This is a genomic window from Halostagnicola sp. A56 (genome assembly GCF_000691505.1).
GTDB lineage: Archaea > Halobacteriota > Halobacteria > Halobacteriales > Natrialbaceae > Halostagnicola.
In genome coordinates this window covers 337,904-448,700 of sequence record NZ_JMIP02000014.1, presented here as the reverse complement: position 1 = coordinate 448,700, position 110,797 = coordinate 337,904, and the positions used below count along the sequence as shown (strand labels likewise).

Here is a 110,797-nt window from a genome sequence, read left to right as displayed (position 1 = left end):
GGGACGCGAACGATGACGCCGAAAGCGTGGATTCGGCCGGCCAGACTGGCGTCTACGAACGCACTCGAGTGACGGACGTGACGCCGGGGAACCCCTGTCGGCTCCGAACGGAGCGCGGCCAGACCGTCACGGCCGGGACAGTCGTCCTCGCGACGGGCTACCCGATCCTCGATCGGGCGGGCTATTTCACCAGAATGCGCCCAAAGCGCTCCTACGTGCTGGGCCTCCGAATTCGGGGCGAGCCGCCGTCGGCGATGTACTACCGGCCTGGAGAGCCCTACCGCTCGGTTCGGACCCACCACGAGCGCGAGGGAGAGGGGACGCTCGTGCTGGTCGGGGGCGAAAACCACAAGACTGGGCAGGGTGGTTCGACCGCGGATCGGTATCGCAGGCTCGAGCGCTGGGCGCGCGAGCGGTTCTCCGTCGAATCGATCGACTACCGGTGGTCGACTCAGGACTACGTGACCGCAGACCGCGTGCCGTTCGTGGGCCGCGCCGGCGTCGCCGCCGAGAACGTCTTCGTCGCGACCGGCTTTCGCGGTTGGGGAATGACGAACGGCGTCGCCGCCGGTCGGCTGCTCGCCCGACTCATCGACGGCGAACACCCGCCGGAAGCCGATCTATTCGATCCGCTCCGGTTCACGCCCAAGCCCTCGGCGGCCGACGCGATTACGGAGAACGCGGACGCCGCGAGCCAGTTCGCGACCGACTGGCTCCGAACGCTGTTCGCGCCCGACCTCGAGTCGATCGCGCGCGGCGAGGGGCGAGTCGTCCGCGACGGGCCGAAGCCGACCGCGATCGCGCGCGACGCCGACGGCGACCTCCACGCCGTCTCCGCGGTCTGTCCGCACACCTACTGCGTCGTCGACTGGAACGACGCCGAGTGTAGCTGGGACTGTCCGTGTCACGGCTCGCGGTTCGATCCCGACGGGACGCTTCTCGAGGGACCGGCGACGGACGACCTGCCGACCCGCGACGCCGGACCGGCGTCCGATCGCGACCGATAAGCGGCGGTCTGGCCGACTCGCATCGGCGCGTCTCGGCGACAGAACAGTTATTTGACACCCGGTACAAGGGGAGAGTAATGACGGATTCCGTTCGAGCGAGCGTCGGGAACGTCGTCACTGACCTCTCCCGCTCGCTCGGCACGCTCGTCGGACTCTTCTGGCTGGTGTTTGTCGGAGCGGTCGTCCTCGACGAAGGAGTCAGCCTATCGACCGGGACCTGGTCGCTCCCGAACGGGCTCTTCTGGCCGGTCGCGTTCGCGATGGCCCTCTGCGGGACGGCGTGGCTCGTCGAGGACGGGTACGACCGACTCGGCGCGGACCCGACCGGCGCCTGGACGTTCGTCTGGTTGGCCGTGTTCCTCGTGCCACTCGCGTTTCTCCCGCTCCAGTTCGCGGTCGGATCGCTCGCGAGCGCGGTCGGCTCCGTCGATCCGTTCAGCGGCGTTCTCAACGCCGGATTCGTCCTCGTCTCGACGATCGCGGCGGGCTGGCTCGCGTTCTACGGCGGGCTCGAACGGTTAGGACTCGAGTTAGACGACTTCGTCCGCACCTTCGTCTTCGCCGCCGGACTCGCGCTCGTTCCCCTCGCCGCCGTCGTGCTGTTCGATGTGAGCTGGCTGACCGACGACTACGCAGCGGCGGCCGTCGCACTGGCCGTGCAGGTCGGCGCGTGGTGGCTTGGCGTCGTGCGGACGAGACCATGATCAGCAACTTGAACCCTTGATAAGCGGGTCGAGACCCAAACTACCTGCTCGAAATCCAGATCAGCGGCTTGAGGTCGTTCCCAACCCAGGATAGTCGGCGATGATTCCATCAACGCCCGCCTCGGCGAGCTGGTCGAACTGAGTCCACGTCTCGGCGGTCCAGACGTTCACCGCCCGCCCCTCGTCGTGGGCGGTCTCGAGCAGGTCGAAAGCCGGCTCGTCGCCCCTCGAGAAACCGGCGTACTCGGTCCCCGAAAGTCCCGTTCCCGCGATGGCGTTTCGCGGCGGGTGGATCGCCTCGCAGTCGTACCGGCGGGCGATTTCGAGGCCCGCCTCGAGGTCGTCCCAAATCAGCGGGGCAGCGGCGTAGGCTGGCGCGGTATCGCGAACGGCCGCGAGTGCGCCCTCGCAGAACGACGAAAAGAGGATCTCGCCGGCGAAGGCGTCGCAGTCGGCGACGACCCGTTCGATGAACGGCTCCCAGACCGCCGTTTGCTCCCTGCGGTCGTCTTCGGAGAGCGATTCGCCGAACCGAATCGCCGCCGTACCGGGATTTTTCAACTCGACGTTGATCGCCATCGACGGCGGAACCGCCTCGAGAAACGCCGCGAGCGTCGGCACCGTTTCGTCGGTTCCGAGCACCCTCGCGTCCCGAATGTTCTCGAGATCCGTCTCCCAGACGAGGCCCTCCGCATTGGTCAGTGGCCGCCCGTCGCGGACCCCCTCGAGTCGCTCGTCGTGGATCACGACCGGCGTGCCACAGGCCGCTGGCTGAACGTCGATCTCGAGCATCGACGCCTCGGTGTGCTCGGCGACGGTTCGCGCCGCGGCGACGGTGTTCTCGGGGGCGACGCCGGCGAATCCGCGATGCGCGATGACGGCGGGCTCGGTCATTGGACGAACGAACGCAGGCGGTCCCGTTGTATCTGTTCCCCGAGAGCGGCATCTGTTCTCGACCGGAACGCCACTCGTCCCTCGAGGGCGGTCTCCGTTGACCGAGCGGCGAACAGCCGCACAAACCTTGAAACCGCTTCCCGTCGAGACACCGTCCATGACGGATCGGAACCTTCCAGACGTCGAGTCCGACCTCGAGCGAGCCACAGACCTCGAGACCGGCGCGGCCGTCGAACTGCTCGAGCGCGCCCGCCGAGATCTCTCGGAGCTAACGGACGACCCCGGCGTGGATCAGGACCACCGGCGGACGCTCGAAAACCGACTCGAGCAGCGGGTTCGCGAGTTGCGGAATCGGGACGCCTACGACGGCGGCGAGATCGGCGCGGCGATGGATCCGGACGAAGATAACGCGCCGTGACTCGTCGCCGTCGCCCGCGGTCGAAGCGCCTGACTATCCGCGTTCGAACCGCCCGCGATCACCTGTTCGAACCGACTGCGATCGCCCGTTTCGAAGCGCCTACGTTCGCCTGTGCTCGGGAGCCCGAAGGCGTTCGGGGACGACGGTCCGCTCGAGGAGGTACGCGAGCGCCAAGCCGGCGATACTGCCGACGGTCCCCGCGTCGAAGAAGAACAACGCGCCGCCCAGCGCGAGTTCGACCCCGAAAGCGAGGACGAAACAGAGAAAGACTGCCCCGAAAACTGGGTACAGGAGAGCCTCGCGACGAGAAGCCGAAATGCGATCGCGAGCGATCCAGACGACCGGGCCGACGAGGAGGAACGAGCCGAAGGCGTACCCCACGACCCAGAGCCACGCGCTCGAGCCGTGTGCGAGGAGATCGGACGCGCTCGAGAGGACGAGAAACGCCAGACAGGCGAACAACACTGCGCGCCGGGTTCGGGCCGATACGGAGATCACCATAGCGGAACTGACATCCGCAGTGACAAATATGTGGTGCGAGCGAAGGCCGCCCGCCGGAACCGACACCGAGCGACTCAACTGCCAGCCACGGTTCCGGCGAGTTCGGCCATCCTCCCACCCTTTATTCGGATGCCACACTGATGGAGAGACATGCGCATCGCACTACTCGGCGGAACCGGCGACATCGGAGAGGGACTCGCGCTCCGGTTTGCACACGACACCGACCACGAGATCCTGATCGGCTCTCGAGACCCCGAAAAGGCTCGAGACGCGGTCGAGGGCTACGAGGAAACGCTCGAAGCGCGCGGCGTGGAAGCGTCGATCAAGGGCTTTACGAACGAGATGGCGACCGATCGGGCGGACATCGTCGTCCTCTCGGTACCGCCCTACTACGCCGGCGACACCGTCGACGCCGTCGCGGAAAAACTCGACGCGGACACGGTCCTCGTCACCCCCGCCGTCGGGATGAAAGGTGACGAGGACGGCATGCACTACCACCCGCCGTCTGCCGGCAGCGTCACCGAACTCGTGGCGGGCCGCACACCCGACGAGGTTCCGGTCGTCGGCGCGTTTCACAACCTCGCGGCGGGCGAGCTCTCGAACCTCGAGCACGACCTGGATCTCGATACGATCGTCGTCGGCGAGGGGGCCGCCAAGGACGCGGTCACGGCGCTGGCGAACGAAATAGACGGGCTTCGCGCCCTCGACGGGGGGCCGCTGGCGAACGCGGCCGAGGTCGAGAGCATCACGCCGCTGGTGATCAACATCGCGCGACACAACGAGGAGTTACACGACGTCGGCGTGAAGTTCCAGTAACCGCCGTCGAGAGGGATCGAAATCGGCGACGGACCCGCGGGTAACCGGTCGCGGTTCGGCGGCGGGAAAAGCGAATCGACGGCGCCGTTCCGATCAGGCCCCGGCGGATTCGAGGGCGTCTTCGATGTCTTCTCGCTGCGTAACACCGACGAAGCGCTCGACGATCTCGTCGTCGTTTTCGATGACGAGCGTCGGGAGCGAACGCACCTGATACTCGTTTGCGACGTCTTGCTGTTCGTCGACGTTTACTTTCTCGACTTCGAATCGGCCCTCCCAGTCTTCCTCGAGATCCTCGAGGATCGGATCCTGGGTCTTGCAGGGGCCACACCAATCTGCGTGGAAGTCTTTAAGTGTGACAGTCATACCGTTCAGTGGAGTTTCCCGCGCTGCGCGCATAAGGGTTTCCCACTGCTGGGTCTTTGCCGTAACCGACGACGCCGGCAAATCGCGGATCGTGCAGGCGGTCGAAAGATTTAGTGCCCGGCGAGCGAAAGAGGAGGTATGGATAAAGGACAGAACACTGGCGGGCTGATGTCCAGTGCCGGTCTCATCCGGTACTTCGACTCCGAAGACTCGAACGCGATTCGCATCGACCCCAAGACCGTCATCGCGACGGGCGTCATGCTCGGCGTGCTCGTCCAGTTGCTGACGTTCGTCTCGTAACGTCGTCGTCGTTTCTCGAGGGTCCCGAATCACCCTTCGAGCAGCAGGTCCGTTCGCTGACGCGAGATTTTTCACGCTGGTCGCACTACTCCGGCTATGTCACTGATAGCGGGCGTCGTCGCCGTGCAGGGCGATGTCTCCGAACACGCAGCCGCGATCGAGCGGGCGAGTGCGGCCCACGGCGAATCAGTCGAGGTCCGCGAGGTCCGCGAATCGGGTATCGTCCCCGACTGCGACCTGCTCGCGATGCCCGGCGGCGAGTCGACGACCATTTCGAGGCTCGTTCACTCGGAGGGGATCGCCGGAGAGATCCGCGACCACGTCGCCGCCGGGAAGCCGCTGTTCGCGACCTGCGCCGGGCTCATCGTCGCCTCGAGCGACGCGGGCGACGAGCGCGTCGAAACGCTCGATCTGATCGACGTGACCGTCGAGCGAAACGCGTTCGGTCGGCAGAAAGACAGCTTCGAAGCGCCCCTCGAGGTGTCGGGACTCGCCGACGACGAGCCGTTTCCCGCCGTGTTCATCCGCGCGCCGGTGATCGACGACGTGGGCGGCGCGGCGGTCCTCGCATCGTGGGACGAGAACCCGGTCGCGGTGCGGGACGGCCCCGTCGTCGGAACCTCCTTTCATCCCGAGTTGACGACCGACGAACGGATTCACGAACTGGCGTTTTTCGAGACCGAGGGCGCGTCGGTGCCGGAACTCGAGTAGAACAGCGGACGACCCGCCCGTGGCTCCGCGAGAGACGACGGTTGCAGGCGTACAGACTTTTGCCGTTCGCCTTCGTGTATCGTGATATGAACGCGTCCATCGACGCCGTCCGCGTCGCGGGCACCCAGCAGGGCCCGGTCCCGGTCTTGATCCTCGCCGTCGACGGTGAGGAGGACATCGTGCCGATCTTCATCGGCTTCAACGAGGCGACGAGCATCGCTCGAGGGCTCGAGGCCGAGGACATCGGTCGGCCGCTGACTCACGACCTCCTGCTCGACGTGATGGAGGAACTCGGCGGACGAGTCGATCGCGTCGTCGTCAACGAGATCGAAGAGCGCGCCGACGGGCAGGGCGGCACCTACATCGCGGACATTCACGTCGACACGCCCCGCGGTGAGACCGTGATCGACGCCAGACCGAGCGATTCGCTCGCGCTCGCGGCCCGAACCAACGTCCCGATCGAGGTGACGGAGGCGGTTTTCGAGGACGGCCGAGACGACAGCGAGAAGTTCGCCGAACTCGAAGACATCCGTGACGTTCCCGGTGAATTATAAATGGACGAGACACTCGCGGAGCTGTTCGCCGTCATCGAAGACCGCAAGGAAACGCTACCCGACGACTCCTACACCGCGTCGCTGTTTACCCACGAGAAGGGGGAAAACGCCGTGCTGGAGAAACTCGGCGAGGAATCGACCGAACTGGTGTTGGCCGCCAAAGACGACGACCGCGAGGAGATCGCCTCCGAAGCCGCCGATATCGTCTATCACCTGCTGGTTTTGCTCTCGATGAAAGACATGGATCTCACAGAACTCGAGGACGAACTCGAAGCGCGGCGATAGGCTCGTACAGTCCTCGACTCGTCGTGTCCGCCAGGGTAGATGGCGTCTCGGTATTTCCGGACGATATTTCTCGCACAACTTAAAATATTCGTTAAATATTACTTGTAGGAACCACCACAAAACCCATCCTATATGACCCAAAAGGAGCGTTATGCGATCGTTTGAAGACGGCCGGAGCAAGGCCGAGACGACGACACGGCCCTCCGTCCCGGAGTACGAACATTTTCCTGCGGACACCTACTGCGTCGCGTGTGCCGTCGCTGTTTCTCGGGACGACCTGCTGGCATTTCGAGAACTGATCGAGCGCGAAACTGCAACCACCGCCGCAGTCGAACAGTCGACATTTCTCTCTCGAGAGATAGAGTACGGATTGGACCTGCAGCAAACGGAAGCCGATCTCGCGGCGTTCGTCCACGAACTCGTCGAGACCTGGGAGGGCCAACTAGACGGCGATTCGTCGGCTGTCTGGTGGCCGCTCGAGTCGGACTGGCGAGTCGCGTTGTACGTCCGGTACTGTCGTGCGAGAGCCGAGCACGAAACCGACGAGTTCGACTGTACGGAGCAGATCGAGCGCGTTCAGATGGTAGTCTCTCGGTGTGAATCGGCGGCCGAAAACGCCGCAAAACGCGGTATCGTCCACAGAGACCACGTACCGGGGGAGCGAGCCGAGCGGTAACCGAGGGCTGTGACTTCGACAGCGAGCCGACGAGTCGAGGAAACGGATCCGCGCCGTTCGACCGTCCGTCGCTTGCACTCGCCCGTGCCAGTTTGATGCTCGACGCTGGCGTTCGTCTGCGCGATGGCACTCCAACAACTCGAGCACGCGGACGACCAGATACGAGAGTGTATCGACAACTGCCTCGAAGCCGCACAGGTCTGTGAGTGGTGTGCGGACGCCTGCGCGGATGACGGTGAGGAGATGGCCCGGTGCATTCGACTCTGCCGCGACGTGGCCGACCTGGCGACGCTGCACGCGCGGTTCATGGCTCGAAACTCGGGCTATCATGGCGAGCTGGCGTCGATCTGTGCGGACGCCTGCGAGGAGTGTGCAGAGGAATGCGAACAGCACGATCACGACCACTGTCAGGCCTGCGCGGAGATTCTGCCGGAGTGTGCCGAGAGCTGTCGAGAGATGGCGTCGGCCTAACCAGGGACGGTGCGACTCACTGGGAGATGAATTGTCCGGACGAATACGACCGCGTTTTTACCGTGTCGACGGCCTCGAGCGACGGCGACGGCCTCGAGGACAACCGGTCGAAAAACGCGGGTCAGTTCGCGAGCAGGCTGCCGACCGCCCCCGCGAGCGCGCTCTCTATCGCCATGATCATGGCGATCGCCGTCACGAAGACGAAGATGCTGACGCCGAGCAGGCCGCCGATCGGACCCAGCGTGAGGCCGGTGAGGCCGACGACCACGCCGAGGATGAACGCGCCGATGATTCCGCCGAGCGCGCCCGCAAGGAGGCCGTGCCAGAAGCCCCGAAGGAGACCGCCGCCGGCGATGAACCCGGCGGCGAATCCGCCGGCGAGACCGCCTGCGAGCTGTCCGATCCCGGGTATCACGAGCCCGAGCGTCGAGACGACGATGGTGACCAGAAAGCCGATGAAAACGGCGCGCCAATTAGTCATAGAGAGAGTATGACGCCCAGCAGAATAAGCCCACGGGCGGGTTCGGCCTCGAGTCACAGGCGATCAACGGGACGGAGACGCGGCCTCGCGGACGAACCGACAACGAACGCCCTTTTAGTGTCGAGGCTGTACTGGTGACTATGATTTTCGAAGACCTTCCGACGACGCCGACGTCGGAAGAGCTGATCGACAAGGCGTTCTCGCGGGCGGCCCGCTCGGGCAACGCCAAGAGCGGCCTCGAGGCCCAGCAGTCGATGCTCCAGACGGCGGCGAACATCATGTCTGACAACTTAGAGAACGTCGTGACCGCGTGGCCGGATTTCGAGTACGATGTCGATCCGTTTTACTACGAACTCGCCAACGCGATCCTCGACGTCTCTATCACCCACTCGGAGGGATCGGACGGCGACGAACCGACGACCGGCGTCGACGCCCTTCGCCAGAGCCTCTCGCAGGTCAGTTGGGCCGGCCGAAAGACCCGCGAGATCCACGAGGAGTACCAGTCGCGGCTCCGCAAGACCGACATCGACACCGCACGAAAGCACCGCCAGCAGGCGTTCGCCCGACTCGCCGACATCGTCGAACAGGTCGACGAACACCTCCGGGTGATAAACGACGCGCGCAACGAACTCCGCGACCTCCCCGAGATCAACGCCGACGAACCCACCATCGTCGTCGCTGGCTATCCGAACGTCGGCAAATCTTCACTCGTCAACGACGTGACCAACGCCCGCGGCGAAACGGATTCGTATCCCTTTACGACGACCGGAATCGGACTCGGGCACTTCGAACGGGATCATATCCGCTACCAGATCGTCGACACGCCGGGACTGCTCGACCGGCCCCCACAGGAACGAAACGAGATCGAATCGCAGGCCGTCAGTGCCCTAGAACACCTCGGCGACTGCGTCCTCGTCTTGCTCGACCCCAGCGGCGAGTGTGGGTACCCCCTCGAGTCCCAACTCGAGTTGCGCGACGCCATCGAGGCCCAGTTCGAAGACGCGCCCGTCCTCACGATCGGCAACAAAGCGGACCGATCGAGAGACGTCGAGGCGGACTACTACATGAGCGTCGAAACCGGCGAGAACGTCGAGCGAGTGCTCGAGGCGGCGGTAGAGGCGATCGACTACGAACCCGAACTCCCCTTCGACGGCTGACGGCGGTTTCGACTGTTACTGGGCGGTTGTAGACGCCGATTCGTACTGGATCGGTTCGACGCGAACGTCGACGGGCTCGCCGGTTCGGTCGGTGATCGTCTCGGCGACATCGCTGGCGAACGCTGCGGTATCCGCCGGACCGTCCTGACTCACCACGACCGTCACGCTCCGCGGACCGGTGTACGGCGACATATCGGAGTACTGCGTCTGTACGGAAACCGCGGAGAGGTTGCCGTAGGCAGGGTCCTCGAGCGTCTCTTCGACCGACGCCGCGACCTCCCGGTCGACGCCGACCTGTTGTGCGGTCGCGACCCCGACCGAGAGCGTGAGCGCGACGACGACCAGTGCGAGTAGTCCCGTCGCCACGATGGATCGATCGAGACCTCCAGCCGGCGAAGCGCGCTCTCGAGAGACGTACCCGAGGAGGACCAACACGGTAAGTACCGCGAGATTGATCACGACCATGGTCACGCACAGCAGGATCGCCGTTCCGATCGCGAGTTCGGGTTCGAGCCAGGCGATCGAAATCCCCGTCGCCGCGGCCGTTGGAAGCAACGCGGCGGCGATCATAACGCCGATTATCGAGGTCGGTCCCTTCGTCGTCAGCCCGATCCCTGCGGACAGCCCCGCCGCGACGGCAACGACCAGCGAGAGCATGTTCGGCGCGAGTCGAACGCTGAACAGCTTGAGCGCCGGGAGGTCGAGGTCGGCCGGGACGAATCCGGCGAAACGAAACGCCGCTGCGAGCGCCGCCGCGGCGATGATCGCCAGTGCGAGCCCGTAGAGTTGCATCCAGAGACTATCGACGATCATCTTTCGGTCGCCGGTCACGGTCCCGACGCTGGCGGTCAACGCCGGCCCGATGATCGGCGCGATCACCATCGAGCCGACGACGATCGCGGGCGAACCGATTAGTAATCCTGCGGTTGCGATAAGCGCACTCAACACCATCAGCGCCGCGTAGGAGGCGGTGTCCCTGCTCAGGTCGCGAGCCTTCGTCCGAAGCTCGATCGCCGTCATCGGTTTGTATCGTCCCGAGTACTCCCGCTCGAGGGTGTCCGCGGTACCGGTCATGGCCGCCTCGGCGCTGGCGACGACAGTGTACTGCTCGAGATCGACCTCGGCCGCCTCGAGTTCGTCGAGAACGTCACCGACCGCGTTACTCGGAACCGGGAGTTCGAACATGACGCCGTCATCGACGGTCGGAACGACGGTGAACGTGAACTGCCCGTCCTCGAGCGCCGCTCGAACCGCGTCCTGGCGAGCATCCGGAACGGTGACGTGAACGAGGCGCACGAGTAGGGGACCAACACGGAGGGCAAAAAGGCACTCCCCTGTGTGCGCCGAGAGCGGTCGAAACCGGCGAATCGGGATCCACTGTCGATCCGAAAGTCGGCTACGGAGCCGTCACCGCTGGGCGACTTCGACGAACCTGACTTCGACGGCGATCGAGTCGTCTCCGTGCCGATTTACTCGATCGTCGAGTTCGTCGGCCAGGTCCGGATCCGTCTCGCCGGGCGGGCCTCCGATCGTCGCGATCACTCGTTCGGGGCGCACGAACGGGTAATTCTCGTCCATCACGACCTCGAGTTCGAGTAGCTGATAGCCGTCGTAGTCGGGTTGCTCGAGGAGGTCCTGTACGTCCTCGCGGGTGTTCTCCTCGAAGGTCGCCGCCGAGTAGGAGCTGTAGGTGATCCCACCCAGAAACACCCCGAAGAGGAGAACGATGACGATCAATCCGATCGCTCGACGGCGGACCCGTTTCTGTGTCGGGCGAAGCTCGAACAGGTTCTCCGGGCGATAGCCCGCGTACCAGAGCGTAAGCAGCCCCGCGAGGTTCACCGACAGGACGTTGACGAGCACGAGCACCGTCGAACCGATCGCCGCCGAGGGCTGGCCCCACGCGAGCGCGATGCCGACGGTGGCGGCCGGCGGAATAAGCGCCGCCGCGATCATCACGCCGACGAGCGCGACCGAAATCCCGGTCGAGATGGAGACGATCCCGGCGACGCCAGCGCCGAGTGCGATCACGAGCGAGAGCAGGTCCGGCGCGAGCCGTTCTGCGATCTCGTCGACGGCCGAAATGTCGAGCCCGGGCGGGACGATGTTCGTCATCCGAACGGTCCACGCGAATATCGCTGCGGCGGCGATAGCCAGCACGACGCCCATCAGTTGGTACTTGAGACTGCTGAGAAACAGCTCCTCGTCGTCGATAACGGAGCCGACGCTGGCACCCAACGCCGGCCCGATCAGCGGGGCGATGACCATCGAGCCGACGACCACCGCCGCCGAATCGAGCAACAGCCCAGCCGTCGCGACGATGGCGCTTACGACCGTCATCGTCACGTAGATCTTGAACGAGGGGGTCAACGACTCCGCTTCGGCTTGCAGCTCCTGTCTCGAGATCCGTTCCGATTCGACGTCCCCGTTTTCGTACTCCTCGCGGAGGGCCTCGAACCGGCGGGAGATGACGGTCTCGGCGTCGACGACGACCGTGTAGGCGTCCTCGTCGACCCCCTGCTCCTGCAAGGAATCGAGGACCGGTTCGACCGCCGCCGCGGGGAGCGGGAAGTACGCGACCGCCGTGAAATCGCGGGCGCTCGTCTCCTCGGTGACGACGTAGTCGACGCCCTGCTCGTCGAGGGTCTCGAGGAGAGTCTGTCGTTTCCCCGTCGGTATCGTCAGCTGTACGAGCCGCACACCCGGTATCTCACACCCCGGTGTGATAACTCCAGTGCCGACGGCTGCGGGTGAAATCGTGAGCGGAGACCGACCGAAACCGAGCGGCCAGCGGTCGGCGCGCCGTCGCGGCGCTTATTACCCGGCATCGTCCTACGTCAGGTATGTTCGAAACCCGCCCGAACTGCGAGGCCGAGGTCGCACTCGTCGGGCGCTCTAACGTCGGCAAGTCCACGCTCATGCGGGAACTGACCGGCCACTCGTTCGACACCGGCGGCAAGCCGGGCGTCACCCGCTCGCCGAACCACTACGACTGGTCGGCAGAGGATTTCGTCCTCACGGATCTCCCCGGATTCGGGTTCATGAGCGGCGTCGACGAGGACCACCGCGAGCAGATCAAGACCGATATCGTTCGCTACCTCGAGGAGCACGCCGACAAGATCCTCGTCGCGGTGCTGGTCGTCGACGGCAAGAGCGTCGTCGACATCATCGATCGACACACCGGACCGGATTCTATCCCCTACGACGTCGAGATGTTCCACTTCCTGCAGGATCTGGGAGTGCCGACCGTCGTCGCCGTCAACAAGATGGACAAGGTCGACGACCGCGACGAGCGCCTCGACGACCTCGCCGAACGACTCGGCCTCTATCCGCCCTGGAAGCAGTGGCAAGAGACCATCGCGCCGATCAGCGCCAAACGCGGCCAACTCGAGCCGCTGTATGAGGCCGTCCGCACCCACCTCCACGAGCAGGAACGCGACGATCTGTTCAAATTTTTCTAACGAACTTTTGCTCTGCGGGCACGGCGAAGCCGTGCCCTCGGCAAAATCCTCAAAAGAGTGCAAAGCACTCTTTTGGACCTCGCGGGATCGAAGATCCCGCTTAGCTTCGATGAAAAGCACTCCTCCTTCCTCTCCGTTCGCGTTACTCACTCCGAGTCAGTCGTCGGCCCGCTCGCTTGGCCTGGGGCCTCGCTCGCGGTGAGTTTCGGGTGTGTTCCTGCCCTTCCCCGAGTTGCACGGCTCTCGCAGTACTCGAGCCGTGCGCCCGGCCACCGCGAATCGTGGTCCGCACGAGTCGCAACGACGAGTTCAGACGACCCTGTTTTGCAGGTCGTCACCGCGCTCGAGCCGAGCCACGTTCTCGCGGACGATTTCGCCGACGTTGGGGCCGTAGTCCCGCGTGAATCCCGCGCAGTGGGGCGAGACGATAACCTCGTCGAACTCCCAGAGCGGCGATTCCTCGGGGAGCGGTTCGGTTTCGAAGACGTCCAGTGCCGCACCGGCGATATCGTCGGCCTCGAGCGCCTCGACCAGCGCCGGTTCGTCGACGACGCTGCCACGGGCGACGTTGACGAAGTACGCGTCCTCGCGCATGGCGGCGAACGCCTCGGCGTCGAAGCAGTGGCGCGTCTCGTCGGTCAGCGGAATGGTGGCGATCACGAAGTCCGCGTCGGAAATCGCCTCGAGCAGGTCGTCGTTCGCGTACATCTCGTCGAACTCGGGGAGCGGCTCCGTCGATCGGCGGACGCCGGTGACGCGGACTCCGAGCGACCCCAGCACGTCGGCGACGCCGGTGCCGAGCGTCCCGGTGCCGACGACGCAGGCCGTCGTTCCCGAAATCGTGAACGCCTCGTCCCACGCCGGGGGCTCCCAGCGGCGGTCGCCCCGATTCGCGACGGCGTCGTGGAGTCGACGAGCGAACGCGAGCAGATAGCCCGCGACCGTCTCGCCAACCGATTGGCCGTGAATGCCCGTGCTGTTGGTCAGAATCGTGTCCTCGTCCTCGAGCGTCTCGAAGGGGAATCGGTCGACGCCCGACTGGATCGAGTGGATCCACGCACACTCGAGCATGGCGTCGTCGTACTCGAGCGTGACGACGGCGTCGCAGGCCCCGATTTCGCCGTCGCCGATAGCGTCGACCTCGAGCGGGAGGTCCTCGAGCGAGTCGACGAGCACGCGGGCCGGAAAGACGGTCGCGACCGACTCGTGGACGCCGAGTCGTTCGATATCGATGTGCATGCTCGAGGATACAGAGTACACCGTGTTCAAGGTTTCTCCAGTGGTTGAGTCGCTCTCGCGAGCGAATCGGACCACCGTCTCACACGGCGCGTCGACTCGAGCGGACAACGCACGGTAGGAAACGACGGCGGCTCGGTGAAAGTCCTCGTCACAAGGGGCTCGGAGGGGGTAACTCTTCGTCACGGCCGCCATCCGTACGTCGGCTTCGAGGGGTTTCGGTCTGTCGTTTCGCGCGAACAGTTCGAACCGCCATCGGTTGGGACGCGACTACGACTCGGTCCACGACGCCAGTTCCCGCAGTTCCGCGGCGATCGAGTCGACGTCAGTCCGCTCGAGCGAACCGCGTTCGGTGACGTACTCATCTACGCAGTCTGCCGGCGTCACGTCGAACGTCGGATTCAACACGTCGATCGACGCCTCGCCGTCGTAGACGGCCGCGCTCGAACCCGACTCGAGGGTGACCTCCGGGCGCGTCGAGACCTTGTCCGTGGCGGCGACCACGGAGACCGGAACCCCCTCTCGAGCCGCGGCGAGTGCGACCGAGCGCGTGCCGGTCTTGTTAACGACGGCACCGTCCGGACGGATCGTATCGGCACCGACGACGACGCGATCGACCGACTCGCGGGAGAGCACCGAGGCCGCGGCCGCGTCGGTGTGCAGCGTGACCGGCAGCTGGCCCGCGAGTTCCTCAGCGACGTCGACGCCCTCGCGAGTTGGCCTGGACTCGGCGACGAATACCCGAGCGGGGTCCCACTCCTCGAGCGCCGAACGAACCGTCCCCGAACGCGAGAGAGTCAGCACCCGCTCGTCGCTGTCGAAGTGTTCACCGGCGGTTTCGGCGGCGGTTTGATCGGCGGCGACCGCCCGATCGATTTCGGCTAGCGCCGACTCGAGGAGTTCGAGAGCGCCGGGAACGCTGGAAGCCTCGGTTGCGGTCCCGTCCGAACCCTCGCTGTCGGAGCCGCCCGCGGTCGACGTGTTCGCCATCGCCCTGTTCACCCGATTTCGAAGGACGGCCATCGAGGGTCTGGTCTCGAGCAGTCGGCCGGCGAGTCCCGCGAGTTCGTCCCGCTCCGCGTCGGGGTCGACGCCGCTGTCGTCGCGCTCGTCGAGCAGCAAGCCCGCCCGGTCGCGGAGCACCTCGAGCGCGCGGATCGACAGGACGGCCGCGCCGTGTTCGTCGTCCGCGGCGACCGACCGTACCGAAGGGGCGACGCGCTCGTAGGCCTCCCAGAGACCCGGGACCGTCTCTCTGTCGTCGATTCCGGAGATTTCGGCCGCGGCGGCTACCGACGCCGGCGAGGTCGGCTCCGATCCGGTCTCGAGATCGATCGCGACCGTCGGCGAGACCCACTCGAAGGCGTCGTGTTCCTCGCTCAGTTCGACCGCGCGCGACTCGGACTCGAACAGGTACGGGTGGACGACCCACTCGCGCTCGAGTTCGTCGTCGGTCACCCGCAGTTGTCGGCCCGAGCGAATCAGCGAGACGCGATCCTCGAGGCCGGTCTCCTCGGCGATTTCGACGCGAACCTGTTCGTCGGGGTCGCCCTCGGCGAACCCGGAGACGCCGCCCCACTGCTCGCGGTAGGTTCCGACCGCGTCGCTCCGACACAACAGCAACACCTCACCGCGATTCCGGAGGAACGCGGTGACGACGTGGCTCGCGTCGCGCTCGGTCCGATCTCTGCTCGAGTCGGTCATAGTTGCTCGGACGGCCGCCTCGAGGGAAGGCGTTTCGGGACCGAAACCCGACTGGAGTTACGATGCCCCGCGAAAAACGAAATTAGCGTCGCTACGCCCCGCGAACGACGTGGCCGTACTTGAGAACGGCGACGAATATCGCGCCGCCAAACGCGTTCCCGATCGTCGAAAGGGAGAGAAACGCGAGGTAATTCAACGGTGTGATCGACGGGGAGATGAACAGGCCGAACAGCACCTCGACGTTGCCCGCGATGGAGTGTGGGAGGTGAAGAATTCCGATCGTGGCGGTGACGATCCAGATGATGGCCACTCGACTCAAGGTTCCCTGCGCAGCGGTAATCAACCACGCCAGCAGCCCCATCAACCAGCCCGCGAAGACTCCGGCGACGAACAGCCAGTGTAACTGGTGGGAGACGAGTTTGGTCGCGATCAGTTCGAACGATTCCGGCGAGACGACGCCGAGCCCCGGCATCAAGACGACGGCGAGCAACGTAAACAAGAGCCCGCCGATGATATTTCCGATGTAGACCAGCCCCCAGAGTCGCATCAACTGTCCGATCGACGCCTGTCTGTCGAGAACCGGAACGACGGCCAACGTCGTGTGCTCGGTGAACAGTTCCGAGCGGCCCAGGATCACGAACAGAAAGCCGACGGAGTAGACGCTCGCCAGCAGCAGTTCGGTCGTGAGATCGCCGTAGGAACCCTGCGAAAGCGTGAGGACGACCGCCATCAACAGCGGCCCGAATCCGATGTCGAGACCGGCGGAAAACCCCGACAGTAACAGCCCGGATCTCTCGCGCCTGATCTCGTGGAGGCCACTCTCGATGAGGGAATCGAGAACCTCCTGCGTCGGCATCTGTTCCATGACGGCGAACGTATCGGGCTCTGAATCATCCACGCGTCGTCACCACACTTGAGTTATCGATCAGCCTGTATCCACCTTTTCATCTCCCAGACGGCTGCCACCAGTACGGACGAGGTCCTCCGATGACGGTGCGTTTTTGGCGCGGCTGACCCTGTTTCCGGTATGGAACTACACGCAGTGACGGATCTGCCCGAGATCCGTCCCGGCGACGACATCGCCGAACTCGTCGCAGATCGGGCCACGCTCGAGGCCGGCGACGTCCTCACCGTCGCGAGCACGATCGTCTCGAAAGCCGAGGATCGGGCCGTCGATCTCGAGGAGTTTCCCGTCAGCGGCCGTGCGACCGAGATCGCCGACCGGCTCGAGGAGATAACCGGCGACGAGAAGGACCCCCGGTTCGCGCAGGCGGTGCTCGAGGAGAGCACCGAACTCCTGATCGACGCGCCGTTTCTCCTGACCGAAACTCGGTTCGGCCACATCTGCGTGAACGCTGGTATCGATCGCTCGAACGTGCCGGACAACGATATCCTACTCCTGCCCAAGCGACCGGCCGAGAACGCCGAACGGATTCGTTCCGGCCTCGAGGAACGCGGCATCGAAGACGTCGCGGTCGTCGTCACCGACACCTGCGGACGGCCGTTCCGACACGGCCAGCGCGGCGTCGCGCTCGGGTGGGCGGGGATGCCCGCCAGCCGCGACTGGCGCGGGGAGACGGATCGCGACGGCCACGAACTCGGCGTCACTGTCCAGTCGGTCGTCGACGAACTCGCCGCGGCGGCGAACCTCGTCACCGGCGAAGGGGACGGCGGAACCCCCGCCGTGGTCGTCCGCGACTGGCAGTTCGGCGACCACGGCGGAAGCGACGAACTGTTCCGGTCGGTCGAGGACGACCTGATCCGGCAGGCGCTGCGCGAGTGGAGGGTCGACGAATGACCGGTGGATCAACCTGGGGGATCGAACTCACGCCCGAACACCCGGCAGATCGGATCGCCTCGCTGGCGGCTCAGGCGGAAGAGAGCGGGTTCGACATCGCGTTTACGAGCAGTCACTACTTCAACCGCGATCCGTTCGTCACCTGTTCGAAAATCGCGGCATCGACCGACGAAATTCGGATCGGGCCGGGTGTCGTCAACCCCTACGAGACCCACCCCGCGAGGCTCGCAGCGCAGGTGGCGACCATCGACGAGGGCAGCGACGGCCGTGCCGTCTTCGGGATCGGCGCCGGCGATCGGTCTTCGCTTTCGAACCTCGGAATCGAGCGCGATCGCCCGCTTCGGCGCGTCCTCGAGACGTTCGACGTGGCTCGAGAACTCTGGGCCGGCGAGACGGTCACCCACGAGGGGACGTTCACCGCGAGAGACGCCTCGCTCAACCTTGAGTCGCCGTCGGAGACGATCCCCGTCTACGTGGGTGCACAGGGGCCGCACATGCTTCGGATGAGTGCGAAACACGCCGACGGCGTCCTGATCAACGCCGCCCATCCCACGGACCTCGAGTGGGCCAGCGAGCAGGTTGAACGGGGGCTTGCGGACCGTCCCGACGACCGCGGCTCGTTCGAGTCGCTCGCGTTCGCCAGCACCAGCGTCGCCGCCGACGAGGAGACGGCCAGAGAGGCGGCCCGACCACCGGTCGCGTTCATCGTCGGCGGCGCGGCCGAGCCGGTGCTCGAGCGCCACGACGTCGATCCCGACGCCGCGTCGGCGGTCAGCGAGGCGTTAGAGCGCGGCGATCTGACCGACGCCTTCGGTCGAGTTACCCCCGAAATGATCGACGCGTTCTGTATCGCGGGGACGACCGAGACGGTCGTCGACCGGTTCGAGGCGGCACTCGAGCACGTCGACGGCGTCGTCGTCGGCTCGCCGCTCGGGCCGGATCTCGAGGACGCGATCGAGCGCTCGAGCGAGGCGCTCCGAACGGCGACCGGAGACGAACGGCGAACCGACTGACGGTCGGCTGGTCGGTAGCGAGTGACGGGAAGAAAGAGCCGATCGCGGGGCGCGTTCTAGTTCGCAGTGAGGAGATTGCCGACGGCACCGAGGGTCAGCGCGCCGAAGATTCCGAGGCTGGCGACGACGATGAGCCCGCCCATCGCGACCAGAAGCGGCGCGGCTCCGTCGCCCATCGCGACGTCGGTGAAGAGGTCGTTCATCTCGACGAGGTTGTCCACGATGACGTTCAGCGGTACGGCGGTGTCCATACGTGCGGGTTGTCACCGATGGTACTTGTCCGTGCCGGTCCGAGGCGAACGCCTGCCGAATTGATTACCCGTCTGAGACGGCAATATGTTCGTCCGAACTCGGAGACCGGTCGCCCGAGTCGTTAAGTCGCTTCCGGACCTATCGCCGCCCGTGACAGAGGACGCGACGCTCTCGGCGTTTACCGGGGACGAGGATGCGGCGGACTCGAGCGCCGAGGAGGAAGCTTCGGAGTCGGACGCGGAGTCGGAGACGGAATCGAACACGCAGTTGGACGCAGAATCAGACACGGAGCCTGAGAACGCACTCGGGGGAGGCGAAACGACCGAACCGGGTCCCGCCGTCGAGCCGGCGACCTCGACGTACGTCTGGGGGAGCTACACCTGCGAGACGTGTTCGGAGACGGTCGATCGGGCCTGGCTCGAGGACGGAGCGCTCGTGTGTCCGGCTTGCAAAGACTGGTAAGATCCGTGCTGGCCAAGAGTTGGCCAGAAAGAACCGGCAAACGCCGCACAATCGTCCCGAACATTTATGCTATAGTCGTGGCTCTAGATGCCTGCAATGGCGAAAGGCACGGTCGAATTCTTCAACGACACAGGCGGTTACGGCTTTATCGAAACCGAAGACGCGGACGAGGACGTGTTCTTCCACATGGAAGACGTCGGCGGTCCTGACCTCGAGGAGGGACAGGAAGTCGAGTTCGATATCGAACAAGCAGATAAGGGCCCGCGCGCGACCAACGTCGAGCGACTGTAAGCGCCCGAAGAAGGGGTATCGTTTTTCGAGTATTCACGGCCGTAGAGCTAGCGGTGTATCCTGGGATCGAACGTCGAATCCGCCTCGAGGACTAGCTATATCTGGGGCGACGTGGACGTATTGGATACGTAAACCCGACCGCGACCCGAGCGCCGAGTTCCGACTGGAATCTGATCGTCACAAAACATATACGGGTGACCGACGCAGAGACACCAACGATCCGATCGCGGTCTCCGCACCACTCTCGCCAGATACATGCCCAACACAAACTCAACCGCTCGAAGCGAACGCGGCCAGCAGCCGCCAGAGTCCCTCCCGGTCGATACCGTCGCCGCCCTCTGTACGGAGATTCACGAGAACGTCGGCCGCGTCATCGTCGGTCACGACGAGGTGATCTCTCACGTCATCACGACGATCCTCGGCCGCGGTCACGCCCTGCTCGAGGACGTTCCCGGCGTCGGCAAGACGATGCTCGCTCGCTCGATTTCGACCTCGATCGACTGCGAGTTCAGCCGCGTCCAGTTCACCCCCGACCTGCTTCCCGCCGACGTGACGGGCGTGAACGTCTTCAACCAGAAACGCCGCGAGTTCGAGTTTCGATCCGGCCCCGTCTTCGCCAACATCGTCCTCGGCGACGAGATCAACCGCGCCCCGCCGAAGACCCAGTCGGCGCTGCTCGAGGCCATGGAAGAAGGACAGGTCACCGTCGACGGGACGACCCGCCGGCTCCCGACGCCGTTTACCGTCATCGCGACCCAGAACGCCATCGAACCGGATCGGACCTACGAACTCCCGTTCGCGGAGGTCGACCGGTTCATGAAGAAACTCCATCTGGGGTATCCCGACCCCGATGAAGAATCGGACATGCTCGAGCGGACCGTCGGTCACCACCCGATCGAATCGCTCGAGCCGGTCACCGACCTCGAAACGATCGTTCGAGCCCGCGAGACGGTGGCGAATGCGACCGTCGAGAAACCCACACGAGAGTATGCAACGCGACTGGCGGGCTACACGCGCGAGCACGCCCACATCGGCGTCAGTCCCCGCGGGACGATCTCGCTGACGCGCGCGGCACAGGCCCGCGCGGTGAGCCAGGGACGGGGGTACGTCGTTCCGGACGACATCAAACGCGTCGCACCGGTCGTCCTGAGCCACCGCATCCGAACGAGAGATCGAGATCGAGACGGTGAGAGCGTCGTCGAACGCGCGCTCGAGACCGTGCCGGTCGAATGAGACCGACGCGTCGCGGCGTCGCCGTCGTCGCTACTCTCGCGGTCTCGTGGCTCATGGCGTGGCAGTACGGCAGTCGATCGCTGAGCGCGATCGTCTTTCCGCTGGCGATCGCGCTCCTCACGGCGGCGGTAACGGTGGCTCGAATCGACGCCCCGACGGTCACGCGAACGCCGATCGAAGCCGGATTCGTCGGCGAAACGCGGCCGGTCGAGACGGTCGTCGAATCGAACGCTCCGGTCTCCGCGACCGTCACCGACCGCGTCGACGCGGACAGACTCGCCGTCGTCGATGCCGGGAACGTAGCGGAAACCACGATATCCGCGTCGGAGCGATTCCGGTACGACGTTCGCCTCGAGGCTCGCGGCGAACACGCGGTCGGTCCGATCTCGGTCGTCGTTACCGACCTGCTCGGCCTGGTGAGACGCCGCTTCGAGGACGATCAGACGACGTCCGTGCTCGTCTTCCCGAACGTCTACGACCTCGCCGAGGACTCGCGTCCCGAGTTACAGGCGCTCGCGGCGGCCACAGACCGCGAGCACCGCGAGGAGTTCGACCACCTCAGAGAGTACGTTCGCGGCGACTCGTTCCGGGACGTACACTGGAAGTCAGCGGCGAAACGACCCGACGACGAGTTGATCGTCAAGGAGTTCGCCGACGGCGACGATCGAGGCTCGATCTCGATTGCGGCCGAGTGTCCGCCCGGATACGAGGACGAGACGGCCGCGGCGGTCGCCAGTGTCGGGACGTACCTCCTCGAGCTGGGCGTCCCCGTCGGAGTCGTCCTGCCCGAAGCGACCAGAGCGCCCGCGACCGGACGAGCGCACCAGCGGGCGATGCTGCGAGCACTCGCCGTCGTCGAAGCAGGCGAACTCGACGAGCGAGCGACGGCGGACGCCGACGTGCTGATCCGGAGCGATACCACTGGGACGACCGTTCTCGTCGACGGACGCGAGATTTCGTTCGATCGACTTCGCGGACGCCCCTCGAGGAGCGAGAGAACCGTCGGTGGGACTCGACCGGCCGAAACCGACGGCGAGCCCCTGGAGGTTCGCTCGTGAGTTCGCGATCCGAGCGGCGGGCCGCATCGATCGACCTCGACGGGGCGGTCGGACAGCGCTCGTTCCGGGCGCTCGCACTCGGCGGGGTCGGCGTTCTGACGGCGTCGTACGTACGAGTGCTTCATCAGGAAGTCACCTCGGTCGTCGGCGGTTCGCAGACGTTGCTGGCGCTCGCCGTCGCGTCGATGGTCGCCGCGACCGTCCTCGCGTACACGATTCGACCGCGGACCGCGGCGCTCGCGGCGCTGGTCGCTGCCGTCGGCGGGTTCGCATACTACCTGAGCGCCGCGGGCATCGAACTCGGCGTCGCGATCGCGGCCTGGGACAGGCTCCTTTCGGACGCGTTCACCCTCGCGACGGGACTGTCGATACTCAGGATGGTCGAAGCCGGAACGTGGGCGTTCGGATTCGTCCCCGGACCGGTCTTTCTCTCGTGGTACCTCGCGATGCGAAAGCGATACGTCTGGAGCGTCGTTCCCGGCGGGTTCGCGCTGTTGTTTCTGGTCCTGACCGGAAACGCCGCGATACCGGTCACCCTGCTTGGAACGCTCGGGGGCATCGCGGCCGTCGCGTTCGGCGAACTCGCTCGCCGCGGCGGCTCGATCGCACAGGCGGACATCCTCGCGATCGCGTTCGCGCTCATGATCGCGCTCTCGCTGTCGGTCACGGCCGTTCCTGGCGGAGAGAACGGCGGTCCGGCCTTCCGCGACGTCGGCGGCCCGAGCACGCTCGAGGGCGCGATCGACGGCTCGCCGAGCCAGTCCGATATCGGCGGCCCGGTCGATCTCTCCCCCGAAGTCAGGTTCACGGCGACGGTCGACGAGCCGACGTACTGGCGGACTGGCGTCTACGATCGGTTCACGGGAGACGGCTGGATCCGAACCGGGTCGATGTCGCCGTACGACGGCCGGCTCGAGTCGCCGCCGGGCGAGTACGAGACGCTCGTCCAAGAGATCGACCTCGAGACGGAGATACAGACGATGCCGACGGCCGCCCAGCCGCTGTCGGTCGAAAGTGACACCGTCTCGGCCGCGGAGGTGTCCGATCACGGCCAGCTCCACCCCACCGAAACGCTGCTCGAGCAGGATAGTTACGCGGTCGAGAGCGCCGTCGTCGACCCCGAACCGGCGGCGCTGCGGACAGCCGGAACGGACTACCCGGCCGAAATTCGCGATAGCGAGTACCGCCAGCTACCCGAAAGCACCGCCGCGGCGTTCGAGGCTGAAACGGCGTCGATCGTCGCGGATGCGGACACTCCCTACGAGAAGGCGAGCGCGATCGAATCCCACCTTCGATCCAGTAAGGGCTACTCGCTCGACGTCGAGAAACCGTCGGGCAACGTCGCGGAGAAGTTCCTCCTCGAGATGGACGAGGGCTACTGCGTCTACTTCGCGACGGCGATGACTCAGATGCTTCGGGCTGAGGACGTTCCCGCGCGGTACGTGACCGGTTACGGGGCGGGCCAGCAGGTCGACGACGACGAGTGGGTCGTCCGTGGGTTGGACTCACACGCCTGGGTCGAGGTCTACTTCCCAGACCACGGCTGGGTCACGTTCGATCCGACGCCGCCGGGAGACCGGCAGGGAGCCAACGCCGACGCCATACAGGACGCACGCGAGAGCGGTCAGAGCGGGATCGACACGGACCAGAGCGAAGACGTGCCGATCGAAGACGAGGAACCGGACGACGATCCGGACTCGACGGAGCCCGACACGGGGAACGAGTCCGAACAGCCGAAGGAGAACACTTCCGAAACGAACGAGTCCGAGCAGCCGAACGAATCGAACGGGAGCCAAAGCCCCTCCACCCCCGGCGGCGTTGGTGAGGAAAATACCGATACGAACGCCGAAAACGAGGGAGGACTTCTCTCGTCGCTTTCGTTCGAGACGCTCGCGATCGGGCTCTCTGCACTGGTCGCGGTCGTCGCGGGTGCCCACCGGAGCGGGGTCGGTTCGTACGTGAGTCAGACGGCCCACCTCTACTGGCACGGCTCCCGAAAGACACCGGCGGCCGACGCCGTTCGCGCCTATCGGCGACTCGAGGTGCTTCTCGAGCGGTCGTACCGGCCGCGGCGGGAGAGCGAGTCGACGCGGGAGTACCTCGCCGCGCTCGAGGAGGATGTCGACCTCGATCCGCGCGTCGAGCGGGTCAGCGAGACCTACGAGTTGGCGACCTACCGCGGAACTGTCAGTCGCGAGCGGGCCGACGAGGCGATCGATCTCGTCGACGAACTGGCGCGGGAACGACTCCCAATGGTCGGCGATTCGGGCACGACGAGCGACGATCACTGAAAAAGAACCGCTCGAGGGAGGGGCGGTCCCGATAGTGTTTAATATGCCGCTTTCGTACAGGTGAACGTAATGTCGGAAGTCTGCTCGACGTGCGGGCTGCCCGAAGAGCTCTGCGTCTGCGAGGACGTCGCCAAGGGCCAGCAGCAACTTACGATCCGCATTGACGAGCGCAGATACGGTAAGGAGGTAACGATCATCCAGGGATTCGATCCGAAAGACGTCGACCTCGACAGTCTGTCGTCGGATCTCAAATCGAAATTCGCCTGTGGCGGCACAGTCGAAGACAGCCAGATTGAACTACAAGGGAATCACTCGGGCCGAATCGAGGATTTCCTTCGAGATCGCGGCTTCAACGTCGCATAGGATGATCTGAGACGACCCCCGAAACACGACAAACCCGTATCGCTTCGTTACCGTCCGATTTTCTCCGCAGAACCGTGTCGCGACAGCGACGGGACTGGCATAACTAATTCCCGATGTCACCGCCAACGCCAATCAAACGGCCGTCGAAGCGAATCAAAACGGAGATTCGGTGCCGGCAGTCGCCTCGTCGCTCGCGGACGATTCCGAAACGAGTCCATGCTTCAGTCCGTACTCCTCGAGGCCGCCTTCCATGCTCTCGACGGTCGCGTCGGCGCTGCCCTCGTAAGAGCCGATGAGTTTTGCGGCCTGGATGCTCGCTTTCCCGTGCGGACAGACCGTCACGATGCGATCGGCGTCTTCGAACTCCTCGATGCGACTCGAGAGTTCGCGGAACGGGACGTTTTCGCTGCCGGGAATGTGGCTGTGCTCGAAACTACGCTCGTCGCGAATATCGACGACCCGAACGTCGGCATCGGCCTCGAGAAGGTCTCGGAGTTCGTCGGTTGAGATCTCGCCGTCCATCGGTCGGGTGTTATCGCTCGGACCGAATAAGATCACGGGTCGACGCGAGCGCACCTACAGCAGGCCGTCCGCCCGAGCCAACAACAGCGCGCTGATCGTCGAGTCGTTGGCCGGCTGCTCGCGAGCCCGCTCGAGGGCTTTCTCGACCGGCATCGACGTCACCTCGAGGAACTCGTTGCTATCGAGTTCGCGCTCGCCGGGAACGAGGCCATCGGCGTAGACGACCGCCCGATCGTGGTTCAACACGCCCGTCGCGACGGCGTATTCCTGTAAGAGTGCCGTCGTCTCGGGCACGAAGCCCGTCTCCTCTTCGAGTTCGCGCGTCGCGGCTTCCGTGTAGGACTCGCCGTCTTCGACGATCCCGGCGGGCAACTCGAGGTGGTGCTCTCGGATCGCCGGCCGATACTGCTCAACGAACAGCAGGCGGTCGCCCGCGGCGTCGTCCCCGCTCGAACCGACGGCGGTCCCGTCGATCTTCGCCACGACGACGACCGCCGGCGGCAACTCCGCCCAGTAGTAGCGTTTCTCGCTCCCGTCGGGCTGTTCGACCAGATCGTATCCGCCGTCGTACCAGCCGGTTTCGTACTCGAGTTCGCGCTCAACGACATCCCACCCCGCCGGAACGGACGGGTGAGATGACTCGTCTGGCTCGCTCATCGAACGCGACTGGGCACTCGAGGCGGTAATAGATGCCGTTTCCGATGGGTTTCGAGGTATGGCGATCACGATGGGGTAGCGGTCGCGATCGAGATGGGGTGCTACGAGGAGCGGCGATCCAATCGGTCGCGATACAGGCGGCCGAACGCCTGTCTGCGAAGGGTCCCAATCGCCGCGTCCTCCTCGTTCTGGAAGGTCGCGGCGACGGCCTCGCCGTCGGGACCCGCATGCCAGACGACGGAGTCGACGGACTCGTGGCCCGCCTCGGTCACCTCGCCCGCATAGTCCTCGAGCCACTCGGCGTACTCCTCGCGCGTGCCGACACGAACCGAGAGCATGCTCGCGAAGAGGGCGTCTCGCGCGGTCTCGACGACCTCGCTCGAGACGCGGTCGTCGTACTCCTCCCTGTCGAACGCCATCGCCCTGGTGACCTCGCGGACGACGGTCTGGGCCGCAGGGCCGAGGCTCTCGTAGCGTTCGCGCGCCGCATCGATCGAGTCAGGGGAAAACGAACCAGTCGTGTACATAGGAGAGGGGACGAACGCGGACGGTTAGGGGGTTTCGTTGTCCGATTCGGCAGACGTCTCGTCGTCGGCCGATTCGGTGGACTCGTATCGCTGCCGGGTCAGTTCGCGGGCCTCCTCGAGTGCGCCCTGAGCCTCCGGACTCGGCTCCTGGGTCATCGATCCGCGACCGGAGCGACGGGACTGGGCCGCCAGTTCGTCCTCGAGTGACGGCGATCGGCCGTGATCGGCTCCCGCTTCGAATTCGGGCGTCTCGACTTCTCGCGCGTGTTCAGTGACGATTTCGGCGAGCTGCTCGGGACTCCGTTCGTTCCAGTCGGGCGCGTGGTGCTCGAGCCACTCGAGGTGGTCCTCCCGCCCCAGCGACGCGGTCACGGCGAAGTGATTCGCCAGGTGAACGCCGTCGGCTTCCTCCGTCGAACAGACCGGACAGGCATATCCCATGACCGGCCGTACGGCAGCCAGGGGTAAAGTCGCCACGTCTCCGATTCGCCGACAGAGTCCCATCCGCTCGGATACCCGGGTTGACGGCGACGTCGCTCGGGTACGGAGACAGCGAACGTGGTGACACTTCGAGTCGTCGGCTCACCGGAGTTCGTAAATCATTACGATAGCGTCCTCGTCGTCGTCATAGTACCCCGGCACGCGGCGAAGCGGGTCGAATCCGAACGAGCGGTACAACCGTCTCGCAGACTCGTTGGACGGCCGTACCTCGAGTTTGATCGAGTCCGCATCGTACGCGCCGAGCACGGACAGCGCTCGAGTGAGCAGCGCCGAGCCGACGCCCGACTCCCGATAGTCGGGATGCACCGCGATGTCCTTGACGTGGCCCAGATTGCGGCCGTAGTTCGGTGTCACGTCGGAGACGATATACCCGACGATCGTTCGGGTCTCGTCGACCGCGACCAGAAACCCCGGCTCGCCGAGAAACGTCTCGAACGCGTCGTGGGGCCAGGGCTGAGAAAACGAGGCGTTCTCGATCCGGACGATCGCCAGCAGATCCGCCCGGCGGGCCGGTCGGATCGAGAGGCTATCGCCCCCCTCTGGAACAGGGGCCGTCATGCACGGACGTTTCACAGCGAACCATAAAAACGAACCGTCGAGCGGTCGGCGTCCCCGTTCGAACTGTCCAACGTCGGCACGCTCCCGGCCGGATATCAGCGCTGGCAGCGACGCCTCGTTCGAAACGAACCTATGTGTCAGCGGTTCCGTCCTCGACGCGCGCGGCGTGGTCCTCGAGTTCGCCCGCCAGCGTCCGCGCCTGATCGGGCTCTAACTGGAGTTCGACTACGTGCTTCGGAACGTGTTCTTCCGTCCGGTTGTCCAGTTCGATCTGTAGCTGTACCGCCGTTGGATCCTCTCGATCAGTCGTCGCGTTGACTACGCCGACCGAGTCGAATTCGAACTCGTAGCCGGTCGCGAGCGCCTCGACGTAATCTAACGTCGTGTGCGCAGTAACGGAGAGCAAACGGTTCGACATACCTCGGATATCACGCTGAAATCACTTAGCCGACGCGACTCGGAGCGAATTCGGGCGTGCCGCGACGATCTGATGACGGACAGTACAGCCGAAATCGCACGACTCGAGGCACTTTCGGGCGAGATATCGGAACCAAGATAGCGGCCATCCTTTCCGCCACAAAGGAGTACGGGTATCGCTTGCACCCGAAAGCGAACTTATGGCTGTGTCGCTCATATCGTGTGTCATGAACCTCGAATCGAGAACGAAGCGCGGGAGACGAGAGCGCGCGCCGGGCAGTGTTTCGCGGCGAACAGACGTGACGGAGGGATACCATGACTAAAACCGAGTGCGCGACAGAGCCAGCAGAGGACGACGAACGCGACGACAGCCACCTCGACGACGTCGAAGTCGGCGCGGGATGTACGGAAATCTGGGAGCACCTCGCCGAAGAGCGCGACGAGTAAGCACTATCGGAACAGGGACTTTTTGACGGCCAGATTCCTACTACGTTGATATGAGCGATAATCGGCGCGGCGAAAACCGACAGGACGGGACCGATCGATCAGTCCCGACGGACCGCAAATCGCCCGTCGGAGCGCCCGTCATCCGCGGTGACGAATCCGTCGCCGGAACCCGCGCCGAGCGAGCGGTTCAGTTCGACCCGGACGACCCCGACAGCCTCGCCGACGCCGCCGAAACGGTCAGGCAGTTCGCGGCCGGCAACACCGCAGGCGACCACCTCGACATGCTTCGCGGTGCCGCCGCCTGCGCGGCGCTCGTCCGCGGCGAAGGATCATACAAAGCCGCCGCAAAACGGGCCCGAGACGGCCTCGAAGGGGAATCACGGGGGACCGACGACGAGGACGAAACCGCCACCGTTTCGTTCATCCGAAAGTGGGCTCGCGTCCACGACCTCCCTCGATCGGTTCGTCGACAGGTCGCGCTCGGACAGATCGCTCCGACCGCGGCAAAACACATCGCACGCGTTTCCGGCGAATCTCGCCTACTTTTGGCCTGGGCCACGCTCGACGGCGACCTCACCGTCAGGGAAGTCCGAAGCGTCGCGAGCGCGGTCAACGACGGGACGCCGATCGACCAGGCGCTCGCCCAGTACGACGTCCACCTGGGAACGCTCGAGTTGACGCTCCCACCGATCCTCTATCGCGACCTGCGACAGCAGGCGTCGCTCGAGGGCCGACCCGTCGGCGAGCTCGTCGCGGACGCACTTGCGGAATCTCTCGAGTGAGTTCGGAGCGGATCACCATCGGAGAAAGAAACGTTTAACCACTGCTCGGCGATAGTACCAGTTACGGGGCCGGTAGCTCAGTTTGGCAGAGCGTCTGGCTTTTAACCAGACGGTCGCGTGTTCAAATCGCGCCCGGCCCGTTTTCACGACGAACAGACGTGAGGAGTGAAACGGCCGCCGCGATTTGAACGCAGGGACGTCTACAGAACATCGTACACAGCGAGAGCGCGCTCGCGATTCGACCGGGGACATCGCGGTCACAGAATCGAGCGATCGAGGACTTGAGAATCACTGAAGCAGTTCGACTATCGTTTCGCTCGTAAAATGCAGTTCTTTGCGCCCGTTAAAGGAGACGACCTCGAGGGCCGTCAGGCGGTAGCGAGCATCGACTTGTACGTCCGGTGGGGAGGTGTTCTCCCACGCGACGAATTTGATCCGACCGCTCCAGTCCTCGAGGATCCCCGCGTGTGCCTGGCTCGCGGACGTCTCATCCCACAGTTGCCTAATCCTGGCCGTAACCGTGATTTTCGAACCGACCTCCCCGGATCAGCGACCCCCGTCGGCCGGGAAACGTGGGCCCCAATCTCCTCGAGAAACACCGATTCCTCGCCTGACCTCGTCAACAGATCGAGCGTCGATTCCGACCGCGTCACCGCGACGTAAAAGAGGCATCGCTCTTCGGTCCCCTCGCTCGCACGCACGTCGCGGGCCAGATCCAACAACTCGTCGTTTCGTACATCGGGTGAGAACCCATCCGCACCCGCGGCGACGTGGAGTAAAATAACGTGTGGCGCTTCCCGCCCCTTGGCCTGATGGGCCGAAAACACCGAGACACCGCCGTCATCTGCCCCGCGACCCGCGCGTGGTGTATCCGGTGGACGGAACGAATCCGCGTCGTCTTTGCCATCGTACGGGATCCCACGATCCTCGAGCGCGGACGTAACCCGGTTCACGAAGTCGGCACCGCTATCGTATCGAGAGAGGATCATGACGTCGTTCGGATCGCTCCGAGCCTCGAGATACTCCTCGACGAGAGTCGCGGCGTACTCTCCGACCCGGATTGCGTACTGCCGGTCGTCGGTGCCCGCTATCGTGTGCACTCGAGGCGTCGTATCGCGGCCGCTGCAGGCGATGGGGTCCTTGTCGATCTGGTCGGCGTTGTTCGCGATCAGATCGGTGCTCGCCTCGAGTACCGTCTCCAGGCACCGATAGGTCTCCTCGAGTTCGGTGATCGCCGCGGAACCAAAGTACTCCTCGAAGTCGACGAAATACTCGATGACGGCCCCGCGAAACCCGTAAATGCTCTGCCAGTCGTCGCCGACACAAAACAGGTGGGGCGCATCGTCGCCGTCGGTAAACGCCTGAAGTAACTCGATTTGACCGAGAGAGACATCCTGAAATTCGTCGACGAGCAGGTGGTCATACTGATCCCGAAATCGGTCGGGATCCTCCACTACGGCGTCGACGGCGTTGGAGATCATGTCGTCGAAATCGATCTGACTGTTTCGCGCCTTCGCAATCTCGTACTCCGCAAGGAGAGTCGCACCACACCGACCGAAGTGATACGTTCGTCGATTCGCACGCGGGAGGCGGTCGAGAACCTGCCTGGGCGTCGTCTAAAAGGTAGCGGCGGTGTCGATGAATTCCGAAAACAGGTCGACGATCTGGCGCTTTCGCTCGTACGGACCGAGAACGTACTCGACTAGCTCGTCGGAGTCCATCGGCTCAAGGACCACGTCGTGTTCGGAGAGACGATGCTTCAGTGCGCGCTCTACTCGTCCACCCCAGTATTCGAAGTCGTAGGTCTCGATCACCCGATACTCGCTGGTGGCAAACTGCGCTCGAGCCCACTCGAGTTCTGCTACGTACTCCGCACTCGACCACGAGAACCACGGCGCGACATCGCCGTCCTCGTCGATTCCCCAATGCTCGATGTAGATATCGTACGCGGGAAGATAGAAGTCTGGATAGTATCCACCCTTGTCGTCGGCCGTCTCTGCCCACTCGGCGATCGCCTCGTACCGATACTCGACGTCGTGGGTGAACAGAAATCCGCAATCGTCTTCTCAGCCTGTGAGGCGACCTCCTCGCCAGCAAGCGTCTCGTAGGATCGCTCAGATACCGCTTCGACGTACGCCGCTCGTGATTCGAACTCGCCCAGCTCTGGCACCTCGGTCTGATAGTTCGCCAAGAATTGTCGATAGTGCCGGGCAAAGTCGGTACCGCCTTCCGACGTCTTCTCCCGAAGTACCTCCTCGACAATGTTGGTCCGCTGGTGGTCTGTGATCACGTCGACGCGACCCGTACGCGCCTCGCGTGCGATTGCGTTCGCGAACCCGTGAATCGTGTGTACCTCGACGTCGGTGATACCGAATCGGTCCTCGAGACGGTCCTGTATCTCATCTGTCGCTTCGTTAGTGAGCGTGATCGCGACGATTCGCTCCGGGTTGACTCCACGCTCGATCAAATAGGCAATCCGGTGCGTGAGAACGAGCGTCTTACCGGTTCCAACCCCAGCGATGACCTGGTTGTACTCGTCGTCTCGAACGATTGCTTTCTGCTGATCTTCGTTGAGATCGTGTCCCATCTCGTCGACATCCGTAACGAGATGTGCGTACCGCTCGAGTTCCTGCTCGACGAACTCGGCGTTGTAACTCCGCACTCGTTTCGAAATTGACTGTACTGTTTCTCGTATTTCGGACAATCTATCGAGGTCCTTTTCCGAATAGCGAAACGGCCAGTTCGTAATCGCGCACTCATCACCCAGGTATCATTGATTGACATCTGTCTCAAGGAGCTCAAGTTGATTTCCGTCAGGGTCATAGAAGTATGCGATTTTGACGCCTCCTTCAAGGATGAGTGGATTTGTCTCGAATTCGACGTCATCTTTAAGTTTTTTGTGCCAACTGTCAACATTCTCTACCTCGAAACAAAGGTGAGTGATACCAATGTCGTGCATGTCGACCGAATCATAAATTCGATCATTTGGAGGAGTATCATACTCTATCAGTTCAATTTGGAAGGTTCCAGTGTCAATAAAGGCTAATTCCCCGGTTGCCTGGGGGACCCCGATGAGTTCTCCCTGTTTTTCGCCATCAGCCGAAAATTGCTCTGCAAGCTCAAAACCAAGGACGTCTCGATAAAACTCGATTGACCGATCTATATCAGCGACGTTTACACCGTAGTGTTCAGCTTCGATGTTCATGTTGTACATTCACACCCAAGTCGCCTTTAAACATAATTCTTTCCCACGACGGGAGGGGATTTATTTGATTGGGGAATTTTGTTACGGTATACCACTCGATGACGTATATCTCGGCGAGTCTGGAATCCGCGTAAGTGAACGATCGCTAAGGAAATAGCGGTTCAGCGGCGGAAGAACCCCGGACAGTGGTGTATCAAAGAAAGTAGCTAAACAGTTACTAGAGATACCTGTGTAGAACGTGGAGGGTACTTCAAACTGGTATGGCAATGATCAAAGTGAAACGTGGATTGGCGAATGGGTATCCGATCGTGATCGGAGTGAATTTATAATTGCTAGCAAGATCGGGCAACCCACTTTAAACTGAGAGGATCTGAGTAGACGCCATCTTCGAGAAGAGCTTTCACAGATACTGTAACGGCTATATACAGACTATCTTGACGTCCTGTATACACATAGGCTCGATGAAGACACGGCACCACGAGAGTATCTTCGGACGTACAGGACGTTCGTTGAGGATGTCTCATAGGATCAGCAGACTAGTTCATATCCTCAGGACGCGTAGAGAGTCTCATGACGACGTGGGGCGGTAAGTTGGATAGTGTCGATGAGGAGCAGTTGCTGGCGCAACTGCGCACGGAAACTGATGGGAAAGTGATTAAACGATTTATAAGTGCGCTGCTGTATCGACAGGGACAATCACCGGCAAAGATTGAGAAGTTGCTCGGTTTCCCCTAACAAACGGTACGATTGGCCTGACACCGTCGCCGAGCGCAATCTCACCGCGCTCGGCGACCTCGCTCGACCCGGTCAATCGACTCATCTCACCGCCGATCGGTGGACAGAACTGACGGCAACGCTGACGGCGTCGCCATCGGAGGCTGGCTATGAGGAGCCGACGTGGACACCTGCGCTTATTCGTGACTACATCGCTGAGACGGTCAATGTCAAGTAATCGCTCGCGTATATGTATCGGGTGATGAACGGTCACCAGTTACCGGTGAAATCGGTCGTCCGGTGGTCGATTCACGGGGACGGTCCGACGCACTGAAAGGGCCGTCCACGCTGCCCATGTCACCATGTCAATAAACTCTTCGAAGGGCCACCACCGGAGGCGACGCCTGCCTCGGCGGGGCGTCGTCACATACTCCCAGTGCAAGTACCGCCAGACATTCTGAATCAGTAGTCTGAGTACGACGATCAACAGCCGTCTCGTGGGGTCTTGCGTCGTCGTCGAGATGATCGTTGACTCGGAGAGCCGGTAGCTCGCTTCGATTCCGAAGCGTTTGCTGTAATGGGATCGCGCCTGTCGAGGTTCATCGATGAACAGCGCGTCAACGGCGTAGCCGTGACGCGCCACCCCGTGCTCATCATACCGCCCGTTCTTGTAGGTACAATCGATCATCACCGGGAATTCGACGGTCCACTCGTGCTCGCCGTAGGATGACGTTGGTTCGTCCACGATTTCACGACTCCAACCCGTGTTGAGTTCGGTCTTGATCTCCTTGCCCCACGAAATGACCGGGACGATGTACGCGAAATTGTGCGCTTAGAGCAACGTGAGACACTTGTTGTCGTAGAAGCCGCTGTCAAGATAGACCGCTTTGACGCCGAACTCAAAGTTGTCGAGGAGTCCAAGGAACGCAGCAAGGACGTCGCTGGTGGTGTCGCCGTCGGTGAGACTGCGCACCGCCAAGGTGTATCGCTTGTTGTTCACGCGTGCGTAGAGCGTGGCGTAGGCGTGGAACGCAGTCGTTCCTGCTTTGGCCTCGTTGTAGTAGAGGCCATCTGTCTCGTCTTCATCACCGTAGTAGGGGCGTAGGTGGAGGTCGTTGCAGACCTCCACCTGCTTAGGGAGGGTTTCGAGAACATCCTGTTGGAGGAGCGTGTTTCCGGTAGATTCGACGGTTTCGAGGTCGAACTTGGAGCGAAGGTGATAGAGGACATCATTGCCAGAGGGAGCGTCTTCACTCTTCTCTCAGAGTGAGGAGATCGAGGTCCCGTCGGCGATCGCGCCGACGAGGACCTCGAAGATGTCCTCTGGGTCGATTTCTGCGTTCTCATCAAGGTCTAGCGTGAAAGCACTGGTGAGAACGTTAACGAGAAAGTTAAGGAACTGTTCTTCGTGGATTTTACCGTCCGCTTGTTGCTGATCGTTGGACACAACTCAGCAAGCGGACCTCTGAACTAACGGCTTTGTGAAGTACTGGAGTTGTTCTTTCATGGGATTGCTCCCTTCGGAACCCCGTATCCAGTGCAGACTCCCATTGCTGTAGTCGGTTTACCTGATAAAATATCTGTAGAGTTGGTCTCTAGGGCACCGTCTAGTTAGCGTAGTTTGAGGAACCAGCAGGCCGTAGAATTAGTTTGGAATGTTGCTCTCAGACCTGCTCAGGAAGAGCTACACGGCGGAATTTGATGAATGTTGGGAGCGTGAGCGGACGGCGACGCTCGCTAGGGTGTTCGCCGTCCGGCTCCATTCGACCGGTTGTTCGATCCGAGAGACACAAGCAATTCTGCGCTTGGTCGGCGTCGAACGCTCTCATCAAGCAATCTGGTACTGGGTACATCGGCTGGCTGACAGCGTTCCAGACCCGCCGAGGGCTTCGCCCTCGCGGGTCGCAGTTGATGAGACCGCTGTCAAGATCAACGGCGACTGGCCTTGGGTATACGCTGCAATAGATCTCGACTCATGGATGATTCTTAATGTCGTAGTGTTTGGACGGCGAGGAACCGATCCAGCTGCTGCGTCTCTGCACCGAGTAACCAAGAAACACGACCTTGACGACACGGTGTTTCTCGTCGATTGCTATGGCTATCTGACTGCCCTCTCTCGATTGAGGTTGGGCGGTCAACTCGACTACGTTGATCGAAATTTGATCGAAAAGCGGTTTCACACCCTCAAGATGCGAGTTGACCGCTTCCATAATTCATGGGTGGGCAGTCGGGCGAGCGTCAGAGACTGGCTTGAACAGTTTGTACACTATTATAATACACAACGACCGCATCAATCACTCAATGGACAGACGTCAGCGGAGGTGCTAAACTAGGCAGTGCCGTCTCTAGCGTTTAACCACGTCCAAACCCTTGTATCTCTATAAAATACCTGATGGGAAAGTTCGTTGGAAAAGCGGCTAATCCTCTGCAGACGCGTCGAGTTCGTCCTCGAGAGTGGGCCCGAAGGGTGAATAACGTAGAAGATCAGTAACGAAATCAAGATCGTCAATAGTTGTGAGCTGAGCTAGGTGTTGATCAGTTACTGACGTTTTCATACAGAATCCATACCAAGACGCGGGCAACAGATTCTGTCAATGGAACATACTAAACACATGGAAATTACAAAAGACGAATACGATCCCGACGCTGCGGAACAACTCTGGGAACTGGAGCCAAAAGACTCGGATGAGCACATCGAGCAGTTGCCAGTCTGGTGGTCTGAAGCCATCGAAGAGTTCCAGGAACACGACCTTCCTGCCTATCAGCCACCGCGGTTCGCCGATGATGTCATCACACCTCCAGTTGTCGACCAGTTACAATCGGAGTACGATGCCGAAATTCGCTTCATGGGCGTTGGTGTCGAATACCGCGATTCTTGGGGTGTCTACATTGATGACGAACAGATATTCACCGTCGACCGTGAACGCGAACCCGCAGGATACACCCGCTATCAGGTGACGAGCGATGCGTTCGAACAAAACGTTCGAAACCACTTTGCAGACACAGGAGATGAAACTACGTGAGTCCGGTACATCCAAATCGTAACCGGCCAGAGAACTGTATCGCGTTCTCGAGTCATCCAACCCACATGAACGACTGGATGGGAGACAGTTCAGTCGCGGTCGAGTTTGAACCGAAACCCAGAGAGCAGACGAATGCCCACCAGAACCTGAACGTCGCTAATCATGAGTACTGATATCCCCCAAACCACGTCTCCGTCGCTCAGCGAACAGCTCGACGGCGAAATTGACTTCGGTGAGACCACACGCACCCTCTACTCGACAGATGCGAGTATCTATCAGCAACGACCTGCAGGTGTCGCTTTCCCTCGGAACCGCGAAGACATTCAGCGAGTTGTCGACTTCGCTCACCGACAGGGATCAAGTGTCATAGCCCGTGGTGCAGGCTCGAGCCTGACCGGCAATGCCATCGGTGAAGGGATCGTCCTGGACTGTTCGCAGTACATGGACCAGATCGTTGACGTCGATCCCGACGCGAAAACTGTGACCGTCCAGCCGGGTGTCGTTCTCGACGAGTTGAACGACTTCCTCGAGGAGGACGGTCTTTACCTCGCTCCCGATCCGTCGACCTCAAGTACGTGTACCATCGGCGGAATGATCGCCAACAACGCCGCTGGTCCGCACTCGGTCAAACACGGTACGACTCGAGAGTACGTTCAGCGACTCGAGTGTGTGCTTGCAGACGGGTCTCTCGTTAAGTTTTACCGGCGGGACGACGGGGAACTCGAAACGGTCTGTGAACACGACGAGCGGGTCGGGGAGGTCCATCGCGTGGTTCGCCAACTCGCACGCGAACACGCCGACGAAATCGAGACGCAGTATCCGGACGTCGATCGAAACTCCAGTGGGTACGATCTCGAAACGAGCGTCGCGCCGGACGGCTCGTGGGTCGACCTTTCGCAACTTGTCTCCGGGAGCGAGGGGACGCTTGCGATAATCACCGAAGCGACGTTACAGCTTATCGATCGTCCTGAGACGCGTGCTGTCTCGCTCGTGTTCTACGATGATCTGATCGCCGCTGCCGACGCTGTGACTACTGTGCTCGAGACGGATCCAAGTGCAGTGGAACTCATTGACGACGCCGTCCTCGGCTACGCTCGAGACGCCTGGGGGTTCGATATCGTGCCCGAAAGTGCTGAAGCCGCGCTCCTACTGGAAATCGAGACTACCCATACAAACCAGTGCGACGACCTCGAGACGGTTGTGTCGGCTGCCCGGACATCCGAAACGATCGACATCGAGCGTGCGTTCGACGAGGAGGAGATGGCCGATCTCTGGAAGGTGCGCAAAGCTTCCAATCCGCTTTTGAACCGACAACCTGGTGACGAACAGGCGCTGTCGTTCATCGAAGATGCGGCGGTCCCACCTGCCCGTCTCCCGACGTATCTCGAGCGCGTGGGTAATGTTCTCCGAGAGCACGACCTTCAAGCGAGCGTCTTCGGTCACGCTGGACAGGGAGTACTCCACATTAAACCGTTCCTGAATCTGAAGACGGAACATGACCGTGAACGACTCCGGTTCGTTTCGGAGAGCGTTCACGAGATCGTCCTTGAGGTCGGTGGCTCTGTTTCTGGGGAACACGGTGACGGACGGCTTCGCTCCGAGCATCTCCCAGAGATGTACGGTGACAAACTTTATAATGCGTTTCGTGAGATCAAACACGCCTTCGATCCCGACGACGTGTTCAATCCGACAAAGGTCGTCCCCGCTTCGGACGGCACTCTCGCGAAAGTCGACGAAAATCTGCGGTATGAAGGATACGACCCAGAAACCGTCGATACGGCGCTCGATTTCAGTGCAGAAGAGGGGTTTAGATCGCTTGTCGAGCAGTGCAACGGCTGCTCGAAGTGTCGCACGTCGGACGGCGGCGTTATGTGTCCGACCTTCCGTGGAACGGACGACGAGCTTGCCAGCACGCGAGGTCGGGCGAATATGCTCAGAGCAGCGATAAACGGTGATCTCAACGAAAAGACACTCACGAGCGATCACTTCCAAGAGGAAGTACTCGATCTGTGTATCTCCTGTAAAGCATGTGAAACTGAGTGTCCGACCGGCGTCGATATGGCCAAACTGAAAACGGAAGCGAAACACCAACAGCACCGGACGAACGGCGTTCCACTTCGCGCACGCCTGTTTGGGAACGTCCGTACGCTCAACCGTCTTGGGTCCAAGTTTTCGCCGATCGCAAACCGTCTCAAGGAATTTGGTCCTGGTCGTCGCATCGCCGAGGCTGTCTTGGGGATCGACCGACGACGGACGCTTCCAGATTTTGCAGCCGAACCGTTCCCCGACTGGTTCGCCGCTCACGAACCACATCCAAACGCTGGCGAGAACGGGACGGTCGCGCTCTTTCCGGACTGCTATATGGGATACAACCATACGGCAGTCGGCAAAGCGTCCGTTCACCTTCTCGAATCGCTCGGGTACGCAGTCGAAGTTCCGGACGTGGCCTGTTGTGGGCGAGCGCCGCTCTCGCAAGGGCTCATCGAGAAGGCTCGCGGCTATGCACGACAGAACGTCGAAACACTTGCCGAGTACGTCGAACGAGATGTGTCGATCATTGGCGTCGAACCATCCTGCGTGAGCGCGTTCAAAGAGTACGATGACTTACTCGAGGACACCATAAACATCCCTGAGACAACGGAAACGGTGCCTGCGTTCCTCGTAGATCGCATCCGCGCCGGCGAGATCGACTTCCCAGACAGCGGAGAGGCTACCGTCGCCTTCCACGGACATTGCCACTCGAAGGCAAAAGGCTGGAATAGTACCCCGATCGAATTGCTCCGTGAAGCCGGCTACGACGTCCAGCCGTTGGATACGACCTGTTGTGGGATGGCCGGTGCGTTCGGCTACGAGACCGAACACTACGAACTCTCGATGACGATCGGTGACGACCTTGAATCGAAAATCGACGCTGCCGAGGCTGATCTCATCGTCATAACCGGTGCCTCCTGCAACCAGCAGCTCGCAGACAGGGACATCGAGACACACCATCCCCTCGAGGTACTAGCAGCGTTACTTGAGCGGTCCAATAGCAACGACTGACATACTCGGCTCAGCGAGCAATACCATATCAACCCAACTCCAGATCGTTCGCCTCACCGATTCGTTTGGTAGTTATTCTACAGTGAATGGGTAGGCGACCGGTGCATTCTGTGTGGTACTAGAATCACTGTGGGCTGAATACTTCCATCTTCAGGCAGAAGATGAAGCAGACATGGTAGAAAATCGCAGCTGTTTAGGTTTATGCTCTGCGTTTCCAACTCCACCACTAAATTGATAGGTAATAATACTATATCGCAGGAGTCAGTCAAAACGGAAGAGATTCTAAACCGTTCTATAGAGTTAGTGAACGTCACATCCTTGGTGAATGTGTTGATGTGGTTCCTGCTTAACGCATGCAACTGACGATAGTACTGAATCTGCCAGCACTACGATTAATTCAGCAAAGCAAACAACACGGGAATCTCGACGCGAGTACAGGATGAGAGTAACAGCTAATTAGCATGGCCAGCAGTTCACCACAAAGGAATTACTGACATTCACGACTGGGAAATCGACATCGTAGAAGGTGCCGATGGCGGAGCACGATTTGAAATAACCAGTATCGAAATTGAGGAATGATGACAGGGGAGTTATGAATAACAAAACAAACACAGGATTGGTTCGTTAGGTCACTCTCCGATCCTATCTCGGTGACTACTGGTACCATCGTGGGTGTAGTTAGCATCCGATTCTCAGACGCAGACTATACGAGATGCACGCACTGTCTCTCGCACGAGTATTTGAATATCCCTCTCAACTCCACCACACCGTACTGCGCCAGATCGGTACCGACTGTCATTGTTCCCCCGTTGTTCAGTTTCCTCTGGAGCGACGGTCTCACCGCACCAGAAGCACTGATAGGAGTCACGGAACAGCGAAGGAATGCCGATGTCCTCTTGTATGTGCTCGCGGTCGACAGACTCGCAGTACCCGAGTTCGTCGGCCACGTAGGCGCGGCACTCGGGGTCACCCACGTAGTGATCTCTCACTGGTCCTCGCCCCCGTCAGTCGCGACGGACTGAGAGTCAACGAGTGATCGAACCCGTGGCGGCAGTTCGTCGAGCGGAACCCCGAACCGGCTGGGGTACTCCAGGGGATCTCTCGTATCCATATCTGTCCCGGCGGCGCTCCCTTCGCTCAGTCTGATCGCAGTGTCGCAGGTCGGACAGCGGTGTACGCGGTCGTCGCGATCACCGTAGGCGCGACGGAACTCCGGTGTGACGTGACTCTCGCACGTGAGACAACGCTGGTCGTTCTGTTGGGTATCCCAGCGCTGCATCAAAATTCACCCCCGGAAATCTCCACTCTAAAATTCGCAAGACTGCGGCGGGGTGCAACTTGGAGCAAGTTCCACTCAGTAATTTCGGGGGGTAGACCGAAACCGGATTCCGCCGGTCGCGGTGCTATTCCGTATTCGTACGTCGCTTTCCGCTTCTGCCACGGTTCGACCGGGAGAAAGGTCCGCCCTCCCCGATTGAACAGATGGAAGACGTTCCTGCTCGCCTCGCTTCGCTCGGCTGTGCGGGCCTGCGACTTCCGTGTTCAAATCGGCTCAGGATTCCCTTTTGTGACGACCAGCCGCTCGCTTCGCTCGCGTTTTGATCGTCACAAAAGTCCGCCCTCCCCGATTTGAACGGGGGGCAAGTCGATCTACAGTCGACTGCTCTACCAGTCTGAGCTAAGGGCGGGCACTCGAACATAGCAGACGAGACGGACATAAGGGTTATCATTCGATGGCTGTGTGACAGTCGTCCGACAAAGGCAAATATTCATAAGGACGGGCCTGAAATACGAGTCCAATCGAGACACTCATGAGCAAGATCACGTTCCGTGCCGACGACGAGCTCATCGACGAACTCGAGACGTTCGACGCGTCGAAAAGCGAGGTGATGCGAGACGCGCTTCGGACGTATCTCGAGGGCGGTTCGTCGGCTCAGTCCCAGGACACGATCACCCAGGCTGAGCCAGCACGGGAGGAGTCGGCTCGTGAGAGCATCGACGAGTTCGTTCGCGAGCGGGTCGACGAACTCCTTGACGAGCGACTCGCAGAGCGGAAACAGCGAGAGCCACAAGACGTAAACGTCACGGTGGCACTCGAGAACGCTCCGCAGACGCGTAAGACAGAGGACGTGAACGACGCCGTCGGAAATTCTGTCACACAGCCGCATCAATCTCGACGCCCGGGTCGGACGGAACCGAACTCGACGGACCAACAGTGTGGCCAGTGCGGCGAATCCATCTCGGGAGACCACGTTTACTGCCCGAACTGCGGCGAGAAAGCGTCTCACCGACTGTTCTGTGAGTGTGGCGATGAACTGCGATCGGACTGGGGTTTCTGTCCCGGTTGCGGGCGTCGGACGGCCGCGGCGGACGTCCTCGATTCGAACGGCCAGCACTCGAGAAATTCGTAATACGCGAATAGTCCCGTCCGACAAAACATTTATTACCTATGGGTAGCATTGCTATATGTGCGTAAGACGATCGTCTTACACGAGGGCCAAAATGCGTGAAACAGGCGTTTCACGCCGCTCTCCTGTGTAAGACAAAGCGTCTAACAGGGGCGCGCCGTCTTACCCAGAGGGAATACAACAATGGAGCGTGTGACACTGCGAATCCCGGAACAGCAGATCGACGAGGTCGAACAGCTGGTCGACTCGGGCGAGTTTCCGAACCGGAGCGAGGCAATCCGGTCGGCTGTCCGAGAAATGATTAACGAACAACAGAACGGTCGTCGCGACCAGACGGGCAAACGCGGCTGGGCGAAGGTGTAACGATGCAGGACATCGTACAGGACGCCCTCGATAACGCCGAAGCGGAAGCCCGTCAGATGGACGAATCGATGGACGACGACGAGTTCGGCGATCCGCGGATCGTGATCGTCGGCTGTGGCGGTGCTGGAAACAATACGATCAATCGGCTGTATAACATCGGCGTTGACGGCGCGGACACCGTCGCGATCAACACCGACAAACAGCACCTGAAGATGATCGAAGCCGACACGAAGATTCTCGTCGGCAAATCGCTCACCAACGGCCTCGGCGCTGGCGGCGACCCGTCGATGGGCGAACGAGCGACCGAAATGGCCCAGAGCACGATCAAAGAGGTCCTCGGTGACGCAGACCTCGTCTTCGTGACCGCTGGCATGGGCGGTGGCACCGGCACGGGTGCCGCCCCCGTCGTCTCGAAGATCGCGAAAGATCAGGGCGCTATCGTCGTCGGCATGGTTTCGACGCCGTTTAACGTCGAGCGCGCTCGGACGGTCAAAGCCGAGGAAGGTCTCGAGAAACTCCGCGATCAGGCCGACTCGATCATCGTCCTCGATAACAACCGACTGCTCGATTACGTCCCGAACCTCCCGATCGGTAAGGCCTTCTCGGTGATGGACCAGATCATCGCCGAAACGGTCAAGGGGATCTCGGAGACGATCACCCAGCCGAGCCTGATCAATCTGGACTACGCGGACATGTCCACGATCATGAACCAGGGCGGCGTCGCGGTGATGCTCGTCGGCGAGACCCAGGACAAGAACAAGACACAGGAAGTCGTCAGCGACGCGATGAACCACCCGCTGCTCGATGTCGACTATCGTGGTGCCTCCGGCGGCCTCGTTCACATTACCGGTGGACCGGACCTCACGCTGAAAGAGGCCGAAGGCATCGCGGATAACATCACCGAACGACTCGAGGCCAGCGCAAACGTCATCTGGGGCGCTCGTATCCAGGAGAACTACAAGGGCAAGGTTCGCGTCATGGCCATCATGACCGGCGTCCAGAGCGCACAGGTTCTCGGCCCGACGACCCAAAAACAGGCAGACAAATCCCGCCAGAGTATCGAAGGACTCAACGACGCCGATTTCGATGCGAGCAACAACGTCGAAGCGTCTCACCCCGGCACGCAGAGTGACGGCGGCAGAGACAAACTCGAGCAGAAAAACGGCGTCGACGTCATTCGGTAACCCGCCCTGTCAGATCCCGTGTTTCGAACGGACGGTCGATCCGTTCTTGTCGTGGCGCTCTCGAACTCGAGAACGGATTCGCGGTTACTTCGTTTCTACAACTAACAAAGCGATTTCTCGGGGCTTTACCTCGAGACACTTTCCCAGAACGTCCGCGTACGTTCCTAATCGAACTTAGAAACCTCGTCTACCAATGTGCTCAGGATCCGCTCGACGAATTAGCCACGGAAACGGGAGAACTCGCTCGACTCGTCGTCCAAGAACAAGGGCACGGCGTCTATCTCTACAAATCCGAGGGTGAAAACGCGATCGAAACCACGATTCAACCCGGCCAACGCGAATATCTGCACTGTACGTCACAGGGGAAAGCGATACTCGCACACCTATCCGAGTCTACGGTTCGCGACATCGTCGACGAACACGGACTTCCTGCCAGAACTGATAAAACGGTAACTGATCTCGAGACGCTCCTCGAGGAACTCGAGACGATTCGCGAGCGGGGTGTCGCCTTTAGTAGAAGCGAGGTGACCCGTGGGATGCGCTGTGTCGCCGCGCCCATTCATGCACCCGACAGTTCCATCGTTGCCGCGCTTGGGGTCTGTGGTCCGACGAGTCGGTTACAAGGCGATCGGTTTCAGGTCGAAATCCCCAAGACCGTCAGGAACGCGGCGAACATCGTCGAAATCAACATGCAGATGACGCAGAATCCGTAGGCTGCTACAACAAGCCACGGTGAAGAATGCGCCACTTCAGACGACGGAAGGGTTGTTTCACCTCAAAGGGATCGGAGAAAATCAGCCGTGACACCAGCTACTTCGGACTCCGCGCCGGTGAAGAAGTGATCGGCCTCGACGGGATGGACCGTGACCGGTGTCGAGTCGGGGTACGCATCCGCGATCTCAGTCGCTTCTTCTGGGGTGACGTTTCGATCTGACGCGTGCGGTAGCAGCAGGCTGGGGACGTCGATCTCCGGTACCCAGTCGACCGTTGCACACGCGCTCTCGGGTGACCGATAAGAGAGAAACGCCGCCGCGGTCATCGGAATGTATTCGATCTCCCCGCCGACCGGTCGCGGTAACGCGACGATTTCGTTCTCGCGGCCGGCGTCGACGAGTTCGCGCGCCTCGTCGACGAACGATTCGTACGCCTCGTCGGGGTTATCCGAAACAGCTTCGAAATACCCTCGAGTCGACTGCTCGCGGATGTCTGCAAACGGTGCGGCAAGGACGAGCCCGTCGACGGCATCGTCGTTTCGCAGCCCCTGATAGTAGGCGGCCTCAGTGGCTCCGAGACTTCGCCCCCAGAGCACGACGTCGTCGCATCCGCGTTCGGTGAGCCACTCGACGCCGCCACGAATGTCGTTGTCGATCTCGTCGAACTCGGACGTGACGTATCCTTTGCCGCTGTTTCGCTTGTTGATCGTGAGACACCGGGCTCCCGCCCGAGCGAGCGGATTCGCGACGGGCGAAATGCCAGCGCCGAGGGCAAATCCGCGGAGCCCGTGCAAAAAGAGGACGCCAACGCTTCGGCCGTCGAACGTCGAGACGTCGCTCGTCAGTTCGAACCCGTCGAACGCCGTTCCGTCATCGCTTTCGTAATTGATTCCACGGAGGGTGATGTCGTCGGGCGTCGGTTGCATAACTGGCATCGTAACGTTCGATATCTGTGGCGGGAAGACAATTATTCTATCGACTCGAGCCAACCACCATCTATCGGACGTATGCCATGAGCCGAGCCCCGATACCCGACAAAGGGTGACAAATGCGGGAGACAGCTACCAGATCCGTCGAGAGACGTATTCCGCCGTCGGATCGATTCGGATGTCGAGGACGACGTGTTCGTCGGCCTCGAGTGCGTCGGTCAGCGCGGGTCGAACTTCGCCCGGCTCGGTGACGCGGACGCCGCGAACGCCGAACGATTCAGCCATCGTCGCGATGTCGACCGTCGGAATGTCGGTTGCGATTTCAGCGTGGTTGTCCCGCCGTTGATAGTTCCAGATCATCCCGTACTTCCCGTCGTTGAAGACGATCGTGACCGCGTCGGTCCCTGTCTCGACGGCGGTCGCGAGTTCCATGTTGCACATCAAGAAGCCGCCGTCGCCGATGAGGTTGACGACCTGCCGATCGTCGTCGACCAGTTTTGCAGCGTTTCCTGCTGGAACCGGGAACCCCATCGAATCGTAGAGTCGGGAGTGCTGGAAGCTGTTCGTCTCGCGATACTCGAAGACGTCGTTTGGCCACGCACCGCCTGCGGCGCCCGCATCTCCGGTCAACAGAACGTCGTCGTCAGCTACCTCCCGAAGCTCGTCCATGATAACGAGCGGATGGACCGGCGTCTGCGAACGCACTTCCTCGAGATAGGCGGATACGTCCGTCTCGACGCGTTCGACCTCCTCTCGAACTGCCTGTCGATAGGCGGCGTCCGTCTCGCCCGCGCCGGACTCGAGTATCGTTCTGGCATCCTCGAGAGCTGGCCCAAGCTCCCCTGTAACGACTTCGGTTGCCGTCGACGCCGGGAATTCGTAAGGCAAGTCGTCGAGGTAGACGATTCGAACGTCGTCGCCAGTTCGGTCGCCGAGCACGGCCGCCTCGTGTGAGTTGGTCCGCACGCCGAGTGAGAGGACGGCGTCCGCGTTCGCCAGCGCGGTGCTGGCAGCCGGATGGTCCGACATTCCGACCGTTCCCGCGAAGAGCGGATGGTCGTTCGGGAACGAGTCGGGATAGTGTCGGGGACAGACGACGGGTGCGTCGAGCGACTCGGCGATGTCGATTGCCGTCTCCGCAGCGAACGCCCGCGAGACACCCTTACCCACGCAGAGACATCGTTTCTCGGCCGCCTGTACCGGCTCGAGCGCATCGGCGACGGTATCCGCGGACACGCTGAGGTCATCGTGTGATTCGTGGGCGGACACGGCGTCTGGAACCTCGATCTCGTTCTGGAGGATATCCTCGTCGACGCCGATAAACACGGGTCCGGGTCGGCCGCGTGTCGCGATGTCGAACGCTCGAGCGAGGGTCGTCTTCAGTCGACTCGGGTCGTGAACCTGTGTACTCCACTTCGTGGCAGGTTCGAACGCCTTCCGAAGGAAGTGCTGATCGTCGACGCCGTGAAGCGCCTCGGTGTGTTCGTCTTCCGGCAATACCGCGCTGATGAGGATCATCGGCGACGCGGCAGTGTACGCCTGTGCGACGCCTGTCAGCGCATTCGTGCCGCCGGGGCCAGCGACGGTAACCGCGACGCCGGGGTCGCCGGTGAGTCGACCGTAGGTGTCGGCCATCACTGCAGCGTTGTACTCGTGCCGGGCGCTGATCACGTCGCCGCCGCTTTCGTGAAGTCCATCCGCAATAGTCACAGTCTGGTTCCCGAGGAGAACATACGCTTGCGAAACGCCGTGTTCAGCAAGTACGGTTCCAACGACTTCGCCTCCAGTTGTCATACTACTTGTTGGCAAACGTGGCCTATTAAATTTGTCGTCACCCGCTGAACGAGTCGATCTCGGGGAAAATGGGTCTCGCAAAGAAGGCGTATGATCGTCACCTCCGCAGGTTTGCAACACGATCCCGTAAGCGAGCGGCTCTGTCGGGTACAGCAACCGTGTGTTACTCGACGAGATCGCCCTCGACCACGACCGGTTCTCCGTCAAGATAGACGCTACAGTTCTTCTGTGCGATATCGTAGTGGCAGTTTGTGTATCGGTCCTGATGCGTGTTCGGACCGGTACTCCAGAGCATGTTGCCCTCCCAGACGCGCCCTTCGCTCGCGCTCACGCCGGCTTCGTCCGGTTTCCGACCCTTGATCGCCATGTTGTAGAACGTCCCGTTCTCGTTGAGTCCCCAACCGAAGTGACTCGTCGCGAAGACATCCCTGTCGTCGTAGCTCTCCATGTGTCCGCGCATCAATTCGGCATCACCGCCGTCTCCCTTGATCTCTTCGATGAACCCGTCCTCGACGACGCATTCAATCGACGAGTCGATATAGTCGTTAAACGGCACGACGTTGTAGTCGCCGGCGGCGATGACGATCGTACCGTTTACGTTCGTCGGGTAGTTCGAGACCATGTTCTGGCCCCAGACATCCCACTTTCCGGGCTCGTCGACGAATCCGTAGGAGTCGAACGCGGTGCTCGGTTCGACTTCCATCGTGACATCTGTCCCGTACTCCGAAGTGATCCGCATCTCGTCGGTCGCCTCGAGCAGGTCACGATGAGCCTGAACTTTTTCTTTGACGGCCTGAGCTTCTTCCGGCTCCCAGGGCATCAGGCGACGGAGAACGAACGGTTCTCGTGCACCGACGCGAAGGATTCGAGTCCCGGCGTCGCGGATTTCGTCTCGTTCGGGCACGTGAATGAATCCCTCGAGAGTGAAATCGAAGACCATGTCCGCGGTTTTGCACGCTTCGACCGGGCCGCGGGGCAGCCGGAGGCTGCCCCCCTGTCCGGGCGAGATTTCGGCGCCGACGGAGTTGCGACCGTATTCGGGAATCTGTACTTCGAACGCTTCAGCGCCGATGTCCTGTGCCGCCGAGAAACTCGCGGCGACGTGTTCGCGATTGCTCTTGACGTCGGTAACGAGCGCGACTGATTCGTCCGCGGTTACCTGACAGTGTTCCATCTGCCGACGAAACATCGGCACTAATAGTCCAGCAGCTTCCATGGTACAATTCAACGTTCCGCTGAGACTATTTATACTTTGTGTACCTTTCGAGAGGTGTGCGACGAGTAGTCGATAAGCGACGATCCCGCTACAATTATTACCCTGCCATCGAGAGGTGGTGCTATGACGCGTTCGATCGCTATCTTTGGCTGTGGGACGATTGCAACCGAAATTGCGCGTGCGATCGCCGATGGAACGATACCAGCGACCCTCGATGTCATCTACGATCGCCACCCGGAGCAGATCGCAGCAACTCAAGACCAGTTCGACGACCGGTCCCAGCCGGTCGAAGCATCCGGTCCCGACGATCTGCTCGAGGCAGATTTGATCGTCGAGGCCGCGGGACAGACGGCCGTCGAGGAGATCGCGACCGATGCACTCGAGGCCGACCGCGACTGTCTTCTGCTGAGTATCGGTGCCTTAGCCGACGAAACGCTACGCGAAGAGATTGTCGACGCCGCACGGACGAGCAAGGGGCGGCTGTATGCTCCCTCTGGTGCGATCGCCGGGCTCGATAGTATCAAGGCGGCTGCCCTGACGGGCGAGCTGGAATCGGTGTCGTTGACGACAACGAAACCGCCCGCGGGTCTCGAGGGAGCACCCTACGTCGTCGACAACGACATCGACCTCTCGGCGATCGGTGAGCCGACAGTGATCTTCGAGGGACCGGCCACGGACGCCGCCGCCGCGTTTCCGTCGAACATCAACGTCGCCGTCGCACTCAGCCTCGCGGGTATCGGACCGGACGAAACGGCAGTCAAGATCATCGCCGATCCGGACGAGGAAAACAATGTCCATCGGATCTCCGCCGACGGCGGCAGCGGCGACATCGAGACGACGGTACGAAACGTCCCGTCACCCACGAACCCGAAGACGAGCTATCTGGCGGCGGTGTCCGCGATCGAAAAGCTGCGAAGCCTCGAGGCGTCGATCGACATCGGAACGTAACGAGATTTGATGGAATTCCCAGTCCAGATACTCTTCGCGCTCGCGACAGCCGCGGCGTTCGCCACCTCGTCAGTGCTCGTCCGGTTCGGTGTCGATCGCTCGAAGCCGATTGCGGCGATGTTCGCGACGGTCAGCGTCAACGTCGTCGTCCTGTGGACGATTAGCCTCGCGTTCTACGACGTGACCGTTCATCTGTGGGCGTGGCGATACTTCGTTCTCGCGGGCGTGTTTGCGCCGGTTCTCGGCCGGCTGTGTAATTACATCGGCATCCAGCGAGTCGGTGTGAACCTGACGCTGCCGATCAGCAACTCGAACCCGCTCGTCTCGATTGTCCTGGCCGTCTTCTTGCTCGGCGAAACGATGACTCGAGCGAGTGGTGTCGGTGCGCTCGCGACGATCGCGGGCGGTATCCTCCTCGCAACTTCGGGAAGAAACGACGACTCCGTCGGACCCGTTCGGTACCGGAATCTGTTGTTTCCGATAGGCGGCGCGGTCATCTACGGAAGCGTCCAGTTACTTCGGGACATCGGAATGGAACTCGTCTCAGCGCCAGCCGTGGGAGCCGCGGTTACTCTCACGACGTCGTGGTTCATCGCGTGTGTGTTCTTCGCCGTCTCCGGGAACCACAGAGAAGCGTTGTCGATCCCCCGGGACGACCTTCGGTACTTCGTACTTGCCGGACTCGCCTCGAGTATCGGACTTGTCTCACTCTATGCAGCGTTGGGTTCGGGAACGGTCGTGGTCGTGACGCCAATCTTGAACGCGACGCCATTGTTCGGCCTCGTCCTGACCTACAGCTTCTTGCGCGAGCGGGAACCGTTCACGCCACAGCTCGCGTTGGGAACGATACTCGTCGTCGCCGGCGTTGGGTTACTCGCGATTTCGTCTTAGCCTCGACGGAGGTGTCGCCGTGACAATAGTTCACCAACCGATACACTCAATACGCTTGGCTCTGGGTGTTAGTATATGGTCGTAGAAAATATGGGATTAGACCACGTTGCGATCAAAGTACGAGATATCGAGCGAACGATCGAGTTCTACACCGACGTCATGAACATGGAGGTCTCGGACCGAATCGGAGACTCGGTCGCGTTCTTACGCACGCCCGCAGTCTCCGAGGATGCGGACCACCACGAGATGAACATCACGCAGTACTCGGACGAGGAACTCGAGGCGCTCGAACAACGTGGAGAACTCGAACTTGACCTCCACGAGTTCAACGAGAAACTCCCCGAAGACGGTCCACCGATGCTGCCGACGACCGGTCCGATCTACCACATCGCGTTCGAAGTTCCCGACTACGAGGGCATCAAACGCGCGGCGGATGGGCTAGAGGAGCGCGGCCATCCGATTTATCGTGGCCCAGGTCGACATGGTCCTGGGAACAACATCTTCCTGTACTTCCCGGATCCAGATGGGTATCCGATCGAATTGACGGCGAAAATGGAAGAGGCCCCGGAAGATGGCGGACGTCCTGCCCAGCAGTGGCCACAGACACCTGAAACCTGGAACGTGTGGCACAACGCTGAACACTTGTAGACGGGCCCTGGAGATTTCTACTTTGGTTCATGTCTCCCCGCGAGAGCTATCACTCTGGCTTGTAGATGCTCGAGCGTTCGCGAGTATGGTAAGAGTCAATAGATCAATAGTACAGAGATCCAGTGTCTCGACCTTTATCGTTCCGATATAACAAACGGTCGTGGAAAACATCTTAGAATGGGGAAAACCTGTCAAATAACACCAGTAAACCAAATAAATATAGGTGAATCTGTAGATTAGCGGCTCAAACCTACATACTAAAATATAATCCCATGACATAGTTACTTATTATCTCTTCACACTCTTGTTGTGTGTATATTCATCAATCCCTCTTCCCCATATAAATAAGCGAATATATTCGCATCTATTCTCGCACGCTGGCAATCGGCTTGATGCTTGAAACGCATCTAGTGGTGAAAACGGTGTAGAGGTTCCACAAATGACCAAATATGATTGCGTGCAGACATGTTTAACGCACGTGAACTCGACAGCCACATCGGGGGTGTTCTAACCCGATGAGCGCAGACGACGAGTCGTTCCACCCGCTCGGACACGAGGCCGCCTACGAGGAAGCCAAGAAGAACGCCGGGGGTTTCGCCGAGATGCTGAAAAGCCTCGGCGGCGACGGCGAGGATAGCCGACGCGGCGTCATGAAGAAGATGGGTGCCGGTGCTGCCGTCGGTATCGGTGCGTGGGGAACCACGCAAGGCGGCGACGAACCCAGCGTCAGCGCGGCCGAAGCGGGCGGATCTGAAACCACCGAACAGGGTGATACCCAATGGGGTATGACGATCGATCTGGAGCGCTGTGACGGTTGTCTCTCCTGTGTCAAGGCTTGTGCTCAAGAGAACAACCTCGATCAGGGTGTCAACTGGATGTACGTCCTCCAGTACGAGGATGGCGGTCCGGACTCCAGCCGAAACCGACTCGTCCGACCGTGCCAACACTGTACCGACGCACCGTGTGAGAAGGTCTGTCCGACGACGGCTCGCCACACGCGAGACAAAGACGGCCTGGTTCTGACCGACTACGATGTCTGTATCGGCTGCCGATACTGTCAGGTCGCCTGCCCGTACGGCGTCAACTACTTCCAGTGGGACGAACCGGACATCTCCACCGAGCAGATCGAGGAGGCTCATTCCGATACGGAAGGTCACATGATGACCGACGAGCGAGGCCGTTGGGTTGACAGCCGCGCTCCCCGCGGAGTCATGAGCAAGTGTACCATGTGCCCGTCTCGTCAGGATGGCTTCAGTGGCGAGGAGAAGGTCGGTACGTCGGCTTGCGAAGAAATGTGCCCGCCTGACGCGATCCAGTTCGGCGACATGAAACGCGAGACCAGCGACCCACAGCGGTACATCGATAACCCGGCGCGGGGTCGCGCTCTCGTCGAAATGAACAGTAGTCTCCCTTCGACATCTGGCCTCGAGGAGAACCTCTCCGGCGCTGGCTCTGATCTCGAGTCCGTTCTCGAGGCATCTGAAGACCTCGACGAAGAGTTGCTCACCGTGATGAAGGCGGCAGAAATCGTCACCGAGAACTTCGGCGAGGACGACGCCGACTCCGTGCAGTACGAAGAGGCGATTCTCGAGGTCTTCGACGTACTCGCGAGCCACGGTCTCGACCTCGGTAGTCAGGAAGTCCTCGTCGAACTCGAACTCGCCAGCGAACCCGACGAGGACGAGGAGTTCGAGGGCGCCGACGAAGAGGCCGCACAGGAAGCGCTCGTCGACTACTCGGGGTCGCCGTCCTCAAACTTCAAGCTGCTCGAGGACATCGGAACTAACCCGAACGTCGTCTACTTCGGCAACGAACCCGGCCCGACCGCTCACCAGACTGAAACGCCGGTCGCCTACAGCGACATGGAAGCAGACCGTGCTGACGGCGGATCGATCCAACTCGTCGACAACCGCAAGGACGTCCTCGACGAGGGGACCGTCGGTGACTTCGGGGTGTCCCTATGAGCACCAAGACGCCCTCCGAAGAGGACATTCTTCGGCCGATCAACACGTTCACGAAGAAGTACGTCGCCCTGTACGCCGTCTCGGCGCTCGCACTCGGCGCGTTCCTCGTCGCGTGGGCGTATCAGCTTCAGCAGGGACTGATCGTCACCGGCCTCGGCGACTGGGGCTCCGGTGGCGGCTCCACCTGGGGGCTGTACATCGGCGCGTTCATCTGGTGGGTCGGGATCGCTCACGGCGGGATCATCCTCTCTGCCGCCGTTCGACTCCTCGGAATGGATCGGTATCTACCGGTCGCCCGCCTTGCGGAAATGCTGACCCTCGCCGGCCTCTCGGCCGCCGGGTTCTACATTCTGGTTCACATGGGTCGACCGGACCGGATGGTCACGAGCGTTCTCGGTCACTTCCACATCACGGTCAACAACTCGCCGCTCGTGTGGGACGTGACCGTCATCACGGCCTACTTCGTGATGACAGCGACCTATCTCGGACTCACGCTTCGATACGACGTCCACCGACTCCGCGATCAACTCCCCGATTATCTCGAGCCGGTCTACAAGATCATGACCATCGGGTACACGGAGAAAGAAGACGAGGTCATCGAACAGATGGTCTGGTGGCTCGCGCTGGCGGTCATCATCATGGCACCGCTCCTGCTACACGGCGGCGTTATCCCGTGGCTGTTCTCGGTGCTGCCGGCGATGCCCGCCTGGACCGGCGCGGTTCAGGGGCCGCAGTTCCTCACCATCGCACTGACCTCGGCGATTAGCGGCGTCATCCTCATCGCCTACGCCTTCCGTCGCGCGTACGATTGGGAACACATCTTCACCGACGACATCTTCCGCGGCCTGCTTCTCTGGCTCGGATTCTTCTGTCTGCTGTTCCTGTGGCTGCAGGTCCAGCAGGTGGTCAACGGCTCGTTCCTCGGCCCGACGAACAAGTCGGTCGCGACGGACGCGAAGATCGGACATCCGGTCTACCTGTTCTCGATGGGACTCGTCTCCGCGACGCTGGCGTACATCTTCGCCCAGGCGATTCGCCCGTCGCTGTTTAGCAAACCGCGAGCGATCGTCGCCGGTCTCGCGGTGCTGACCGGGACGTTCCTCGAGAAACTGCTGTTCGTCGTCGAGGGCTTCTTGCACCCGACCTTCGACATCTACGCGGCGACGCCGGGTGAGTACTTCCCGAGTATAATCGAGTGGCTCTCGCTCGTCGGTACCATCGGGATGGTCGTGTTGTTCTTCCTCTCGCTCTCGAAGATGGTGCCGGTCGTCGAACTCCACGCGATCGAGCATCTGAACGAGGACCACGCACACGAGGATACAACTGCGGCCACCGAGCAGGAGGTGAAAGCATGAGCCTCGCTTCGACGCTCCTGTATCACGGCTACGACGGAACCGGCGGATTCACCGGGTTCGTCAACGAGGGGACCTGGGTCATCTTCGCGCTGATCCTGGTTCCGATCTACGTGATGCTCATCGCTTGGTTCGTCGGCAAACCGCGCAACGTCAAATCGCAGGTGCTGGGCGTGACCTATCTCGTCGGCATCACGACGATGATGTGGGGCGGAATGTTCGTCCTCACGATGCTTATCGGCGTGCTCTTCTACGGCGGCATGCCCGAACCGATCAGTGCGCCCGGTCCGTAAGAAACGCCGATTCGTTTTTCGATTCTATCACCCCGGTATCCATCGTGTAGCCTCCGCTTTCGTTCTCAGTCCATCCCGCTGGACTACCCCGAACCAGTACACGTATCCCGCTCGATGCCCTCATTTCGTGTACCAGCCAGAGATACCATGAGTATTACAGAACACGAACTCAAGATCAAACTCGAGAGCGTCGAGGACCCGATGATCGGCGAGGGAATCGTCTCGCTCGGCCTCGTCAACGACCTCGAACTCGAGGACGGGACCGCGGACATCTCCCTCGCGTTCAACGCGCCGTACTCGCCGGCGGAGATGGACATCGGAAACGAGATCCGAGAGGTGCTCGCCGAGGAGGGTATCGAGGCGAACCTCTCGGCGGCCGTCAGCGGCGCGATGGGATTCGACGACGAGGTCTTGCCGGACGTCAGAAACGTCATCGCCGTCTCCTCGGGGAAAGGCGGGGTCGGCAAGACGACGGTCGCGGCCAACATCGCCGCCGGACTCGAGGACCGCGGCGCGATGGTCGGCATTCTCGACGCTGACATTCACGGTCCGAACATCCCCCGAATCCTGCCGGTCGAGAGCGAACCGGGCGTGATGCCGAACGAGGACCTCGTTCCGCCGCGTTCGGACGGCGTCCGCATCATGAGCATGGGATTCATGATGGAAGACGAGGACGACCCGGCGATCCTCCGGGGGCCGATGGTCAACAAGTTCATGATGAAGTTCCTCGAGGGCGTCGAGTGGGGGCGGCTCGATTACCTCATCGTCGACCTGCCGCCGGGGACCGGCGACGCCTCGCTGAACCTGCTGCAGTCGATGCCGGTCGACGGCGCGGTCGTCGTCACGACGCCACAGGAGATGGCGCTCGAGGACACACGAAAGGGGATCAACATGTTCCAGAAACACGACACGCCGATCGTCGGCATCGTCGAGAACATGAGTTCGTTCATCTGTCCGAGCTGTGAGGACGAACACGAACTGTTCGGCGATCAGGGCAAGGGCGTCGACAAGATCGTCGACGATTTCGATATCCCGATCCTCAACCGGATCCCGATGCATCCGGACTTCGGCGCCGACGGCGGCGAGGGAACGGTCGCGAAGAACGAAGACAGCGACGTCTACGACCGGATCGACGAACTCGTCGGCGCGACGGCCGATCGGATCGGCGAGATCAACAGACGGATGGTCGCCGACTATCGCGAGCAACAGCAAGCGAACGCGGTTCCGACCGACACCGAGAGCTGAACCGAACGATTTCGACTGCGACCGCCGATTTCGAGCCGCTGGCGGACCGGCTGTCAAGACGTATTCTCACTCGAGCAGCGATTCGACGTACTTCGTGACGTGGTCGTCCATGCGGCGTTTGTATCCCGCCTGTCTCGCGAGTCGGTCGAGCTCTCGAGCGATCAGACTCCCGTACTGGACGGCCTTTTTGTCCCTGTAAGCGACCGACTGTGGCAGATAGTCCGTTGCGACGGCTCGCAGCCCCTTCTTGCGTGTCTGGTCGTCAGCGAGGAGATCGTCAGGGAGTCGAAGCGCCGCGTCGACGACGGCATCGTGGAGCAACGGCGCGACGGGGTCGACGCCCGCGGCCGTAATCGCACACACGTCGCGGGGTAACTGAGCCGGAAGCGTCGCGATACTCTCGCGGACGGCACCGCGGACGGTTTCGGCCTCGACGCGGTGGTCGAGGCGGACGACCTTCTCATAGCCGCCGAACAGTTCGTCGGCACCCTGTCCGACCGCGAGTCGATCGAAGCCGTCCGCTGCGACTCGCTCGGCGACGAGAGACAGCCCCAGCGCGATCTGGACATCCATCGCGTTCGTCCGTCCGATTGCGCGGGCGACGGCGGGAACGGCGCGCTCGAGGTCGGCTGGCTCGAGTTCGACGACGGTGAGGTCTCGCCCCATCGCGGCCGCAGCCGTGCGGGCGGCGTCGACGTCGTGGCTGTCGGGAAAGCCGACGACGTAGAGCGGCGCATCGAGCAGTTCCGCAACCAGCGCGGAGTCGACGCCGCCCGAAAACGCGACGGCCGCGTCGTCGGTTTTCATCGTCGTGGTCGCCGTCTCGAGCGCCTGCGAGAGGGTCTCGAGCGCGGTTTCGTTATCGGCTTCGGGCGTTGGGTCGGGAAGCTCCCAGACTCGGTCCGGTTGCCAGTCGTCCGTCCCAGCGGCGACGGAGCCGGCCGGAAAGAGTTTGGGCGAACTGAGTTCGGTCGGATCGAACGCCCACTGCGGTGACTGATCGGGACTCGGATCGCCATCCGCGTGTGAATCTACGTTCCCGTCGACGAACAGCGGAACCCGTCCGAGGACGTCACGAACGAGCCGATCGTCGACCGTCCCGGCGAACCCGGCAGTTCCGGGAAGCGGGTTCCGATCGTCGAGGGCGGTTCGAACGGTCGCGGGGTCGGTACCGCGAAGCGTCATTGAAAGAGCGTGCCGAGGCCTTTTCGAACGCGACGTGTCACGCCGCCCGCGGCCTGTCGAAAGCTGATGTGCCAGGGAGTTCGCTTGCCCTCCACGGAGGTTTTCCCCTCGCTGATCCCCTCGAGGATCGCGTCGACGGTCCGCCGATCGGTGTCCACGCGGGTCACCGCCTGACCGACCATTTCGCTGATGTGGGCGTCGCTTCCCGCAGTCATCGGGAGGTCGTGAGACTCCGCGAAGCGTTCGGCCTGTCGATTGGCACGGCCGGTCAACAGTCGCGAGTTGTACACCTCGATCGCGTCGGCCTCGGCGAGATCCTCACGCGTGATTCGCGCCATCACGCCGTGGCGAGACTCCTGAAATGGGTGTGGAACTACCGCGATCCCGCCCTGTGAGCGAATCGCCTCGAGCGTCTCGCCGTAGGACAGTCCGGGCGGAACGGCTTGTTCGACCCCGAGCCCGAGAATATGGCCCGCCTTGCTCGAGATTTCGATGCCGGGGATGCCAAGCAGATCGTACTCCGACGCGCGGCGCGCGGCCTCGAGGCTCGCGTCGATTTCGTCGTGGTCCGTGATCGCGATCGCGTCGAGGCCCACGGCGGCGGCTTGCTCGAGGATGAGGTCGACCGGATCTCGACCGTCGTACGATAGCGACGAGTGGGTGTGAAGTTCGACCGACAGCACGCGTCGACCTTTAGCCCGACTGATCAAAAGCGCCTCGGTACGTCGTGGTGGCAGAGCGACGCTGTGACCGCGGGCAGTCGCCCGGAACTCGATGCGGTCACAGATGCCCGAACGATATCCACGAACGTGGATATGGAAATCCATTTACCGGGTCGCTTTCAACATGGGGATGAATGAGTCTTGCCGATTCGGACCGCGAACTCGTCGTCGAGGAACTGGGTCGCGATCCCACCCCGGCCGAGGCGGCGCTGTTCGAGAACCTCTGGAGTGAACACTGCGCGTATCGGTCCTCGAGACCGCTGCTCTCCGCGTTTGAGAGCGAGGGCGAACAGGTCGTCGTCGGGCCGGGCGACGACGCTGCGGTCGTTGAACTGCCGTCACACGGCGACGCGGGGACGAACAGCGACGACGAAACCGATCTCGAGGGCGAGAGCGAAGACGACGGTGACTCGACCTACATCACGATGGGGATCGAGAGCCACAATCACCCCTCATACGTCGATCCGTTCGACGGTGCGGCCACCGGTGTCGGCGGGATCGTCCGCGATACGCTCTCGATGGGGGCGTACCCGATCGCGCTGGCGGATTCGCTTTATTTCGGCGAGTTCGATCGCGAACACTCCCGGTACCTGTTCGACGGCGTGGTCGAAGGGATTAGCCACTACGGTAACTGCATCGGCGTTCCGACCGTCGCCGGTAGCGTCGACTTTCACGCGAAGTACGAGGGGAACCCGCTCGTCAACGTCGCCTGCGTCGGCTTGCTCGAGGCGGATCGACTCGTCACCGCGGAGGCCCAGCAACCGGGCAACAAACTGGTCCTCGTCGGGAACGCGACCGGTCGTGACGGTCTCGGCGGCGCGAGCTTCGCGAGTGAAGACCTGGCCGAAGACGCAGAGACCGAGGACAGACCCGCCGTGCAGGTGGGCGACCCCTACGCGGAAAAACTGCTCATCGAGGCCAACGAGGTCCTGATCGAGGAGCACCTGATCGAATCCGCGCGCGATCTGGGCGCCGCCGGACTCGGCGGTGCCTCGAGCGAACTTGTTGCCAAAGGCGGTCTCGGCGCGCGAATCGACCTCGATCGCGTCCACCAGCGCGAACCGAACATGAACGCGCTCGAGATCCTCCTCGCCGAGTCCCAAGAGCGGATGTGTTACGAGGTCGAACCCGAAAACGTCGATCGCGTGGCCGAAATCGCCGAGCGGTTCGATCTCGGCTGTTCGGTCATCGGCGAGGTCACCGACGGCAACTACGTCTGTACCTTCGAGGGGAGCGAGGCGCGACGCGCCTCGGATGACTCGAGCGGCGACGAGGGGGAGCCGCGAGAGCGCGAAACCGTCGTCGACGTCGACGCGTCCTTCCTGGGCGACGGCGCGCCGATGAACGATCTGCCCGCCGAGGATCCGCCGCGACCGAACGTCGACCGCCCGACGACAGAACTCGAGAAGGCGTTCGAATCGGTGGTCTCAAGTCCGAACACGGCGTCGAAACGCTGGGTTTACCGGCAGTACGACCACGAGGTCGGCGTTCGAACGAGCGTCCCGCCGGGCGACGACGCGGCGGTGATGGCCATCAGAGAGTGTGAGACCGGACTTGCGATCTCCTCGGGTGCCGCGCCGAACTGGACCGAGGCGGCCCCGCTCGAGGGGGCGAAGGCCATCGCGCTCGAGAACGCGACGAACCTCGCGGCGAAGGGCGCGACCCCGCTCGCCGCCGTCGACTGTCTCAACGGCGGCAACCCGGAGAAACCCGACGTGTACGGCGGATTCACCCGAATCGTCGACGGCCTCGCAGAGATGTGTTCTGCGCTTTCGATCCCCGTCGTCGGCGGGAACGTCTCGCTGTACAACGATTCGGTCGCCGGACCGATTCCGCCGACGCCGACACTCGCCGTCGTCGGCACGAAAGCTGGCTACGACGCGCCGCCACTCGAGGCCGCCCCCGAGGGCGAACTGCTGCTCGTCGGCGACCTCGCGATGGCGTCGGATTCCTACCGCCTCGGCGGGTCCGAGTACCTCGCCCAGTTCTCCGGCAGCGACCGGTTCCCGGCGCTTCCGGAGTCGCCCGCGGCGTTCGTCGACGCGCTCGCCGAAATCGCCGACGACGAGACGACCCGTGCCGTCCACGACGTGAGCCACGGCGGGCTCGCGGTCTCTCTCGCCGAGATGGCTTCGACAGAAGTCGGCCTCGAGGTCGCACTTCCGGGCGAGGACCCGATCGGAGCGCTGTTCCACGAACAGCCCGGACGCGCCCTTGTACAGACCACCGATCCGGACGGCCTCCGTGCGGCCGTCCCCGACGAGACGCCGGTCGTCTCGATCGGGACGCCCACCGACGACGGCGTCGTTCGGATCGAAACCGGCGAACAAACCCTCGAGGTCGGTGCAGAGAGCGTTCGGGAGCTCCGAAACACGATCGAACGAGAACTCGAGTGACGACGCCGGCATCGGCAAAACAGGAGCGTATTTTTCGGTGCGTTGTAACGGGGTACGAGCGTCGCTCAGTCGTCGTCGAAGGTCGTTATGTCGCGGAATTCGATTCGGGTTCCCTCACCGCTGTCGGTCGTTTCGACGGTGATCGTCCAATCGTGCGCCTCGGCGATGACTCGAGCCAGTACTAGCCCCAGTCCGGGAAGCGTGAGATCTTCCGGTCCGACCGGGTCGAGAAGCCGATCCCGCGGACCGCTCGAACCGGTTTCGGCGTCGTCGGCGACGAAAAACCCGCGCACTGAATCTGAATCCTCGTCGGCGTCGATCGCTCCCATTCTGACGGTTGTTTCGGCAGTCGAACGGGCTGCAACGTCGTCGAAGACCGACTCGAGGAGGCGACCGAACCGATCGTCGTCGGCTCTGAGCGTCGCGTCCGTCTCGATCTCGAGATTCATCGGATCGAGTTCGGACCGCTCGAGCGCGTCCTCGGCGGCCGTTCGTAGATCGATCAGCGTGCGCATTCCGACGCTGCGGGAGTTGCGCGCGAACTCGCGAACGTCGTCAACCAACTGCTCGGTTCGACCGAGCGTCGCTTCGACCGACTCGTCGGGAACCGAGATCGAGACGCCCGATGCTTCCGCTCGTTCGATCTCGAGGGCGTCGGAAATCGTTCGAATCTGTTCTTTGATGTCGTTCGAGAGGACGTTCGCGACGGCCTCGAGCCGTTCGGTCTGTCGCTCGAGTTGCTCCGTTCGTTCGCGAAGCAGTTGGTCCTGTTCGGCGCGATCGAGCGCGACGGTCGTGTTTTCGACGAGCGTCGAGACGAGGTCGAGATCGGACTCGTCGAACCGATTCGGCTCGAACGATCCAGTCATGAGAACGCCGTGAGTGCCGACGGGGGCGATTATCTCCGATTGAAGCGGTGTAGCGGGATTGTATAGGTCTTCGACTTCGTTCAGATCGTCGTAGTACTCCAGTTCGCCGGACTCGTAGACGTCCCAGGCGAGCCCTTCGCCGGGCCGAAAGCGCGGCAGTCCGCCGAACTCGTCGTGGGCTTTCGCCGTTCCGGCGACGGGATCGAGATACCCCTGCGTATCGTCGAGCAGCCAGATTCCGCTGATCGGCAACTCGAGGAGGTCGCTGCCTGCGTGGACGGCGATCGAGCAGATTTCGTCGGGGTCTTCGGACTGGAACAACCATCGGGTGAGTTCGTGTAACGATTCGATGATCTGGTCGTGGGCCCGCTGTTTGGTCACGTCGCGGATAATCCCTGCAACGTTCGCCCGTTCGTCTTCGATCGGGACGAGTCGAAGTTCGCAGATGCGCTCGTTTCCGTGTAGATCGGTAAACGGGACCTCGAGTTCACGGAAGTCCGCGGCGCCGATAGCGACGTCGTCGATCGATCGGCCGATCTCGAGTGCGTGTTCGTCGTCGATCGAGGCCAACTCCGGGAGCGTATCGACGTGTTCGCCGAGTAACGCCGACCGGTCGATCCGGAAGTTGGCCTCGACCGCTTCGTTGACCGAGACGATCCGATTGCCGTTGTCGAGGACGATGACGCCGTCGCGGATCGATTCGACGACGGCGGCGTTCTGTGCGAGTTTGGTCTCCCGGTCTTTCCGCTCGGTGATGTCCCGCATGAAGACGGAGAGTCCGTCTTCCGACGGGTACGCGCGCGCCTCGAACCAGGTTTCCAGTCGGGTGTGATAGACCTCGAACGAGACGGGGATCTGCTCGTCCATCGCGCGGTAGAACCCGTCGGGGAACTGGGTCTCGATCGTCCGCGGTAACTCGTCCCACATGACGCGGCCAATGAGCTCGCCTCGAGAGCGCTTGAGAAGTGCCTGGGCTCGTTCGTTGATATACGTGAACCGAAACCCGGAATCGAGCGCGAAAAACGCGTCGGTGACGCGGTCGACGGGCGGAATCGATTTACTCGCCACAGTCGACCACCGGTAGACGTCGTGATGACCCGCTGGTATTCGTCGCTCGATCACTCGACGCGCACCCATTTAGCAGGTTTTTCATCGGCTGTGGCTGCCTAACATACTTTCGACCGTGCGCTATTTGAGTGTCGTGGCCGGTCAACCCCCTCTCGTCGATATGATCGGCTCGACTCGGATTCCAGCCGTCGTCGCCCGGTGTCCGAGTCGACCGCGGGCGAACCGCACCGGATGCGACGCCGCGCCGCGGTCGGACGTGCTGTGTCACGGTCCGACGACCGATCCGACGCCCTCGTCGACGCCCCGTTCCGATGCTGTTGCGGCCAGGGAACTGCTCGAGTCGATACTCGCGGCCGCAAAACGGGCGGTCGTCCGGTCGACGGCCGTCGGTCGTCTCGAGTCGGCTTCGAAACCGCTGTCGAATTCATACCTGACAGAACGGAGAGTGGTGACTGACGCTGGAGAGGCGATTCGGACCATACTCGAACGACGGGTGGAAGGTACTTCAGTGTACGTCAGACAGGTGACACACTCGAACCAGCAGACTGATACATTACTTTCGAGAGGGGTGTTAGACGGCGAACCGACGGGTATCTCTCGTCGTATCGGGTCGGTCCGAGACGAGGCGTTTCGATCACTGACGTATTTGTTCCTTCGGGCCAACCGCCCCGTATGAGTAGGACAGAACCCCAACGCCTGATCGTCGACACCGATACCGCCGGCGACGACACGCAAGCACTGTTGCTGGCCGCGCTCTCCGATCGAGTCTCGCTCGAGGGCGTGACGATCTGTGCCGGAAACGTTCCCTTCGAGTGTCAGGTCGAAAACGCCAAGTACACGCTCGATCTCGCCGGCGTCGCCGAGGAGGTGTCGGTCTACGAGGGCGCTCGCTCGCCGCTGCTCAAGGAGCACGACTTCGCGGAGTACGTCCACGGGGAGGGTGGGCTCGGCGGCGAACTCTTTCCGGACACGGGCATCCAATCGGGCGACGAACACGCCGTCGATTTCATCGTCGAAACGGCTCGAGCGAACCCCGGCGAGGTGACCCTTGCCTGTATCGCGCCGTTGACCAACATCGCGCTGGCGCTACAGCGCGAACCCGACTTGCCGGACCTGCTCGATTCGGTCTGGATCATGGGCGGGGCCGTCAACACGCTCGGAAATATCACGCCGGCCGCGGAGTACAACTTCTGGGTCGATCCGGACGCAGCCCGCGCGGTGATCGAGGCGTTCGAGACGACCCTCGTCGACTGGGGCGTCACGGTTCGGGACTCGTTGTTCGAAGCCGACGTGTTCGAGGAGGTCGAAACGATGGACACCGAACTGGCGGATTTCTATCTGACGATAACGGACGCCGTCCGGGAGTTCAACGCTCAATCCGACGACGACTCTCTGGGGGCCGACGTCACGACCCAGCCGGACTCGATGACCCTCGCGACGCTGCTCGAGCCGGCCCTCGTCGAAGAAGCGGCCACCTACTACGTCGAAGTCGACGACCGCGAGGGACCCACGCGGGGGTACAGCCTAGTCGACGAACTCGACGTCACCGGGAACGAGCCGAAAACGCGTGTGGTCGAGTCGGTCGACGGCGACCGGTTTGAACGGATGCTGCTCGATATGTTCCGACACAGCGATCCTCACGTCACGGGAGGCTCACACTGACTCGAGCGGTTCTTGTGGGCTCACGGCCCAATCACGGCACTTCTGACGCGATTGCGATATTCCGGATCACAGCACGTCGGGCGGATCACGGGATTGCACACCGCTCACGGGGTGTTATCTCGATTTCGATCTCCCCGGCCTTGAGCGCGAACCCACGGCTGCCACGAAACGACGGACCGCTCCGAACCGGCTCGAGACGATCGTATGCGGGATTTGTGCCGAAACCACACAATTATCCACATTTAATAATGTATTTTCCGAATCTCACTTCCGGAACACCCATCAACGGGAGCAGCTACCGAGTTCGTCCACTCGTTCGCGAACAATCGATTACCAAACCCAGTACATCGAATCGACATCAGATTCTCCCGACTTCTCCGTCCAATCGCTCATTACTCGCCCTAGGCGCGAGTCGCGTTTAGTGGGTGCGGAGCGGTACGCTTCGCCGACTGCCTCCAAATCTACGAAGAGACACGTGTCATCGGCTACCCGACCCAGAGTTGTTCACGGCGGCTTCGCGACCCTTGTCACGAAGTTCGTCGGCCGGTTTCTCCACGTCCGAAAACTCGTCTCTGAGCGCCTCGAGCGGGTCGTCGGCTCGTGGGACGAGTGTGACGCCCCCGGGAAGCTGAACGACGTGATATCGATCACCGTCTCGTTCTCGAACGTCCGACGGAAGCGCGAGGCGACCGCGGTCGTCCAGCATAACATCCGACAGACAACAGGTTAGAACGGGTATGGACAAAAGTCCCGTCCCGTCGCAATTTCGACACCCAGTCGTGTCGATCTTTAAACCGCCGCTATAGTCACAATCGTCTATATTTATGGAGTTCGACCGTCTTTTATACTATGAACGGGTATCCACAATTGGACGATTGAACACCGAGTATCGAAATGCAAACGAAAGTTCACACCACTGATGGGGCGAGCGACATCCAGTACGACCACGCGAACGACCGATACCACTTTGAGTACGATCCCGACGGCAGCGCGACCCTGACGACGACGGTCGTCCACGCGCTAGCGTCGATCGCGGACACCGACGTCTCGCAGGGCGAGTTCTCGCTGTACGACAGCGTCGATCCGGACGCTCTCGAGCGACTCTTCGCGTCGAAAGCTGACGGGAGCGGCCGAACCGACGGTCACGTCGCGTTCACCGCTCTCGAGCACGAAGTCTACGTCTACGCCGACGGGGAGATCGTCGTCTTCCCGCCGGAGTCTCGACCCCCCGGCCCCGCGAACTGACGCCTTCGGCCTGCTCGCCGACGCGACCGCGATCGCGATAGCTCGAGAGTGAGCTTTAGGATCCTCCACGCCGATAACTTTCACAATGACAGTCATCGGCTTTCTCAGTACGGCACCGGTCGTCGAAGACAGCATGGCAGAAGAAGTCGCGAACGCCGTGGCGGCGCTTGAGGACTACGATGTCGCGTACGAGACCGGCCCGATGGGGACGACCATCGAAGCCGAGTCGACGGACGAACTGTTCGCCGCCGCCCAAGCGGCCCACGACGCTATCGACGCCGAGAGAGTCAGTACGGTGTTCAAAATCGACGACAAGCGAACGAGCGACCACACGGCGCGGGACAAGGTCAAGGCCGTCGAGTCGCACCTGGGGCGCGAAGCGAAAAGCGACGGAACGTAGGGCTCGAGCGACTTCGGATCCGGCCGCGACGCACGCACTCGAGAGGATAACGTTCAATTCGCTGGCTCGGGTACGTCTGGTATGGAACAGACGACGCTCGCGGTAACCGGAATGAGTTGCAACGGCTGTGAGCAAACCGTCGTCGATGCCCTTGAGGGCCTCGATGGAGTCTCCGAGGCAACTGCCGACCACGAGTCGAACGAGGTCCGCGTCGAACACGACCCGGCGCTGGCAGACGCGGCCGCGCTCGGCGGTGCGATCGAGGGCGCGGGATACTCCATGTCGGCGTAGCGGTCGCCACCCCGAACTCGAGCGCAGTCGATCGCGCGAGGGTCGGTACTGGCGCTGTTTTCGGAAAAGAGCCTGCGTCGCAGCTCCCTAGTTGTACGTCTCCTCGAGGTAGGCGACGATGTCGTCGCTCTCGTGCATGCCGTCGACGCCGTGGGCCTCGTCGACGATGACCGGAACGCCGGTCTGGCCGCTTACTTCCTCGACCTCCGTGCGCTCGGCGTGGGATCGAGGCACTTCGATCGAGTCGTACTCAAGGTCGAGTTCCTCGAGTTTCGTTCTGACTTTCGCACAGAACGGACAGCCGGGCAGTTCGTAGAACGTGATGTCTGACATGACCGTGCTTTGCCGGGCCAGCCGTATGAGCACGTTGGTTGTCAGCTCGGGTCGAAAACGCGGGCGGTGGCCAACTGGTACCTACCGGTGGCGTCTCAGAAGGCGACCATTCCGGCCTGTACCGCGAAGTAGGCGACGAAGTAGACGATGAACGAAATCGCGAGCAGCCACTGACCGAGTGAGACGTCGCGATACTCGCCCACTGCGGATTTGACCAGCGGGTAGGTGATGATCCCCGCCGCGAGGCCGTTCGAGATCGACGTCGTCAGCGGCATGATCGTGATCGTCAGGCCGCCGGAGATCGCCCACGCCGGGTGGTTCCAGTCGATGTCGGCGACGCCCTGGAGCATGATGATCCCGACGACGACCAGCGCGAGGTAGGTCGCGTACTGCGGGATCGCCGAGATGATCGGCACGATCAGCAACGAGAGCGCGAAGAACCCGGCGACGACCAGCGTGGTGAACCCGGTTCTGCCGCCTTCCTCGAGCCCCGTCGACGATTCGATGAACGTCGTCACCGTGGAGGTGCCGATCATCGCGCCGACGGTCGTTCCGACCGCGTCGGCCATGAGCGGTTTCTCGGCCTCGGGCAGGTCGCCGTCCTCGTCGAGGAAGCCGCCGATCTGGGAGACGCCGATGAGCGTTCCCGCGGTGTCGAAGAAGTCCACGAAGAAGAACGTGAAGACGACCATGGCGAACACCAGCGGATCCTCGGTGATCATTCCCAGCCCGTCGACGAATCCCCAGAAAAGCGGCGTGAAGTCGTACTGAACCGAGCCGAGCATCGAAACGATGCCCTCGTTGGTCACGCTGTCGTACGATCCCGCCGGCGTGAGCACGTCGGGTTGAACGACGCCGGCGAGCGTCAGCGCCCAGCCGGCGATAGCCGTTGAAACAATCCCGATGACGATCGAGCCCTTGACGCCGCGGGCGTACAGCAAGAGCATGACGGTGAGCCCGACCAGCGAGAGCGCCGCGACCGGGCTCTGGAGGACGTTTCCGAGCGTGATGAACGTATCGTCGTGCGGGACGACCAGTTGAATCTCCTGTAATCCGAGAAACAGCAGGTAGACGCCGATCCCCGCGCCGACGGCGAATTTGACTGGCTCGGGGAACAACTCGAGGACGTACTTCCGAGCGCCGACGGCGGTCAGCGCGATGAAGACGACACCCTCGACGAAGACCGCCGCGAGCGCGAGTTGCCACGGAACGCCGAGGATGAGGACCACCGTGTAGGTGAAAAAGGCATTCAGTCCCATTCCCGGCGCGAGTCCGAACGGCCGGTTCGCGTACAGCGCCATGACCACCATCGCCACGACCGAGGCCAGGATGGTGACCACGGCGATCATTTGGAAGAGTTCGTTCGCGGTGTACTCCGTCCCCTGTATCATCGTCGTCGACTGGATCTCGCCGGTGGCGTGATCGTAGAGAATCGCATCGGTGAGGATGCTCGGGTTGACGACGATGATGTACGCCATCGCCAGAAACGTCGTGAGTCCCGCGATTGACTCGGTTTTGAGATCGGTGCCGTACTCGTCGAAGCCGAAAAACGCCGCGATCGTCTCACGTACCCCCATGTTGGATGAACGAGCATAGCGACACCGGTAAGTTAACCCTTCCTGTCTCGACTGGCCACTACTATTGCACGTTCGTGTATATGTTGTGGGTATGACTCGCTCGAGGAACCGGTGGATCGTCGGTTCGAACGACCGCTCCATTTCGGGTGGCGGACAGGCGAGACGTAGACGTGCGGTGTGAACGAGCAGTATGTGAACGGGCAGTGCTCGAGCGAGCGGTCTTCGCCGATTGGGAACGCGATGTCGTCGAATGCTCGAGCGCTCGAGCGCCCGAACCACGGGTGTGGGATCACCCGCAGTACTGGACCGATCTTCGATACTGGGGCCGACCGCGACAGTGGGACCAACGTATTTGACCGTTCACCACGTACGGCGAACCATGAGGTTTGTTATCGTTGGATACGGTCGCGTGGGATCGCGGACGACGCGCGTTCTCGCGGAGGAAGGACACGATGTCATCGTCGTCGATATCGATTCCGATCGGATCGACAGGGCCGTCGGCGACGGGTTCGACACCGTCCACGGCGACGCTGCGGACGAAGCGGTCTTACTGGACGCCGGAATCGACACCGCCGACGCCATCGGCACGTTCACGCCCGACTTGAACGTTAACTTCGCAGCGTGCATGGTCGGCGCACATCACGGGTGTCGAACCGTGTTGCGGATCGACGAGGATTACCGACAGGATATTTACGAGAAGTACGCGGCCGACGTCGACGAGATCGTCTACCCCGAACGTCTCGGAGCGGCCGGCGCGAAAACCGCGTTGCTCGGCGGCGACTTCAACGTCGTCGCGGATCTCACGGAATCGCTACAGCTCACGGTCGTCGAGATCGCGGACGGCTCGAGCGCCGTCGGAAAGCGGATCAGCGAACTCGAGTTGCCCGGCAACGCCCGCATCTACGCCCACGGACGCGCGGCCGACCCGTTGACGATCCCGCTTCCCGGCACCGAACTGGCGTCCGGCGACGAAGTCGCCATCATCACTGAAACCGAGTCGGCGGAGGAGGTCCGAACGACCCTCTCGCCCGCCTCGAGCTAGCGTCCGCTCTTTCGAGAACGTGGCGTCGTCGATTCGGCCGTCGAGTGTCCGGCTGTCGCTGTTCAGTTTCTGAGAGCCGATGTCTCGTCTCTCGAGTCGTTAGTTTATACGCACATCCGAGCCGAAAGTGGAGGTGATTGACATCCTCCCCGCCCTGAGGGGCGAGGATTCCTTCGTGGGACAGCACGCCGTTCGTGTGTCCTCGAAGGCACCCTGACCGAGACCACGAGGGGTCTGGCCTGTGGTTTGTGAGTAGTGCGTCGGGCCTCCGAAGGAGGCGTGGTGTGCTTGGGTATCCGCTTGCACCTCACAGGCCGTGCCATCGACCTGACTCGACACCAATGGTCGAGTAGAACATCCGACACAGGGTTACTTTTTGGTGACGGAGACCCCAATCCAACTCCAATTTTCGCCAGATGTGCTTGCCTCACGGTATGCTGTCGGGCACAATAACACTCGTGGTTGGTGTTCCTGTTGTCGGATTCATCCCCGCGCTAAAGCACGGGGCTTTCTCCTTGCACGAACGGCTCTCGAACCGAAATTCTTGCCGCGAGGCCTGCGCGCTACTCTCGCTATCAAACGTCGAAAACATCTAATGTATGTCATCTTGTGGGCCAGATAAATTAGTAGCGAAACCCCTCTCAGTCATCGGGTGTTCCAGTAACATGGGGGATACCAGATAACCGTACCATCAGGAAGAATATATGTCTGTGCGGGGCCGAACCTGGTATCGTATGCAACGACTACACGATCGGAGAGATGGACTGGCGAATTCGAACGAGCGCGTCGGGAAATCGCGGGTGAGCAACTGATGGTACTCGAGAACGGCCCCAGCGCCGAACTGCTGTTGGCGGGTCGAATCCTGTTCGGGCTGGTCATCGCGTTTACCGGTCTCAACCACTTCCTCGACATGGAGGGCATGATCGGGTACGCCAAGGCGAAGGGCGTCCCGGCGGCGTCGCTCGCGATTCCGCTCTCGGGTGTGGTGTTGCTCTTCGGCGGCCTGGGTATCGTGCTCGGCGTCTTCCCGGTGCTGGCAGCGGCGGCACTCGTCGTGTTCTTCGTCGTCGTCACGCCGAAGATGCACGACTTCTGGAACGTCCCCGAAGACCAGAAACAGGGCGAGATCAACAGCTTCCTGAAAAACGTCGGCCTGCTCGGCGCGTCGTTGGTCTTTCTCGCGCTCGGCGTTTCCTCGTGGCCGTACGCGATGAACCTGAGTCTCTTCTGAGGGGCGCTCTCAGCTGACCGGCCGCTACCGCGACGTAAGCCGTTCGAGTACTCAAAGCGACGGTTCCGACTCGAGAAGAGCGGCCGCCAATCTGAGTCGCCGCGCGGCGTCACGACACCGACAACGAATTACGGACCACCACAACTTGTTTACCATTTGACTCCATTGATCGAGTCAACATGCCTCGAATTCGATCGGCGACGCTCGAGGATGTCCCAGCGATTCGACGGATCGCGTCCGAGAGTTGGCACGCGGTCTACGATGACATCCTCGGCCTCGAGACGGTCGACGCACTGACCAACAAGTGGTATGCGGTCGAGGGCCTCGAAGAGAGTCTCGAGCGGGTAGCGAAGCGAGACGCCGGCGCGTTTCTGGTCGCAACGCGTGAATCCACCGACGAGGGCAAACCCGCCAACGCGACGGGGGCGACGTTCGCAGCGACCCCATCTAGCCGAGAACGGTCGGGATCAGTCGTCGGATTCGTCCAGGGAACTCCCGGAGAGCGCGCCGAAACAGCGCGGCGAGTCGCGGTCCTCAACCGGATTTACGTCGATCCCGACTCGTGGGGCGACGGCGTCGGCTCGGCGCTGCTTACGGCGCTCGAACAAGCCTTCGACGACTCGTTCGAAACGCTCCGGCTGCGCGTTCTCGCCGACAACCACGTCGGCATCTCGTTTTACGAATCGACCGGATTCGAACGTGTCGAGACTCAACACAGCGATCTCGAGGCGGAGATTGACGAGACCGAAGTCGACGGGGAACTCGAGGAACACGTCTACGAGAAACCGCTATAGCCCCGACGAAACGACGAGTTCGGAGTCGTTTCGTCTCCCTTCCGCTGGCGGTGACTACAGCGTGTTTTCCGCATCGCCCTCAACGACCTCGATACCGCGGTTGTTGACCGCCGTCGGGTCGAGGCCGACTTCCTGCAAGAACGTCTTGTACTCGCGTTCGCACTGCTCGGCGTCCTTCTGCCTGTCGCTGGCCCGGTCACAGAGCGCGACAAGGTTCTCGGGCACGTCGTTCTGGTAGACGATCCAGTGGTTAATCAGGTCCGACAGCCGCCGGATGGGACTCGTGAAGTGGCCGTAGATCTCGAAGTTCAGCGCGTGATGCCCGCCGAACGGATCGTTCATGTATCGCGCGCGCGGCATGACTTTCATCACGGCCCACTGGATCTTATCGAGCTGGCGGCCCGGCGCGTCCTCGAGCGTGGCGTTGACCGCCATCCGCGGGTCGTCCCACTTGTCGCCGGGAATCGAAACGCCGTCTAAGTCCTGGATCTCTTGTAGCGCCTTCGACCACTCGTCGGGGCTCGGCTGCGGGTGAACCCGGTACATCGCCTCGACGCCGCGGGACCACATGAGTTCGTGCGTGACGGCCTTGTTCGCCTTCAGCATGCACTCCTCGATAATGGTGTGTGCGCGGTCGCGAGCGGGGTTCAGCACGAGCGAGCCGTCTTCCTTGCGGATCTCGTGCATCCGATCGGCGAGTTCGTGGACCAGCACGTTCTCCTCGTGCAACGGCGCGTCGGGATCCTCGAGGCGGTTTTCGGCCTGCGAGTACGTGAGCCGTTCGTCGGACTCGATCACCGATTTGTAGATGTCGATCGTCTCGTAGGAGAGGTTCTCCTTGTCCAGATGCATCTCGACGGTGTGGGCGAATCGCTCCTGGTTCGGAACGAGCGAACAGACCGATTCGGCCAGCACCGGCGGCAGCATGTGGATGGTGTATCCTGGCAGGTAGACCGTGTTCCCACGCTCGACAGCCTCGTCCCACATCGCCGTCTCCGGGTTGACGTAGTGGGTGACGTCGGCGATGTGAACCCAGAGGACGTACTCCTCTTCGCGCTCTTCGACCGAGATCGCGTCGTCGAAGTCCTGGGCGTCGATCGGATCGGTCGTCCAGGTCGTCAGGTCGCGCAGATCCCGGCGGTCGTCGATTTCCTCGTCGATCTCACCCTGTACGTCCCCGGTCAGTTCCTCGGCCTCCTCGAGGACCGCCGGCGGGAACTCGTCGCGGATCTCGAACTTCTCGAACAACTCCTCGCGTTTGTTCTCGAGGTGGCGGGCGAGGTCCTCGGAAATCTCGACCGGGCCCTGCCCTTCGGCCGTGCCTGCGTCGGCCTGTGTCTCGTCGCTCATACCGGTGGGTACGGACGTATCCCTGAAAGCCGTGTCGGGATGGTATCCGCTTCGACCCGACGGACGCTTGCGACCGGGCTCGCTCACCGCTCCTCGAGCGGCCCGTACCGATCCTCGACGGTCGCGACGTAGCGCGACAGGAACTCGAGTCGCGAGCACTCACCGGCGTCGATCTCGACGAGCAACTCCTCGAGTTCGGTCCGAGCGTGGTGACAGAGCTCGTCGTGACAGGACCGACAGAAGTGCTCGAACTCCTTGCCCTCGCGCTCCCAGCGATTGCCGTACTTGTCGTACTCTCGAGCCAGCTCGCGGTCGGTGCGCGCACCGCAGGCGACGCACGTCACCGTCTCCGATTCGGTCCCGGCGGGCCACATACGAACTGAGTTGGAGTGTGCACACTTAGCGATTGTCACACCCGTCGGCGACGACGAGTGTCCGCTCGAGCGGACACACCACCGGTACGAATGGGCCGCCCGGCTGTCTCCGACGAGCGCCTCGCCAAATCAGCCCAACGTACGTCCGTGGCCGAGAACGGTCGTTTTATACGCGAACCGCCCGTTCGCTCGAGCATGGAGGTCAAATCTCGACACCATCTCCGCAGCGACGTCGTTTCGGATCTCGAGACGACGCTTGCCGACCAGCTCGGCGTCGACCTCGACGGCGACGCCTACGAACGCGTCGAGTTCGAGGCGGTCGACTGGGAGGTCATCCTCGTCGATGGGGAGCCCCAGATCGCGTACTTCGACGACGAGCCGTTTCTCACCGTCCGCGGCGCGAACGCGTACGAACCCGAGAAGCGACTCGTCACCGTCGACTCCGGTGCCATCTCGTTCGTCAGCGACGGTGCCGACATCATGCGACCTGGCATCACCGAGGCCACGGGCGACATCACCGGCGGCGATCTGGTCGTTATCGCCGAAGAGTCCCACGGGAAGGTACTCGCCGTCGGTCGAGCCCGCGTCGACGGCACGCAGATGGTCGGCGACGAGGGGAAAGTCGTCGACTCGCTCCATCACGTCGGCGACGACCTCTACGAATTCGCGGGGTAACCCACCCCGCTTGCTCTGCCCGGAGGAGAAACGGTCGATTCGGCTCGAGACGCCCCACACCCGTCGGCTCGCGGGTTAGTGGTGGATACCCATCGCTTCGATCTGTTCTTGGTACCGGTTTCGGATTGTGACTTCGGTGACCTGCGCGACGTCTGCGACCTCGCGCTGAGTCTTCTTCTCGTTGCACAGCAGCGAACTGGCGTAAATCGCGGCGGCGGCGTAGCCGGTCGGCGACTTGCCCGACAGGAGCCCCTTCTCGGTCGTGGTGTCGATGATCTCGTTTGCCTTGCCCTGTACTTCTTCGGAGAGTTCGAGTTCGGAGCAAAACCGGGGCACGTACTTCTTCGGATTGACCGGCTCCATCTTCAGCGAAAGTTCCTGAGCGACGTAGCGGTAAGTCCGGCCGATCTCCTTGCGGTCGACGCGGGAGACGGCGGCGACCTCCTCGAGCGAGCGGGGAATGCCTTCCATGCGACAGGCCGCGTACAGCGTGCTGGTCGCGACGCCCTCGATCGAGCGCCCGCGGATGAGGTTCTCGTCGAGCGCTCGGCGGTACATCACGCAGGCGACTTCCCTGACCGAACGCGGGATCGCGAGTGCAGAGGCCATGCGGTCGGTCTCGCTGAGCGCGAACTGGAGGTTTCGCTCGCCGGCGTCTTTGGTCCGGATGCGCTCTTGCCACTTGCGGAGTCGCCGCATTTGACTGCGCTTGTCCGCCGAGAGCGAGCGCCCGTAGGCGTCCTGGTCCTTCCAGTCGATCGAGGTCGTCAGCCCCTTGTCGTGCATCGTCTTCGTCGTGGGCGCGCCGACGCGGGACTTGTTCTGTCGTTCCGAGTGGTTGAACGCGCGCCACTCCGGGCCGCGGTCGATGTTCGTCTCCTCGACGATCAGCCCGCAGTGATCGCAGACGAGTTCGCCCTGGTCGTCGCTGTTGACGAGCGTGCCGGACTCACACTCGTCGCACACCCGTTCGTGATCCGACTCCTGCGCTTGCTGTTCCGATTCGGTCGCGCGCTCGCGCTGACGGGTGGGGCGTTCCATTTCGTCTTGATACTCGCTTCCCGAGACCTTAACACCTCGCCACCTCGAGCCCGTCGAACGACGTTCGCGGAATCGGCGACGAGGCGGCGACGAACGTCTCGCTATCGGGACAGTGTCTGACGTAAGAACTATACTCACGGCGAGGCTGAATTCCGTCAATGGGACTGATGACTAAAATCCTGGGCGGGGAGCAATCCAGATCCGCCGAGGACTACGTCGAGTTGGACCTCGACGACGTGACCGACAACACGACGGAGGCAGCGATGCAAGTACACGTCGCGGAAGTCGACGGACAGGAAGCCGCGATCGACATCAAAGACACCGTCTACGACGGCGACATCGTCATCGCCGACATCACGCGACTGCGCACGAACGACAAGACGGTCGAACACATCGTCGACGAACTCCGACAGGTCGCGAACGAAGTCGATGGCGACATCGTCCGGAAGGGCGACGACCAGATCATCATCACGCCGACCGGCGTCAAAATCGGTCGCGAAAAGCTCGGCCGATAACTCAGCGAGCCGCCGGCTCCCTCGTCGTCGAGGGCTCGACGACCGCTCGAGACTGCGAGCCGTTCGACGCGGCTCAGGGCGATCGTCAGCTTCTTTCGTTCGGCCGACCGACCGTCGTTATGGCGATGTTCGATTCGATTCCCAACTATCTCTGGCAGGCTCCCGTCCTCTTAGTCGCGATCCTCGGATACCAGCTCGTCGCTCGAGGCGAGATCACGCTCTCTATCGCCGTGATCGCGGTTGTCGGTTTCGTCGCGGTCTCGTGGATCGTCGACTCGCTCCGCGGCGAATAGCGGTTCGGTCGACGATCGAAACCCCAACAGGTCGGCGCGAGTTCAGATTCTACATGATCTATATTCTTTATAAAAAGAAGGAACTCAATTTATAGTACAATTTTTGAAATTGACGAACTCGGTGTATTTCCTGGTTTGTTATTTCCCATAGCAACAGCGAACAATAACGTGGGAAGTAATAATACATAATGATTTTAACGACAGTTCGAAACGATATCATTCTAGAACCTAACATGATTCGAGCGAACCGAACCGGCGAGGTTTCTAATTATGGAGGTAAACGTGCGCGTCCCTGGCCAATGGTTAAGTATTGATAGTCAGAACCCGTGTCTATGCCCCTCCACACACGAAATCGCTTCGCTAAACCGGTACCAGAAATCGCATGAACGAACGCCACAACCGTCGACTCAGCGGCGTTATCGGCGCGTTTTTGCTTCTCGTCAGCGGCGGCGGCATCGTTCTGCTGGGGACAGATGGCCTCGAGACACCGGTATTTCTCGTGCAGGTCGCGTTGCTCGGGCTGGCCGGCGTGTTCGATATCGTGGCAGCGACCGATATGGGACTGACCGATCGCTGGGCGTGGTATCGGTGGAGCGGTGCTGGGAACGTCCTGCTCGGGCTCTCACTCTCGTTTGGGTTCGTCGGGAGCGACAGCCTCTTTTTCCTTCTCCTAGCCGCCGTCGGCGGGATTTCGCTGGCGGCGATGGGGATCGACATGCTCGCCTTTCACGGGAAGTACACCCGCGGTGAGCGACTCGACCGCAGCGCTAGTTGACTCCCGGATGCTCGTGTTGCTCAGTCCACGGCGAGCCCAGAACCGGCGTCCGGCCTTCGCATGGTTTAAGCCCGCGCTGGCTGAGAGTTGAACCAATGAGCGACGAGAGTCAGGAACTCGGGATCACCGAGTCGAAATCGCACAAGCCCGGCGAGTGGTACGCCGAGGTCGTCCAGAAGGCGGGAATCGCAGACTACGCGCCGATGGGCGGCTTCATCGTCACGAAACCGCGGGGCTACGCCCTCTGGGAACGCCTGCAGGACGAACTCGACGGCCGGTTCAAAGCGACCGGCGTCGACAACGTCTACTTCCCGATGTTCATTCCCGAGTCCTTCTTGGAGCGGGAGAAAGACATCGTCGAAGGGTTCGACCCGGAAGTCGCGTGGGTCACCCACGGCGGCCACGACGAACTCGAGGAGCGCCTGGCGGTTCGGCCCACCAGCGAGTCAATCATCGCGCCGTTCATGGCCGACTGGACCCGCAGCCACCGCGACCTGCCGCTGCGGCTCAACCAGTGGTGTTCGGTCGTGCGCTGGGAGGCCACGGAAACGAAGCCGTTCTTCCGGACGAAGGAGTTCATGTGGCAGGAAGGCCACACCGCCCACGCGAGCGATGAGGGCGCGTGGAACGAGGTCTGGACCCGGCTCGGACAGTACGAGGAACTCTACGAGGACGTCCTCGCGATTCCGGTGCTTCGCGGGAAAAAGCCAGAACACGACAAGTTCCCCGGCGCGGACACGACGACGACCGTCGAGGCGCTGATGCCCGACGGCAAGTCGGTTCAGGGCGGCACCAGCCACCACCTCGGCCAGTCGTTCGCGAAGGCGTTCGACATCACCTTCGTCGACGATGACGAGGACGAGCAGACGGCCTACACCACGTCGTGGGGACTCTCCTGGCGCGCACTCGGCGCGCTCATCATGACCCACTCGGACGATCAGGGACTCGTGCTCCCGCCGACGGTCGCACCGACGCAGGCGGTCATCGTCCCCATCTGGCAGGAGGACACCAAAGAGAAGGTCCTCGAGTACTCCGAGGAGATCGCGGCGGAACTCGAGGACGCGGGCGTTCGCGTCGAACTCGACGACCGGGACGAACGCAATCCCGGCTTCAAGTTCAACGAACACGAACTCAACGGCGTGCCGCTTCGCCTCGAGATCGGTCCGAACGAAGTCGACGACGGGGAGGTCACGCTGGTGCACCGACCCGACAACGAGAACGTCGTCGCGGACCGATCGGGACTGGTCGAGTCCGTCGAAGCGAACCTCGAGACGGTCTACGACAAACTCTACGCGGCCGCCGAGGAAACGCTCGAGGACAACGTTCGCGAGGCCGACAGCCCCGAGGAGATCATGGGGACGATCGGCAAACACGGCGGCTACGTGCGGGTCCCGTGGTGTGGCGATCAGGCCTGCGAAGAGGCCATCAAGGAGAAGGTCTCCGCGGAAATCGTCATGCAACCGTTAGCCGAGGAAGGCGGGGCGACGACGGGCGTTCCCGAAGCGCCCGATGACGATGACGCCGAGTGTGCCGTCTGTGGCGAACCCGCCGACGAGATCGCCTACTTCGCGAAGTCGTACTAACTGTCGCCGTTTTGAGAAGTGCTCTGAACCGCGACCGAACGATCGTCGATTCTATCCGACATCAATTACCGGGCCTAATGGATTAGCCCCCACATCCTTATCGGTGGCGGCTAATTACGTATCGTGGTGTTCGCTCTCCCGAGCGACCACTACGTGCCTCTGACACTTCTCCGCCTGATTGCCGTGATTAACCACTAGAAAATAACACCTTATATTCCCTTGTATGGGTTTATAATACATTTAGTCATTATGGGTTAGCCTCTTATGGCCGACGCTCACAAGGGAGGCTATGCCACAGCCACACGACTTATCTTCCTCCGGTCGTTCACAGGGGCTCGCTGACCCCGCGGACGAGCGGTCGAACTGCGGTGTCGGCGTCGTAATGGACCTCGACGGGGCTGTCGACCACGACGTCGTCGCCGACGGACTCGAACTACTCGTCAACCTCGAACACCGCGGAACCACCGGTGCCGAGGAAAACACCGGTGACGGAGCCGGTATCATGCTGCAGCGACCGGATGCGTTTTTCGACGCCGTTCTCGACGCGGATCTCCCGGACACCTACGCCGTCGGATCGCTCTTTTTGCCCCGAGACGACGACGCTCGAGCGTCCCTGATCGACCTCGCCGAATCGACCGTCGCCGACTACGACCTCGAGGTTCTCGAGTGGCGAGACGTTCCGACGAACAACGACGGACTCGGCGAGACGGCCGTCGAATCGGAGCCGGACGTCTGGCAGGTCGCCGTCGCTCCGAAGGATGATATTTCCAACGAGGACTTCGATCGGCGACTCTACGTCGCGCGACGCGCCCTCGAGAATTCGGTCGAAGCGGCCGATATCGAGAACAAAGAGCGCTTCTACGTCTGCTCGCTCGATTCGGATACCATCGTCTACAAGGGGCTGTTGAAGGGCGAACAGGTCGAATCGTACTACCCGGATCTTTCCGACGAGCGCGTCGAATCGAACTTCGCGATGGTCCACGAGCGGTTCTCGACGAACACGCTCGGCGCGTGGCACCTCGCACACCCCTACCGGAACATCATCACAACGGGGAGTTCAACACGATCCAGGGCAACATCAACTGGATGCGAGCCCGCGAGACCGACATCGAAAGCGAGGTGTTAGAGGATCTCGAGGCGGTCAAACCGATCATCGACGACCCCGAGCAATCCGACACGGCGAGCGTCGATAACGCGCTGGAACTGCTCATGCAGGGCGGACGAGACCTCGAGCACGCACTCCGGATGCTCGTGCCCGAAGCGTGGCGCGGCGACGAACACATGGACGACGACCGCAAGGACTTCTACGACTTCCACGCCTCGCTCGTCGAACCGTGGGACGGCCCCGCGCTCGTCGCCGCGACCGACGGCGAACGCGTCGGTGCGGTCCTCGACCGGAACGGGCTCCGCCCGTGCCGGTACGACGTGACCACCGACAATCGCCTGATCATGGCCAGCGAGGCCGGCGCGCTCGAGGCCAATCCGGATGAGATCGCCGAACGCGGCCGCCTCAAGCCCGGCCAGCTGTTCCTCGCCGACCCCGAAGAGGGCCGGGTCATCCCCGACGAGGAGGTCTTCGACGACCTCGTCGACGACCGCTACGGCGAGTGGGTGGATCAAGAGCAGGTCGCGCTCGAGGACATCGTCTCCACGAGCGATCGGACTCCCCAGGAGCGCGTTTCGGACCTGCGGGACTTCCAGGCGGCCTTCGGCTACACCCACGACGAACTCGAGAACCTGATCGAGCCGATGACCAAGAAGGGCAAGGACCCGGTCGGTTCGATGGGCGACGACACGCCGTTGTCGGTGCTCACCGAGTTCAACCGACCGCTGTTTTCGTACTTCAAACAGCTCTTCGCACAGGTCACGAACCCGCCGCTTGACTACATCCGCGAGGAACTCGTGACGAGTCTGGAGAGCCGACTGGGCTTTCAGCGGAACCTGCTCGAGGAGTCGCCCGAACACGCCCGCCAACTGGTGCTCGACTCACCGATCCTGACCGACGCGGAACTCGAGTCGGTTCGAACGTGTGAAGCCAACGGGCTCTCGGCGACGACGATCGACATCACCTACGAACCCGACGGCGACGAGTCAGGGGCGGCCCTCGAGGCCGCGATCGAACGCGTTCGCGCCGATACCGTCGACGCGATCGAGGACGGTGCCGACATCGTCGTCCTCTCCGACCGCAACGTCGACGCCGATTCGGCCGCGATCCCGAGCCTGCTCGCGACGGGCGCGGTCCATCACCACCTCGTTCGAAACGGTTTGCGAAACCACGTCGGACTCGTCGTCGAGTCTGCGGATCCCCGCACCGTCCACCACTTCGCGACGCTGGTCGGCTACGGCGCGGGCGCGGTCAACCCGTATCTCGCATACCAGACCATCGAGGATCTCACGGCGGGTCCCGACGGCGCGGACACCGACGTGGCGATCGACGCCTACGTCGGCGCGCTCGAGGACGGCCTGTTGAAGATCATGGCCAAGATGGGTATCTCGACCGTCGAGAGCTACCAGGGAGCCCAGATCTTCGAGGCGGTCGGACTCGACTCGGACCTCGTCACGGAGTACTTCGAGGGCACCGAGAACCGTACGGAGGGGATCGGCCTCGCCGAAATCGAGGACGACGTTCGCGAACGCCACGAGACGGCCTTCGGCGACGACGAATCGAAACTCGACCGTCAGGGCGAGTTCGAACACCGATCGAACGGCATCCACCACCAGTGGAACCCCGAAACCGTCGGCGCGCTCCAGCAGTCGGTCCGCTCGAACGACTACGAGCGGTATCAGGAGTTCGCCGAGCTGATCAACGACCAGCAGACCGAACTCCAGACGCTCCGCGGTCTCCTCGAGTTCGACTCCGATCGCGACCCCGTTCCGATCGAAGACGTCGAACCGATCAAGGACATCGTCGAGCGGTTCTCGACGGCCGCGATGAGTCTCGGCAGCCTCTCGCCGGAGGCTCACGAGAACAACTCGATCGCGATGAATCGGATCGGCGGCAAGTCGAACTCCGGCGAGGGCGGCGAACCGCCCGAACGGTTCGACACCGAACGCGAGTGCAACGTAAAGCAGGTCGCGTCCGGCCGGTTCGGCGTCACCTCGACGTACCTCTCGAGTGCGGACGAACTCCAGATCAAGATGGCCCAGGGCTCGAAACCCGGCGAGGGCGGACACCTCCCCGGCGCGAAGGTCAACGAGATGATCGCCCACGTCCGCAAGTCGACGCCGGGCGTCGGGCTGATCTCCCCGCCGCCGCTGCACGACATCTACTCCATCGAGGACCTGAAACAGCTGATCTTCGATCTGAAAGCCGCCAACGAGGACGCGGACATCAACGTCAAACTCGTCAGCGAGGCCGGCATCGGCACGGTCGCCGCCGGCGTCGCGAAGGCCAACGCCGACGTGGTCCACATTTCGGGCCACTCGGGCGGCACCGGAGCGTCGCCCCGGACCTCGATCAAGAGCGCCGGGCTCCCCTGGGAACTCGGCCTCGCCGAAGCCAACCAGATGCTCCGCGAGACAGGCCTGCGAGACCGGATTCGCGTCTCGACCGACGGCGGGATGAAGACCGGCCGCGACGTCGCCGTCGCCGCGCTGCTTGGCGCTGAGGAGTACATCTTCGGCACCGGGTCGCTGGTCACCAGCGGCTGCGTGATGGCCCGCCAGTGTCACAAGAACACCTGCCCGGTCGGCGTCGCGACCCAGCGCGAGGATCTCCGGAAGCGCTTCCCCGGCGAGCCCGAACACGTCATCAACTACATGACGTTCATCTCCCAGGAACTCCGCGAGATCATGGCCGAACTCGGCTTCGAGACGGTCGACGAGATGATCGGCCGCGTCGAGGTACTCGAGCAACGAACCGATGTTGAGCACCCGAAAGCCCGCAACCTCGACCTCTCGGCCGTCCTCGCGAACCCGGACGGCGACGTTCGCCGAAAGATCCGCGAGCAGGACCACGAACTCGAGGAGCAACTCGACCGCAAACTCATCGACGCTGGCGAGCAGGCGATCGAGGAACAGACGCCGGTCACGCTCGCAACCGACGTGTCGAACGTCGACCGGGCCGTTGGCGCGATGCTCTCGAACCGGGTCACCGACCGCTACGGCGAGGCCGGACTTCCCGAGGACACGCTGACCGTCGACCTCGAGGGGACCGCCGGACAGAGCTTCGGCGCGTTCCTCGCCAGTGGCGTCTCGATGCACCTCCACGGCGGCGCGAACGACTACGTCGGCAAAGGCCTCTCCGGCGGGAAGCTGACGATCCGGACGCCCGAATCCGCGGCCTACGACCCGGCCGAAAACGTCGCCATCGGCAACGTCGCACTGTACGGTGCGACTGGCGGTGAACTCTACGTCAACGGCGTCGCCGGCGAGCGATTCGCCGTGCGAAACTCCGCGGCCAAGGCGGTCGTCGAAGGTGTCGGCGACCACGGCTGTGAGTACATGACCGGCGGCGTCGTCGCCGTGTTAGGCGAGACGGGAACGAACTTCGCCGCGGGGATGTCCGGCGGCGTCGCCTACGTCTACGACCCCGACGGCGACTTCGACGACCGCGCGAATACCGGCATGGTGACCCTCCACGACACGCTCGAGGCAGAAGACGAGGCCATGCTTCGCCGACTCGTCGAGAACCACGTCGCCTATACCGGCTCCGAGCGCGGGCGGGAACTGCTCGACGAGTGGGAGCGCGCACTCGAGTCGTTCGTGAAGGTCATGCCCGACGCCTACCACGAGGCGATCACCGAGGACGGGCGCGACGACGTTCGCGCCGAACTTCCGGCCACGCCCGAGAGCCCCGCCGAAGCGGAGTCGCCGGGCTACGCGGCAAGCGACGACTGAGACCCGTTCGAACTCCCTCGATAGCCGGTTCGAACCAGTCCGTTCACCGGTAGTTTTCGTATCCGTGCCGTGACCTACTGTCTCGGCGTTTCAATTCCGAGCGTCGCGACCGGTAGTATACACCGATTCGACAGAAATCGATTGCGCAGCTTCCGTTCATAGTATGACAGACAATAGTATTTATTTATGTTTGTCATCTACGTTCGCTAATGAATCTGCGATTGGCAAACGTCGGCAAACGATACGCCGAGGACGTGTGGGGCGTTCGCGGCGTCGACCTCGAGTTGGAGCAGGGAATTCACGGCCTGCTCGGGCCCAACGGTGCCGGCAAGTCGACGCTAATGCGGATCATCACGACCGTCTCCGAACCGACCACCGGAAGCGCCTACTGGAACGGGACCGACACCGTCGAAACGCCTTCGGTCGTCCGAGACGTACTTGGCTACCTCCCACAGCAGTTCGGGGTCTATCCGGATCTCACCGCGACGGAATTCCTCGAGTATATCGCCGCCCTCCGCGGGCTGGACCGAGAAACCGCCGACGCTCGTATCGACGAACTGCTCTCGCTGACGAACCTCCAGCAGGCTCGAGACCAAAAGCTCCGGACGTTCTCGGGCGGGATGCGCCAGCGCGTCGGCATCGCGCAGTCGCTCGTAAACGACCCTGACCTGCTGGTCGTCGACGAACCGACGGTCGGACTCGATCCGGAGGAGCGGGTTCGATTCCGCAACGTCCTCTCCTCGACGGCGAGCGACCGCGTCGTTCTCCTCTCGACGCACATCGTACCGGACATCGAAGCGACGGCGCAGACGGTCGCGTTGCTTGAGGAAGGGGAACTCGTCACGCACGCGGATCCGGAGTCGCTCGTCGAGGCGACCGACGGAAAGGTCTACGAGTACGTCGCGCCCCGCGACGACCTCGAGGCCGTTCGACGCGAGTATCAGGTCTCGGGCACTGTCCAGCGAGCGGACGGGGTCAGCGTGCGAGTGATCGCCGACGAGCGACCGGTCCCCGAGGCGACGCCCGTGACGCCGACGCTCGAGGACGCCTACCTCGATCGGATCGAACGACGAGAGGCGGCCTGATATGCGCTCGGGGACCCCGTCGACCCGTCGAGTGTACCACGTCGCTCGCGCGGACTTCCTCCAGCGGATCCGATCCCGGCGATTGCTCACCGTGTTAGCCGTGATCGCGTACCTCGGCTATCTGGTCAACATCGGCACGATCGAAATCTTCTATCAAGACTCGAGCAACGAACAACTCTATCAGTACGCGGGCGAACCGACATCGGCGTACATCGGTCTTACTGCCGGCGTGACCGGCGCAGCGATCCTGTTTCTCGCCGGCTACTACGTCCTCAGCGGCTCGCTCGAGCGCGATCGGGAAACCGGCGTCGAGCGCCTCGTCGGCAGTACGTCGACCACCGCCCGAGAACTGCTGCTCGGCAAGTGGTGTAGCCACGTCGGCCTCGTCGTCGTCCTGCTGGGAACGCTCGGGACGGCAGCCCTGCTCAATCACCTCGTTCACGGGACCGGGCCGACAGACCCGCTCTGGATTCTCGGCCCGGTCTTCTTACTCGGCCTTCCGGTCGGCTGTTTCGTCGCCGGCGTTACGCTCCTGTTTCAGTCGACTCATTGGCTGCGCGGAACGCTGGGAAACGCGGTGTATTTCTTCGGCGCTGTGACGCTCATGATTGCGGCGGTTCCGGCGATGGGTGATCGAGCGCCGGGGGAGATTCCGCTCTGGGCTCGGATGACCGATACGATCGGTCTGTTCGCGCTGGGAGAGCTGACCTACGACGCGGTGCTCGAGGTCGGCCCGGGGTACGACGGCTCGGGTGTGGCAAACTTCGGGATGGGTTCGACCGGGGCGGAAGTCGTCAGATTCCACTGGACCGGCGACTCGTGGCCGCTCTGGTTCTACGCGAACCGGCTCGGATTGGTTCTCCTCGGAATCGCCATCGCACTCGCCGCGAGTCTTCCCTACGACCGGTTTTCGACGGCCGATGTCTCGGATTCGAGAGGCCTCATCGATCGACTCAGTAGCGCGGTGCCGTCTCTGCGCTCGACTCTGCTGGCCGGAGGGAACACTGACGATGAGCGCCCAGCAGAACCAACCCTGACACCGGTGACGGATCGATCCGCCGGCGGATTCGGGAGACTCGTCCATCAGGAATTTCGATTACTCGTCCGCGGGCAGCCGTGGTGGTGGTACGTCGGCGCGTTTTTGATCGGCCTCGTCGGACTCACCGGATCGGCTCCAACCGGAGCGATCGTCTCGGCCGCGGCGGTGTGGCCCATCTTCTTGTGGTCGTCGATGGGCGTCCGAACGCTTCGCCATCAGATGACGCCGTTTATCGTCTCCTCGAGACAACCGTACGGACAACTTCTCGCGGAGTGGACTGCCGGGGCGATCGTGACCGCGGCGTTTCTCGGGGTTGCACTCTGGCCTGTGGTGTTCGAGACGGGAGTGAGTGGACTCGTCGTCCTCCTCGGCGGAATCCTCTTTGTCCCGTCGCTCGCGCAGGCAATGGGTTTCTGGAGTCGAACGCGGCGACTGTTCGAGTTGACCTTCCTGCTGTGTTGGTACCTCGGTCCGCTGAATCAGGTCCCGGTGCTGGACTTCGCCGGAGCGACGGGTGAAACGGCCGGGACTGCAACGCCGCTTTTGTTCGGAGCGGTCGGACTACTCGCGTTTCTGGCGGCGGTCGGGTACCGGCACCGGCAAACGTAATGGGCGTCTTTCCTAGCTGTGAATCATCACCCGGTCGAGGAGTCCGTGACTCGCGTGGTCACGCCGGACGATTGAACTCGGGATCGAACATCTGGGCGGACATCGGCGCTGGGTCGCCCTCGGTGAGGTTGTACTCTGCGAAGTCCTCGAGGCCCGCCTCTCGAAGCAACTCCTCGTCGTAGACGGCGTTGCCGGTGTACTCGGCGGGATCTCGAGCGAGGATCTCGAGGACGGTGTCGGCGACGATGTCGGGCGTCCGCCAGTCGTCTTCGGTGCCGAGTCCGAAGTATCGCGTCGCTCGAGTGTCGATCGCGGTGACCGGCCAAAAGGCGTTACAGCCAACGTCGTGGTTCCCGAGTTCGCTCGCCAGCGAGAGCGTGAGGAAGGTCATGCCGAGTTTCGACCAGGCGTAGGGTGCCTCGCCCGGCGCTCGGTCCACCGTAACGGGCGGCGCGTTGGTCAACAGCCACGAGTCCTCGACCTCCTTCAGATGATCGAGGAAGGCTCGAGACGTGAGGTGGGTCCCGCGGACGTTCACGTCGGTCAGCAGGTCGAAGCGGTTCGCGGGGAGGTCTTCGACGTTCGCGATCTGGATCGCGCTGGCGTTGTTGATGACGATGTTGACCTCGCCGAACTCGTCGATGGCGCGCTCGGCGGCGGCCTCGACCTCGCGTTCCTCGCGGACGTTCACCTGAATCGGCATGGCGTCGACGCCCAGATCTCGAGCCTCGCGGGCGGTTTGCTCGATGGTCCCCTCGAGGTCGCGGTCGTTCGTGTCGTCGTCTGCCTCGCTCGTCTTGCCGGTCGAGACGACGTTACACCCCTGCTCGGCGAGCGCGAGCGCGATCGCCTTGCCGATTCCGCGCGTCGTTCCCGTGATAAACGCCGTCTGTCCCGATAGGTCGGGTTTCTCGAGTGCCATAGCCGACTATTCGGCCCCGCGGCAATAAAACTTCAACCCCGTGGATAATTGTCTCCTCGCGGGCGGTGCTTCCGAACCGACCAAGGTGAGCGGCGCTGCGTGCCAAGACGCGGGCTCAGATCCCCGCGCCCGTCGGCGCGTCCGGCAGGTCCGCGGGCTCGGCGTCGAGGCCCAGTTCCTCGAGCGCGGCGGCGAGATGCCTGTCTTCGGCGAACTCCGAGCCGTCTTCCTCGCGGATTCGCTGGGTCGTCGCGAGCACCTCGCCGCGGCGGTCGTCCGGGATCTCGTACTTGTCCGCCGAGAGTTCGATGGTGAGGCCGTTGTGATCGCGGGTATACAGCGAGTGGAAGATGCCCCGATCGAACTCGTTGTAGCCGTATCGGGACTCCTCTAGGGCGTCGCGGATCTCGACGAACTCCTCGGCGTCGATCGAAAACGAGAGGTGATGAACCGAGCCGACCTGATTGCGCAGCGGGCGGTGGTCCGACTGGCGGTCGTCGGTCACGAAGAAGGTGATGATCCGGCCGTCGCCCGTATCGAAAAAGAGGTGCGTGGAGTTCGGATCGTCGAGGTTCGGCTGTCTGAGCACAAGCGGCATACCCAGCAGGTCCCGGTAGTACTCGATGGTGTCCTCCTCGTTGCTGCCGATGAGCGTGATGTGGTCGGTGCCGGTGACGCTTATCGGGCTGTCCGGCGGCGTCGCGGTGATTTCTGGTTCGTCGGTCATTGTTCAGTTCGGCCTAGGGCTGCCATCCGTATACCTGTGGCCCAAACGGCAGTCCGGGCCAGCGCGTTCGAGCCCAGCGCGTTCGGGACGATGCGTTCTGGCCAGCGCGTTCAAACCGATGCGTTCTGGCCACCGTCTTCAGATCCGACGCCTTCCGGCCCAGCGCGTTCGAGCGAACCTGTTCGAGACGGCGACGGTCACGCTCGTGCACTCGATTTTAAGGTGATCGCCTCCCTCCGTGGGAGTATCCGATGTCACGCGACGTACTCGACCGGGCTCCCGACGACCGCGTGCAGATCCTCGATCCGATGGGCGAGGTCGTCGCCCCCGACCTCCTGCCGGACATAGAGGAGTCGACGCTGCACGCGATGTACCGGGACATGAAGTTCTGCCGGCGGTTCGACGAGCGGATGATCAGCCTCCAGCGCCAGGGTCGACTCGGGACCTACGCCTCGCTCGCGGGTCAGGAGGGCTCCCAGATCGGATCGACGTACGCGCTCTCGGACGAAGACATGCTCTCCTTTCAGTACCGCGAGCACGGGGCGGTCGTCTCGAGAGACCTCCCCTGGGAGTACCTGCTGTACTGGATGGGCAACGAGGACGGCAACGCCGCGCTGGCGGACGTGAACGTCTTCCCGCTGAACATCTCGATCGCCGGGCACATCCCCCACGCGGTCGGCTGGTCGTGGGCGGCCAAACTCCGGGGCGACGAGCGCGTCGGCGTCGTCCACTTCGGCGACGGGTCGACGTCCGAGGGCGACTTCCACGAGGCGATGAACTTCGCAGGGGTCTTCGACACCCCGACGGTCTTTTTCTGTAACAACAACCAGTGGGCGATCTCGGTCCCCCGCGAGCGCCAGACCGCGAGCGCCACTATCGCCCAGAAGGCAGACGCCTACGGATTCGACGGCGTGCAGGTCGACGGGATGGACCCGCTCGCGACCTACGTCGTCACGAAGGCCGCTCGAGAGAAAGCGCTCGACTCGCCCGACGAAGCGTCCGGGGATGGCGACGCCGCAGATTCGGCGGCGAGCGATCGGTTGCGACCCACACTGATCGAGGCGGTCCAGTACCGCTTCGGGGCCCACACTACTGCCGACGACCCGAGCGTTTACCGGGACGACGAGGAGGTCAAAGAGTGGCGCGAGCGCGACCCCATCGACCGGTTCGAACTCTACCTCCGGAATCGGGGTCTCATCGACAACGGCCACATCGAAGCCGTCGAGTCGGAGATCGAAGCGACCCTCGAGGACCTGCTCGAGCGGGCCTCGGAGTACGAACCCGATCCGCGGGAGCTGTTCGAGTATACCTACGCGGAGCCGACGGAGCGACTCGAGGACCAACGGGCCCATCTCGAGTCGCTGCGCTCGACCCACGGCGACGACGCGTTGCTCGAGGACGAGTAGGGGTCGGCGGGCTACTCGCCGCCGCCGGTTCGCTCGGATTCGACACCGGTGGTTCGTTCGAGTCGGTCGTTAGCGGTTCGGTCTGTTTCGTCGTCGGTTCGTTCAGGCTGCTCGTCAGCGGACCGTTCGAGTCGGTCGTCACCTGCTCGCTCGCGATTTTCGGCGGCTTCGTCGTGCTCGCTCCAGCGCTGGTAGGCGACCGGATCGGGGCCACAGACGGTGGTGACGCCACCCCCGCGCTCGACAAGCATCGGCACGTCGGTATCGAATCGGTCGCTCGAGGAGGGGATATTCTCGTTCGAGGCTCGCTCGTCCGGTGGCTCGGGACTCTCCGAGTCCGGGTCGCGGAGGAGTTGCTTCGCCAACCGGGCTTCCGCCCGGATCTCGCGGACGTGTCGTCTCACCGCGCGGGCGCGCTCGCCCTCGAGGCTCGCGAGCAGGCGTTCGGCCTGCGCGTCGATTCGCTCGAGGCGGTCGCGGATGGTCGATGAAGTGCCTCGAGTGTCCGCAATTTCGTTCGATGCGTTAGGTCTGTCGGGGCTTTCAAGTCCCGATGAGTCGTCGTCGTACATGGCTTCCGTACTACCTTACGGGAGCTACCATGGATCGGTGGCCAAACACCGATCCACTTCTCGAGCGATTATCTCGGCTCGAGTCCAAACTGTAGCTTCCGCATCACTACCTCCGTGCTATCTCACTTAATATCTTTGCATATGCGAACATTTAGATTTGCAAATACTCATCTCAAAGATTCTGAATGCGCATATACGTGTGTTTTCGTTCGCATGAGAGGGTTCTAAGGAGACACCGTGTTCTTCAGCCAGGTCTTTCCCGACAGTAAACCGCGAATCGATGAGATCGAGAATCTCCTCGATCGCCTCATCTCTATTCACGGAGAGTCGATTACGTTTCGTGACCGAATAGTCGTAGTCCGCTTCCAGTTTGTCTTCGAGCGATTGCGGGTGGGTGTAGCCGGTATCAGGGCTGTCGGGTGCACCGGAGACAAGAAATCCGTTGACCGGTCTCGGCGGGTGGGTCGTCGGAACGCCGAGAACCCCCACGGGCTTGCTCTCACCGATAAGTTCCCAGTACTCGGTGTGGGCGTTCTTCCGGTCGGTCGGGTAGTGAACGCGCTCGTTCTCGACATCGACGTTCTCCCACCAGAAGATGCCCAGTTTCCCCGGATTTTTCCCGGTTGCGTACGCTTTCCAGTTCGGGGACGTGACCGGCGGGAGAACGGAGTGAAGATCCGAGGACACTCCTGACTCGATAGCCATCTGGATGTTCGGAAGTTTCCCGTCGTCGATCCAGGGTTGGATGAGCTCGAAGTGTGCACCATCGAGGCCGAGAACGACCGTCTGCGGAGTGGTCATCACTCGTCACTTTCGACACGGGCCTAAATAGCGTTGTGTTAGCGATTCCATCTTTCAAAGTTCGATATCGATATCTCTTCGCGTCACCTGTCATAGACAGTGAGAATATAGAAACATAATTATTTATCGACAATCAACGGTTATCCGTGTCTGCTACGGTTACATTTAGTATGGAACTCGAACTCGGGTGGGGACTCGTTCACTACGGGAAGCTAGACGCTCTGAGTTCGGACCGCAAGAAAGAAACTCAGGCTCTCGAACGCCTGCTCGATCTCTGTGACGAACTCGAGATCCCGATCACGTTCAACGTCGTCGGTCACCTTCTACGAGACGAACCGCTCGCCAACTATGATGGCGGTCACGAACCAGGCTGGTTCGACCCGATCCCGAAGACAGGACCCGAAGAGGATCCCGAATTTTACGCACCGGATCTGATCGATCGAATCGAATCGGCCGACATCGATCACGAGATCTGCACGCACACCTTTTCACACGTCGAATGCGCGGATGTGTCACACGAGACGTTACGCTGGGAGTTCGATACCGTGTTCGATACGCATGAAACGTACGGGCTGGAGCGTCCCGTTTCGATCGTTCCACCACGTCATAGCCCACCGCCGCGAGATATTTTGCAGGAGTACGGGATCGAAATTGTTCGATCACCTCGGTCGCGAGGGCCAAATACGTCCGAGGCATCGAATCGCTTCCAGCTCGCCATAGATATCCTCACTGGATCACAACCGATTACTCCCCCAAGATTAGTCGAGGAGACCGTTGAAACGTACGGCACGCGATACCCCTCACTCACGGCACCGTTTCTTCGAGCCGGCCAGCAAGAGCCTCATACTGTATTCAAGTCGATCCCGGTTGCTGTTCGCCAGTGGCTGCACCGGCGAAACTTGAACGAAACGCTATCGACAGCGATAGAACGTGATTCGTACGCACACTTCTGGTCTCATCTTTGGGAGACCGCCAACGGCGACCAGTGGCCACAGATAGAGGGTTTTCTCGACAATGTTGCGAGAGTTCGAGACGAGAGCGGCGTTACAATTAGGACCATGAGTGAGCTAAATCGAACTGTTCGCTCTACTGCCGACTGATCCCCAACTGGCCAAACCTACTTATTCGAGCGTCTTCACCGTTCCACTGTCGAAATCAAGTGTGATCGAACATCCTGTGTAAAACGATCCACGGAGAACCGATTGAGTGTCTCCTCGTCGATCCCGTCGTTGGTCTCGAGATCGATCGTTGGCAGGACGTTTTCGAACGTCGAGAGCTCGGCTGTCGTGAGAAGCGGGTGGTCGATCGTCGGCAGGACGCCGACCGGCGTCGCGAGGACCGGCGTGTTGAGCGAAAGGGCTTCGAAGACGACGGCCCCGTACGACTCCGTTTTCGACGAGAGGAGAAGGAGATCGGACTCGTAGATTACGCGAAGTGTCTCTTTGTGAGGAAGACGCCCAGCTATTTGGACTCGGTCACAAACACCGACTTCCTGCATTGCAGCTTCGACGCGTGACTGGTGAGGTCCATCTCCGACAATGGTTAGCGAATACTTCGATGGGAGGCTATCGACCAATTCAATAACGCTAGTAGGATCTTTGATCTCGACGAGCCGGCCGACAAATACCAACTCGATGTCTCCCTTCCTCGACAGAGGTGATTCTCGACCCAGCTCAGATTCTACCGCCGTATGGACCGCAGTCGAGTCGACAATACCATCCACTCGGTTCACTTCCGCATTCGATAGTCTATAGAGGAGTGCTGAGACTGCTGGGGTTTGACAAAGTGCTATATCACCCATGAAGAAGCAAAAATTAAGTCGCTCTATAATGACGAGCGGGTCCGTAATCGAAGCGTTCGGTCGAATGCTCGGTGAGTACCCGACGAACGAAACGTGAGCGAGTCGAAACACGGCACTCACCAGTGCGGCAGGGAAATGAAAGAGATGGTTCGTCGAGTAGATGACGTCGAAATCACGTTGTCGACCAAAGTAGAATAAATAAGGTACGAGTGCGATCGTAAACAGCACCCGCCAGAAGAGTCCAAGCGGTGAGTTGGGGTGCGTGTCCGGTCCGTGACTTCGAAACGGTCGACGAATTTCGACGCCTTTGATATGTTCAACCGACGGCGTGTCGTCGTTTCTGGGAGTGATGACGGTAACGGACTCACCACACTCCGAAAGGTGTTTGGCGACGTTCCAGTCGATGAACGCGCCACCAGATTCTTTCGGGTAAAAGTCCTCAGCTAATATTAACACATTGAGCGTCTTTCCTTCAATTGAATCAGTCATTTATACCCCAACGCTTCCAGTCGCTCATTAATTTCTCCAGACTGTTCGTCTAGGTCGTCTCGATGCTGCTGCGTCGATGCGTATCCTTGGAGTTGCCGTCCACCACTGTCGCACTCGCGGCTATCGAACCACTATCGCCGTGGAGAAAAGTGAGAATAAATTTTACAACAAACTTTAATTCGTGCGGACCGTACCGGCGAGACGATGACAGTACACACCGCCCTGAACGACTTCAAGCGCGTTCGGGGGAGCGATCGCCTGTTCGCCGGCGAGCGTCGGTCGACGACGGGGTTGTTCACCGGCCTCGAGGATCGCCTCGTTCACGTCTCGCCCGACGGTTCGATCGGCGACTACTCCTATCCGCTTTCGGGACTGGTCGGCGTCGATCGATCGCGCTTCGGCGTCGAGATCGACGGGACCGTCCGCTGGTTCGACGACGGCGACCAGCGCTACGTCGAGGGGACCGCGGCGGTCGAAACGGTCCACCGCGTCGCCGGGCGACGACTTGTACAGTACGATCTCTCGATTGGCCGACTCCACCTCACTCACTTCGTGCTCGAGGACGGGATCGACGAGACCGAACGCGACTCTCGGAACCGATCGGACCCGCCGTCGGACTCCGGCTCCGACGCCGGAACGCCGACGATACAGGCCTGTCTCGGGTTCGCACCCGAGGGACGGACCGGACGGGTCGGGCAGCTTCGCCACGACGGGGCCGTCGAAGTTCACCACGACAGCGAACGGGACCTGCTCGCCGCGTCGACCGATTTCGAGGTGACGAGCCAGATGCCGGAGACGTTCGACGAACTGCTCGAGACGGAGCCGACAGCGCTTCCCCGCAGTTCGGACGACGGCCGCTACGAGGACGGCCGTCTCAGTCCGATAATCTTGGCGTCGGTCGAACTCGAGGGGGCGACCCCACGCGCGACGCTCGCGACGCTGTTAAGCGACGCCGAAGCGTGCGACCGCGCCGACGCGCTCGATCGGGTTCGGGCGGGTGCGCTCGATCACCCGACCCGCGACTCGCTGCTCGAGGCCGGTCGAACCCAGGCGCAGCGGCTGGGACTCGATCGCCTTCGTCGATCCGAGACCGCCCCGACGGGTGCGTTCGAAGACCTCCGAGCCCTCCAGCTGTTGTGCGCTTCAGGCGGCTCTCGAATCGCGGGTCCCGAGTTCGACCCGTACTACCGCTACTCGGGCGGCTACGGCTACACGTGGTTCCGGGACGACGCCGAAATCTCTCGGTTCCTGCTCGCGGCCGACCGCCGGGCCGGACTCGGCCTCGAGGACTGGCACGAGGCCAGCGCCCGGTTTTACACCGACACCCAGCGGTCGGACGGGACCTGGCCCCACCGGGTGTGGCCCCATAGCGGTCGCCTCGCCCCAGGCTGGGCGAACGGCCGACTCGAGCGCGGGTCCGGGGCCTCGGAGTATCAGGCCGACCAGACCGCGAGCGTCGTGACCTACCTCGCGACCTACCTCCGGGTCGTCGACTCGTCCGCCGAGCACGTCCGCGAGTCCCTGCTCGCGGCCAAAGACGGACTCGACGCCTCCTTCGAGGACGACGGGCTGCCGACCCGCGTCCAGAACGCCTGGGAGAACATGACCGGGCGCTTTACCCACACCGCGGCGACGTTTCTCGAGGCCTACGCGGCTCTGGCTCGTGCGCCCCTCCCCGAGCGCGTCAGCGACGACGCCGCCGAGCGCGCCCGCGCGGTCTACGACGCGCTCGAGACGCTCTGGGTGCCCGAACGGGGAATCTACGCGCTCCGACTCGACGGCGATCTACTCGACGATCGGCTGGACGGCAGCACGTTCGCGCTCGCCTCGGCCCACGCCGAGTACGACCGACTCGAGGGCTGCGGCGTCGACGACGACCGACTCGACCGGCTGGTCTCCCACCACGAAACGACGATCGACGGGCTCGCGCGCGACCCCGACGGCCCGGTCGCGGGGCTCGCCCGGTTCGAGGGCGATCCCTGGCGGGTTCGCGAGCAGGACGAGCCGAAAATCTGGACCGTGACGACCGCGTGGGGTGCCCACGCGGCGGTTGAACTCGAGTCGCTGCTCTCGGATCGTGACCACGCCGCGGCTGCAAACTTCGGCGACCGAGCGGCGGCCCTCCTCGAAGCGGTGGGTCCCGACGGCTCGCTCCGGCGGTCTGGCGGCTACCTCCCCGAACAGGTGTTTGACGACGGGACGGCCGACAGCGCGACGCCGCTTGGCTGGCCCCACGCCTTACGACTCGCGACCGCAACGGCGCTCGAGGAATAGGAGAGACGAAGAGGTTTCTCGAGCGGACTGTGTTGTCGATTCTCGAGTACGACGCTCGACGGTTCAGGAGGTCGTCATCGTCGGCGGCTCTTCGGACGGGGTGAGAACGTCACGACCGGTATCGGGGTCGAAGAGGTGGATGTCGGATTCGTCGAACGTCAGCGTCACGTTGTCGCCCGGCCGTGGTTCGATCGCTGGACTGACGCGGGCGATGAACTCGTCTCCGAGATCGAGGTGCAGGTAGTTGTCGGAGCCAACCGGTTCGACGACCGAGACGCGACCGGTGATCGAATTCCGTGCGTCGTCGACGAACTCGACGCTCTCCGGCCTGATGCCGAGCGTGTACCGATCCGCCTCGAGCGATCCGGCGTGTCGATCCACGTAGGCTCCGGAGAGTTCGAAGTCGAACTCCGCTTCGACCCCGGTCAGGCGGAGGGTATCTCCGCTGTCGTCGACGTCGACCTTGAGGAAGTTCATCGACGGCGAGCCGATGAACCCGCCGACGAACTCGTTGGTCGGGTTCTCGTAGACGCGGGTCGGTTTGCCCACTTGCTGTAACTCGCCGCCGTCGAGGATGACGATCCGATCGCCCATCGTCATGGCCTCGTGCTGGTCGTGGGTGACGTATACTGCCGTGATGCCCAGTTCGTTCTGGAGGCGCTGGATCTCCGCACGCATCGAAGTCCGGAGTTTCGCGTCGAGGTTCGAGAGCGGTTCGTCGAAGAGGAATACGTCTGGTTCGCGAACGATCGCCCGCCCGAGCGCGACGCGTTGTTTCTGTCCGCCCGAGAGCTGATCCGGTTTGTCCTTGAGCAATCCCTCGATGTCCATCATCTCGGCCGTCTCGGTCACCCGCCGCTCGCGTTCGTCCGCGCTCATGTCGGTGCTCATTCGAAGCCCGAACGCCATGTTCTCGAAGACGGTTTTGTGCGGATAGAGCGCGTAGTTCTGGAACACCATCGCGACGTCGCGATTCTTCGCATGGACGTCCGTGACGTCCTCGCCGCCGATGGAGATCGTCCCCGACGTGGGCTCTTCGAGCCCGGCTAACATCCGGAGCGTCGTCGTTTTCCCACAACCCGACGGTCCGACGACGGTGACGAACTCGCCGTCTTCGATCTCGAGGTTCAGATCGTCGACGGCGACGACCGTTCCGACGTCGTACTCCTTTCGGAGTGATTCGACCCTGACGTGTGCCATTTGCTCACTCGTTCGTCGAGGGGCCGTAAAACCCTTTCCCAAAAATCCAAATTAAGGAAGTAAGATTACAACATGTTTGATAGCAGGCCCGAGTAAAAACCGTACTAGCCCCGCAATTTGTTACCCCTCTCGCCACACTCCCCCTTGTACATCCGATACAGATGACTTCTCCCGCGTTCGAATAACGCCCAGAGAGCGTTCGGTACTGTGTACTGTGTGAATCCCCGCGAGCATCGTGACACGTCCCATCCCAAACACTAAATATATGAAGACATAATACATCATTGATTCCACCATGTCAATGGAACGCAGACAGTTGCTCACGGGGATCGGCGGGCTGGCAGCGACGAGCGCTGCCGGCTGTCTGGATCGAATCACGGGGGCACGGCAGGGGACGACCGCCTGGTACGATTTCACCGATGCACAGGAGCGCGCGTTCGAACGCGCACTCGAGGAGTTCAACGATGGGCGCGACGATCCGCTCAACGCGGAAGCGCCCGCCGAGATGGAAAAAGAACTCGAGACGGCGCTTCCAGCCGAACAGGGGCCGGAGACGTTCAACTGGGCCCACGACTGGATTGGCCGGTACCACGAACAGGAGTTCGTCTACGACGCATCCGACGACCTCGAGATCGACCTCGAGGAAACCTACACCGAGAACGCACTCGAGGCGGTTCAGTGGGAGGGCGCAGTGTACGGGCTCCCGTTTGCGATCGAGACGGTGTCGCTGATGTACAATCCTGAGTACGTCGACGAACCGCCGGAAACCCTCTCGGATATGGTCGCGATCATGGAGGAACACCACGATCCGGAAAACAACCGGTACGGGCTCTCGATGCCGGCGGTCGACCCGTACTTCCCGAGCGCATGGCTGCAGGCGTTCGGCGGTTCGCTCTTCGACACGGAGTCCGAGGAACTCCGCATCGAAGACGACGCGTTCGTCGAGGGCGTCGAACTCCTCGAGGAGTCGATCTGGCCGTACGTACCCGACGACCCCGGCTACGACAGCCAGATTCCGGTCTTCTCCGACGGAAACGCGCCGTTCGCGATCAACGGCCCCTGGGAACTCGAAGGGTTCCGCGAGGCTGGCGTCGACGCGCAGGTCGCGCCGCTTCCGGACGTCGAGGGCGGGAGCCCGACGCCGTTTACCGGCGTGAAGGTCTGGTACTTTACGTCCCAGCTCGAGTCGGCCGACGAGACCGCACTCGAGACGACCATCGAGTGGGCCGAGTGGTACACGACCAACGAGCAGGCGATCATCGACAACGCCGAGATTCAGGGCCTGATCCCCGTCCACCAGGACTACGCCGGCAACGAGGACGCCGACCTGGGCGAGGACGTCCAGACCTTCGCCGAAACGGTCGAGATGGGGACGCCGCTGCCGACCCATCCGAAGGTCGACCAGATCTGGGATCCACTCGAGTCGGGCCTCGAGCGCGTCTTCAACGGCGACGAAAGCGCAGCACAGGCGATGGAATCGACCGCACAGAACATCCGCGACCGCTGGGAGTAACGCGGGTGACCGAGCACAGCAATGTCTTCATCACTCCGAACCCGCGTCGTGGGTCACGGGCGCGACCGGTTACCGTTCGACATCGATTCCGTCGGACTCACCGGACTCCTGCTCGTCGCACCCGGCGCGGTGTTGTTCCTCTCGTTCATGCTGTTTCCGATCGCGTTTCTCGTCTACCTCTCGGTTACCGACGCGACCCACGCAGGAACGGTACTCGGCGGCGAGGCCTCGTTCGTCGGTCTCGAGAACTACGCCGAACTGTTTACCGATCCGCAGTTCTGGCAGTCGTTCGGCATCACGTGGCTGTTTTTGGCCGTGAGCCTCGCGATCAAGGTCGTGCTTGCGACCGGCCTCGCGATGGTCCTGACCCACGCTCGAGTGCTCGGCAAGCGGTTCATGCGCGCACTCGTGATCGTCCCGATGGGGTTCCCGGCGATTTTCGTGATCACCGTCTGGGAGGGGATGTTCAGCGGTGCACGGTACGGGCCGCTGAATCAGATGGTCGGAACGTACAACTCGATCGTATCGGGGTTCGCCGGCGTCCTCGATAGTCTCCTGTTTTTCGTGACGATTTCCGCGCCCGAACTGCTGCTGGCGGATCTTCCGATCCAGTGGCTCGGCGGCCGCTGGAGCGCGTTCGCCGCCTACGTCATCACCGAAGTCTGGCTGGCCTATCCGTTCATGGTGATCATCATCGTCAGCGCGCTTCAGGACGTACCGATGGATCTCCACGACGCGGCGAAGGTCGACGGCGCCGGCTATCTGCGGCGGTTCACCAACGTGACGCTCCCGGCGATCAAACGCCCGGTGCTGTTCGCGTCGATCCTGACCGCCGCGACTTCGTTCCAGCAGTTCCTGATTCCGTTTATCTTCAACGGTGGCGGTCCGTCGCGACAGAACGAGCTGTTGATCCTCTACGGCTATCGCGAGGCGATCGAACTCCACGAGTATGCGTTCGCCTCGGCGATCATGGTCACCGCGATCGCCTTCATTGGCATGTTCATGTGGCTCGCCGTCAAGAAAGGAAACCTCGCGGAGGGCATCGATTCTGCATGAGTCGTCTCACACGCTACACCACGTCGATCGGTCGGTGGACAGTTCGGAAACTAACCTGGCCCCAGCGGGCCGCAGACGCCGCTCGGTTGACGATCGAACAGGTCAGAACCGGCCGGCGAACCGTCCGTGACGTCGCCAAAACCGGCGTCGGAACGGCGGGAGCGGCCGCGTTGCTTCTGATCCTGCTGTTTCCGGTTTACTGGGTCTTCGCGGCGTCGCTCTCGCAGGGATCCGGCCTGATGAGTTCCCAGGGGATCTTCGCCGATCCGACCTCGTACAACCTCGAGGCCTACCGCTGGGTGCTCTTCGAATCGGACTTCACCTACGCGGCCGTCAACAGCCTCATCGTCGTCTCGATTACCGTGTTGGTTTCGATGTCGGTGATAATCCCCGGCGCGTACGCGCTCTCGCGTCGGGAGTTTCTCGGCCGTCGGGGGATTCTCTACGGCTACGTGCTGTTCACGCAGGTCGGGGCCGGGCTGTCGATCGCGACCCTGATAGCGCTGTACGCGCTGTTCGTCAACCTCGGTCTGGACAACAACCTGCTCGTCCTCGGGGTGTTCTACGCCGCGGGCGCGATCCCGTTCAACACCTGGTTGCTCAAGACGTTCATGGACAACATTCCGGTTTCCTACGAGGAGGCCGCGATCGTCGACGGCGCGAGCCAGTGGCAGGTCATCCGCGAGATCATCCTGCCCCTGTCGAAACCCGGGATCGCTGTCGTGGTGGTCTTTACCTTTCTGGCGGGCTGGAACGAGTTCGTCATCGCACAGACGCTGCTCCAGTCGCACAACTACACGCTCTCGGTCGAACTCTACGCGCTCATCGCGGGCGGCGGCTACGAGACGCCCTGGACCGAGTTCTCGGCCTTCGCGATCCTGTTTGCCCTCCCTGTTGCGATCATCTACTTCCTCGCCCAGAGCTACGTCGAGGACGGGCTCTCCTTCGGCGGGATGAGCGGCTAACCGCGTTTCGGGTTTTCTTTTAGCACGTCTCGAGACGCCGACGTGAACGCGAACTGTCGAGAGGAATCGGTGAACGGAAATTCCACTCGAGAGGCCGTTGTCGATCGGTGCCAACGAGACTGAAAAACGGGACGGCAGTGACAGACTCTTTTTTGATTTTAGCGAGCAGACGCCATTTAGGCTTCGTCGAAGAGCTCGTCTCCCTCGACCATGCGGTTCTCGACTTCGTCCATGTCGAGGGTCAGGCCGAGTCCCGGCTTCTCAGGGATCTCGATCGAGCCGTCCTCGATGACGTTCTCCTCGACCAAGTCCTCCCACCAGCCGAGTTCGTAGCTGTGGTACTCGACGGCCAGCGAGTTCGGAATCGCCGCGCCGACGTGGGCCGAGGCCATCGTGGCGACGGGCGAGGCGACGTTGTGCATCGCGACCGGGATGTAGTACAGGTCCGCCAGATCCGCGATCTTCCGGGTCTCGCGCATCCCGCCGACCTTCGGCATGTCGGGGGCGACGATGTCGAGCGCCTGCTCCTCGACGAGTCGGCGCTGGCCGTGCTTTCGGTAGACGTTCTCGCCGACGGTGATCGGCGTCGTCGTCGACTGGGTGACCTCCCGCTGGACGTCGTGGTTCTCCGGCGGGACGGGGTCCTCGAGCCACCAGATGTCGTACTCCTCGAGTTCGCTCGCGAGTCGTTTCGCGCTGTCGGCGGAGAACGTCCAGTGGCAGTCGAAGGCCACGTCGGCGCGGCTGCCGACGCGTTCGGTGATTGCCTCGACGATCGAGACCTTGTGGTCGATCTCGGGACCGCGCAGATGGCGGTTCGCTCGGTCCTTCTCGTGGCCCGAGGGAACGTCCAGGTCGAACTTGAGCGCGTCGTAGCCCAGTTCCTCGACGACGCGTTCGGCCTCGTCCGCGCAGGCGGTCGGATCGGCCTCGTCTTCGGTGTGACAGTCACAGTAGACCCGCACCTCGTCGCGGTACTTGCCGCCCAGAAGCTGGTAGGCCGGGACCTCGAGGATCTTGCCCGCCAGATCGTGTAAGGCGACTTCGATGCCCGCGATGGCGGTGACGGTGACGCCGCCGATCGATCCCTCGCCGGACATCTTCTGGACGAGGTGTTCGGTCAGTCGATCGATGTCGAGCGGGTTCTCGCCCTCGAGGAAAGGCGTCATTCGCTGGATGAGTTCGGGAACGCCTGCGCCCCAGTAGGCTTCGCCGGTACCGACGATGCCTGCATCCGTGTAGATTCGGACCAACGTCCACGGGAAGTTGCCGTCGACCATCGTGGTCTGGACGTCCGTGATCTCGATGTCCCGGCCGCCGCCGCGCTCGCGCGTGACATTCATCGTGTCGGCGGACAGCTCCCGCATCGTGTACTCGGCGTTCGGATCGTGTAGCTGTGAGTAATCGACTCCCATGGCTAATGAGTTACTCGTATCATAGTAATGTTTTTCTATCCTGTGAACGCGATCGTTCGTCGGACCTATCCGATTATCCTCTCGGCTGGCTGTCGAATAACTGTTGTGCCGTCGCGAGCCGATCTCGGCTCCGTCTGGGGCCTTGAGTTCGCTCGAGAACGCGTGTTGAAAACCAGGTCGAAACGAGTTCTGCCCGGCCGATTTCAGCGCGTGTCGAACTCGACGGCCGTCTTGATGACCGACTCGTTGCGTTCGAACGCGCGCTCGAACTCCTCGAGACCATAGACGCCGGTCACGAGGTCGTCGGTGACCCACTCGGGAATGGACGTGAGCGTATCGACAGCGGCCTCGAAGTGGCCGCGGTTCGAGTTCACCGTCCCCACGAGCGCCTTGTTGTGGAGGACGAGCTCTCGGTGGAGTCGACCGCCGTCGATCTCGAACGACCAGTCGTCGGGGACCCCGACCAGCGCGCCGACGCCGTTCGGTGCGAGCGCCTCCACGGTGTCGAAGGGGTGTTTCGCGTAGCCCGTCGCCTCGTAGACGAGGTCCATCGACTCGTGAGCATCGGGGATTTCGGGAACCGAGGTCTCTCGAGAGTCGATATACGTGGCCCCGAGGTCGTCTATCAGGTCGATCGAGGGATCGGGGCGATCGCGCTTGCCGAGACAGTAGGTTCGCTCTATGTCGAGCACTTCCTCGAACATCGCGAGGGTCACAAGCCCGAGCGAGCCGTTGCCGAGAACGATGGCGGACTCTGGCTCCCAGTGGATCGTCGAGCGGGCCGCCTGGGCGTGCTCGAGGGCCTTTTCGGTGATGCTAATCGGCTCGACCAGAAAGCCGAGTTCCGCGAGTTCGGGCGGGACCGGGACGAGCGTCTCGGCCGGGCTGGTGAAGTACTCCGCCATGAACCCGTGCGCGCCGACGATGCCGCGCTCGAGGTAAGCTCCCTCGGGAGCCATGTCCGGTTCGCCGCGCTCGAAGTACTCGTTAGTCCCGTTTGGCGGTCTGCGGACCGTCGGCGCGACGACGTCGCCTCTCTCGAGGTCGGTTCCGTTCGGATCCTCGACGACACCGACCGCCTCGTGGCCGAGAACGAGCCGGTCGCTTCCCGCCGGAAGCTCGCCGTGTGCACCCCGGATCACCTCGTGATCGGTGCCGTCGACGCCCACGCGAAGCGTCCGTACGAGCGCTTCGCCGGTCGCCGGTTCGGGAACCGGCTTCTCCACCACGACGGGGTCGCCGGCACCCGGTTCGACTGCGATCGCTTTCATTGGTCGTACACAGACGACGATCACAAATAAATTTACCTGATGGCGAGTAAATACTGATACCGGTGGAAATACGCGAGTACCGCCCGCTTCCGGACGGGTCCGCCGTCCAAGCGTTCAATGTGGTTGCCACCATAGTCCCCGTATGACCTACACCGTTTCCCGCGAGGTCCGGACGCTCGTCACCCTTCATGAGGGTACCGACACGACCGCCCGCAGCGAGGCAGCGTCCCAGCTCGTGACGACACTCGAGTCGCTGGCCGAAACGACCGCTATCCGGACGAACGGCAGCCTCGAGACGGCGGTCTACGAGCACCCCGCCGCGCCGTTCGACCCGTACACGGTTTCGGTTTCGTTTCGCGCGGTCGTCGATGTCGAGGCGGCGGAGGCAGCGTCGGCGGCGGAGGCGACCCACCGCGGCGCAGCGATCATCGAGGACGTCTTCGAGCGCTCGAGTCTCGAGTCCGTCTCGTATCCGTCGGACGCGACGGCGACGAAGAACTGACGAGATACCATTCGATCAGAATAGACGGGCGTGGCGAGACGGAAGGCGGTGGCCAGGGAAGGTGTTCGGCCCGCTCAACTCCACAGTTTCGTCGCGTCGACGACGGCGAGTCCGTCCTCGGCTTCGACCTCGCAGATCCGACCGACGAGATGTGCCTTGCAGTAGTACTCGACGGTTTCGATTCCCGTGTCGTTGTTCCGTATCACGAGTTGACACGCGTCGTTTTTCGAGCAATCTGCAGAACGCTCGCACATACGTGTTGGAGGTGATAATCCGCTCGTCAATAAGATGTTGTCGGTGATCTGCACCGTCGATTCATATGGGGTCTGATACCACCACGCGCCACTCCTCGAGCGATCGGTTTGCCGTGCTCGTTGCGAGCGACGGCGAGCAGTTCGATCGGCTTCTCGAGCGTTGCGTCTGCGTTTCGGAGCCGTCTCGCGGTCGTGTGTCTCCGCTCGAACGCGACGCGGTGTTCCTCTCTCCCGCTCGACTGTCGAGACCGTCGCTCCAAACGTATAGTTAGAAAAACACGTTTTTCGGTTCGACAGCAATCCCGCTCGTGAGTACTGTTTGAATAATCCGTGGGGTATTTATTATTCGATCCTCAATAGGAGACCATCGCATACGGAGGATGAGTACCTATCGCTAGTCACCGCCCCGACTCCGGATACCGCCTCGACGAGATCGATCGCCGGATCATCTACGCGCTGATGGCCGACGCGCGAAACACCTCCGCTCCCATGATCGCCGAGGAGGTGAGCGTTTCGCCGGCCACGATCCGCAACCGCATCGACCAACTCGAGGACCACGGGATCATCCGGGACTATCACACGTCGGTCGATTTCGAGCGAGCAGAGGGAGGACTGACGACGCTCTTTCAGTGTAACGTCTCCGTCGAAAACCGCGAAGCGATCGCACAGCAGGTGAGCGCGATTCCCGGTGTGATCAACGTTCGGAAGCTGATGACCGGCAGACGGAACCTCCACGTCGTCGCCGTCGGAGCCGATACGCAGTCGCTCGAGCGGATCGGCCGCGCGCTGTCGGAACTCGGCGCGGAAATCGAGGACGAGGACCTCGTTCAGGACGAGATCTCCCGCCCGTACACGCCCTACGGGCCCGACGAGACGGCGACCGACCCGACGCCGATGGACGTGATCAGCCTGACCGGCGATGCGAACGTCGTCGAAGTCACCGTCAGTTCGGATTCCGAAATCCGCGGCTACACGCTCGAGGAAGCGGGCAGCCGCGGCGTCCTCCCCGACGACCTCCTCGTCGTCGCGATCGAGCGCGACGGCACCGTCTTGACCCCTCGCGGCGAGACGACGATCCGTGCTGACGATGTCGTCACCGTCCTGTCGCGCGACGGTATCGACGACCGAACGCTGCATAGTTTCCGACCGCCCACAGCCGAGTCCGGTCCGGACTCGGAACCGATCGATCCGTAATGACTCTCAAAGACGTTCTCACGGGATTGCTGACCGACGACGGCCCCCACTACGAGTGTCGCAACTGCGGAACGACCCTCGAGGACGCCGAGGACAACTGTCCGAACTGCGACTCGAGCGAAATCGCGACCTACGAGTTCGATTCGGATTCGTGAGTGCTGTTTCGAGCGAGCGCGGATAATACACCGTCTCCGGTGTGAGTGCGTACTGTTTGCTTTCGGCGAACGTGTCCCGTCTTCACCTGGCGAGCGTGGCTCACGACCGGTTCAGTCGGACGACATCGTCCACCCGCTGATACTCGTCACCTCACAGAAGCAGGGCGACGATCGCGAGGACGACGAAGAGCAACACGAAGATGCGGGCGATCTCCATCGAGATCCCGGCGACGCCGCGCGCGCCGACGGCGGCCGCGACGATCGCGAGGACGAAAAAGAGGATCGCCCAGTACAGGAATCCACCGCCGCCGATCTGCAGGGGGGTCGCCACGTCGAACATAGCCAATGCTCCGGCTGCACCGGACATAAACCGTGACGACCGTCTCGAACCGTTCCGCTCGCTAACTCGCAACTACAACCGAGTAAGCCGGGGTTCACCGGTCGTTGGATTCCCTAATCGTCACCGAAGAACGCCCGACAGAGTTTGGCCTCGGCGTTCCGGAGGTGCTCGTGAAACGTCGGACGGGAGACGCCCATAGATTCGGCGAGTTCCTCCCCCGTCGCGGGCCGGGGCCACTCGAAGTACCCGCCCAGGTACGCCCGCTGGAGCGCAGCGAACTGGCGTTCGGTGAGTTCCTCCTCGAGTCGGTCGACGAACTCCGCCCGCGTTTCGGTGTCGGGTTCTCGATGGTGGAACGATCGGACGTCTGTCCCGTCGTAACGCGCCTCGATCGCTTCGATAATCGACCGAACGTCGGCCGATCGCGGGATCTCGAGCGTGAGTCGCGCCCGCCCGTCCTCGGCCGTGATCGCCTGCGTTCGAACCCCGCGCTCTGAGAGCCACGAGACGACGCTCGTCTCAGTGGTCAGTTCTACCAGACAGTCGCCGTCGCGCTCGACCAGTACCTCGAGGTCGACGCCGTCGACTGTGGCCGCCGAGTCGGCGAGTGTCGCCGCGAACTCCGATGGGTCGTCCGCAGACGCGCCCGTCGCCGTGAACAACGCGGCGGTTTCTGCGCCCGTTCGGTGGACGGAGCGTCGATACTCGAGTCGACAGTTCGCCGCCTTCGCGACGGCGATCGGGGCGACCGCGTCGTCCGCGATTTCGACGTCGACGGCGACCACGGCGTCGGTCGCGAGCATCCGGCTGGTTTCGCGCGCGTTGATACCGCTCGCCGCCGCGCGAGCGAGCGCGGAGAGGATCACCGTCTCTCGCTCGTCGAACGCCCGATCTGCGCTCGATCGGACGGTCAACACGCCGTATTCGATGTCGTTGTAAAACAGCGGGAACGCGGCCACCGTCGACCCGTCGATCGTCCCGATCGCGACGCCCGTCGTCTCGAGCGTCTCCGCCGCGGGGTGGTCGTTCGAGTTCGGTTCGTCGAACGCGTCGCCCGCGGCGGTCCGAACGTCGATCTCTCGAGTCGCGGGATTGTGCTCGCCGATCCACGCGCTCTCGTAGGCAGATTCCTCGACGATTCGGTCGCAGACGGCGGCCTCCAGTTCGCTGCGCGTTTTCGACCCGGTGACGGCGCCGGTGACGTCCTGGATCAGCCCCTCGACGCGCGCGAGCGTGTACTCGAGCTCCTCGGTCCGGCGCTCGGCCTCGAGTTCGGCCTCTTTGCGGGCGGTGATGTCGTTCTGGAACCCGACGTAGTTGGCGAGGTCGCCCCGGTCGTCGTAGACCGGTGCGATGGTGACTTCATTCCAGAACTCTGTGCCGTCCTCGCGGTAGTTCTTGAGTTCGACGGTGACCGGTCGCTCCTCGTCGATCGCGGCTCGCATCTCGGCGACGGCCTCCGGGCTCGAATCCGGCCCCTGTAGAACGCGACAGTTTTGCCCGATGATGTCCTCGAACGCGTAGCCGGTGACCTCCTGGTAGGTGTCGTTGACGTAGACGAGCGGGTTGTCCGCGAGCGACGGATCGGAGATCGTCACGCCGACCGGGGCCTCGTTGACCGCGCGGGCTTTGACGGCCCTGTCTCCGGCCGGATCGTTCGTCCCGTTTCGCTCTGTGAACACGATCGTCGCGCCGTCGGTCCCGCGGTGGACGCGGGCGTCGTAGCGTCCGTGCTCGAGTTCGACCGTTCGAACCGTTCCGACCGTTGTCTCGCTGATCGCGTCGTCGAGCCGGTCCCAGTTCGCCTCGAGTGTCTCGTTTCCGCCGTCGCCGTCCGCGAGCACGAACGCCTCACGAGCGGCCGTGTTCGCGTAGGTGATCGCCCCGTCGGTTATCAGCAGCATCGGATCGACGACATGCTCGAGCGCCGCCGGCGCGTTTGACGCCGGATCGGCGTCCCCGTCGGTCAGTTTCGTGTCGATCGTTCCCATAACCCTACGTACGTAGGCAGCATTATGAAGCATTCCTTCGTGAGCTACGCGGGATAACCGCTCGAACTCGAATCGTTGAATCCGACCACCGTTATCGTTCAGGTCTGTGGTAGTCTCACCCACGTATTTATCACGATCGATGTTGTATGTTAACACATGTCCGTACAACGGAGTCGCTTCCCGTTCGACCGGCTTCGAGAGAAGTTAGACGACACCGAACTGCGCTGTCGCCAGTGTGGATACGTCGATTCGGACGGCGGGTGGCGCGTGCGCACGAGCGGTGATCGGGTCTCCTACCAGCACGTTTGCCCGTCCTGTAACGCGATCGAAACGCGGGAACTTCGGCTTTAAGGGGTCGATTTCACCGGGCAATGGAGGGCCCGCCTCGGACTCGGAGATCTGGAATCCGCTCGAGCGTCGGCGACGCGAGCGGCAACGAAGGCGCTTTAGGCGTCCGACCGCTTGACTCGACAATGAGTACTCCCACGCCCGAGGTCTACGAGCAGGGCAAGGGCATGGACGCCCACAATCAGGTGATGCGGGAGATCCGCTCCGAAAAGGAGGCGAGTTACGATCCGCACCAACCCACCCGCGTCTGGCTCGACGAGGACAACACGCCCGACGGCGTCAAAACGAGCCTGACGATCATCCTGAACACCGGCGGCTGTCGCTGGGCCCGCGCCGGCGGCTGTACGATGTGTGGCTACGTCGCCGAGAGCGTCGACGGCGGTTCGGTCTCCCACGACGCACTGATGGACCAGATCGACGTCTGTCTCGATCACGAGGCCGAAAACGCGGACGAACCCGCCGACCTCATCAAGATCTACACCTCCGGGTCGTTCCTCGACGAGCGCGAGGTCGGCGCGGAAAGCCGCCGCGCTATCGCCCAGACCTTCGGCGACCGCGAGCGCATCGTCCTCGAGTCGCTGCCGGATTTCGTCGACCGCGAGAAGCTCACCGACTTCACCGACGAGGGGCTTCAGACCGACATCGCGATCGGCCTCGAGACCGCCACGGATCGGGTTCGCCACGACTGCGTGAACAAGTACTTCGACTTCGCTGATTTCGAGGACGCCTGCGCCACCGCGGCCGATGTCGAGAACGCGGGGATCAAGGCCTACTTGCTGATGAAGCCGCCGTTCCTCTCCGAGCCGGAGGCCGTCGAGGACATGATCTCCTCGATCGAACGCTGTGCGGACGTGCCGGGCTGTCACACCGTCTCGATGAACCCGTGTAACGTCCAGCGCTACACCATGGTCGACGAACTCCACTTCAGGGACGGCTACCGACCGCCGTGGCTCTGGTCGGTCGCCCACGTCCTCGAGGAAACCGCCGACGTGGACGCCATCGTCGTCTCCGACCCAGTCGGCCACGGCTCCGACCGCGGCGCACACAACTGCAAAGAGTGCGACGATCTGGTCCAGAAGGCGATCAAGGACTTCGACCTCCGGCAGGACCCCTCGGTCTTCGAGCAGGTCAGCTGCGAGTGCGAAGCGACCTGGGAGGCCGTGATGGACCTCGAGCGCGGGTACAACCAGCCGCTGACGCGGTGAACTCGGAGTCCTGTCTTCTGCTGGCATCGAACGCATTATGGATTGTTCTGTTCTCGAGTAACGTCCATACTCGTCCCCGCCGATAGTCCGTCACCGCCCAGTCTTCGAAAAATAAGCGCGGTCGTCTCGGAGCCGACTCAGGCGCTCTCGAGGCCCCGTAGCACGCCCTGGCCGTCGGTGCCGCCGACGTCGGGCAGCGTAACGCGTTCGGGGTGGGGCATCAACACCGCGACCGAGTCTCGCTCGCCGAGCACGCCCGCGACGTTGTGCTTCGATCCGTTCGGGTTCGCGTCCTCGGTCAGTTCGCCGTCTTCGTCGCAGTACCGAAAGAGGACGCGGTCTTCGCTCTCGAGTTCCTCGAGCCGGTCGTCGTCGACCTCGTAGCGACCCTCGCCATGGGCGATCGGGATCTCGAGGACGTCGCCCTCGTCGTAGGCCGCGGTCCAGGGCGTGTCGTCGCGCTCGACGCGCAGGTAGACGTGTTCACACTGAAAGCGGGCGCTCTCGTTGGTCGTGAACGCCCCCTCGGTGAGCCCCGACTCGCAGCCGACCTGCGCGCCGTTGCAGACGCCGAGTACGGGCACGCCGTCGGCGGCGGCCTCGCGAATCTCGTCCATGATCGGCGATCGGGCCGCCATCGCGCCGGCCCGGAGGTAGTCGCCGTAGGAGAAGCCGCCGGGGAGGACGATCCCCGAGGTGTCGGCCGGGAGGCCGTCCTCGTGCCAGACGATCTCGGCGTCGATATCGAGGTGGGCGAGTGCGCGCCCGGCGTCCCGGTCGCAGTTCGAGCCGCCGAACCGGATGATTGAAACGGTCATGGTCGATCTTATTCTCGTTCTGCCACGTCGATGTCGTAGTCGTGGATCGTCGGGTTCGCGAGCAGTCGCTCGGCCATCTCCTCGACCTCGTCGGCGGCGTCGCCCGCGCTCTCGGCCTCGAGGTCGATTTCGTAGCGGTCGGTCGAACGCAGCGCCTCGAGGTCGAAGCCCAGACGCTCGAGCGAACGCTTGGTGGTCTCGGCTTCGGGGTCGAGGACGCCGTGTTTGAGACGAACCGTCACCGTCGCGGTGTAGGCAGTCATTACCTGAATCCCCGTAACCGTGCTCAAAAACCCTTTCGGGTTCGGCCTGTGATACACGTTCGTGGATATGGGCGGGGATCGACACGTTTGCCTTCTCCTCTGCCGATCGCCCCAACCGCTCGCTGTCCGTCACGTGTGATCGGCCGACAATCCTTTCATCCCGAAAGACAGGGCTTTTCACGGTACACCGCATGAGACGGTACTGATGTTTCGAGATTCGCTCGCGCGCCTTCGACGTGCCCGACGACGCCGACCTGGACGAGATGAAACGCCGCGGCCAGCCGCTCGAGGCAGACGCGTTGCTCGAGGCGGTGCGCCTACACCTCAACGGAGACGTCTCGGTCCACCGCGGTCGGACGACGGTCAGGGAGAACGGCGACGACTACCAGCTCGGCCTGCCGGAGGAAGTCGACGACTTCGTGCCGGACCGTCCGATCGACGGGATCGGAAGCGTCGTCGCTGACGAGTAACGGTTCGCATAACTGGTCGTTTTGTTTATATGGATGGGAGTCGCTCCTTTGTTGGTACGTATCCTCCACGAAGCTACCGCCAACGCTGGCCGAACCACGGACGGTGGCGCGCGCTCAGGAACGGGTCGCGATTGGCGACCCGTGAACGAAATCCGTGCGAGGGATGAGTAAGTGAAGCGCGACGCGGAGCGTCGCAGAATAGCGAACGAGCGAATCGGTTGGGGAGGACGTGGAAATCAACGTTGCCAGCGGCTGAAGCGTTCCGGAACTCAGCGGCGATCCTTTCGGAGCACAAGAGCAACTTTCTCGTTGTGGCAGCTATTTTGAAACCGCCCAAGTATGCCCGCTATCTCGACCGATACCGGTAGAGCCGCTCCGCCGTCGATCGAAACTTCGTCTCACCTCTATAAATGCAAACTACTCTAGATGATTCGGTAGACGAATTGCGGTGCATCTAGGACCGCCACTCCTCGAGACAGTCGTCGTCGCAGAAATTGCTGTAAGCCGCCTCGCCGTCCTCGAGGTCCGTCACGACTCGCCTGTTCGGACTCGCTTCGATCGGGTCGCCGCAGTTGTCACACCGCGGTCCGTCGTCGTCGTTCGGTGAATCAGTCATTAGCGATACGTGGGACGAAACGCACTTGAACGAACCTGTTGGGTCAGTATTGGCCACGGGAGCGATACTTGGACAAAGAGGCTCTCTCGGGTCCAATCTCCTCTTTCCTCCGTCCTCTCTCGAGCGTCCGATCTCGCCTCGAGCCAGCGCTGACTGTGTTTCTTTCCAACAGAAGCAGTAAGTATATGACTCACCAATGCGTGGTCTCAGATGGAAGTCGCGCACTCCCGAGGGGGCGTATTAAAGTGCCCCGGGTGCAGGAACACCCGAGACGTGGCTTCCAAACCCTACCGGGGTTTGTCAGCATGACTGGATTACTTCTCCGCGGGCTTAAACGTCCCGTACGACAGTTGAATCAAACACCAACCGCTCCGACAGCAACGCGTCTCGCGGTGATCGCCCGATGAGGTCCTCGAACGCCTCGCTCACCGTCGAAATCGTCGCGACGCTCGAGTCGGCCGGACTCTCCAGCGACGAGTATCGTCTCGCCGACGAAATCGACCCCGAGGCGCTCGAACGGGTCGTCGAGTCGGCCGACGACTCGCTCGAGGTCCGGATCTCGGTTCGTGGCCGGACGCTCGTGGTGACGGCCGACGGCCCGCGGGTCGAATCCGACGGATCTCGTAATGGATCAGATGGGTCTCGAGGCGACCGATCATGAGCGGCGACGATCCCGGATCTCCGTCGCAGGACGACCGCGACTCGACGCCGGTCGACGACGCCGACGGTCCGTCGCTGCCCGACTGTCCGCGCTGTGGCGGGCCGGTCGTGCTCGTGACTAGCGGCGGGCCGATGGCCACCCAGGCACAGCCCTGTGGCTGTCGGGTCCGCGATCCCGCGCTCGAGTCCTCGAGCGACGACTAGTCGGGAAACGACCGTTAGGATAGCAATTCGAGCGACGGTCCCGCTTATTAGCTCGGAACTCGTAGCTTGGTACGTTATGGCACAACAAGAAGTCCAGCAAGAGCTGTTCGTCGATCAGTACACGCTCGGGCTGGTCGGCCCCGATCAGGAGTGGGCCGGCACCGTCGCCGACGGGGGAACGATCGAGACCTACACGCCGCCGGGCTGTTGGGGGCCGATGATCACGCCGGACTTTCGGGGTGGCCACGAGGTCACGCGGCCGATCCGGGTCGAGGGAGCCACGGTCGGCGACGCCGTCGCGCTGAAGATTCAGGACGTGTCGGTGACCAGCATGGCGACGAGCACCGGGTCGATGGCCGAACGCGAGGGCGCGTTCGACGACGATCCGTTCGTCGACCACCGCTGTCCCGAGTGCGGTACTGAGTGGCCCGAGAGCGTCGTCGAGGGGACCGGCGAGGACGCCATCAAGTGCGCCGAGTGCGGCGCGAACGCCTCCTCGTTCGGCTTCGAGTACGGCTACACCGTCGCGTTCGACGACGACCACGAGGTCGGCATCACGCTGGACGGCGACGCCGCCCACGAACTCGCGACGGACGCGGCCGAAGTGATGGACATTCCAGAGAACTCGAGACAGCACCCGATCCTGCTCTACGAACCGGACGAGATGCCGGGCACGCTCGGTCGGCTTCGCCCGTTCATCGGCAACGTCGGGACGACACCGCCGGTGACGCTCCCCGATTCGCACAACGCAGGCGACTTCGGCCAGTTCCTCGTCGGCGCAGAGCACGACTACGGCGTCGAGACCCAGGCGGACCTCGAGGCTCGCACCGACGGCCACATGGACGTGCCGGAGGTGCGGGCGGGCGCAACGCTCATCTGCCCGGTCAAGGTCGACGGCGGCGGCATCTACGTCGGCGACCTCCACGCGAACCAGGGCGACGGTGAACTCTCCCTGCACACGACCGACGTCAGCGGAACGGTGCGGATGGACGTCGAGGTGATCGACGGACTCGAGATCGACGGCCCGCTTCTCCTCCCGAACGAGGCGGACCTGCCGTTCATCAGCAAACCCTACGGCGACGAGGAACGAACATCCGGTCGGGAACTCGCCGCCGAACACGGCGTCGATCTCGAGGAGGACATGGGACCGATTCAGGTAATCGGCAGCGGCGAGACGGTCAACGACGCGACCCAGAACGCCTTCGATCGGGCCACCGATCTGCTCGAGATGAGCGAGGGCGAGATCCGCTCGCGGTGTACGTTCACCGGCGGCGTCCAGATAGGTCGGCTCCCCGGCGTCGTCCAGCTCGATCTGCTCGCGCCGATGGCCGTCCTCGAAGAGCGCGGTCTCGCACACCTCGTCCGCGAGCAGTACGACCTCTAAGGTCGGCTACTCGTGAACGAGCAGTCTGATTTCCGGGCCGGCTGTTCGCCCGCGAACGAGCGCGACAATGCGCGGACGAGCGGGCGGTTAGAACGAGATCTGCTCGTCCTCTCGAGTCTCGCCGAGTGCGGGCGGGGTCCGGTCG

General features: G+C 62.3%; 115 protein-coding genes, 2 tRNA genes and 4 pseudogenes (2 of these 121 cut by a window edge). 70 read left to right on the top strand and 51 right to left on the bottom strand.

Features of this window, described 5'->3' with window-relative positions; genetic code table 11:
* Positions 1 to 1,007: the 3' portion of an FAD-dependent oxidoreductase gene (locus EL22_RS04090; RefSeq protein WP_050050274.1), read on the top strand. It extends 598 nt beyond the left edge of the window; only the last 1,007 of its 1,605 coding nucleotides appear in the window; its start codon lies beyond the left edge, outside the window; the stop codon is at positions 1,005 to 1,007.
* Positions 1,008 to 1,084: 77 nt separating this feature from the next.
* Complete coding sequence (locus tag EL22_RS04085) at positions 1,085 to 1,711, top strand: hypothetical protein (RefSeq protein WP_050050273.1); 627 nt, start codon at positions 1,085 to 1,087, stop codon at positions 1,709 to 1,711.
* A 60-nt stretch (positions 1,712 to 1,771) separates the two neighbouring features.
* Here EL22_RS04085 and EL22_RS04080 read toward each other — a convergent pair whose 3' ends face one another.
* The gene (locus tag EL22_RS04080) at positions 1,772 to 2,605 is read right to left on the bottom strand and encodes a glycerophosphodiester phosphodiesterase (RefSeq protein WP_050050272.1); all 834 of its coding nucleotides are present in this window, start codon (positions 2,603 to 2,605) and stop codon (positions 1,772 to 1,774) included.
* A gap of 157 nt (positions 2,606 to 2,762) precedes the next feature.
* On the opposite strand from EL22_RS04080, the gene EL22_RS04075 reads away from it, so the two are divergent.
* Complete coding sequence (locus tag EL22_RS04075) at positions 2,763 to 3,023, top strand: hypothetical protein (protein ID WP_050050271.1); 261 nt, start codon at positions 2,763 to 2,765, stop codon at positions 3,021 to 3,023.
* A 99-nt stretch (positions 3,024 to 3,122) separates the two neighbouring features.
* On the opposite strand, the gene EL22_RS04070 is transcribed toward EL22_RS04075, so the two are convergent.
* The gene (locus EL22_RS04070) at positions 3,123 to 3,524 is read right to left on the bottom strand and encodes a hypothetical protein (protein WP_050050270.1); all 402 of its coding nucleotides are present in this window, start codon (positions 3,522 to 3,524) and stop codon (positions 3,123 to 3,125) included.
* Positions 3,525 to 3,674: 150 nt separating this feature from the next.
* Between EL22_RS04070 and npdG the strand changes: the two genes are divergently transcribed.
* Positions 3,675 to 4,340: an NADPH-dependent F420 reductase gene (gene npdG / locus EL22_RS04065; protein ID WP_050050269.1), complete on the top strand. Its 666-nt coding sequence runs from the start codon at positions 3,675 to 3,677 to the stop codon at positions 4,338 to 4,340.
* A gap of 93 nt (positions 4,341 to 4,433) precedes the next feature.
* Here the strand turns inward: npdG and EL22_RS04060 are convergent, their stop codons facing one another.
* Complete coding sequence (locus tag EL22_RS04060; protein ID WP_049953715.1) at positions 4,434 to 4,703, bottom strand: co-chaperone YbbN; 270 nt, start codon at positions 4,701 to 4,703, stop codon at positions 4,434 to 4,436.
* Positions 4,704 to 4,841: 138 nt separating this feature from the next.
* Here EL22_RS04060 and EL22_RS04055 point away from each other — a divergent pair, with 138 nt between their 5' ends.
* From EL22_RS04055 to EL22_RS04030, 6 genes are all read left to right on the top strand, one after another.
* Positions 4,842 to 5,003, top strand: a complete 162-nt coding sequence (locus EL22_RS04055; protein ID WP_049953716.1) for a preprotein translocase subunit Sec61beta — start codon at positions 4,842 to 4,844, stop codon at positions 5,001 to 5,003.
* A 96-nt stretch (positions 5,004 to 5,099) separates the two neighbouring features.
* Positions 5,100 to 5,714, top strand: coding sequence for a pyridoxal 5'-phosphate synthase glutaminase subunit PdxT (gene pdxT, locus EL22_RS04050; protein WP_050050268.1), 615 nt, complete (start codon positions 5,100 to 5,102; stop codon positions 5,712 to 5,714).
* A gap of 86 nt (positions 5,715 to 5,800) precedes the next feature.
* Positions 5,801 to 6,268 carry a bifunctional nuclease family protein gene (locus tag EL22_RS04045; RefSeq protein ID WP_050050267.1) on the top strand — a complete coding sequence of 156 codons (468 nt, stop codon included), beginning with the start codon at positions 5,801 to 5,803 and terminating at the stop codon, positions 6,266 to 6,268.
* Positions 6,269 to 6,553 carry a phosphoribosyl-ATP diphosphatase gene (gene hisE, locus EL22_RS04040; RefSeq protein WP_050050266.1) on the top strand — a complete coding sequence of 95 codons (285 nt, stop codon included), beginning with the start codon at positions 6,269 to 6,271 and terminating at the stop codon, positions 6,551 to 6,553.
* A 151-nt stretch (positions 6,554 to 6,704) separates the two neighbouring features.
* Positions 6,705 to 7,229: a hypothetical protein gene (locus EL22_RS04035; protein WP_050050265.1), complete on the top strand. Its 525-nt coding sequence runs from the start codon at positions 6,705 to 6,707 to the stop codon at positions 7,227 to 7,229.
* Positions 7,230 to 7,352: 123 nt separating this feature from the next.
* Positions 7,353 to 7,700: a four-helix bundle copper-binding protein gene (locus tag EL22_RS04030; RefSeq protein ID WP_050050264.1), complete on the top strand. Its 348-nt coding sequence runs from the start codon at positions 7,353 to 7,355 to the stop codon at positions 7,698 to 7,700.
* Positions 7,701 to 7,821: 121 nt separating this feature from the next.
* On the opposite strand, the gene EL22_RS04025 is transcribed toward EL22_RS04030, so the two are convergent.
* Positions 7,822 to 8,181: a DUF5518 domain-containing protein gene (locus tag EL22_RS04025; protein WP_050050263.1), complete on the bottom strand. Its 360-nt coding sequence runs from the start codon at positions 8,179 to 8,181 to the stop codon at positions 7,822 to 7,824.
* A gap of 140 nt (positions 8,182 to 8,321) precedes the next feature.
* Between EL22_RS04025 and EL22_RS04020 the strand changes: the two genes are divergently transcribed.
* Positions 8,322 to 9,338, top strand: coding sequence for a GTPase (locus EL22_RS04020; RefSeq protein ID WP_050050262.1), 1,017 nt, complete (start codon positions 8,322 to 8,324; stop codon positions 9,336 to 9,338).
* Between the two features lie 15 nt (positions 9,339 to 9,353).
* On the opposite strand, the gene EL22_RS04015 is transcribed toward EL22_RS04020, so the two are convergent.
* Together EL22_RS04015 and EL22_RS04010 are read right to left on the bottom strand one after the other, a co-directional pair.
* Positions 9,354 to 10,634, bottom strand: coding sequence for a DUF389 domain-containing protein (locus EL22_RS04015; protein ID WP_050050261.1), 1,281 nt, complete (start codon positions 10,632 to 10,634; stop codon positions 9,354 to 9,356).
* A 111-nt stretch (positions 10,635 to 10,745) separates the two neighbouring features.
* Positions 10,746 to 12,038 carry a TIGR00341 family protein gene (locus EL22_RS04010; RefSeq protein WP_050050260.1) on the bottom strand — a complete coding sequence of 431 codons (1,293 nt, stop codon included), beginning with the start codon at positions 12,036 to 12,038 and terminating at the stop codon, positions 10,746 to 10,748.
* A 143-nt stretch (positions 12,039 to 12,181) separates the two neighbouring features.
* Here EL22_RS04010 and engB point away from each other — a divergent pair, with 143 nt between their 5' ends.
* Positions 12,182 to 12,799 carry a GTP-binding protein EngB gene (engB, locus tag EL22_RS04005; protein ID WP_050050259.1) on the top strand — a complete coding sequence of 206 codons (618 nt, stop codon included), beginning with the start codon at positions 12,182 to 12,184 and terminating at the stop codon, positions 12,797 to 12,799.
* A 309-nt stretch (positions 12,800 to 13,108) separates the two neighbouring features.
* Here engB and ddh read toward each other — a convergent pair whose 3' ends face one another.
* From ddh to EL22_RS03990, 3 genes are all read right to left on the bottom strand, one after another.
* Complete coding sequence (ddh, locus tag EL22_RS04000) at positions 13,109 to 14,038, bottom strand: D-2-hydroxyacid dehydrogenase (RefSeq protein WP_050050258.1); 930 nt, start codon at positions 14,036 to 14,038, stop codon at positions 13,109 to 13,111.
* Positions 14,039 to 14,305: 267 nt separating this feature from the next.
* Positions 14,306 to 15,739 carry an initiation factor 2B gene (locus EL22_RS03995; protein ID WP_050050257.1) on the bottom strand — a complete coding sequence of 478 codons (1,434 nt, stop codon included), beginning with the start codon at positions 15,737 to 15,739 and terminating at the stop codon, positions 14,306 to 14,308.
* A gap of 91 nt (positions 15,740 to 15,830) precedes the next feature.
* Positions 15,831 to 16,637: a formate/nitrite transporter family protein gene (locus EL22_RS03990; RefSeq protein WP_050050256.1), complete on the bottom strand. Its 807-nt coding sequence runs from the start codon at positions 16,635 to 16,637 to the stop codon at positions 15,831 to 15,833.
* 129 nt (positions 16,638 to 16,766) lie between these two features.
* On the opposite strand from EL22_RS03990, the gene EL22_RS03985 reads away from it, so the two are divergent.
* Positions 16,767 to 17,537 (top strand): coenzyme F420-0:L-glutamate ligase, encoded by a 771-nt coding sequence (locus EL22_RS03985; RefSeq protein ID WP_050050255.1) that lies wholly within the window; start codon positions 16,767 to 16,769, stop codon positions 17,535 to 17,537.
* A complete protein-coding gene (locus tag EL22_RS03980; protein ID WP_050050254.1) occupies positions 17,534 to 18,550 on the top strand; it encodes a 5,10-methylenetetrahydromethanopterin reductase in 1,017 nt (338 codons plus the stop codon). Before EL22_RS03985 ends, EL22_RS03980 begins: the two co-directional genes overlap by 4 nt.
* A gap of 56 nt (positions 18,551 to 18,606) precedes the next feature.
* Here EL22_RS03980 and EL22_RS03975 read toward each other — a convergent pair whose 3' ends face one another.
* On the bottom strand, positions 18,607 to 18,801 hold the full coding sequence (locus tag EL22_RS03975) for a hypothetical protein (protein WP_050050253.1): 195 nt from the start codon (positions 18,799 to 18,801) through the stop codon (positions 18,607 to 18,609).
* Positions 18,802 to 18,952: 151 nt separating this feature from the next.
* Here EL22_RS03975 and EL22_RS03970 point away from each other — a divergent pair, with 151 nt between their 5' ends.
* From EL22_RS03970 to yciH, 6 genes are all read left to right on the top strand, one after another.
* Positions 18,953 to 19,264, top strand: coding sequence for a hypothetical protein (locus EL22_RS03970; protein ID WP_082146678.1), 312 nt, complete (start codon positions 18,953 to 18,955; stop codon positions 19,262 to 19,264).
* 96 nt (positions 19,265 to 19,360) lie between these two features.
* On the top strand, positions 19,361 to 19,555 hold the full coding sequence (locus EL22_RS03965) for a cold-shock protein (RefSeq protein WP_049953734.1): 195 nt from the start codon (positions 19,361 to 19,363) through the stop codon (positions 19,553 to 19,555).
* A 255-nt stretch (positions 19,556 to 19,810) separates the two neighbouring features.
* Complete coding sequence (locus EL22_RS03960; protein ID WP_050050251.1) at positions 19,811 to 20,788, top strand: MoxR family ATPase; 978 nt, start codon at positions 19,811 to 19,813, stop codon at positions 20,786 to 20,788.
* The gene (locus EL22_RS03955) at positions 20,785 to 21,846 is read left to right on the top strand and encodes a DUF58 domain-containing protein (RefSeq protein WP_050050250.1); all 1,062 of its coding nucleotides are present in this window, start codon (positions 20,785 to 20,787) and stop codon (positions 21,844 to 21,846) included. The genes EL22_RS03960 and EL22_RS03955 overlap by 4 nt, the downstream gene beginning before the upstream one ends.
* Positions 21,843 to 24,137 (top strand): DUF3488 and transglutaminase-like domain-containing protein, encoded by a 2,295-nt coding sequence (locus tag EL22_RS03950; RefSeq protein WP_050050249.1) that lies wholly within the window; start codon positions 21,843 to 21,845, stop codon positions 24,135 to 24,137. The genes EL22_RS03955 and EL22_RS03950 overlap by 4 nt, the downstream gene beginning before the upstream one ends.
* 69 nt (positions 24,138 to 24,206) lie before the next feature.
* Positions 24,207 to 24,500 carry a stress response translation initiation inhibitor YciH gene (yciH, locus tag EL22_RS03945; RefSeq protein WP_049953737.1) on the top strand — a complete coding sequence of 98 codons (294 nt, stop codon included), beginning with the start codon at positions 24,207 to 24,209 and terminating at the stop codon, positions 24,498 to 24,500.
* Positions 24,501 to 24,653: 153 nt separating this feature from the next.
* Here yciH and EL22_RS03940 read toward each other — a convergent pair whose 3' ends face one another.
* The 6 genes from EL22_RS03940 to EL22_RS03915 form a co-directional block, all read right to left on the bottom strand.
* Positions 24,654 to 25,022, bottom strand: a complete 369-nt coding sequence (locus EL22_RS03940; RefSeq protein WP_050050248.1) for a rhodanese-like domain-containing protein — start codon at positions 25,020 to 25,022, stop codon at positions 24,654 to 24,656.
* A gap of 54 nt (positions 25,023 to 25,076) precedes the next feature.
* Positions 25,077 to 25,679 carry an NUDIX hydrolase gene (locus tag EL22_RS03935; protein ID WP_050050247.1) on the bottom strand — a complete coding sequence of 201 codons (603 nt, stop codon included), beginning with the start codon at positions 25,677 to 25,679 and terminating at the stop codon, positions 25,077 to 25,079.
* A gap of 101 nt (positions 25,680 to 25,780) precedes the next feature.
* On the bottom strand, positions 25,781 to 26,206 hold the full coding sequence (locus tag EL22_RS03930) for a DUF5809 family protein (protein ID WP_050050246.1): 426 nt from the start codon (positions 26,204 to 26,206) through the stop codon (positions 25,781 to 25,783).
* A 24-nt stretch (positions 26,207 to 26,230) separates the two neighbouring features.
* Positions 26,231 to 26,647 (bottom strand): DUF5810 domain-containing protein, encoded by a 417-nt coding sequence (locus tag EL22_RS03925; protein ID WP_050050245.1) that lies wholly within the window; start codon positions 26,645 to 26,647, stop codon positions 26,231 to 26,233.
* Between the two features lie 141 nt (positions 26,648 to 26,788).
* The gene (rimI, locus tag EL22_RS03920; protein WP_050050244.1) at positions 26,789 to 27,265 is read right to left on the bottom strand and encodes a ribosomal protein S18-alanine N-acetyltransferase; all 477 of its coding nucleotides are present in this window, start codon (positions 27,263 to 27,265) and stop codon (positions 26,789 to 26,791) included.
* A gap of 130 nt (positions 27,266 to 27,395) precedes the next feature.
* Positions 27,396 to 27,683 (bottom strand): DUF6360 family protein, encoded by a 288-nt coding sequence (locus EL22_RS03915; RefSeq protein WP_050050243.1) that lies wholly within the window; start codon positions 27,681 to 27,683, stop codon positions 27,396 to 27,398.
* A 314-nt stretch (positions 27,684 to 27,997) separates the two neighbouring features.
* Between EL22_RS03915 and EL22_RS18935 the strand changes: the two genes are divergently transcribed.
* From EL22_RS18935 to EL22_RS03905, 3 genes are all read left to right on the top strand, one after another.
* Positions 27,998 to 28,129 (top strand): hypothetical protein, encoded by a 132-nt coding sequence (locus EL22_RS18935; protein ID WP_255349654.1) that lies wholly within the window; start codon positions 27,998 to 28,000, stop codon positions 28,127 to 28,129.
* Positions 28,130 to 28,179: 50 nt separating this feature from the next.
* Positions 28,180 to 28,911: a hypothetical protein gene (locus tag EL22_RS03910; RefSeq protein ID WP_050050242.1), complete on the top strand. Its 732-nt coding sequence runs from the start codon at positions 28,180 to 28,182 to the stop codon at positions 28,909 to 28,911.
* A 66-nt stretch (positions 28,912 to 28,977) separates the two neighbouring features.
* Positions 28,978 to 29,051: transfer RNA gene (locus EL22_RS03905), tRNA-Lys, on the top strand.
* Positions 29,052 to 29,279: 228 nt separating this feature from the next.
* On the opposite strand, the gene EL22_RS18930 is transcribed toward EL22_RS03905, so the two are convergent.
* From EL22_RS18930 to EL22_RS03885, 5 genes and pseudogenes are all read right to left on the bottom strand, one after another.
* On the bottom strand, positions 29,280 to 29,900 hold the full coding sequence (locus tag EL22_RS18930) for a 3'-5' exonuclease (RefSeq protein WP_255349659.1): 621 nt from the start codon (positions 29,898 to 29,900) through the stop codon (positions 29,280 to 29,282).
* 267 nt (positions 29,901 to 30,167) lie between these two features.
* Positions 30,168 to 30,443: pseudogene (locus tag EL22_RS18925) on the bottom strand (UvrD-helicase domain-containing protein); the annotation flags it as partial.
* An 84-nt stretch (positions 30,444 to 30,527) separates the two neighbouring features.
* Complete coding sequence (locus tag EL22_RS03895; protein WP_050050240.1) at positions 30,528 to 30,725, bottom strand: hypothetical protein; 198 nt, start codon at positions 30,723 to 30,725, stop codon at positions 30,528 to 30,530.
* 47 nt (positions 30,726 to 30,772) lie between these two features.
* Positions 30,773 to 31,573 carry a UvrD-helicase domain-containing protein gene (locus EL22_RS03890; RefSeq protein WP_050050239.1) on the bottom strand — a complete coding sequence of 267 codons (801 nt, stop codon included), beginning with the start codon at positions 31,571 to 31,573 and terminating at the stop codon, positions 30,773 to 30,775.
* Between the two features lie 108 nt (positions 31,574 to 31,681).
* Positions 31,682 to 32,116 carry a VOC family protein gene (locus EL22_RS03885; RefSeq protein ID WP_197075840.1) on the bottom strand — a complete coding sequence of 145 codons (435 nt, stop codon included), beginning with the start codon at positions 32,114 to 32,116 and terminating at the stop codon, positions 31,682 to 31,684.
* A gap of 570 nt (positions 32,117 to 32,686) precedes the next feature.
* Here EL22_RS03885 and EL22_RS17010 point away from each other — a divergent pair.
* Positions 32,687 to 32,851, top strand: coding sequence for a hypothetical protein (locus EL22_RS17010; protein ID WP_156184036.1), 165 nt, complete (start codon positions 32,687 to 32,689; stop codon positions 32,849 to 32,851).
* Positions 32,852 to 33,107: 256 nt separating this feature from the next.
* Here EL22_RS17010 and EL22_RS03880 read toward each other — a convergent pair.
* Positions 33,108 to 34,277, bottom strand: a pseudogene (locus EL22_RS03880) (ISH3 family transposase).
* 208 nt (positions 34,278 to 34,485) lie between these two features.
* Here EL22_RS03880 and EL22_RS03875 point away from each other — a divergent pair.
* The 3 genes from EL22_RS03875 to EL22_RS03865 all read left to right on the top strand — a co-directional run bounded on the left by EL22_RS03875 (position 34,486) and on the right by EL22_RS03865 (position 38,895).
* A complete protein-coding gene (locus EL22_RS03875; RefSeq protein WP_082146656.1) occupies positions 34,486 to 35,163 on the top strand; it encodes an IS6 family transposase in 678 nt (225 codons plus the stop codon).
* A gap of 279 nt (positions 35,164 to 35,442) precedes the next feature.
* Positions 35,443 to 35,853, top strand: coding sequence for a hypothetical protein (locus tag EL22_RS03870; RefSeq protein WP_050050237.1), 411 nt, complete (start codon positions 35,443 to 35,445; stop codon positions 35,851 to 35,853).
* Positions 35,854 to 36,015: 162 nt separating this feature from the next.
* Entirely contained in the window at positions 36,016 to 38,895 is a 2,880-nt protein-coding gene (locus tag EL22_RS03865; RefSeq protein WP_082146655.1) for an FAD-binding and (Fe-S)-binding domain-containing protein, read from the top strand.
* A gap of 985 nt (positions 38,896 to 39,880) precedes the next feature.
* Here EL22_RS03865 and EL22_RS03860 read toward each other — a convergent pair.
* Both EL22_RS03860 and EL22_RS03855 read right to left on the bottom strand, forming a co-directional pair.
* Positions 39,881 to 40,174: a hypothetical protein gene (locus EL22_RS03860; RefSeq protein ID WP_050050236.1), complete on the bottom strand. Its 294-nt coding sequence runs from the start codon at positions 40,172 to 40,174 to the stop codon at positions 39,881 to 39,883.
* Between the two features lie 335 nt (positions 40,175 to 40,509).
* A tRNA-Tyr gene (locus EL22_RS03855) sits at positions 40,510 to 40,583 on the bottom strand.
* 123 nt (positions 40,584 to 40,706) lie between these two features.
* On the opposite strand from EL22_RS03855, the gene EL22_RS03850 reads away from it, so the two are divergent.
* The 4 genes from EL22_RS03850 (at position 40,707) to EL22_RS19120 (ending at position 43,563) form a co-directional block, all read left to right on the top strand.
* Positions 40,707 to 41,306 carry a zinc ribbon domain-containing protein gene (locus tag EL22_RS03850; protein WP_050050235.1) on the top strand — a complete coding sequence of 200 codons (600 nt, stop codon included), beginning with the start codon at positions 40,707 to 40,709 and terminating at the stop codon, positions 41,304 to 41,306.
* Between the two features lie 180 nt (positions 41,307 to 41,486).
* On the top strand, positions 41,487 to 41,666 hold the full coding sequence (locus tag EL22_RS03845; RefSeq protein WP_049953285.1) for a ribbon-helix-helix domain-containing protein: 180 nt from the start codon (positions 41,487 to 41,489) through the stop codon (positions 41,664 to 41,666).
* Between the two features lie 2 nt (positions 41,667 to 41,668).
* Entirely contained in the window at positions 41,669 to 42,850 is a 1,182-nt protein-coding gene (ftsZ, locus tag EL22_RS03840) for a cell division protein FtsZ (protein WP_050050234.1), read from the top strand.
* A gap of 38 nt (positions 42,851 to 42,888) precedes the next feature.
* Positions 42,889 to 43,563 carry an IclR family transcriptional regulator gene (locus tag EL22_RS19120; protein ID WP_082146654.1) on the top strand — a complete coding sequence of 225 codons (675 nt, stop codon included), beginning with the start codon at positions 42,889 to 42,891 and terminating at the stop codon, positions 43,561 to 43,563.
* A 62-nt stretch (positions 43,564 to 43,625) separates the two neighbouring features.
* Here EL22_RS19120 and EL22_RS03835 read toward each other — a convergent pair whose 3' ends face one another.
* From EL22_RS03835 to EL22_RS03825, 3 genes are all read right to left on the bottom strand, one after another.
* Entirely contained in the window at positions 43,626 to 44,498 is an 873-nt protein-coding gene (locus tag EL22_RS03835; protein ID WP_231587871.1) for a S9 family peptidase, read from the bottom strand.
* A gap of 126 nt (positions 44,499 to 44,624) precedes the next feature.
* Complete coding sequence (locus EL22_RS03830; protein ID WP_050050232.1) at positions 44,625 to 46,286, bottom strand: thiamine pyrophosphate-binding protein; 1,662 nt, start codon at positions 46,284 to 46,286, stop codon at positions 44,625 to 44,627.
* A gap of 163 nt (positions 46,287 to 46,449) precedes the next feature.
* Positions 46,450 to 47,502 (bottom strand): hypothetical protein, encoded by a 1,053-nt coding sequence (locus EL22_RS03825; protein ID WP_231587870.1) that lies wholly within the window; start codon positions 47,500 to 47,502, stop codon positions 46,450 to 46,452.
* Between the two features lie 123 nt (positions 47,503 to 47,625).
* On the opposite strand from EL22_RS03825, the gene EL22_RS03820 reads away from it, so the two are divergent.
* The 7 genes from EL22_RS03820 (at position 47,626) to EL22_RS03790 (ending at position 54,843) form a co-directional block, all read left to right on the top strand.
* On the top strand, positions 47,626 to 48,450 hold the full coding sequence (locus EL22_RS03820) for an aspartate dehydrogenase (RefSeq protein WP_050050230.1): 825 nt from the start codon (positions 47,626 to 47,628) through the stop codon (positions 48,448 to 48,450).
* Between the two features lie 9 nt (positions 48,451 to 48,459).
* Entirely contained in the window at positions 48,460 to 49,341 is an 882-nt protein-coding gene (locus EL22_RS03815; protein WP_050050229.1) for a DMT family transporter, read from the top strand.
* Positions 49,342 to 49,431: 90 nt separating this feature from the next.
* On the top strand, positions 49,432 to 49,989 hold the full coding sequence (locus EL22_RS03810) for a VOC family protein (protein ID WP_231587869.1): 558 nt from the start codon (positions 49,432 to 49,434) through the stop codon (positions 49,987 to 49,989).
* Between the two features lie 515 nt (positions 49,990 to 50,504).
* Entirely contained in the window at positions 50,505 to 51,953 is a 1,449-nt protein-coding gene (locus EL22_RS03805) for a 4Fe-4S dicluster domain-containing protein (protein ID WP_082146652.1), read from the top strand.
* Positions 51,950 to 53,308, top strand: a complete 1,359-nt coding sequence (gene nrfD, locus EL22_RS03800; protein WP_050050227.1) for an NrfD/PsrC family molybdoenzyme membrane anchor subunit — start codon at positions 51,950 to 51,952, stop codon at positions 53,306 to 53,308. Before EL22_RS03805 ends, nrfD begins: the two co-directional genes overlap by 4 nt.
* Positions 53,305 to 53,598 carry a hypothetical protein gene (locus EL22_RS03795; protein WP_050050226.1) on the top strand — a complete coding sequence of 98 codons (294 nt, stop codon included), beginning with the start codon at positions 53,305 to 53,307 and terminating at the stop codon, positions 53,596 to 53,598. The genes nrfD and EL22_RS03795 overlap by 4 nt, the downstream gene beginning before the upstream one ends.
* Positions 53,599 to 53,745: 147 nt before the next feature.
* Positions 53,746 to 54,843, top strand: a complete 1,098-nt coding sequence (locus tag EL22_RS03790) for a P-loop NTPase (RefSeq protein WP_050050225.1) — start codon at positions 53,746 to 53,748, stop codon at positions 54,841 to 54,843.
* Between the two features lie 66 nt (positions 54,844 to 54,909).
* Here the strand turns inward: EL22_RS03790 and EL22_RS03785 are convergent, their stop codons facing one another.
* Together EL22_RS03785 and EL22_RS03780 are read right to left on the bottom strand one after the other, a co-directional pair.
* Positions 54,910 to 56,028, bottom strand: a complete 1,119-nt coding sequence (locus EL22_RS03785; RefSeq protein ID WP_050050224.1) for an asparagine synthase C-terminal domain-containing protein — start codon at positions 56,026 to 56,028, stop codon at positions 54,910 to 54,912.
* Positions 56,025 to 56,711 (bottom strand): PHP domain-containing protein, encoded by a 687-nt coding sequence (locus tag EL22_RS03780; RefSeq protein WP_050050223.1) that lies wholly within the window; start codon positions 56,709 to 56,711, stop codon positions 56,025 to 56,027. Before EL22_RS03780 ends, EL22_RS03785 begins: the two co-directional genes overlap by 4 nt.
* Before the next feature lie 173 nt (positions 56,712 to 56,884).
* Between EL22_RS03780 and purL the strand changes: the two genes are divergently transcribed.
* Positions 56,885 to 59,146 carry a phosphoribosylformylglycinamidine synthase subunit PurL gene (gene purL, locus EL22_RS03775; RefSeq protein WP_050050222.1) on the top strand — a complete coding sequence of 754 codons (2,262 nt, stop codon included), beginning with the start codon at positions 56,885 to 56,887 and terminating at the stop codon, positions 59,144 to 59,146.
* A gap of 65 nt (positions 59,147 to 59,211) precedes the next feature.
* Here the strand turns inward: purL and EL22_RS03770 are convergent, their stop codons facing one another.
* Positions 59,212 to 61,083 carry a PAS domain-containing sensor histidine kinase gene (locus tag EL22_RS03770; protein ID WP_050050504.1) on the bottom strand — a complete coding sequence of 624 codons (1,872 nt, stop codon included), beginning with the start codon at positions 61,081 to 61,083 and terminating at the stop codon, positions 59,212 to 59,214.
* 160 nt (positions 61,084 to 61,243) lie between these two features.
* Here EL22_RS03770 and EL22_RS03765 point away from each other — a divergent pair, with 160 nt between their 5' ends.
* Positions 61,244 to 61,759 (top strand): hypothetical protein, encoded by a 516-nt coding sequence (locus EL22_RS03765; protein ID WP_050050221.1) that lies wholly within the window; start codon positions 61,244 to 61,246, stop codon positions 61,757 to 61,759.
* Positions 61,756 to 62,745 carry a nucleoside hydrolase gene (locus EL22_RS03760; protein WP_050050220.1) on the top strand — a complete coding sequence of 330 codons (990 nt, stop codon included), beginning with the start codon at positions 61,756 to 61,758 and terminating at the stop codon, positions 62,743 to 62,745. The genes EL22_RS03765 and EL22_RS03760 overlap by 4 nt, the downstream gene beginning before the upstream one ends.
* 478 nt (positions 62,746 to 63,223) lie before the next feature.
* Here the strand turns inward: EL22_RS03760 and EL22_RS03755 are convergent, their stop codons facing one another.
* Complete coding sequence (locus EL22_RS03755) at positions 63,224 to 63,463, bottom strand: hypothetical protein (RefSeq protein WP_050050503.1); 240 nt, start codon at positions 63,461 to 63,463, stop codon at positions 63,224 to 63,226.
* A gap of 176 nt (positions 63,464 to 63,639) precedes the next feature.
* On the opposite strand from EL22_RS03755, the gene EL22_RS03750 reads away from it, so the two are divergent.
* The 3 genes from EL22_RS03750 (at position 63,640) to EL22_RS03740 (ending at position 64,681) form a co-directional block, all read left to right on the top strand.
* The gene (locus EL22_RS03750; protein ID WP_050050219.1) at positions 63,640 to 63,990 is read left to right on the top strand and encodes a HalOD1 output domain-containing protein; all 351 of its coding nucleotides are present in this window, start codon (positions 63,640 to 63,642) and stop codon (positions 63,988 to 63,990) included.
* 85 nt (positions 63,991 to 64,075) lie between these two features.
* Complete coding sequence (locus tag EL22_RS03745; protein WP_050050218.1) at positions 64,076 to 64,390, top strand: MTH1187 family thiamine-binding protein; 315 nt, start codon at positions 64,076 to 64,078, stop codon at positions 64,388 to 64,390.
* Positions 64,391 to 64,471: 81 nt separating this feature from the next.
* On the top strand, positions 64,472 to 64,681 hold the full coding sequence (locus tag EL22_RS03740) for a heavy-metal-associated domain-containing protein (protein ID WP_050050217.1): 210 nt from the start codon (positions 64,472 to 64,474) through the stop codon (positions 64,679 to 64,681).
* Between the two features lie 87 nt (positions 64,682 to 64,768).
* On the opposite strand, the gene EL22_RS03735 is transcribed toward EL22_RS03740, so the two are convergent.
* Both EL22_RS03735 and EL22_RS03730 read right to left on the bottom strand, forming a co-directional pair.
* Positions 64,769 to 65,014 carry a glutathione S-transferase N-terminal domain-containing protein gene (locus EL22_RS03735; RefSeq protein ID WP_050050216.1) on the bottom strand — a complete coding sequence of 82 codons (246 nt, stop codon included), beginning with the start codon at positions 65,012 to 65,014 and terminating at the stop codon, positions 64,769 to 64,771.
* 95 nt (positions 65,015 to 65,109) lie between these two features.
* Entirely contained in the window at positions 65,110 to 66,591 is a 1,482-nt protein-coding gene (locus EL22_RS03730; RefSeq protein ID WP_050050215.1) for an NCS2 family permease, read from the bottom strand.
* A 379-nt stretch (positions 66,592 to 66,970) separates the two neighbouring features.
* Between EL22_RS03730 and EL22_RS03725 the strand changes: the two genes are divergently transcribed.
* From EL22_RS03725 to EL22_RS03715, 3 genes are all read left to right on the top strand, one after another.
* Positions 66,971 to 67,633, top strand: coding sequence for a TrkA family potassium uptake protein (locus EL22_RS03725; protein ID WP_050050214.1), 663 nt, complete (start codon positions 66,971 to 66,973; stop codon positions 67,631 to 67,633).
* 811 nt (positions 67,634 to 68,444) lie between these two features.
* Positions 68,445 to 68,864 carry a DoxX family protein gene (locus EL22_RS03720; RefSeq protein ID WP_050050213.1) on the top strand — a complete coding sequence of 140 codons (420 nt, stop codon included), beginning with the start codon at positions 68,445 to 68,447 and terminating at the stop codon, positions 68,862 to 68,864.
* Between the two features lie 179 nt (positions 68,865 to 69,043).
* Positions 69,044 to 69,658: a GNAT family N-acetyltransferase gene (locus EL22_RS03715; RefSeq protein ID WP_050050212.1), complete on the top strand. Its 615-nt coding sequence runs from the start codon at positions 69,044 to 69,046 to the stop codon at positions 69,656 to 69,658.
* 54 nt (positions 69,659 to 69,712) lie between these two features.
* Here EL22_RS03715 and EL22_RS03710 read toward each other — a convergent pair whose 3' ends face one another.
* Together EL22_RS03710 and EL22_RS03705 are read right to left on the bottom strand one after the other, a co-directional pair.
* Entirely contained in the window at positions 69,713 to 71,008 is a 1,296-nt protein-coding gene (locus EL22_RS03710) for a ribonuclease R family protein (RefSeq protein WP_050050211.1), read from the bottom strand.
* Positions 71,009 to 71,091: 83 nt separating this feature from the next.
* Complete coding sequence (locus EL22_RS03705) at positions 71,092 to 71,382, bottom strand: hypothetical protein (RefSeq protein ID WP_050050210.1); 291 nt, start codon at positions 71,380 to 71,382, stop codon at positions 71,092 to 71,094.
* 195 nt (positions 71,383 to 71,577) lie between these two features.
* On the opposite strand from EL22_RS03705, the gene EL22_RS03700 reads away from it, so the two are divergent.
* A complete protein-coding gene (locus EL22_RS03700; RefSeq protein ID WP_050050502.1) occupies positions 71,578 to 72,057 on the top strand; it encodes an RNA-binding protein in 480 nt (159 codons plus the stop codon).
* 75 nt (positions 72,058 to 72,132) lie between these two features.
* Here EL22_RS03700 and EL22_RS03695 read toward each other — a convergent pair whose 3' ends face one another.
* A complete protein-coding gene (locus EL22_RS03695; protein WP_050050209.1) occupies positions 72,133 to 73,098 on the bottom strand; it encodes a transcription initiation factor IIB family protein in 966 nt (321 codons plus the stop codon).
* 158 nt (positions 73,099 to 73,256) lie between these two features.
* Here EL22_RS03695 and sepF point away from each other — a divergent pair, with 158 nt between their 5' ends.
* From sepF to EL22_RS03665, 7 genes and pseudogenes are all read left to right on the top strand, one after another.
* The gene (gene sepF / locus EL22_RS03690; RefSeq protein WP_050050208.1) at positions 73,257 to 73,613 is read left to right on the top strand and encodes a cell division protein SepF; all 357 of its coding nucleotides are present in this window, start codon (positions 73,257 to 73,259) and stop codon (positions 73,611 to 73,613) included.
* A gap of 119 nt (positions 73,614 to 73,732) precedes the next feature.
* Positions 73,733 to 73,906 (top strand): hypothetical protein, encoded by a 174-nt coding sequence (locus tag EL22_RS17005; RefSeq protein WP_156184035.1) that lies wholly within the window; start codon positions 73,733 to 73,735, stop codon positions 73,904 to 73,906.
* 382 nt (positions 73,907 to 74,288) lie between these two features.
* The gene (locus EL22_RS03685; RefSeq protein WP_050050207.1) at positions 74,289 to 74,681 is read left to right on the top strand and encodes a hypothetical protein; all 393 of its coding nucleotides are present in this window, start codon (positions 74,289 to 74,291) and stop codon (positions 74,679 to 74,681) included.
* Positions 74,682 to 74,776: 95 nt separating this feature from the next.
* The gene (proS, locus tag EL22_RS03680; RefSeq protein WP_050050206.1) at positions 74,777 to 76,264 is read left to right on the top strand and encodes a proline--tRNA ligase; all 1,488 of its coding nucleotides are present in this window, start codon (positions 74,777 to 74,779) and stop codon (positions 76,262 to 76,264) included.
* Between the two features lie 289 nt (positions 76,265 to 76,553).
* Positions 76,554 to 81,103, top strand: a pseudogene (gltB, locus tag EL22_RS03675) (glutamate synthase large subunit).
* 209 nt (positions 81,104 to 81,312) lie between these two features.
* A complete protein-coding gene (locus tag EL22_RS03670; RefSeq protein ID WP_050050205.1) occupies positions 81,313 to 82,188 on the top strand; it encodes an ABC transporter ATP-binding protein in 876 nt (291 codons plus the stop codon).
* Position 82,189: 1 nt separating this feature from the next.
* Complete coding sequence (locus EL22_RS03665) at positions 82,190 to 83,836, top strand: ABC transporter permease (RefSeq protein ID WP_050050204.1); 1,647 nt, start codon at positions 82,190 to 82,192, stop codon at positions 83,834 to 83,836.
* Between the two features lie 58 nt (positions 83,837 to 83,894).
* Here the strand turns inward: EL22_RS03665 and EL22_RS03660 are convergent, their stop codons facing one another.
* Positions 83,895 to 84,758, bottom strand: coding sequence for an SDR family oxidoreductase (locus tag EL22_RS03660; protein WP_050050203.1), 864 nt, complete (start codon positions 84,756 to 84,758; stop codon positions 83,895 to 83,897).
* Positions 84,759 to 84,873: 115 nt separating this feature from the next.
* Entirely contained in the window at positions 84,874 to 85,485 is a 612-nt protein-coding gene (locus EL22_RS03655) for a VOC family protein (protein WP_050050202.1), read from the bottom strand.
* A 251-nt stretch (positions 85,486 to 85,736) separates the two neighbouring features.
* On the opposite strand from EL22_RS03655, the gene EL22_RS03650 reads away from it, so the two are divergent.
* Positions 85,737 to 86,891, top strand: a complete 1,155-nt coding sequence (locus tag EL22_RS03650) for a thiamine pyrophosphate-dependent dehydrogenase E1 component subunit alpha (protein ID WP_050050201.1) — start codon at positions 85,737 to 85,739, stop codon at positions 86,889 to 86,891.
* Between the two features lie 11 nt (positions 86,892 to 86,902).
* On the opposite strand, the gene EL22_RS03645 is transcribed toward EL22_RS03650, so the two are convergent.
* Positions 86,903 to 87,463: a hypothetical protein gene (locus EL22_RS03645; protein ID WP_050050200.1), complete on the bottom strand. Its 561-nt coding sequence runs from the start codon at positions 87,461 to 87,463 to the stop codon at positions 86,903 to 86,905.
* Positions 87,464 to 87,589: 126 nt separating this feature from the next.
* Positions 87,590 to 88,264 (bottom strand): alkaline phosphatase family protein, encoded by a 675-nt coding sequence (locus EL22_RS03640; protein WP_050050199.1) that lies wholly within the window; start codon positions 88,262 to 88,264, stop codon positions 87,590 to 87,592.
* Between the two features lie 170 nt (positions 88,265 to 88,434).
* On the opposite strand from EL22_RS03640, the gene EL22_RS03635 reads away from it, so the two are divergent.
* Positions 88,435 to 89,364 carry a polysaccharide deacetylase family protein gene (locus EL22_RS03635; RefSeq protein WP_050050198.1) on the top strand — a complete coding sequence of 310 codons (930 nt, stop codon included), beginning with the start codon at positions 88,435 to 88,437 and terminating at the stop codon, positions 89,362 to 89,364.
* Between the two features lie 35 nt (positions 89,365 to 89,399).
* On the opposite strand, the gene EL22_RS17865 is transcribed toward EL22_RS03635, so the two are convergent.
* Positions 89,400 to 90,065 (bottom strand): glycosyltransferase, encoded by a 666-nt coding sequence (locus EL22_RS17865; RefSeq protein ID WP_197075839.1) that lies wholly within the window; start codon positions 90,063 to 90,065, stop codon positions 89,400 to 89,402.
* Between the two features lie 693 nt (positions 90,066 to 90,758).
* On the opposite strand from EL22_RS17865, the gene EL22_RS03625 reads away from it, so the two are divergent.
* On the top strand, positions 90,759 to 92,828 hold the full coding sequence (locus tag EL22_RS03625; RefSeq protein ID WP_050050196.1) for a hypothetical protein: 2,070 nt from the start codon (positions 90,759 to 90,761) through the stop codon (positions 92,826 to 92,828).
* 63 nt (positions 92,829 to 92,891) lie between these two features.
* Here the strand turns inward: EL22_RS03625 and EL22_RS03620 are convergent, their stop codons facing one another.
* On the bottom strand, positions 92,892 to 94,028 hold the full coding sequence (locus EL22_RS03620; protein WP_050050195.1) for an ABC transporter ATP-binding protein: 1,137 nt from the start codon (positions 94,026 to 94,028) through the stop codon (positions 92,892 to 92,894).
* 301 nt (positions 94,029 to 94,329) lie between these two features.
* Here EL22_RS03620 and EL22_RS03615 point away from each other — a divergent pair, with 301 nt between their 5' ends.
* From EL22_RS03615 to EL22_RS03605, 3 genes are read left to right on the top strand one after another with little or no spacing between them, the layout of a single operon-like run.
* Positions 94,330 to 95,541 (top strand): extracellular solute-binding protein, encoded by a 1,212-nt coding sequence (locus tag EL22_RS03615; protein ID WP_197075838.1) that lies wholly within the window; start codon positions 94,330 to 94,332, stop codon positions 95,539 to 95,541.
* A gap of 21 nt (positions 95,542 to 95,562) precedes the next feature.
* Entirely contained in the window at positions 95,563 to 96,597 is a 1,035-nt protein-coding gene (locus EL22_RS03610; protein ID WP_050050193.1) for a carbohydrate ABC transporter permease, read from the top strand.
* Entirely contained in the window at positions 96,594 to 97,562 is a 969-nt protein-coding gene (locus EL22_RS03605; RefSeq protein WP_050050192.1) for a sugar ABC transporter permease, read from the top strand. The genes EL22_RS03610 and EL22_RS03605 overlap by 4 nt, the downstream gene beginning before the upstream one ends.
* Before the next feature lie 176 nt (positions 97,563 to 97,738).
* Here EL22_RS03605 and EL22_RS03600 read toward each other — a convergent pair whose 3' ends face one another.
* Positions 97,739 to 98,977 carry a mandelate racemase/muconate lactonizing enzyme family protein gene (locus EL22_RS03600; RefSeq protein WP_050050191.1) on the bottom strand — a complete coding sequence of 413 codons (1,239 nt, stop codon included), beginning with the start codon at positions 98,975 to 98,977 and terminating at the stop codon, positions 97,739 to 97,741.
* 203 nt (positions 98,978 to 99,180) lie between these two features.
* Positions 99,181 to 100,248, bottom strand: a complete 1,068-nt coding sequence (locus EL22_RS03595; RefSeq protein WP_050050190.1) for a glucose 1-dehydrogenase — start codon at positions 100,246 to 100,248, stop codon at positions 99,181 to 99,183.
* Positions 100,249 to 100,390: 142 nt separating this feature from the next.
* On the opposite strand from EL22_RS03595, the gene EL22_RS03590 reads away from it, so the two are divergent.
* Positions 100,391 to 100,750: a hypothetical protein gene (locus EL22_RS03590; RefSeq protein WP_050050189.1), complete on the top strand. Its 360-nt coding sequence runs from the start codon at positions 100,391 to 100,393 to the stop codon at positions 100,748 to 100,750.
* A 74-nt stretch (positions 100,751 to 100,824) separates the two neighbouring features.
* Here EL22_RS03590 and EL22_RS03585 read toward each other — a convergent pair whose 3' ends face one another.
* Positions 100,825 to 101,004 (bottom strand): hypothetical protein, encoded by a 180-nt coding sequence (locus EL22_RS03585; protein WP_050050188.1) that lies wholly within the window; start codon positions 101,002 to 101,004, stop codon positions 100,825 to 100,827.
* 390 nt (positions 101,005 to 101,394) lie between these two features.
* Between EL22_RS03585 and EL22_RS03575 the strand changes: the two genes are divergently transcribed.
* Both EL22_RS03575 and EL22_RS17860 read left to right on the top strand, forming a co-directional pair.
* Positions 101,395 to 102,198 carry an Lrp/AsnC family transcriptional regulator gene (locus EL22_RS03575; RefSeq protein WP_050050186.1) on the top strand — a complete coding sequence of 268 codons (804 nt, stop codon included), beginning with the start codon at positions 101,395 to 101,397 and terminating at the stop codon, positions 102,196 to 102,198.
* Positions 102,198 to 102,353, top strand: a complete 156-nt coding sequence (locus EL22_RS17860; protein ID WP_197075837.1) for a hypothetical protein — start codon at positions 102,198 to 102,200, stop codon at positions 102,351 to 102,353. Before EL22_RS03575 ends, EL22_RS17860 begins: the two co-directional genes overlap by 1 nt.
* A gap of 151 nt (positions 102,354 to 102,504) precedes the next feature.
* On the opposite strand, the gene EL22_RS03570 is transcribed toward EL22_RS17860, so the two are convergent.
* Positions 102,505 to 102,693: a DUF1328 family protein gene (locus EL22_RS03570; RefSeq protein ID WP_050050185.1), complete on the bottom strand. Its 189-nt coding sequence runs from the start codon at positions 102,691 to 102,693 to the stop codon at positions 102,505 to 102,507.
* 113 nt (positions 102,694 to 102,806) lie between these two features.
* Positions 102,807 to 104,684: a bacterio-opsin activator domain-containing protein gene (locus tag EL22_RS03565; protein ID WP_050050184.1), complete on the bottom strand. Its 1,878-nt coding sequence runs from the start codon at positions 104,682 to 104,684 to the stop codon at positions 102,807 to 102,809.
* Positions 104,685 to 104,840: 156 nt separating this feature from the next.
* Here EL22_RS03565 and EL22_RS03560 point away from each other — a divergent pair, with 156 nt between their 5' ends.
* Positions 104,841 to 105,035: an HVO_0649 family zinc finger protein gene (locus EL22_RS03560; protein ID WP_050050183.1), complete on the top strand. Its 195-nt coding sequence runs from the start codon at positions 104,841 to 104,843 to the stop codon at positions 105,033 to 105,035.
* 122 nt (positions 105,036 to 105,157) lie between these two features.
* Positions 105,158 to 106,237, top strand: coding sequence for an archaeosine biosynthesis radical SAM protein RaSEA (locus EL22_RS03555; protein ID WP_050050501.1), 1,080 nt, complete (start codon positions 105,158 to 105,160; stop codon positions 106,235 to 106,237).
* Positions 106,238 to 106,374: 137 nt separating this feature from the next.
* Here the strand turns inward: EL22_RS03555 and purQ are convergent, their stop codons facing one another.
* Both purQ and purS read right to left on the bottom strand, forming a co-directional pair.
* Positions 106,375 to 107,055, bottom strand: a complete 681-nt coding sequence (gene purQ / locus EL22_RS03550; RefSeq protein WP_050050182.1) for a phosphoribosylformylglycinamidine synthase I — start codon at positions 107,053 to 107,055, stop codon at positions 106,375 to 106,377.
* An 8-nt stretch (positions 107,056 to 107,063) separates the two neighbouring features.
* Positions 107,064 to 107,318 (bottom strand): phosphoribosylformylglycinamidine synthase subunit PurS, encoded by a 255-nt coding sequence (gene purS / locus EL22_RS03545; RefSeq protein WP_050050181.1) that lies wholly within the window; start codon positions 107,316 to 107,318, stop codon positions 107,064 to 107,066.
* A 215-nt stretch (positions 107,319 to 107,533) separates the two neighbouring features.
* On the opposite strand from purS, the pseudogene EL22_RS03540 reads away from it, so the two are divergent.
* Positions 107,534 to 107,788, top strand: a pseudogene (locus EL22_RS03540) (formyltetrahydrofolate deformylase); the annotation flags it as partial.
* Positions 107,789 to 108,242: 454 nt separating this feature from the next.
* On the opposite strand, the gene EL22_RS17855 reads toward EL22_RS03540, so the two are convergent.
* Positions 108,243 to 108,404 (bottom strand): hypothetical protein, encoded by a 162-nt coding sequence (locus EL22_RS17855; protein WP_197075836.1) that lies wholly within the window; start codon positions 108,402 to 108,404, stop codon positions 108,243 to 108,245.
* A 403-nt stretch (positions 108,405 to 108,807) separates the two neighbouring features.
* Between EL22_RS17855 and EL22_RS03535 the strand changes: the two genes are divergently transcribed.
* The 3 genes from EL22_RS03535 (at position 108,808) to EL22_RS03525 (ending at position 110,652) form a co-directional block, all read left to right on the top strand.
* Positions 108,808 to 109,065, top strand: coding sequence for a HalOD1 output domain-containing protein (locus tag EL22_RS03535; protein ID WP_197075835.1), 258 nt, complete (start codon positions 108,808 to 108,810; stop codon positions 109,063 to 109,065).
* Positions 109,062 to 109,268 carry a hypothetical protein gene (locus EL22_RS03530; protein ID WP_050050179.1) on the top strand — a complete coding sequence of 69 codons (207 nt, stop codon included), beginning with the start codon at positions 109,062 to 109,064 and terminating at the stop codon, positions 109,266 to 109,268. The genes EL22_RS03535 and EL22_RS03530 overlap by 4 nt, the downstream gene beginning before the upstream one ends.
* Positions 109,269 to 109,344: 76 nt before the next feature.
* A complete protein-coding gene (locus EL22_RS03525) occupies positions 109,345 to 110,652 on the top strand; it encodes an acetamidase/formamidase family protein (protein WP_050050178.1) in 1,308 nt (435 codons plus the stop codon).
* A gap of 87 nt (positions 110,653 to 110,739) precedes the next feature.
* Here EL22_RS03525 and EL22_RS03520 read toward each other — a convergent pair whose 3' ends face one another.
* Positions 110,740 to 110,797 carry the final stretch of a hypothetical protein gene (locus EL22_RS03520; RefSeq protein ID WP_050050177.1) on the bottom strand. 266 nt of this gene lie beyond the right edge of the window, so only the last 58 of its 324 coding nucleotides appear in the window; the start codon falls outside the window, past its right edge; the stop codon is at positions 110,740 to 110,742.

Coding starts and splice junctions, on each gene's coding strand:
- EL22_RS04085 (WP_050050273.1), top strand. CDS start 1,085: ATGACGGATTCCGTTCGAGCGAGCGTCGGGAACGTCGTCACTGACCTC.
- EL22_RS04080 (WP_050050272.1), bottom strand. CDS start 2,605: ATGACCGAGCCCGCCGTCATCGCGCATCGCGGATTCGCCGGCGTCGCC.
- EL22_RS04075 (WP_050050271.1), top strand. CDS start 2,763: ATGACGGATCGGAACCTTCCAGACGTCGAGTCCGACCTCGAGCGAGCC.
- EL22_RS04070 (WP_050050270.1), bottom strand. CDS start 3,524: ATGGTGATCTCCGTATCGGCCCGAACCCGGCGCGCAGTGTTGTTCGCC.
- npdG (WP_050050269.1), top strand. CDS start 3,675: ATGCGCATCGCACTACTCGGCGGAACCGGCGACATCGGAGAGGGACTC.
- EL22_RS04060 (WP_049953715.1), bottom strand. CDS start 4,703: ATGACTGTCACACTTAAAGACTTCCACGCAGATTGGTGTGGCCCCTGC.
- EL22_RS04055 (WP_049953716.1), top strand. CDS start 4,842: ATGGATAAAGGACAGAACACTGGCGGGCTGATGTCCAGTGCCGGTCTC.
- pdxT (WP_050050268.1), top strand. CDS start 5,100: ATGTCACTGATAGCGGGCGTCGTCGCCGTGCAGGGCGATGTCTCCGAA.
- EL22_RS04045 (WP_050050267.1), top strand. CDS start 5,801: ATGAACGCGTCCATCGACGCCGTCCGCGTCGCGGGCACCCAGCAGGGC.
- hisE (WP_050050266.1), top strand. CDS start 6,269: ATGGACGAGACACTCGCGGAGCTGTTCGCCGTCATCGAAGACCGCAAG.
- EL22_RS04035 (WP_050050265.1), top strand. CDS start 6,705: ATGCGATCGTTTGAAGACGGCCGGAGCAAGGCCGAGACGACGACACGG.
- EL22_RS04030 (WP_050050264.1), top strand. CDS start 7,353: ATGGCACTCCAACAACTCGAGCACGCGGACGACCAGATACGAGAGTGT.
- EL22_RS04025 (WP_050050263.1), bottom strand. CDS start 8,181: ATGACTAATTGGCGCGCCGTTTTCATCGGCTTTCTGGTCACCATCGTC.
- EL22_RS04020 (WP_050050262.1), top strand. CDS start 8,322: ATGATTTTCGAAGACCTTCCGACGACGCCGACGTCGGAAGAGCTGATC.
- engB (WP_050050259.1), top strand. CDS start 12,182: ATGTTCGAAACCCGCCCGAACTGCGAGGCCGAGGTCGCACTCGTCGGG.
- ddh (WP_050050258.1), bottom strand. CDS start 14,038: ATGCACATCGATATCGAACGACTCGGCGTCCACGAGTCGGTCGCGACC.
- EL22_RS03995 (WP_050050257.1), bottom strand. CDS start 15,739: ATGACCGACTCGAGCAGAGATCGGACCGAGCGCGACGCGAGCCACGTC.
- EL22_RS03985 (WP_050050255.1), top strand. CDS start 16,767: ATGGAACTACACGCAGTGACGGATCTGCCCGAGATCCGTCCCGGCGAC.
- EL22_RS03980 (WP_050050254.1), top strand. CDS start 17,534: ATGACCGGTGGATCAACCTGGGGGATCGAACTCACGCCCGAACACCCG.
- EL22_RS03975 (WP_050050253.1), bottom strand. CDS start 18,801: ATGGACACCGCCGTACCGCTGAACGTCATCGTGGACAACCTCGTCGAG.
- EL22_RS03965 (WP_049953734.1), top strand. CDS start 19,361: ATGGCGAAAGGCACGGTCGAATTCTTCAACGACACAGGCGGTTACGGC.
- EL22_RS03960 (WP_050050251.1), top strand. CDS start 19,811: ATGCCCAACACAAACTCAACCGCTCGAAGCGAACGCGGCCAGCAGCCG.
- EL22_RS03955 (WP_050050250.1), top strand. CDS start 20,785: ATGAGACCGACGCGTCGCGGCGTCGCCGTCGTCGCTACTCTCGCGGTC.
- yciH (WP_049953737.1), top strand. CDS start 24,207: ATGTCGGAAGTCTGCTCGACGTGCGGGCTGCCCGAAGAGCTCTGCGTC.
- EL22_RS03940 (WP_050050248.1), bottom strand. CDS start 25,022: ATGGACGGCGAGATCTCAACCGACGAACTCCGAGACCTTCTCGAGGCC.
- EL22_RS03935 (WP_050050247.1), bottom strand. CDS start 25,679: ATGAGCGAGCCAGACGAGTCATCTCACCCGTCCGTTCCGGCGGGGTGG.
- EL22_RS03930 (WP_050050246.1), bottom strand. CDS start 26,206: ATGTACACGACTGGTTCGTTTTCCCCTGACTCGATCGATGCGGCGCGC.
- EL22_RS03925 (WP_050050245.1), bottom strand. CDS start 26,647: ATGGGATATGCCTGTCCGGTCTGTTCGACGGAGGAAGCCGACGGCGTT.
- rimI (WP_050050244.1), bottom strand. CDS start 27,265: ATGACGGCCCCTGTTCCAGAGGGGGGCGATAGCCTCTCGATCCGACCG.
- EL22_RS03915 (WP_050050243.1), bottom strand. CDS start 27,683: ATGTCGAACCGTTTGCTCTCCGTTACTGCGCACACGACGTTAGATTAC.
- EL22_RS18935 (WP_255349654.1), top strand. CDS start 27,998: ATGACTAAAACCGAGTGCGCGACAGAGCCAGCAGAGGACGACGAACGC.
- EL22_RS03910 (WP_050050242.1), top strand. CDS start 28,180: ATGAGCGATAATCGGCGCGGCGAAAACCGACAGGACGGGACCGATCGA.
- EL22_RS18930 (WP_255349659.1), bottom strand. CDS start 29,900: ATGATCCTCTCTCGATACGATAGCGGTGCCGACTTCGTGAACCGGGTT.
- EL22_RS03885 (WP_197075840.1), bottom strand. CDS start 32,116: ATGAACATCGAAGCTGAACACTACGGTGTAAACGTCGCTGATATAGAT.
- EL22_RS17010 (WP_156184036.1), top strand. CDS start 32,687: ATGACGACGTGGGGCGGTAAGTTGGATAGTGTCGATGAGGAGCAGTTG.
- EL22_RS03875 (WP_082146656.1), top strand. CDS start 34,486: ATGTTGCTCTCAGACCTGCTCAGGAAGAGCTACACGGCGGAATTTGAT.
- EL22_RS03870 (WP_050050237.1), top strand. CDS start 35,443: ATGGAAATTACAAAAGACGAATACGATCCCGACGCTGCGGAACAACTC.
- EL22_RS03865 (WP_082146655.1), top strand. CDS start 36,016: ATGAGTACTGATATCCCCCAAACCACGTCTCCGTCGCTCAGCGAACAG.
- EL22_RS03860 (WP_050050236.1), bottom strand. CDS start 40,174: ATGCAGCGCTGGGATACCCAACAGAACGACCAGCGTTGTCTCACGTGC.
- EL22_RS03850 (WP_050050235.1), top strand. CDS start 40,707: ATGAGCAAGATCACGTTCCGTGCCGACGACGAGCTCATCGACGAACTC.
- EL22_RS03845 (WP_049953285.1), top strand. CDS start 41,487: ATGGAGCGTGTGACACTGCGAATCCCGGAACAGCAGATCGACGAGGTC.
- ftsZ (WP_050050234.1), top strand. CDS start 41,669: ATGCAGGACATCGTACAGGACGCCCTCGATAACGCCGAAGCGGAAGCC.
- EL22_RS03835 (WP_231587871.1), bottom strand. CDS start 44,498: ATGCCAGTTATGCAACCGACGCCCGACGACATCACCCTCCGTGGAATC.
- EL22_RS03830 (WP_050050232.1), bottom strand. CDS start 46,286: ATGACAACTGGAGGCGAAGTCGTTGGAACCGTACTTGCTGAACACGGC.
- EL22_RS03825 (WP_231587870.1), bottom strand. CDS start 47,502: ATGGAAGCTGCTGGACTATTAGTGCCGATGTTTCGTCGGCAGATGGAA.
- EL22_RS03820 (WP_050050230.1), top strand. CDS start 47,626: ATGACGCGTTCGATCGCTATCTTTGGCTGTGGGACGATTGCAACCGAA.
- EL22_RS03815 (WP_050050229.1), top strand. CDS start 48,460: ATGGAATTCCCAGTCCAGATACTCTTCGCGCTCGCGACAGCCGCGGCG.
- EL22_RS03810 (WP_231587869.1), top strand. CDS start 49,432: ATGGGATTAGACCACGTTGCGATCAAAGTACGAGATATCGAGCGAACG.
- EL22_RS03805 (WP_082146652.1), top strand. CDS start 50,505: ATGAGCGCAGACGACGAGTCGTTCCACCCGCTCGGACACGAGGCCGCC.
- nrfD (WP_050050227.1), top strand. CDS start 51,950: ATGAGCACCAAGACGCCCTCCGAAGAGGACATTCTTCGGCCGATCAAC.
- EL22_RS03795 (WP_050050226.1), top strand. CDS start 53,305: ATGAGCCTCGCTTCGACGCTCCTGTATCACGGCTACGACGGAACCGGC.
- EL22_RS03790 (WP_050050225.1), top strand. CDS start 53,746: ATGAGTATTACAGAACACGAACTCAAGATCAAACTCGAGAGCGTCGAG.
- EL22_RS03785 (WP_050050224.1), bottom strand. CDS start 56,028: ATGACGCTTCGCGGTACCGACCCCGCGACCGTTCGAACCGCCCTCGAC.
- purL (WP_050050222.1), top strand. CDS start 56,885: ATGAGTCTTGCCGATTCGGACCGCGAACTCGTCGTCGAGGAACTGGGT.
- EL22_RS03765 (WP_050050221.1), top strand. CDS start 61,244: ATGATCGGCTCGACTCGGATTCCAGCCGTCGTCGCCCGGTGTCCGAGT.
- EL22_RS03760 (WP_050050220.1), top strand. CDS start 61,756: ATGAGTAGGACAGAACCCCAACGCCTGATCGTCGACACCGATACCGCC.
- EL22_RS03750 (WP_050050219.1), top strand. CDS start 63,640: ATGCAAACGAAAGTTCACACCACTGATGGGGCGAGCGACATCCAGTAC.
- EL22_RS03745 (WP_050050218.1), top strand. CDS start 64,076: ATGACAGTCATCGGCTTTCTCAGTACGGCACCGGTCGTCGAAGACAGC.
- EL22_RS03740 (WP_050050217.1), top strand. CDS start 64,472: ATGGAACAGACGACGCTCGCGGTAACCGGAATGAGTTGCAACGGCTGT.
- EL22_RS03735 (WP_050050216.1), bottom strand. CDS start 65,014: ATGTCAGACATCACGTTCTACGAACTGCCCGGCTGTCCGTTCTGTGCG.
- EL22_RS03730 (WP_050050215.1), bottom strand. CDS start 66,591: ATGGGGGTACGTGAGACGATCGCGGCGTTTTTCGGCTTCGACGAGTAC.
- EL22_RS03725 (WP_050050214.1), top strand. CDS start 66,971: ATGAGGTTTGTTATCGTTGGATACGGTCGCGTGGGATCGCGGACGACG.
- EL22_RS03720 (WP_050050213.1), top strand. CDS start 68,445: ATGGTACTCGAGAACGGCCCCAGCGCCGAACTGCTGTTGGCGGGTCGA.
- EL22_RS03715 (WP_050050212.1), top strand. CDS start 69,044: ATGCCTCGAATTCGATCGGCGACGCTCGAGGATGTCCCAGCGATTCGA.
- EL22_RS03710 (WP_050050211.1), bottom strand. CDS start 71,008: ATGAGCGACGAGACACAGGCCGACGCAGGCACGGCCGAAGGGCAGGGC.
- EL22_RS03705 (WP_050050210.1), bottom strand. CDS start 71,382: ATGTGGCCCGCCGGGACCGAATCGGAGACGGTGACGTGCGTCGCCTGC.
- EL22_RS03700 (WP_050050502.1), top strand. CDS start 71,578: ATGGAGGTCAAATCTCGACACCATCTCCGCAGCGACGTCGTTTCGGAT.
- EL22_RS03695 (WP_050050209.1), bottom strand. CDS start 73,098: ATGGAACGCCCCACCCGTCAGCGCGAGCGCGCGACCGAATCGGAACAG.
- sepF (WP_050050208.1), top strand. CDS start 73,257: ATGGGACTGATGACTAAAATCCTGGGCGGGGAGCAATCCAGATCCGCC.
- EL22_RS17005 (WP_156184035.1), top strand. CDS start 73,733: ATGGCGATGTTCGATTCGATTCCCAACTATCTCTGGCAGGCTCCCGTC.
- EL22_RS03685 (WP_050050207.1), top strand. CDS start 74,289: ATGAACGAACGCCACAACCGTCGACTCAGCGGCGTTATCGGCGCGTTT.
- proS (WP_050050206.1), top strand. CDS start 74,777: ATGAGCGACGAGAGTCAGGAACTCGGGATCACCGAGTCGAAATCGCAC.
- EL22_RS03670 (WP_050050205.1), top strand. CDS start 81,313: ATGAATCTGCGATTGGCAAACGTCGGCAAACGATACGCCGAGGACGTG.
- EL22_RS03665 (WP_050050204.1), top strand. CDS start 82,190: ATGCGCTCGGGGACCCCGTCGACCCGTCGAGTGTACCACGTCGCTCGC.
- EL22_RS03660 (WP_050050203.1), bottom strand. CDS start 84,758: ATGGCACTCGAGAAACCCGACCTATCGGGACAGACGGCGTTTATCACG.
- EL22_RS03655 (WP_050050202.1), bottom strand. CDS start 85,485: ATGACCGACGAACCAGAAATCACCGCGACGCCGCCGGACAGCCCGATA.
- EL22_RS03650 (WP_050050201.1), top strand. CDS start 85,737: ATGTCACGCGACGTACTCGACCGGGCTCCCGACGACCGCGTGCAGATC.
- EL22_RS03645 (WP_050050200.1), bottom strand. CDS start 87,463: ATGTACGACGACGACTCATCGGGACTTGAAAGCCCCGACAGACCTAAC.
- EL22_RS03640 (WP_050050199.1), bottom strand. CDS start 88,264: ATGACCACTCCGCAGACGGTCGTTCTCGGCCTCGATGGTGCACACTTC.
- EL22_RS03635 (WP_050050198.1), top strand. CDS start 88,435: ATGGAACTCGAACTCGGGTGGGGACTCGTTCACTACGGGAAGCTAGAC.
- EL22_RS17865 (WP_197075839.1), bottom strand. CDS start 90,065: ATGGGTGATATAGCACTTTGTCAAACCCCAGCAGTCTCAGCACTCCTC.
- EL22_RS03625 (WP_050050196.1), top strand. CDS start 90,759: ATGACAGTACACACCGCCCTGAACGACTTCAAGCGCGTTCGGGGGAGC.
- EL22_RS03620 (WP_050050195.1), bottom strand. CDS start 94,028: ATGGCACACGTCAGGGTCGAATCACTCCGAAAGGAGTACGACGTCGGA.
- EL22_RS03615 (WP_197075838.1), top strand. CDS start 94,330: ATGGAACGCAGACAGTTGCTCACGGGGATCGGCGGGCTGGCAGCGACG.
- EL22_RS03610 (WP_050050193.1), top strand. CDS start 95,563: ATGTCTTCATCACTCCGAACCCGCGTCGTGGGTCACGGGCGCGACCGG.
- EL22_RS03605 (WP_050050192.1), top strand. CDS start 96,594: ATGAGTCGTCTCACACGCTACACCACGTCGATCGGTCGGTGGACAGTT.
- EL22_RS03600 (WP_050050191.1), bottom strand. CDS start 98,977: ATGGGAGTCGATTACTCACAGCTACACGATCCGAACGCCGAGTACACG.
- EL22_RS03595 (WP_050050190.1), bottom strand. CDS start 100,248: ATGAAAGCGATCGCAGTCGAACCGGGTGCCGGCGACCCCGTCGTGGTG.
- EL22_RS03590 (WP_050050189.1), top strand. CDS start 100,391: ATGACCTACACCGTTTCCCGCGAGGTCCGGACGCTCGTCACCCTTCAT.
- EL22_RS03585 (WP_050050188.1), bottom strand. CDS start 101,004: ATGTGCGAGCGTTCTGCAGATTGCTCGAAAAACGACGCGTGTCAACTC.
- EL22_RS17860 (WP_197075837.1), top strand. CDS start 102,198: ATGACTCTCAAAGACGTTCTCACGGGATTGCTGACCGACGACGGCCCC.
- EL22_RS03570 (WP_050050185.1), bottom strand. CDS start 102,693: ATGTTCGACGTGGCGACCCCCCTGCAGATCGGCGGCGGTGGATTCCTG.
- EL22_RS03565 (WP_050050184.1), bottom strand. CDS start 104,684: ATGGGAACGATCGACACGAAACTGACCGACGGGGACGCCGATCCGGCG.
- EL22_RS03560 (WP_050050183.1), top strand. CDS start 104,841: ATGTCCGTACAACGGAGTCGCTTCCCGTTCGACCGGCTTCGAGAGAAG.
- EL22_RS03555 (WP_050050501.1), top strand. CDS start 105,158: ATGAGTACTCCCACGCCCGAGGTCTACGAGCAGGGCAAGGGCATGGAC.
- purQ (WP_050050182.1), bottom strand. CDS start 107,055: ATGACCGTTTCAATCATCCGGTTCGGCGGCTCGAACTGCGACCGGGAC.
- purS (WP_050050181.1), bottom strand. CDS start 107,318: ATGACTGCCTACACCGCGACGGTGACGGTTCGTCTCAAACACGGCGTC.
- EL22_RS17855 (WP_197075836.1), bottom strand. CDS start 108,404: ATGACTGATTCACCGAACGACGACGACGGACCGCGGTGTGACAACTGC.
- EL22_RS03535 (WP_197075835.1), top strand. CDS start 108,808: ATGAGGTCCTCGAACGCCTCGCTCACCGTCGAAATCGTCGCGACGCTC.
- EL22_RS03530 (WP_050050179.1), top strand. CDS start 109,062: ATGAGCGGCGACGATCCCGGATCTCCGTCGCAGGACGACCGCGACTCG.
- EL22_RS03525 (WP_050050178.1), top strand. CDS start 109,345: ATGGCACAACAAGAAGTCCAGCAAGAGCTGTTCGTCGATCAGTACACG.